This window comes from Streptomyces flaveolus, from assembly GCF_044765825.1.
In the GTDB taxonomy this organism is placed as follows: Bacteria; Actinomycetota; Actinomycetes; order Streptomycetales; family Streptomycetaceae; genus Streptomyces; species Streptomyces flaveolus.
Window position 1 is genome coordinate 686,302 of sequence record NZ_JBIWKU010000001.1, and the last position, 114,038, is coordinate 800,339.

The following is a 114,038-nucleotide window of genomic DNA, read 5'->3' on the forward strand; positions in this document are numbered from 1 at the left end:
CGCCACCGTCGAAATCACCGGAGACCACCTGGGACCGGCCCCAGTCCCAACTGGGGCCGCCGTCGGTGACGTTGTCCCAGACCTTGACCGGCTTGCCGAGGCCGGAGCCCGTACTCGTGAACGTCCACAACGTCGTGCGGTTGACGCCATTGCTCTGCCGGCCGTTGTCGTACAGCACGCCGACGTCGGCGCGGCCGTCGCCGTCGAAGTCGCCGGAGACCACCTTGGACCGGCTCCAGTCCCAGCTGATGGTCCCGGTGCTGTCCCACGTGCGCACCGGCCCGCCGAAGCCGGAACCCGTACTGGCGAACGTCCACAGCGCCGTGCGGTTCGCACCGTCGCTCTGCTGACCGTTGTCGTACAGGACACCGACATCGCCGCGGCCGTCGCCGTCGAAGTCGGAGGCGGGGGTCTGCACGGCGTGAGCGGTGATCCAGTCGCGCACGTCGTCGACCCGGGCACCGATCGCGCTGCTGGAGGTTTCCTCCGGGGTGTCGACGCCGAAGCAGCCCACCTGGTTCGACCGGCTGCTGACGGCGACGAGCTCCGGCCGGCCGTCGACGGTACGGACGACGGGGCCGCCGGCGTCGCCCTGGCAGACCGCGGCGCCGCCGCTCCCCTGCATGACGAGGTCGTCGCCGTCGACGGACGCGACGGAGAAGGTCCCGGTGTGCGCGGCGAGGGGCGCCCACTCCTGTGCCGTACGGCCGTGACCGGCCACGGTGAGGTCCTGGCCGACGGCGGGTGCGGCGCCGGCGACGCCGACCGGTGTCACACCCGTCACGGGCTGCGCGAGACGGGCCAGTACGAGATCGCGGTCGCCGTGCGGAACGAGTTCCACCACGTCCCGGGTCTGCCCGCCGCCCACGGTCGCGACGGTCTTGAGACGGGGCGGTCCGGCCGGGACCGAGAGGCCGGCGGCCGGATCGTCGGCGAAGCAGCTGGCGGCCGTGACCATCCACTCGGGAGAGATCAGCGAGCCCGAACAGCCTCGCTGGTAGTCACCCACCAGCAGCCGGGCGGTGAAGCCGTAGCCGGCACCCTCCGCGGGTGCGCCGACCACCGCGGGGGCCGGGGATGCGGCCAGGAGAAGCAGCGGTGCCGCACCCAGCAGCGCCGTGACCCTGACCGCGGCGGCGCGCAGAGCGCCGCCGCGTCTTGGACGATTCGGAAGGGGGGCATTCTCGCCAGGTGACGTCATCGCAGTCGCAGTCCTAGGGATCGGTCCGGCCGATATGACTCGCGGCTGCGGTCCGCCGACCGCACACCGATGGTCGACGGACCGCACCCCTGGTCATCCAAGACCGCGCCCGGTGATCTCGCCACAGGCCCAAACAGCGCAAACTGACTGTACGTCACACATCTCCCGTGACGTACGTCACCTCACCTGCCCCAGGACGGCGGGCCCTACTTGACCGTCAGCGGCAGCAGCTTCTTGCCGGTCGGGCCGATCTGGATCTCCGTGTCCATCGCGGGGCACACGCCGCAGTCGAAGCACGGGGTCCAGCGGCAGTCCTCGACCTCGGTCTCGTCGAGGGCGTCCTGCCAGTCCTCCCACAGCCAGTCCTTGTCGAGGCCCGAGTCGAGGTGGTCCCAGGGCAGGACCTCCTCGTAGGAGCGCTCGCGGGTGGTGTACCAGTCGACGTCCACGCCGAAGGGCTCCAGGGCCTTGTCGGCGCACGCCATCCAGCGGTCGTAGGAGAAGTGCTCGCGCCAGCCGTCGAAACGGCCGCCGTCGTCGTAGACGGCACGGATGATCGCGCCGGTGCGCCGGTCACCGCGGGACAGCAGGCCCTCGACGATGCCGGGCTTGCCGTCGTGGTAGCGGAAGCCGATGGAGCGGCCGTACTTCTTGTCGCCGCGGATCTTGTCGCGCAGCTTGGCCAGGCGCTCGTCCGTCTCCTCGGCCGAGAGCTGCGGCGCCCACTGGAAGGGGGTGTGGGGCTTGGGGACGAAGCCGCCGATCGAGACCGTGCAGCGGATGTCGTTGGAGCCGGAGACCTCGCGGCCCTTGGCGATCACGCGGGTGGCCATGTCGGCGATCTGCAGGACGTCGTCGTCGGTCTCGGTCGGCAGGCCGCACATGAAGTACAGCTTCACCTGGCGCCAGCCGTTGCCGTAGGCCGTGGCGACGGTGCGGATCAGGTCCTCCTCCGAGACCATCTTGTTGATGACCTTGCGCATGCGCTCGGAGCCGCCCTCGGGGGCGAAGGTCAGGCCGGAGCGGCGGCCGTTCCTCGTCAGTTCGTTGGCCAGGTCGACGTTGAAGGCGTCCACCCGGGTCGACGGGAGGGACAGGCCGATCTTGTCCTCCTCGTACCGGTCCGCGAGGCCCTTGGCGACGTCGCCGATCTCCGAGTGGTCCGCGGAGGACAGCGACAGCAGGCCGACCTCCTCGAAGCCGGTCGCCTTCAGGCCCTTCTCGACCATCTCGCCGATGCCGGTGATGGAGCGCTCGCGCACCGGGCGGGTGATCATGCCGGCCTGGCAGAAGCGGCAGCCTCGGGTGCAGCCGCGGAAGATCTCCACGGACATGCGCTCGTGGACGGTCTCGGCGAGCGGGACGAGCGGCTGCTTGGGGTAGGGCCACTCGTCGAGGTCCATCACCGTGTGCTTGCTGACGCGCCACGGCACGCCCGACCGGTTCGGTACGACGCGGGCGATACGGCCGTCGGGGAGGTACTCCACGTCGTAGAAGCCGGGGACGTACACCCCGCCCGTCCTGGCCAGGCGCAGCAGGAGTTCCTCGCGGCCGCCGGGGCGGCCCTCGGCCTTCCAGGCGCGGACGATCGCGGTGATCTCCAGGACGGCCTGCTCGCCGTCGCCGATCACGGCGCAGTCGATGAAGTCGGCGATCGGCTCGGGGTTGAACGCGGCGTGTCCGCCGGCCAGCACGACCGGGTCGTCGATGCCGCGGTCCTTGGCCTCCAGCGGGATGCCGGCCAGGTCGAGGGCGGCGAGCATGTTCGTGTAGCCGAGCTCCGTGGAGAAGGAGAGGCCGAACACGTCGAAGGCCTTGACCGGGCGGTGGCTGTCGACGGTGAACTGCGGGACGCCGTGCTCCCGCATCAGCGCCTCCAGGTCCGGCCACACGCTGTAGGTGCGCTCGGCGAGGACGCCCTGCTGCTCGTTCAGTACCTCGTAGAGGATCATGACGCCCTGGTTGGGCAGGCCGACCTCGTACGCGTCGGGGTACATCAGGGCCCAGCGGACGTCGCAGCTGTCCCAGGGCTTGACCGTGGAGTTCAGCTCTCCGCCGACGTACTGGATCGGTTTCTGCACGTGCGGGAGCAGAGCTTCGAGCTGCGGAAACACAGACGACACAGACTCGGCGGCTTCGGCAGGCATCTCACGGAACCTTCGTGTGCTGGCAGGGGTGACCATTCAGCGTAACCCGGCCGGCCAGGTCCTCCGTACGCTCAGAGGGACGCCTTGGCGTGGATCTTCCTCCAGCGTCCGGCCAGCCGCTCCTCCGCGGCCGTCGCCCGCTGCTCCTCCCTGCCGTACAGCAGTCCGTACAGGAACGTGTCCTCCCCGGCCGCGTGGGCCACGGCGGACAGCTCCGGCAGGGCGCGGCGGGCCATGACGCTGTCCTGGTGGTCGCCGAGCAGCCGGGTGAGCGACTTCATGGACTTGGTCACGGAGCGGGCGGGCCCGCCGAGCGCCGGGGCGGCGGCCTCGGCCGCGTACCGGGCGCGCTTGGCCTTCTTGCGGGCCTCGTGCAGGGCCACGTCGCGTTCCGGGCCGGGCGGCAGTTCCAGGGCGCCGGTGACGCGGCGGGACACCTTCGCCACGTCCTTGCGCACGGCCCCGGCGAGCACCTTGCGTGGTTTCCGGGCGGCGTCCGGGCGCAGCGGCGGTTCGGCGAGGAGGGCGTCGATCGCGTCGAGCAGCGCGAGGTGGCGGGCGGAGTCCAGGACGGCGACGAGCCGGCCGTGGTCCCGGCGGTGCCGGGCGTCGGCCCAGGTGACGAGCCGCCGGTGCGCCGGGCCGGTGGGGACGCTGTCCGGCAGTCCGTCCAGGGCGCCGGTCAGCCGTTCGGCCAGGACCTCCTGGTCGCGTTCGGCGCCCAGCCGGCCGGCCAGCCACTTCAGCTCTGCCGCGATGGGGTCGGTGACGGCGCGGTCCAGGACGTCGGGGAAGCTGCGGAAGGTGCCGCGCATCCGGCGGGTGGCCACGCGCATCTGGTGGACCGAGTCGGCGACGTCCCGGCGGACGGCGGGGTCGTGGGCGACGATCGCGTCGCGCTGGGTGCGCAGGTAGGCGACGACGTGGTCGCCGGCGGTCGCGGGCTCGGCGCGCCCCGCGGACCGGGGGCGGGTACCGCCGGTCGCCTCCAGGGCCCTGGCGAGCTTCGACGGTGACGCCGAGGGCCGGGCGCCCGCCGTGTGCAGCCGTTCCTCGACCCGGTCCAGGAGCGCGGGGTCGCCGTCCTCGGCCAGTTCCACCTCGATCTCGGTCCAGTGGGCGGTCGCACCCGTTCGGCCGAGCCGCTCGGCGGTCACGGTGTCGGTACTGGCCTCGGCCAGCACCGCGCCGCCTGCGCCGATCAGACGCCGTGCGTCCCGGGTGGAGCGCAGCCGGACGACGGGCAGCAGGGCGCTGCCGCGGACACGCGAGCGGACCAGTGCGGCGAGGGCCTCGGGGACGTCGTCGCCGAGGGCGGCCTGGATCTCGTCGCGGACACCGGGGGCGACGGGCAGTTTGAGATGCCAGCCGGCGTCGTCGCCGCCGGTGCGGCGGCGCAGGGTGATGCCGTCGGCGGCGAGGCGTTCGTCGGCGGTGTCGTAGTAGGTGGCGTCGAGGTGGGTGACGCCCGCGTCCACCACCTCAGTGACGCCGGGGACGCCGGTGAGGTCGGGAAGGCCGTCGTGGTCCGCCTCGTACTTCCGCTCGATCTCCCGCCGTGTCTTCGTCATGTAAGGGAACCTTGCCGCCACCGAGGGGCCGGAAACGACGCGTCCGGGCCCGGCCCCGGAGGGCTACGCCGACATGGGCCGTTGCACGGTGATCGACTGCAGGAGTCCGACCGCTATCCACACGGCGAACATCGACGAGCCGCCGTACGAGACGAAGGGCAGAGGCAGGCCGGTGACCGGCATGATGCCCAGGGTCATGCCGATGTTCTCGAAGGCCTGGAAGGCGAACCAGGCGACGATGCCGGCGGCGACGACCGTGCCGTACAGGTCGGTCGTGTCCCGGGCGATCCGGCAGGCGCGCCAGAGCACCACGCCGAGCAGGAGGACGATGAGGCCCGCGCCGAGGAAGCCCAGTTCCTCGCCGGCGACGGTGAAGACGAAGTCGGTCTGCTGTTCCGGCACGAAGCGGCCCGTGGTCTGCGAGCCGTGGAAGAGGCCGGAGCCGGTGAGGCCGCCCGAGCCGATGGCGATGCGCGCCTGGTTCGTGTTGTAGCCGACGCCGGCGGGGTCGAGCTCGGGGTTGGCGAAGGCCGCGAACCGGGCGATCTGGTAGTCGTCCAGGACGCCCAGCTGCCACACGGCGAGCGCGCCGAGCGTGCCGGTGCCGAGCAGTCCGAAGACCCACCGGTTGGAGGCGCCGGAGGCGAGCAGGACGCCCAGCACGATGATGACCATGACCATGACCGATCCGAGGTCGGGCATGAGCATCACGATCAGCATCGGCACGGTGGCCAGGCCGAGGGCCTGGAGGACGGTCCGGTGGTCGGGATAGGGCCGGTCGCCCGCGTCCACCCGTGCGGCCAGCAGCATCGCCATGCCCAGGATGATCGTGAGCTTCACGAACTCGGAGGGCTGGAGGGAGAAGCCGCCGGGGAGCTTGATCCAGGAGTGGGCGCCGTTGATGGTCGAGCCGAGCGGCGTGAGCACCAGCAGGATCAGGAAGACGGAGGCGCCGTACAGGAGCGGCACGGCCGTGCGCAGGGCACGGTGGCCGAGCCAGACGGTGGCGACCATCAGGGCGAGCCCGATGCCGGTGTTCAGCAGGTGCCGGGTCAGGAAGAAGTACTGGTCGCCCTGGTTGAGCTCGGTGCGGTTGCGGGTGGCCGAGTAGACGAGCAGGGAGCCCAGCAGGGACAGCGCTAGGCCCGCAAGCAGTATCGGCCAGTCGAGCCGCCGGGCGAGGGAGTCACGGGCGAAGAGGCGGGTCCAGCCGGCCCGCTCGGGTCCGTATCCGGAGACCTGGAAGCTGTTGGCTCCGGTCATGCGCGCGTCCTCCGCTTCCGCCTGCGGGTCTGCCGGTTCCCGGTGTCGGGCGGGTTCACGGTCGCCTGCTGGTCCTGGTCCTGCTGTCCGGCGGGGGCGTCGCCGCCCTCGTCGGTGGCCTTCTCGGTGGGCTGGAGGTCCTTCACCGGGTCCTTGGAGACCTTCGGGGAGGTGATGGTGCCGTCCGCCTTGATCTTCGGCAGACTCTTGACCGGCTGGGGCAGCAGCGCCTTCTTCGTGTCGATCTTCCCGTCGTCCGAGACGCCGTACAGGGCGTCGTAGATGTTGCGGACGGCGGGACCCGAGGCACCGGAACCGGTGCCGCCCTGGGAGATCGTCATGACGATCGAGTAGTCCTTGGTGTACGTGGCGAACCACGAGGTGGTCTGCTTGCCGTAGACCTCGGCGGTACCCGTCTTGGCGTGCATCGGGATCTCGTCCTGCGGCCAGCCGCCGAACCGCCACGCGGCGGTACCTCGGGTGGCGACGCCGGCGAGGGCGTCGTCCATCTTGGCCAGCGTGGTCTTGCTTATCGGCAGCTTGCCGTGCGACGCGGGCTCGATCTCGTCGACCCGCTTGCCGTCGGGGCTGACGACCGCCTTGCCGATGGTCGGGTTGTACAGCGTGCCGCCGTTGGAGATGGCCGCGTAGATGGTGGCCATCTGGATGGGGGTGACGAGGGTGTCGCCCTGGCCGATGGAGTAGTTGATGGAGTCACCGGCGCGCATCTTGTTGCCCTCGAGGCAGTTCTCGTACGCGATCTTCTCGACGTAGGAGCCGTCCTTCTTCCCCGTCTTGCACCAGGCGTCCTTGTTGGCGTTCCAGTAGTCCTGCTTCCACTGGCGGTCGGGGACGCGGCCGGAGACCTCGTTCGGCAGGTCGATGCCGGTCTCCTTGCCGAGGCCGAACTGGTGGGCCGCCTTGTAGAAGTAGTCGTTGGGCTTCTTCGGGTTCATCCCGCCGTCCTTCTTCCACTGCTCGTGCGCGAGCCGGTAGTAGACGGTGTCGCAGGAGAGCTCGAGGGCGCGGCCGATGCTGATCGAGCCGTTGTCGGCCGACTCGAAGTTCTTGAAGACCTGTCCCCCTACGGAGTAGGAGCTGGAGCAGGGGTAGCTGCCGTCGAAGTCGTAGCCGGCCTCCACCGCGGCGGCCGAGGAGACGACCTTGAAGATCGAGCCGGGGGCCGCCTGGCCCTGGGTGGCCCGGTTCAGCAGCGGGTAGTTGGAGTCCTTGCCGGTGAGCTTCTTGTAGTCCTTTGCGGAGATGCCGCCGACCCAGGCGTTCGGGTCGTACGTCGGGTTGGAGGCCATGGCGACGACGCGGCCGGTCTTGGCCTCCAGTACCACGACGGCACCGGCGTCGGCCTCGTAGGTGCGGCCGGTGTTGCGGTCCATCTCCTTGCGGGCGGTCTTCATGGCCTCGTTCAGCTCGTACTCGGCGACGCGCTGGACGCGGGAGTCGATGCTGGTGACGAGGTTGGAGCCGGGCACGCCCGGGTCGGACTCGGCCTCGCCGATGACGCGGCCGAGGTTGTCGACCTCGTAGCGGGTGACGCCGGCCTTGCCGCGCAGCGCCTTGTCGTACTGGCGCTCCAGTCCGGAGCGGCCGACCTGGTCCGAGCGCAGGAAGGGCGAGTCGGTGTCCTGGGCCTTCTGGATCTCCTCGTCGGTGACCGGGGAGAGGTACCCGAGGACCTGGGCGGTGTTGGACTTGCCGGGGGCCGCGTAGCGGCGGACGGCCATGGGTTCGGCGGTGATGCCGGGGAAGTCCTCGGCGCGCTCGCGGATCTGCAGGGCCTGCTTGGGGGTGGCCTCGTCGGTGACGGGGATCGGCTGGTACGGCGAGCCGTTCCAGCAGGGCTGCGGCGTCTTGGCGTCGCACAGCCGGACCTTGTCCATGACCTCCTGGGGCTGCATGCCCAGGACGCCGGCGAGCTTGGTGAGGACGGCCTTGCCGTCGTCCCTCATCTTCAGCAGGTCGGTGCGGGAGGCGGAGACGACCAGCCGGGTCTCGTTGTCGGCGAGGGCCACGCCGCGCGCGTCCAGGATGGAGCCGCGGGTGGCGGGCTGGACGACCTGCTGGACGTGGTTGCCGGAGGCTTCCTTGGCGTACTCGTCGCCCTGGCGGATCTGCAGGTACCAGAGCCGGCCGCCGAGCGTGCCGAGGAGGGAGAGGACCAGGATCTGGATGACGACGAGACGGGTCTGAACGCGTGTGTTCCGGCCGGTCTCGGGGATATTGGTCACTGCCTCCCCCTCGTGAAGTGCGTGCTGTCCGTGGTGTGCTGCCGCGTCGTCACAGCCGCTTGACCCCCTTGATGCGTCCGGCCCGGGCCACCCGGGCCCGCGCCGCCTTCACCCGCAGTCCGCCGCGCTGCTGCCCGATGCGCAGTCCGGTGCCCGAGGAGAGCCAGCCGGAGGAGATGTCGGTGGCCTGGGCGGTGGAGCCGGCCTCGGCCAGCGGGTCGTTCTCGGCGCGGCGGGCGAGCGCCATGATGCCGGGCACCACGAAGGGTGCGAGCAGCAGGTCGTACAGCGCGGCCGTGAACAGCAGTCCGGGCAGGCCCACATGGCGGGCGGCGGTGTCGCCGACGAGGGCGCCGACGCCGGCGTAGAGCAGGGTGGTGCCGACGGCGGCGGCGACGACCACGACCATCGGGCCCGTGGCCGACCGCAGCCGGCCGTTGTCCGGTTTGGCGAGCCCGGCGAGGTAGCCGATGACGCAGAGCACCAGGGCGTAGCGGCCGGCCGCGTGGTCGGCGGGCGGGGCGAGGTCGGCGAGGAGTCCGGCGCCGAAGCCGACGAGGGCGCCGCCGACGTGACCGTAGACCAGGGCGAGGCCGAGGACGGTGAGCAGCACGAGGTCGGGGACGGCGCCGGGCAGGTGGAGGCGGGCGAGGACGCAGACCTGGATCACCAGGGCGACGACGACCAGGGAGACGGACAGCAGGATCCGGTTGACGCGCATGGGACGAAAGCTCCTACTGCTCGGTCTGTTCGGACTGCTCGGACTGCGCCTGGCCGTCGGGGGCCTCCGCGGACGGGGTCACGGTCACCGTCACGGTGGGCGTGGGTTTCGGCTGGGGCTTGGCCGGGAGCACCGTGTCGCGCGGGTCCTTCGCCGGGGCCTGGACGACGACGCCGACGATGTCGAGCTTGGTGAAGGAGGCGAACGGCGTGACGTAGAGGGTGCGGGTCAGGTCGCCGCCGGAGGGGTCGACGCGGCTGACGGTGCCGACCGGGACGCCGGGCACGAAGGGCTTGTCCGCCTGGGAGCCGAAGGTGACGAGGCGGTCGCCCTTCTTCACGTCGGCCTTGCCGTTGAGGAGCTCGACGCGCAGCGGGCGGTCGCCCTGCCCGGAGGCGAAGCCGAGTTCGTCGCCGGCCTCCATGCGGGTGCCGACGGTGAAGTCGGGGTCGTTGGCGAGCAGCACGGTGGCCGTGTTGGGCCCGACGGTGGTGACGCGCCCGACCAGCCCGTCGCTGTTGAGGACGGTCATGTCCCGTTCGATGCCGTCGTTGGCGCCGGCGTCGATCGTGATGGTCCAGGAGAAGCCCTGGGCCGCTCCTATGGCGATGACCTGGGCGCCCTTGATGCCGTACTGGCCGGCGCCGGCCAGGCCCAGCATCTTGTCGAGCTGCTTGAGACGGCTGCGGCCGCGTTCGTCGCTGCCGAGCTTCGCCTTGAGGGCCGCGTTCTGCGTCTCCAGTTCGGCGAGCCGGTCGTGCCGGTCGCCCGAGTCGCGGATCGCGGAGACCGCGTTGCCGACCGGGTCGACCGCGGACGACACCCCGTTCTCGATCGGACCGAAGACGGTGGCCGCGGCCTGCCGGGCGCCGTCGACCGGTGAGTCCTCCCCACCGCGGATGTCCACCGTGATCAGCGCGAACGCGACGGCGATCAGCAGCACCAGGAGCAGCCGGCTCTCTTTCGTGTCCCTCACGTGCGGCGGCCGTGCCTTCCTCGTCGGAATTCGGGAATTACGTTGCGGTGTTCAGGAATTCTGGGGATTCAAGGCGGGCGCCCGTCTCGCCCGGTCCGGGCACTGTGGGCGTCTCATGTCCCTTTGTCTTACGTCTCTATATCAACGATCCGCCGCACGAGAGGAGATCGTCTCGTACGGCGGAACCGAAGTGTCACGTCATCTGCGGGGCTGGGCGTCCAGCACCTGCTGGAGCGCCTCGAACTCCTCGACGCACTTTCCGGAGCCGAGCGCCACGCTGTCCAGCGGATCCTCCGCGATGTGGATCGGCATGCCGGTCTCCCGGCGCAGCCGCTCGTCGAGGCCGCGCAGCAGCGCGCCGCCGCCGGTCAGCACGATGCCCCGGTCCATGATGTCGCCGGAGAGCTCCGGCGGACACTTGTCGAGGGTCGTCTTGACGGCGTCGACGATCGCGTTGACGGGTTCCTCGATCGCCTTGCGTACTTCGGCGGCCGAGATGACGACGGTCTTGGGCAGTCCGGACACGAGGTCCCGGCCGCGGATTTCGGTGTGCTCGTCGGAGTCCAGGTCGTACGCCGATCCGATCGTGATCTTGATCTGTTCGGCCGTGCGCTCACCCAGCAGAAGGCTGTACTCCTTCTTCACGTGCTGGATGATCGCGTTGTCCAGCTCGTCACCCGCGACGCGAATGGACTGGGCGGTGACGATGCCGCCGAGCGAGATGACCGCGACCTCCGTGGTGCCGCCGCCGATGTCGACCACCATGTTGCCCGTGGCCTCGTGGACCGGCAGGCCGGAGCCGATGGCCGCGGCCATGGGCTCCTCGATGATGTGCACCTGACGGGCGCCGGCCTGGGACGACGCCTCGATGACGGCGCGGCGCTCGACGCCGGTGATGCCCGAGGGCACACAGACGACGACCCGCGGACGAGCCAGATAACGCCGCTTGTGGATCTTCAGGATGAAGTAGCGGAGCATCCGCTCGGTGATCTCGAAGTCGGCGATCACGCCGTCCTTCAGCGGACGCACGGCAACGATGTTGCCGGGCGTGCGCCCGATCATCTTCTTCGCTTCGGCGCCGACCGCGAGGATGCCACCGGTGTTGGTGTTGATCGCGACGACGGACGGCTCGTTGAGTACGATCCCGCGACCCCTGACGTACACCAGCGTGTTGGCGGTCCCGAGGTCGACAGCCATGTCACGGCCGATGAACGACATTGAGTTCCCCATCAGGATTCGACTGGCCTTCCCGGCAGCTTTTGAGGGCTTTTCAGGACGGCGAGGTGGGTGCAGTGACGCGTGGAGGCTTCCATCGTAGACGCGCTTTCGCGAACACTGCGCGAGGGTCTTCGCCATTGTCAGCAGATGGCGCATCGCCTCGCTTGTGGAGACGGGCCAACGGTGGGATCCGTTCCCCCGAACAGGCGCGCATATGCCACAGGGCGGTCGCTTCTACGCGACCGCCCCGGTCGGCCCGCGACCATTCGGCTGACGTACTGTCAGAAAAAAGACTGTCCGGCGTGTCCCGGAGAAGGCTCAGACGCGGCCCGGGAAGAAGATCTTCAGCTCGCGCTCGGCCGACTCCTCGGAGTCGGAGGCGTGGATCAGGTTCTCCCGGACGATGACACCGAAGTCCCCGCGGATGGAGCCGGGGGCCGCGGCGATCGGGTCGGTCGGGCCGGCCAGGGCGCGCACGCCCTCGATGACCCGCTCGCCCTCGACGACCAGGGCCACGACCGGGCCGGAGGACATGAACGCGACCAGCGGCTCGTAGAAGGGCTTGCCCTTGTGCTCGCCGTAGTGCTGCTCCAGCGTCTCGGTGTCCAGCGTGCGCAGCTCCAGCGCGGTGATCTGCCAGCCGGCCTTGCGTTCGATACGGCTGATGATCTCGCCGGTCAGGCCACGACGGACGGCGTCGGGCTTGAGGAGGACGAGGGTGCGCTGGGTCACGAGGGCTCCTTGGAAGGTACGAGTGTGCGGTTGTGCGAGGTGATGACTGAGGTTACCGGGCGTGTCGCGGCGGCCGTCACGCAGCGTCAGGAGCGGAGGCCTCGGCCTGGGCCGCGAACCTCGCCTTCGCCTCGTCGATCTTCCGCCCGTAGTGCACCGACGCCCACCACAGGGCGGCGAAGACCGCGCCCATGAAGAACATCGTCGGCACGACGAACCCGGAGGCGATCAGGGCGATCTGCAGGGCCCAGCCGAAGGCGACACCGCCCGGCCGGGTCACCAGGCCGCACAGCACCACGCACAGGAACATCGCGACACCGCTGACCGTCCACACGGTGCCCATGGACAGGTCGGGGTCCTTCATGGCGACCAGTCCGGCGAAGCCGATCAGGAAGAACTCGCCGATCAAGGTCGAAGCACAGAGCGTACGCACGGTTTCTCAGCCCTTCCCCAGCAGCAGCCGGGCCTCGCCGACGGTGATGACGGAACCGGTGACGAGCACGCCGCCGCCCGCGAACTCGCCCTCCTCCTCGGCCAGCGTGATCGCGGCCTCCAGGGCGTCCGGCAGCCGCGGCTCGACCTGGACGCGCTCCTCACCGAACACCTCGACGGCGATCGCGGCCAGCTCGTCGGCGTCCATCGCGCGGTGGCTGGAGTTCTGGGTGACGACGACCTCGGCGAAGACGGGCTCGAACGCCTCCAGCAGCCCGCGCACGTTCTTGTCGCCGCTGGCGCCGACCACACCGATGAGCCGGCTGAACTGGAACGCCTCCCCGACCGCGTCCGCGGTGACCCGGGCGCCCGCCGGATTGTGCGCGGCATCCAGCACCACGGTGGGCGAGCGCCGCACGACCTCCATGCGTCCCGGTGAGGCGACGGCGGCGAAGGCCTTGCGCACGGTGTCGATGTCCAGCGGCTCGGGACGCTGCGCGCCGACGCCGAAGAACGCCTCGACGGCGGCCAGCGCCACCGCCGCGTTGTGCGCTTGGTGGGCGCCGTGCAGCGGCAGGTAGACCTCGGTGTACTCACCGCCCAGCCCGCGCAGGGTCACCATCTGCCCGCCGACGGCGACCTGCCGGGCCACGACCCCGAACTCCAGCCCCTCGCGGGCCACCGTGGCGTTCACGTCCACGGCCTTCTTCAACAGCACCTGCGCCGCGTCCACCGGCTGCTGGGCCAGGATCACGGTGGCGTCCTGCTTGACGATGCCGGCCTTCTCGGTCGCGATCTCTCCGGGCGTCTCACCGAGCCGGTCGGTGTGGTCCAGATCGATGGGGGTGACGACGGCGACGTCCCCGTCGATGACGTTGGTGGCGTCCCAGGAACCGCCCATCCCGACCTCGACGACGGCCACGTCGACGGGCGCGTCGGCGAAGGCGGCGTACGCCATGCCGGTCAGCACCTCGAAGAAGGACAACCGGTACTCCTGCTGCGCGTCGACCATCTCGACGTACGGCTTGATGTCCTCGTACGTCTCGATGAACCGCTCGGCGGAGATCGGCGCCCCGTCCAGGCTGATCCGCTCGGTGATCGACTGCACGTGCGGCGAGGTGTACCGCCCGGTGCGCAGCTCGAAGGCGCCGAGCAGGGCCTCGATCATGCGGGCGGTGGAGGTCTTGCCGTTGGTCCCGGTGATGTGGATGGACGGGTACGAGCGCTGCGGCTCCCCCAGGACGTCCATCAGTGCGGCGATCCGGGCGACGGACGGCTCCAGCTTGGTCTCGCCCCAGCGGGTGGCGAGCTCCGTCTCCACCCCGCGCAGGGCCTTGTCCACCTCGGGATCCTCGGGCCGCCCGGGGATGTCGGCCTGCGGGGGGCCGCCCTGGGTGCGCAGGGTACGGCTGCCGGCCTCGATGACCGCGAGGTCGGGGTCGCGGGTCGTCTCCGCGTCGATGATCTCGTCGAAGGAGTCCGCGGGGTCGGGCTGGTCGTTCTCGCCGGGGATGTCGCTCACGGGAACCAGTCTACGGAGGCCGACCGACAGGACGACCACGGAGTGGGGTGGCTCGGGTTTCGCGGCGAGTGCGGGTGGTTCGTGGCTGGTCGCGCAGTTCCCCGCACCCCTGAGGCACGTGAAGGCTCCCGGTGCCTGCAACGGCACCGGGAGCCTTCATTCCGTCTTGGCGGCTACGCCTGCGGCAACCGCTCCAGCTGCGCAGCGATCCGCGCGATGTCCTCGTCCGCCTTGGCCAGCCGCCCCCGGATCTTGTCGACGACGTGATCCGGCGCCTTCGCGAGGAACGCCTCGTTGCCGAGCTTGCCGTTGGCCTGCGCCTTCTCCTTCTCCGCCGCGGCAAGGTCCTTCGCCAGCCGCTTCCGCTCCGCCGCGAAGTCGATCACCCCGGACAGGTCCAGCGCGACCTCGGCCCCCGCCACCGGCAGCGTCGCCGTCGCCGTGAAGGACTCCCCCTCCGGCTGGAGCCGCAGGAGCTGCCGGATCGCCGCCTCGTGCGGGGCGAGCGCCGTGCCGTCGACCGTCAGCCGGGCCGGGACCCGCTGCCCGGGCTGCAGGCCCTGGTCGGCCCGGAAGCGCCGCACCTCGGTGATGACGGACTGAACCGTCCCGATCTCCCGCTCCGCGTCCGCGTCCCGGAAGCCGCTGTCGGCCGGCCAGTCCGCGATGACGACGGACTCGCCACCGGTCAGCGTGGTCCACAGCGTCTCGGTGACGAAGGGCACGACCGGGTGCAGCAGCCTCAGCGTGACGTCCAGGACCTCGCCGAGGACCCGCTTGGAGACCTCGGCGGCCTCGCCGCCCGCCTGGAAGGTGGTCTTGGACAGCTCGACGTACCAGTCGAAGACCTCGTCCCACGCGAAGTGGAACAGCGCGTCCGACAGCTTCGCGAACTGGAAGTCGTCGTAGTACGCGTCCACCTCGGCGACGACCGAGTTCAGCCGCGACAGGATCCACCGGTCGGTGGCGGACATCGCCGACGGCTCCGGCAGCGGGCCGTCCACCGTCGCGCCGTTCATCAGCGCGAACCGCGTCGCGTTCCAGATCTTGTTGGCGAAGTTCCGCGAGCCCTGGACCCAGTCCTCGCCGATCGGGACGTCCACGCCCGGGTTGGCACCGCGCGCCAGGGTGAAGCGCAGGGCGTCGGAGCCGTACTTGTCCATCCAGTCCAGCGGGTTGACCGCGTTGCCGAAGGACTTCGACATCTTCTTGCCGAACTGGTCGCGGACCATGCCGTGCAGGGCGATGGTGTGGAACGGCGGGGTGCCGTCCATCGCGTAGAGGCCGAACATCATCATCCGGGCGACCCAGAAGAAGAGGATGTCGTAGCCGGTGACCAGGACCGAGTTCGGGTAGAACTTCGCGAGCGACTCGGTCTGTTCGGGCCAGCCCAGCGTGGAGAAGGGCCACAGGCCGGAGGAGAACCAGGTGTCGAGGACGTCGGTGTCCTGGTGCCAGCCCTCGCCGGTCGGCGCCTCGTCGTCCGGTCCGACGCAGACCACCTCGCCGTTCGGCCCGTACCAGACGGGGATGCGGTGGCCCCACCACAACTGCCGCGAGATGCACCAGTCGTGGAGGTTGTCGACCCAGTCGAAGTACCGCTTCTCCATCTCCTGCGGATGGATCTTGACGCGGCCGTCGCGGACGGCGTCACCGGCCGCCTTCGCGAGCGGGCCGACCTTGACCCACCACTGCATGGACAGGCGCGGCTCGATGGTGGTCTTGCAGCGCGAGCAGTGGCCGACGCTGTGGACGTAGGGCCGCTTCTCGGCGACGATCCGGCCCTCGGCGCGCAGTGCGGCGACGATGGCGGAGCGGGCCTCGAGCCGGTCCAGGCCCTGGAAGGGGCCGTGGGCGGTGATGACGGCGTGCTCGTCCATCACGGTGAGGGACGGCAGGTCGTGCCGCTGGCCGATCTCGAAGTCGTTCGGGTCGTGGGCCGGCGTCACCTTGACGGCGCCCGTGCCGAACTCGGGGTCGACGTGCTCGTCCGCGACGACCGGGATGGAACGGTCGGTCAGCGGCAGCTTGATGAGCTTGCCGACGAGGTGCTTGTAGCGCTCGTCCTCGGGGTGGACGGCGACGGCGGTGTCACCGAGCATCGTCTCGGCACGGGTGGTGGCGACGACGATGGTGTCGTCCCCGTCGCCGTACTTCATGGAGACGAGCTCGCCGTCGTCGTCCTGGTACTCGACCTCGATGTCGGAGATCGCGGTCAGGCAGCGCGGGCACCAGTTGATGATGCGCTCGGCGCGGTAGATCAGCTCGTCGTCGTAGAGCCGCTTGAAGATGGTCTGGACGGCCTGGGAGAGGCCCTCGTCCATGGTGAAGCGCTCGCGCGACCAGGCGACGCCGTCGCCGAGGCGGCGCATCTGGCCGGAGATCTGCCCGCCGGACTCGCCCTTCCACTTCCAGACCCGCTCGACGAAGGCCTCCCGGCCCAGGTCGTGGCGGGACTTGCCCTCCTTGGCGAGCTCCCGCTCGACGACGTTCTGCGTGGCGATGCCGGCGTGGTCCATGCCGGGCTGCCAGAGCGTCTCGAACCCCTGCATGCGCTTGCGGCGCGTCAGGGCGTCGATGAGCGTGTGCTCGAAGGCGTGCCCGAGGTGCAGGCTGCCCGTGACGTTCGGCGGCGGGATGACGACGGTGAACGGCGGCTTGTCGCTCTTGGCGTCCGCCTCGAAGTAGCCCCGCTCTACCCAGCGCTCGTACAGCGGCCCCTCTACGTCGGCCGGCGCATAGGTGGTCGGCAGTTCGGTGTCGGGCGCTGGTGGCTGCTGCTGAGCGTTCTCGGTCACGCGCTCAGTTTAAGGGCGTCACGACCGTGTCCCGAAACGCATTCCTTTGTAACGGTGCCGCCCCCCGGTGACCTGCGCACGCCAGGTCTGCGTCAGGATGTCAGCACCACGTAAGCATCTGGAGGGGAACCCAGCAATGAGTCACAACCAGCCGGGCCCGTACGGCGGGCAGCCTCAGCAGCCCGGGCCGTACGGCCAGCCGGGACCGTACGGCCAGCAGCCGCCGCAGGCCCCCCAGCCCGGCTACGGCTACCCCCAGCAGACGCCTCCCGCCCAGCCGGGTTACGGCTACCCGCAGCAGGCGCCTCCCCCGCAGCAGGGCTACGGCTACCCGCAGCAGCCCGCGCAGGGCGGTGTCCCGCCGCAGGCCCCCTACGGCCAGCAGCCCTACGGCATGCCCCAGCCCCCGGCGCCGGCCGGCGGCAAGAAGAAGACGGGCCTGATCATCGGCGTGGTCGCGGTCGTGGCGGCGATCGGCGTGGGCGCGTACTTCGTGATCGGCGGGGGCGGCGGCTCAGGCGCCGGCGACATCGCCGACGACGGCCCCCACAAGCTGACGACTCCTGCCACGGTGCTCGGTGAGTACAAAAAGGGCGAGAGCGACAGCAACACCATGGACGAGAGCGACATGAAGGACGCCGCTCAGTGGGGGGTGAAGGACCCCAAGGACGTCAGCGCCTCGTACGAAGCGGGCAACGAGGACAACCCGCTGGCCGCGAAGATGCTCTCCTTCGGCGGCGTCTACGGCACGATCGACGACCCCGAGAAGACCGTCGACGCGATGTTCGCCCACATGAAGAAGGAGAGCCAGACGGGCGGCGAGGACGAGGACGTCACCCTGGTCGGCGACCCGAAGGAGTACAAGCCCTCCTCCCTCGAAGGCGCTGTCATCAAGTGCCAGGAGGCCAAGGTCGACAACTCCGACGGCGGCGCGAACGAGCCGAAGTCGATGACCATGACGTACTGCATCTGGGGTGACCACAGCACCCTCGGCTTCGTCATGCCGATGAACCTGCTGGACATCGCGGGCGGCAAGAAGACCGACCCCGCCGAGGCGGCCGAGATCACCGCCAAGCTCCGCAAGGAGGTCCGCGTCAAGGCCTGACGCCGGCGCGCAGGACGAACGCCGAAGGGGCCCGGTCGGTCGACCGGGCCCCTTCCGTATGCGTACGGCGACGGCTACGCCGTCTTCTGCTCGCCCGGGCCGCGGCCGCGCGAGTCGCGGGGGATGAGCGTCGGGTTGACGTTGGAGAGGACCACGTCGGCCGTGATGACGACGCGGGCGACGTCCTTGCGGGACGGGACCTCGTACATGACGCCCTGGAGGACTTCCTCCATGATGGCGCGCAGGCCGCGGGCGCCGGTCTGGCGGAGGATGGCCTGGTCGGCGATGGCCTCGAGGGCCTCGCGCTCGAAGTCCAGCTCCACGCCGTCGAGTTCGAACAGGCGCTGGTACTGCTTCACCAGCGCGTTGCGCGGCTCGACCAGGATCTGCAGCAGGGCCTCGCGGTCGAGGTTGTGGACCGAGGTGATGACCGGGAGACGGCCGATGAACTCGGGGATCATCCCGAACTTCACCAGGTCCTCCGGCATGACCTGCTCGAACTGGTCCTTGGACTCGATCTCCCGCTTGGAGCGGATCGTCGCGCCGAAGCCGATGCCCTTGGCGCCGGCCCGGCCCTCGATGATCTTCTCCAGGCCCGCGAAGGCACCGCCCACGATGAACAGCACGTTCGTCGTGTCGATCTGGATGAACTCCTGGTGCGGGTGCTTGCGCCCGCCCTGCGGCGGCACCGACGCCGTGGTGCCCTCGAGGATCTTGAGCAGGGCCTGCTGGACGCCCTCGCCGCTCACGTCGCGCGTGATCGACGGGTTTTCACTCTTCCGCGCGACCTTGTCGATCTCGTCGATGTAGATGATCCCGGTCTCGGCCTTCTTGACGTCGTAGTCCGCGGCCTGGATCAGCTTCAGCAGGATGTTCTCGACGTCCTCGCCGACGTACCCGGCCTCGGTGAGCGCCGTGGCGTCGGCGATCGCGAACGGGACGTTCAGCATGCGGGCGAGGGTCTGGGCCAGCAGGGTCTTGCCGGAGCCCGTGGGGCCCAGCAGCAGGATGTTGGACTTCGCCAGCTCGATGGCGTCCTCGCGGCCCTGGGCGCCGCCGTTCTCGCCGGCCTGGACGCGCTTGTAGTGGTTGTACACCGCCACGGAGAGGGCCTTCTTGGCCGCCTCCTGGCCCACCACGTACCCCTCGAGGAACTCGTAGATCTCGCGGGGCTTGGGGAGCTCCTCCCAGCGCACCTCGCTGGTCTCGGCGAGCTCTTCCTCGATGATCTCGTTGCAGAGATCGATGCACTCGTCGCAGATGTAGACACCGGGCCCTGCGATGAGCTTCTTGACCTGCTTCTGGCTCTTGCCGCAGAACGAGCACTTGAGCAGATCGCCGCCGTCACCGATGCGTGCCACGGTGTGCTTCCCCTTCGCCTGGGAGACCCCCAGCCGTCGACATGAGGTCGACGGCCGGCTGACTCCTGGTGCTGCCTTATGTCCGACGGTACCTTGCCGGGCCCCCCGTCCGGGCCCCCCTTGGCACGGTTCGCTTTGACGTGAACCGCGCCAAACCGTGCCAAGGGGCGGCAGACGTTACAGCCTCCCGCCTAGCGCAGGGAGGAGTTGTCCATCTTCCGGGTGGTGATGATCTGGTCGATCAGGCCGTAGCTCAGCGCGTCCTCGGCCGTGAGGATCTTGTCGCGCTCGATGTCCTCGCGGATCTTCTCGACCGGCGTGGTGGAGTGCTTGGCCAGCATCTCCTCCAGCTGCGCGCGCATGCGCAGGATCTCGTTGGCGGCGATCTCCAGGTCGGAGACCTGACCGCGGCCCGTCTCGCTGTACGGCTGGTGGATCAGGACGCGGGCGTTCGGCAGCGCCATGCGCTTGCCCGGCGTGCCGGCGGCCAGCAGGACGGCGGCGGCGGAGGCCGCCTGGCCCATGCAGACCGTCTGGATGTCCGGCTTCACGTACTGCATCGTGTCGTAGATCGCCGTGAGCGCCGTGAAGGAGCCGCCGGGGCTGTTGATGTAGACCGAGATGTCGCGGTCCGGGTCCATCGACTCCAGGCACAGCAGCTGGGCCATGACGTCGTTGGCGGAGGCGTCGTCGATCTGCACGCCGAGGAAGATCACGCGCTCCTCGAAGAGCTTCGCGTACGGGTCGTACTCGCGCACGCCCTGCGAGGTGCGCTCGACGAAGCGCGGGATGACGTAGCGGGACTCGGCGGACGGGCCGGTGTACTCGGCGCGCGTGCGGTCGTACAGGCCGCTGCCGGGGATGTCGTTCACAGTGTCTCCTGGAAAGAGGCTGAGGCGGTCGGCTCGGGGCGGTACGAGGCTCAGGCGCCCGTGCCGCCGCCGCCCGGCATGCCGGCGGCCGTCGCGATGACGTCGTCGATGAGGCCGTACTCCTTGGCCTCGAAGGCGTCGAACCAGCGGTCGCGGTCCGAGTCGCGGGTGATCTGCTCGACCGTCTGACCGGTGTGCTGGGACGTGAGCTCGGCCATGCGCTTCTTGGTGTGCAGCAGCCGCTCGGCGTGGATCTTGATGTCCGAGGCGGAGCCGGCCAGGCCGGCCGAGGGCTGGTGGATCAGGATCTCGGCGTTCGGCAGGGCGAAGCGCTTGCCGGGCGTGCCCGCGCTGAGCAGGAACTGTCCCATCGAGGCCGCGAGGCCCATGGCGATCGTCACCACGTCGTTCTTGATGTACTGCATGGTGTCGTAGATCGCCATGCCGGCCGTGATCGAACCGCCCGGGCTGTTGATGTAAAGGAAGATGTCCTTGTCCGGATCGGAGGCAAGGAGCAGCAGCTGTGCGGTGATCTTGTTGGCAATGTCGTCGTCCACGGGCTGGCCGAGGAAGATGATCCGCTCGCCGAGCAGTCGGTTGTAGACCTGGTCGCCGAGGCCACCACCGATGGAGGGCTCGCCGGCGGCTGAGGGCATCAGATTCGTCACGTATCCACCTGCTCGTCTTACGACGGCGCCGGGCCGTCTCACGTTTCCCTGCGGGGCTGGAAGCCGATTCGGAGACTCCCCTGCCCTCGTATTCATGGACCCTAACGCGGGGGGCCTGCGGTGCCATCCCGGTTCTGCGGGTGTTCGCCGGGGGCGTAGCCGTACGCGGATGCGGGATCTCGCCGTCGGGGCGCGAGCTCGTCGCCGGGTGCGGGTCCATTGTGGTCGCTCGCGCAGTTCCCCGCGCCCCTGGGTGGGCTGTCCGGCCGTACGACGAACGGGCCCCGGCGTCAGACGTCCGGGGCCCGTTTCACATCCGTCGGGGACGGCGCGAGGGATCAGCCCTCGGTCTTCTCGTCGGCCTTGTCGTCGGCGGACTCGGTGGTCTCGGCGGTGGCCTCGGCGGCCTCCGTCTCCTCCTCCTCGTCGTCCAGGTCGACGATCTCGCCGTTGGTGTCCTTGACCGTGGCCTTCTCGACCACGGCGGCCAGGGCCTTGCCGCGGGCGACCTCGCCGACGAGGAGCGGGACCTGGCCCTGCTCGACGACGGCCTGGGCGAACTGGTCGGGGGACATGCCGGAGGAGGCCGCGCGCCGCATGAGGTGCTCGGTGAGCTCCTCCTGGCTGACGTTGAGCTTCTCCTGCTTGACCAGCTCGTCGAGGACGAACTGGGTCTTGATGCCCTTGACCGCGGCCTCGCGGGTCTCGGCGTCGAACTCCTCGGCGGTCTTGCCCTGGAGCTCCAGGTACTTGTCGAGGGTGAGGCCCATCTGGCCGAGCTGGTGGTGCTCGAGGTTGTGCTTACGGGTGTTGATCTCGTCCTCGAGGAGCTTCTCGGGGACCGGGACCTCGACCAGCTCGAGCAGCTTGTCCAGCACGCGCTCCTGGGCCTGGGTGGCCTGGTCGTACTGCTTCATGTTGGCCAGGCGCTTGCGGCTGTCGGCCTTGAGCTCGTCCAGCGTGTCGAACTCCGACGCGAGCTGCGCGAAGTCGTCGTCCAGCTCGGGCAGCTCCCGCTTGGCGACCTGGGTGACCTTGACGGTGACCTCGGCCTCCTTGCCGGCCGCCGAGCCGCCCTTGAGCTCGGAGGTGAAGGTGGCCTCGCCACCGGCCTCCAGGCCCTTCACGGCGTCGTCGATGCCGTCCAGCAGCTCACCGGAGCCGATGGTGTAGGACACGCCGTCGGCGATGCCGTCCTCGAGGACCTCGCCGTCGACCTTGGCCTTCAGGTCGAGGGTGACCACGTCGCCGTCCTCGGCGGCGCGCTCCACCGGGGAGGTGGAGGCGAAGCGCTCGCGCAGCTGCTCGACCGACTTCTCGACGTCCTCGTCGCTGACCTCGACGGCGTCGACCTCGACCTCGATGCCGGAGTAGTCCGGGATCTCGACGGTCGGGCGGACGTCGACCTCGGCGGTGAAGTTCAGCGTCTCGCCGTCCTTCAGCTCCGTGATGTCGACCTCGGGCTGGCCGAGCGGGTTCAGCTCGGCCTCGTTGACCGCGTCGGTGTAGAACTTCGGAAGCGCGTCGTTGACCGCCTCCTCCAGGACCGCACCGCGGCCGAACCGCTGGTCGATGACCCGGGCCGGGATCTTGCCCTTGCGGAAGCCCTTCACCGTGACCTGCTGGTTGATCTTCTTGTACGCCGCGTCGAGGCTGTCCTTGAGCTCCTCGAAGGGCACCTCGACAGTGAGCCGAACCCGAGTCGGGTTCAGGGTCTCCACGGCGCTCTTCACGGTTCGGTCTCCTTGTGGCTGACTGCTTGGGTTCTGCCGGCGCGGAGGGCGTCCGGCGGATTTCGCCGCCCGGAGACTGCAGACTCTGAGACACACGGGCGTGCAGCTTGCATAGTAACGGCAGCGACTACACGGCCCAAAAGGCGATCACTCCCGATCGCCACCGGTGATCCGCGGGTGGTCCGCCCACGGGCCGCCGTCGATCTCGGTGGCCGGCCGGTGGATGGTCGGGGTGGCGGGATTTGAACCCACGGCCTTCCGCTCCCAAAGCGGACGCGCTACCAAGCTGCGCCACACCCCGTCTGGTGCGACACGTAGGGTACATGCCGCCGAGTGCCCGGGCCGCCGTCTTTTCCCGCGCGCGTTCCCCGCAAGGTTCTCCCGCGGGGGCGCGGACGCGGGGTGCGCACGGGAAGGGGTGTGCGGGGAGGGGGCACGACCCGCTACGATGCCTGCAGTGCCGCGGTCGCCGACCTGCGGTGCGCACTGTGCGGGCGTAGCTCAATGGTAGAGCCCCAGTCTTCCAAACTGGCTACGCGGGTTCGATTCCCGTCGCCCGCTCCGAGAGGCCTCCGGCCCGGTCCCCCGAGGGGACCGGGCCGGAGGCCTTTGTGCGCCGGGAGCGCGCCGGGGTGCGCCCTAGAACTGGATGGAGTTGATCGTCTCCGCTATCGAGTTCAGGAACCGCTGGATGTCGTCGGCCATGCCGGTCGAGGCCAGGAAGAAGCCGAAGAGGACCGCGACGATCGCGGGGCCCGCCTTGATGGAGCCTCCTCGCAGCAGCACCACCAGGATGATCGCCAACAGCAGCACCACTGACAATGAAATGGCCACAACTGATCACACCCTAGGTCGGTCCGCTCTCCCGGCCCGGGGATGCGACCCCGCGCACCCCCGCCAGAACCATCGTGCCACCAACCGGGCCCCGTCATGCGGCAGGTGACACATCGTCCGGCCGTTATCCGGCCAGACGCGCTCCCCGGCGCACGCGGGCAGGCCCGACAGGCACGCCCCGTACAGGAATTCGACACGACACCCGCACGGGGAATTCGAACTGTTCCGTTTCAATGAGCGCACAACGCGTTCGCAGGTATCTCGAATTGTCTTCACGGACCCGCGAGGGCCCCGAGCGCGCCCGCCGAAGACGACCGGACGCGGACATTCCAGCGGAGTCCCCCGGCGGGCTTATGCCTGCTTTAGTGCCGAAGAGTCATGACAATACGGGCCTGTTGGGCACCCGTTGACGCCCGGCGACAGCGGGGACTGTGGGACCTGTCACGTAATTCGGAGGGTCAACTCTCGCGGAATTCGGGGTAGTCGCGGAGAGCCCCATGAGACCGAATACGGGTGGGGCGGGGAGGGTTTTACGGGATCACTTGGACAACGCTAGGGTGCCTCAGATGTTCAACGCTGCCTCGTCCCCACCCAACGCAGCGAGGTCGACGACGGGTGCGGCCCCGTCCGGCGCGCGACGCGACGCGTTCTTCGACAACGCCAAGTACCTGGCGATCGTGCTGGTGGCCATGGGCCACTCCTGGGACCCGCTCAACGACGACAGCCGGGTCCTGGAGACGCTGTACACGGTGGTCTACGTCTTCCACATGCCGGCGTTCGTCATCATCTCCGGGTACTTCTCCCGGAGTTTCGACATGCGCCCCGACCGGGTCAGACGGCTGATCACCGGCGTCGCCGTGCCGTACGTCGTCTTCGAGACCGCCTACGCGCTCTTCCAGCGCTTCGCCGGGGACGATCCGCAGCACGTGATCAGCCTGCTGGACCCCTGGTACCTGACGTGGTTCCTGTGCGCGCTGTTCGTCTGGCGTCTGACCACCCCGCTGTGGAAGGCGATCCGCCACCCGCTGCCCGTCGCGCTGGGCGTCGCCATGCTGGCCTCGATGGCGCCGGAGATCGGTGACGACCTGGACATGCAGCGGCTGTTGCAGTTCCTGCCCTGCTTCGTGCTGGGCCTGTGCCTGCGGCCCGAGCACTTCCGTCTGGTGCGGCGCCGTTCGGTGCGGATCGCGTCGGTGCCGGTGTTCGCGGCCGCGCTGCTCGTCGGCTGGTGGGCGTCGCCGCACATGGACCTGGGCTGGGTGTACCGCAACTCCGCCGCGCAGGAGATGGGCGCCCCGTGGTGGACCGGACCGGTCATGGTGCTCGCGCTCTTCGGCTGCTCGGTGCTGCTGACGGCCTGCTTCTTCTCCTGGGTGCCGGGCCGGCGCACCTGGTTCACGGCGCTGGGCACGGGCACGCTGTACGGCTATCTCCTGCACGGTTTCCTGATCAAGGCCGGCTACTACACCGGCCTCTTCGACCAGCCCGCGCTGCACCGGCCGCTGGGTGAGTTCGCCGCGACGGTCCTGGCCGCGGCGGCCGTCACGCTGCTGTGCACCAGGCCCGTGCGGCGCGTCTTCCGGTGCGTGATGGAACCGGGGATGGAGTGGGCGTTCAGGCGGGAAGCCGTCGCGCCGGCGCCCGGACGCGGGGAACGCCTGCGGGCGGACGAGAAGCGCGAGAAGGTTCCGGCCTAGCCGCGCAGGCCGAGAAGGGCGCGCATCCGGGCGTACTTCTCGGTCAGCCGTGCGCGGGTCGCCCCGTCGAGGACCGCCAGCCGCGCCGGGTCCGCGTTGTGCGCCAGGTCCGCCTCCTTGACCAGCAGCGCGCCGGGCGTGGCGAGGATGCGCGCGGCGTACGCCTCGGGCGGCTCCCCGGCGCGTTTGGTGAGCGCGAGCACGATGTCCTTGGTGCGGGTGCTCAGCGCGGCCTCGCGCAGCCATCGTTGCGACAGCGCGTCGTCCTCGACCGAGTCGTGCAGCCAGGCCGCGGCGATCTGCTCGTCGTCCCCGCCGCGCCGCCGGACGCCCTCGGCGACGGCCAGCAGGTGTTCGGCGTACGGCCGTCCGGCCTTGTCGGTCTGTCCGGCGTGGGCGGCGCGGGCGGTGGCCTCGACGTCGGCCAGGGAGAGCCGGCCGGTGGGCCCGGGGGTGGGTGACGGGGTGCGGGACACGCGGTCCAGTGTGTCAGTCCGCCGCCGTCGTCCACTGGGCCGTCGGGCCCTCGCGGCAGATCAGCAGGAGCGCCCGGTCGTCGTTGACGTCCTTGGCCACCGCCTCGATCAGGTGCCAGGCGGCGCCGTGGAAGCCGCCGGCGACATAGCGGTCGGCCTCACCGGTGAGGCGGTCGATGCCCTCGGCGATGTCGCGGTCGGAGGTCTCCACCAGACCGTCCGTGAACAGCATCAACACGTCTCCGGGGCGCAGCGAGCCCTTCACCGGGTCGAACTGGGCACCGTCGTACACGCCCAGCAGCGGTCCCTCGGCGGACTTCTCCTCCCAGCGGCCGGTGCCCGCGCTGAGCTGGAGGCCCGGCGGATGTCCGGCGGAGTACAGCTCGTAGTCGCCGGAGTCGAGGTCCAGGACGAGGTGGATGGAGGTGGCGAAGCCCTCGTCCCAGTCCTGCCGGAGCAGATAGCCGTTGGCGGCCGGCAGGAAGGAGTGCGGGGGCAGGCTGCCCAGCAGTCCGCCGAAGGCGCCCGACAGCAGCAGCGCGCGGGAGCCCGCGTCCATGCCCTTGCCGGACACGTCGGTGAGGACGACCTCCAGGGTCCGGCCGCCGTTGGTGCGGGCCGCGACCACGAAGTCGCCGGAGAAGGACTGGCCGCCGGCCGGGCGCAGCGCCATCTCCCGGTGCCAGCCCTGCGGCAGCTGGGGCAGCTTGCTCTGGACGCGGATGCGTTCGCGAAGGTCGAAGAGCATGGTGCCGCCGCGCCGCCAGGGCACGCCGACCCGGCTGCGGAACTGGGCGATCAGCAGCCCGAAGAAACCGCAGGCCGCGACGACCAGGACCACGCCGGGGGTGACCCGGGAGGGGCCCTCGGTGTAGGGGCCCAGCTGCACCGACTCCACGATCAGGGCGGTGGCCGCCGCCGCGTACAGACCGAGCAGGCTCGCCGGGCGCAGCAGCAGACCGCCCGCGACGATCGGCAGCACCAGCGCGGCCGGTGAGCACCACACGGAGTTCACCATCGTGGTGGCCGCGATGACGGGGATCATCAGCAGCAGCCCGGCGAGCGCGATCCAGTCCGAGCCGTCGCCGCGGAAGTAGTCGACGGCGGATCTGCGCATGCCGACGCGGGCCCGGTGCCACTGCTTGTTCCACCGTGCCGTGAACGTCTCGGCTTCCGCGCGCCGCTGTCGTCCTGCTGCCATTAGTTCGGGACCCTATCCATCGGACCGGTCGCTCGGCACGGGAGGTCCTACTTGTCCCCCGTCCGAGGCCGGACTTCACAGTGAACTTCACGAACGGCCGTCGCGCCGCAACCTGGCGGAAATTCCCTCGCCCGTCCTTGCGGGCCCCTGGTAGGCATGGGGCCATGGGCAATGACGGCATCGGCCGGATCGGCGGCAGCGGCAACACCGGCGGGTTCGACCCCACGAGCGGGCTGCGCGTGCTGCGGCCGGACGAATGGGACACGTGGTACGGAATGCTGATCCGTGCCTTCGGCGGCGTCCCGGAACCCGCCGAGGAGCTGGCACTGTACCGGGAGCTGACGCGGTGCGACCGCTCCCTCGGCGTGTGGGACGGGGACGAGTGCGTCGGGACGTCGGGCGCGTTCGCGTTCCGGATGACCGTGCCCGGCGGTGCGCTGGTGTCCGCCGCGGGGGTCACCATGGTCGGCGTCGCCGCCACCCACCGGCGCCGGGGCGTGCTGACGTCGATGATGCGACGGCAACTGGACGACGTACGGTCCTGGGGCGAGCCGCTGGCCGTGCTGACGGCCTCGGAACCGGCGATCTACGGCCGGTTCGGCTACGGCGCCGCGACCTTCCAGGTGAACGCCGAGATCGAGACGGACCGGGTCCGCCTGTCGGTGCCGGACGGGACGGACGACGTACGGCTGCGGTACGCCGAGCCCGCGGACGTCCTCGACGAGTGCGAGGCCGTGTACGCGCGGCTGGTGCCCGGGCGGCCGGGGATGCTGGCCCGGCTGCCCGGCTGGGAGCGGCTGGGACTGCTGGACCCGGAGAGCAGCCGGGACGGCGCGTCGCCGCTGCAGTGCGTGGTCGCCCGGCGGGACGGGGAGGTCACGGGGTACGCGCGGTTCCGGGTGCGGCCGGACTGGGGGCCCTCGGGGCCCGACGGCACGGTCGTCCTGCAGGACCTGGCGGGGCTGGACCCGGCGACCCGGTCGGCGCTGTGGCGCTTCCTGTTCGGCATCGACCTGACGACGAAGCTGACCATGCGCGGGCGGCCGGTCGACGAGGCGTGGCAGTACCAGGTGTCCGACATCCGGCGGTGCCGGCCGCAGCTGCGGGACGCGCTGTACGTGCGTCTGGTGGATGTGGGGGCCGCGCTGGCGGCGCGTACCTACCAGGCGCCGGTGGACGTCGTGTTCGAGGTCGAGGACGCCTTCTGCCCCTGGAACGAGGGGCGTTGGCGGCTGTCGGGGGACGCGAAGGGAGCGTCCTGCGAGCGTACGTCCGACGCGGCGGATCTCGCCCTGTCCGTACGGGAGTTGGGGGCGGCCTACCTCGGGGGCGTCACCCTGGGCTCGCTGGGCGCGGCCGGGCGGGTGCGGGAGCTGCGGTCCGGTGCGCTGGCGGAGGCGTCGGTGGGGTTCGCGTCGGACGTGGCGCCGTGGCTGCCGCACGGGTTCTGACGGCCGGGGCTGCCCCGGTCGGCGGTCAGTTCTTCTGACAGGTCGGGCACCAGAAGAGGTTGCGGGCGGCGAGGCCGGCGGTGCGGACGGCGTCGCCGCACAGGTGGCAGGGGCCGCCGGTGCGGCGGTAGACGTAGACCTCGCCGCCGTGGTCGTCGACGCGGGGCGGGCGGCCCATGGCCTCGGGGGTGTGCTCCGGGCGGACGGTGTCGATGCGGTTGTTGCGGACGCCCTCGCGCATGAGCTCGACGAGGTCGCGCCAGATCGTGTCCCACTCGGCGGGGGTGATGTCCCGGCCGGGGCGGTACGGGTCGATGCCGTGCCGGAAGAGGACCTCGGCGCGGTAGACGTTGCCGACGCCGGCGACGACCTTCTGGTCCATGAGCAGCGCGGCGATGGTGGTGCGGCTGCGGGAGATCCGGGCGTAGGCGGTGCGGGGGTCGTTGCCGTCGCCCGGGGGACGCAGCGGGTCGGGGCCGAGGCGGTCGTGTACGGCCTGCTTCTCGGGGTCCGTGATCAGGGCGCAGGTGGTGGGGCCGCGGAGGTCGACGTAGGCGGTGTCGTTGACGAGGCGGAGGCGGACGGTGTCCGTGGGCGGGGGCGCGGGGGTCTCACCGAAGGCGACCTTGCCGAAGAGGCCGAGGTGGATGTGGACCCAGTCGGTTCCGGCGGCGCCGAAGCCGAGGAAGAGGTGCTTGCCGTGGGCCTCGGTGCGGGTGAGTTCCGTGCCGGTGAGGAGGGCGGCGGCGTCGGAGAACTTGCCCTGGGGGCTGCTGACGTGCACTGCCGTGCCGGCGAAGGCGGTGGCGTAGTCCTGGGCCAGCCTGTGGATCGTGTGCCCCTCTGGCACGGGGGTCCTTTCGTGGTCTTTCCCCATCCGTCCGCCCGACTCGGTCGGCCGGGAGGCGGGACTCGTCTCCGGGGCTCCGCCCCGGACCCCGGCGGGGACTCCGTCCCCTGCGCCCCTCCCCCGTGCTCACGCAGCGGGGGAAGGCCGCCCGGGCGACGTCGTTACTGCTGCGGGTGGTGCGGGGGGATGGGCGGGAGGTCGCCCGTCGTTTCGTAGGACGACAGCATGTCGATGCGGCGGATGTGGCGCTCGTCACCGGAGAACGGGGTCGCGAGGAAGGTCTCGACGAACTTCGTCGCCTCCTCCTGCGAGTGCATGCGCGCGCCGACGGCCACGACGTTGGCGTTGTTGTGCTGGCGGCCGAGGGACGCCGTCTCCTCGCTCCAGGCCAGCGCCGCACGGACGCCCTTGACCTTGTTCGCCGCGATCTGCTCGCCGTTGCCGGAGCCGCCGATCACGATGCCGAGGGCGTCGGGGTCCGCGGCCGTCCGCTCGGCCGCGCGGAGGCAGAAGGGCGGGTAGTCGTCCTGGGCGTCGTAGAGGTGCGGGCCGCAGTCGACGGGCTCGTGGCCCGCCGCCTTGAGCCACTCGACGAGGTGGTTCTTGAGTTCGTAGCCCGCATGGTCGGAGCCGAGATACACGCGCATGCGTCGAGTGTGACACGCGGGCCGCGGGGAAGCAGCGTCGGGTGTCGGCTGTGAAAAGAGGGAGAGAAGCTGTGGAACCTCAGGGGGAGCTCAAGTAACGATCCGGAATCAAAGGTTCCCGAATTCGTTCACCTCCGTTTCACTGGTCCGGCTCGTACACCGCTCGTACGGGTAAATGATCGACCGGCGCAAAGGAAAAACACCCCATGACTTCGCAGCCGACCCTGACAAAGGCCGGGAACGGCCCCGGAGACCCCGGAGAACCCGGGTCCGGGCTCCAGGCCGGACTCAAGAACCGCCACCTTTCGATGATCGCCATTGGCGGTGTCATCGGGGCCGGGCTGTTCGTGGGATCCAGTTCCGGTATCGCCACGGCCGGACCCGGCATTCTCCTGTCGTACGCCCTCGTCGGCACCCTCGTGGTGTTCGTGATGCGGATGCTCGGCGAGATGTCCGCCGCCAATCCGACGTCCGGTTCCTTCTCCGCGCACGCCGACCGCGCGCTCGGGCCCTGGGCCGGGTTCTCCATCGGCTGGCTCTACTGGTTCTTCTGGGTCGTCGTGCTGGCCGTGGAGGCGACCGCCGGCGCCAAGATCCTCGAAGGCTGGATACCGGCCGTGCCCCAGTGGGGCTGGGCTCTCATCGTGATGGTGGTGCTGACCGCCACCAACCTCGCCTCGGTCGGTTCCTACGGCGAGTTCGAGTTCTGGTTCGCCGGGATCAAGGTCGTCGCGATCGCCGCGTTCATCGTCGTCGGCGGACTGGCCGTCTTCGGCGTGCTGCCGGGCGTCGACAGCGACCAGGCGGGGCTGTCCAATCTGACCGCGCACGGCGGGTTCCTGCCACACGGCCCGGGAGCCGTCCTCACCGGCGTGCTGCTGGTCGTCTTCTCCTTCATGGGCAGCGAGATCCCCACCCTGGCCGCCGGTGAGTCCGAGGACCCGCAGCGGGCCGTGACCAAGGCGACGAACAGCATCATCTGGCGTATCGCCGTCTTCTACCTCGGTTCCATCTTCGTCGTCGTGACCCTGCTGCCGTGGGACTCCCAGTCGATCGTCGACCTGGGCTCCTACGTCGCCGCCCTCGACTCGCTCGGGATCCCGAACGCCGGTGAGGTCATGAACTTCATCGTGCTGACGTCCGTGCTGTCCTGCCTCAACTCCGGGCTGTACACGGCGTCCCGCATGGCCTTCTCGCTCGGCCAGCGCGGGGACGCGCCGAAGGCGTTCGCCCGGACCACCCGGCGCGGGGTGCCGCAGACGGCGATCCTCTCGTCCGTCGTCTTCGGCTTCGTCGCGGTCTTCTTCAACTACAAGTTCCCCGACACGGTCTTCCTCTTCCTGCTCAACTCGTCGGGCGCCGTGGCGCTCTTCGTCTGGCTGGTCATCTGCTTCTCGCAGCTGCGGCTGCGGAAGATCATCCAGGCCGAGGCGCCGGAGAAGCTGGTCGTGCGGATGTGGCTGTACCCGTACCTGACCTGGGTGACCGCCGCGGTCATCGTCTTCGTGCTGGGCTACATGCTGACCGACACCGAGCACGACGGGCGCACCACGGTGCTGCTGACGCTGCTCGTCGCGGCGATCGTGGTCGTCATCGCCGTCATGAAGCAGCGGGTCGTCGCCCGCAGGAGCTGACGGACCCGTCGCCGTACGGCGGGAAGACGAAGAGGCTCGCCGGGTCGTACTGCGACCGGGCGAGCCTCTTGCGTGTCGGCGGCTACGGCGTCACCGCTTGCCGGCCAGCTTCCAGGCGGCCGGCAGCACGCCCATGGCCAGGGCGGCCTTGAGGGCGTCGCCGATCAGGAACGGCGTGAGGCCGGCCGCGACCGCGGCGCTGAGGGACATGTCGGCGGCGAGGGCCAGGTACGGGACGCCGACGGCGTAGATGATCGCCTCGCCCAGCAGCATCGTGCCGGCCGTGCGCAGCATCGAGCGGTCGGCGCCGCGGCGGGCGAGGGCGCCCACGACCGTGGCGGCGAGCAGCATGCCGAAGACATAGCCGAGGGACGGGGCGCCGGTGCCGGAACCGCCCTCCGCGAACCACGGCACGCCCGCCATGCCCACCAGCGCGTACAGCGCGAGGGACAGCAGGCCGCGGCCGGCGCCGAGGGAGGTGCCGACGAGCAGCGCCGCGAAGGTCTGGCCGGTCACCGGCACCGGGGAGCCGGGGACGGGCACCGCGATCTGGGCGGCGAGGCCGGTGAGCACGGCGCCGCCCGCCACGAGCGCGATGTCACGGACTCGGGAGGAGGGGATGAGGTCGGCGAGGACCTGCCCGGTGCGGGCGGGGACGGCAGCGGTGCTCATGGGGACTCCGCGGTGGTGTGGACATGTCGGGACACCGCGACGCTATCCCAGCGGCCCGGAGCCGATCACGAGCAGCGCTCGACAAAGGCCGGATCGAGGGCTTGGTGGGCTTCCGACAAAGAACGCCGGGCACACGCGGTCCGGGGTGATACCGGTCACTGAGGTGGGGAGGTGAGCGTCACCCCCGGGGCGGCGGGCACCGGCTGTGGAGTCCCGCCAAAGACCGCGGAGCCGCGGAGGGCCGGGGACCCGTGGAGGACGACGGCACCGACGGGCTACCGGACCGTCACGTTCCGTATTGCGGTCGTCCGCATGGTGGGCAGCCGCTGTCGCAGGGTGGCGGCACCGCCGAGACTGTGGGCGTTTTACCCCCGTCCCCCACGCATTGGACGAGCCGCACGATGTCCAACAGCACCACCACCGAGGCGCCGCCGCAGCCGGACGGCGCCTCCCTCTCGCACGGCCTCAAGCAGCGCCACCTGTCGATGATCGCCCTCGGCGGTGTCATCGGCGCCGGGCTGTTCGTCGGGTCCGGGGCCGGCATCGCCGCCGCCGGGCCGTCGATCGTCGTCGCCTACACCCTCTCCGGTCTCCTCGTGATGCTGGTGATGCGGATGCTGGGCGAGATGTCCGCCGCGTATCCCTCGTCGGGCTCCTTCTCCGCCCACGCCGAGCGGGCGATCGGCCCCTGGGCCGGTTTCACCGCGGGCTGGTCGTTCTGGGTGCTGCTGTGCACGGCCGTCGGCCTGGAGGGCATCGGCGCGGCCCAGATCGTGCACGGCTGGCTGCCGGGCACGCCCGAGTGGGCGTGGGTGGCGCTGTTCATGGTGGTGTTCTGCGGGACGAACCTGGCCGCCGTGAAGAACTTCGGCGAGTTCGAGTTCTGGTTCGCCACCCTCAAGGTCGGCGCGATCTCGCTGTTCCTGGTGCTCGGCGTGCTGGCGATCGCCGGCGTCCTGCCCGGCACCGACTCCCCCGGCGCCTCCCATCTGAACGACTTCCTGCCGAACGGCGGCAACGGCCTGATCATCGGCCTGCTCGCCTCGGTGTTCGCCTACGGCGGCCTGGAGACGGTCACCATCGCCGCGGCCGAGTCGGAGAACCCGGTCAAGGGCGTGGCGAGCGCCGTGCGCACGGCGATGTGGCGGATCGCGCTGTTCTACATCGGCTCGATGGCGGTGATCGTCACCCTGGTGCCCTGGGACTCCGAGGAGGTCGTGGCGAAGGGCCCGTACGTCGCCGCCCTCGACGAGCTCGGCATCCCGGGCGCCGGTCAGCTGATGAACGTCGTCGTGCTGGTCGCGCTGCTGAGCGCGATGAACGCCAACATCTACGGAGCCTCGCGCATCGGCTACTCGCTGGTCGAGCGCGGCCAGGGCCCGAAGGCGCTGGGCCGGGTGTCGGGCGGGGTGCCGCGGATCGCGGTCCTCGTCTCCTCGGTCTTCGGCTTCGGCTGCGTGCTGCTCAGCTACTGGCGGCCGGACGACGTCTTCTCCTGGCTGTTGAACATGATCGGCGCGGTCATCCTGGTCGTCTGGATCTTCATCGCCGTCTCGCAGCTGCGGCTGCGGCGCCGTCTGGAGCGCGAGGCGCCCGAGAAGCTGGTGGTGCGCATGTGGGCGTTCCCGTGGCTGACCTGGGTGGCACTGGCGGGCATGGCCACGGTGTTCGTGCTGATGGCCCGGGAACCGGACACGCGGGTGCAGCTGTACTCGACGGGCGGAATGACGCTGGTCCTGGCCGCCATCGGCTACGCCTGGCAGCGGCGGCGGGCGCGCGCCTAGCCCTCACGGCTCCTTCCGTCGGGGTCGCCCCCGCGGCCCCGCCGAGCCGAAGCCCGGCGGGGCCGAGAAGCGCCCGCCCCCGAACCGACCGGCAGCGTCACCGGACGGTCCCCCGGGGGCTCATGGCGTACGACGGCAGCCGTTACCCCACGGAGTACCCGAAGTAGTCGCCGTTGGCAGGCAGTCCGCCCTTGCCCGGCTGGTACGTGGTCGCCGGCAGGCTCGTACCGCCCGGCACGGCGTTCGGGAAGGGCAGGACGTGCAGGGCCCCGGTGGCGGTGGGCCCGTAGGGCATACCGGCGTAGAGGTTCCGCGGCGTGAAGAGGATGCTCGTGCCCAGCTTCTCGCCCTCACCCGGGGTACCAGGGATGCCGTCGCCGTCGCCGGCCTCGATCCACAGGTCGTTGGCGCCAGCCGCGTCCATCAGCGAGAAGGTGTGGATGGCACCGGCGTCGCTGAAGCCCGCGAGGTCCTCACCGGGTGCGCCCACGGCGATCTTCAGCGTGTCGGCCGAACCGACCTTCCGGGGAGCGGTGTTGACCGCGCTGAGGGACGCGCCCACGGAGTCACCGGCCTCGATCGTGCCGGAACGGTCGTCGGTCGCGGAGCCCTGGTTGAGCGCGTGCAGGTAGTCCCAGGTGCCGTTGGCGTAGAAGTGCAGGAGTACGACGTTGCCCGCGCCGGCCGCCTGCGCGGCGCCGGTCTCAGGGGCCAGGGCCTCGCCGGGCGCGCCGATGGCGAGGATCGAGTCGGTCGCCGTGGCCGCACCGGACGGGCGGTAGGCGACCAGCGCGAGGGCCTGGCCGAACTTGTCACCGGCCTCGGCGGCGCCGCTGATCTTCTCGTTGTCCTGGTCCAGGCCCGCGACCACGGTGGGCCGTCCGGTGGCGTCCAGCTTGTGGCTGAGCACGGCCAGGTTGCCGGCGTTCGCGTTACCGCCGATGGCGTCACCGGGAGCGCCGATGGCGATGAAGTTGGAGTCGCCCGCGACGGACGTGCCGAAGGCGTCGTTGGCCTCGGCCGCGCCGGGGACGCCCGCGGTGTCCTGGTTGATGGCGATGTTGGTGTCGCCGTGCACGTAGAAGGCAGCGCCCGCCTTGGCGAGCGAGCCGAGCGCCTCGCCCGGCGTGCCGATCAGGACCCACGGCTCGCCCGCGGCGGTGGTGCCCGCGGCGAGGGAGGCACCCATGCGGTCGCCGGTCTCCGGCGCGGAGCCCTTGATGGAGCCGTTGCCGGAGCCCTGTTCGAAGTGGCGGGTGGCCGGTCCGCTGCCGAGGCCGTTCTTGCCGCCGAACAGGATGTCGACGAAGCCGGCGTCGACCGCGCTGCCGACGTTCTCCTCGGACGCGGAGACGACGAGGTCGGTGTAGCCGTCCTCGTTGTAGTCGACGGTCGCGAGGTGGTTGCCGAAGTGGTCCCCGGCCTCGGTGCCGCCGGGCACCCAGTCGAGGTCCTGGGTGATCTCGGCGGTGCCCTTGCCGCCGCCGTGGACGACCCGGACGAGACCCGCGGTGGTGTCGCCGCCGACCGTGGCCATCGGGTCGCCGATGGCGATGTCCTCGACGGCGTCGCCGTTGAAGTCGACGATGCGGGTGGCGCCGACCGCCGCGTCGATCCAGGAGGCGAGGTCGTCGACGCGCGCGATGACGCCCGCGGTGGAGGTCTGGGTCTCGTCGATGCCGAGGCAGCCGCCCTGGAAGGACTGGCTGTTGAGGCCGACCAGCTTGCCGCCGGAGATGACCGGGCCGCCGGTGTCGCCCATGCAGGCGGCCGCGCCGCCCTTGCCGGTGACGCCCGCGGAGGTGGCCGCGGTGGAGTCGACGGTGTAGGTGCCGGTGTGCAGCTGGAGCGGCGCCCATTCGGTCTTCGTACGGCCGTATCCGGCGAAGGTCAGCTCCGCGCCGGCCGCGGGCGCGGTGGTGGCGAGCTGGGCCGGGGTCACGTTGGTGACGGGCCGGTTGAGGCGGGCCAGGACCACATCGCGGTCCGTGCGCGGCACGATCTCGACGACGCGGCGCTCGGCGCCCTGCGTGCCGGAGAGGTCGGAGCGGCCGATGACTGCGGTGGTCGCCTTGGCGGGGACGCCGGCCGGGACGGCGAGCGAGGCGGCCGGGTTCTCGGCGAAGCAGCTGGCCGCGGTGAGCAGCCATTCGGCGTCGACGAGGACGGCGGAGCAGCCGCGGTCGTGGTCGCCGATGACGATCTGCGCGGTGTAGGCGTGCGTGGTGTCCGAGCCGGCGACCGGTGTGCCGCCGGTGATGGCGACGGCGGGCGCCGTGCTCAGCGCCAGCGACCCGGCGGCCAGGACCGCGCCGAGCGCGGCCAGACGGGGACGTCCGATGGAAGACATACGAGTGGTTTCCTCATTCACGGGGCGACCCCGGCTAGTTGTTGACGCGGATCTCGACCAGGACGTGCTCGCGGCCGTCGACGGACTCGCCGACGCCCTTCCACGTGTCCGCGGGGATGTCGTACTCGACCTGGTCGCCCTCGGCGGTCATCTCCAGGTGCGTGTTGGTGGAGTCGTCCGTCTTCACCCCGTGCACCGAGGGAAGTTCGAGGGTCAGGAAGCCCTCGTCGGCGGTGACCTCGAAGCAGACGTCCTCGTGGTCGCGCGCGAGGAACTGCAGGAGGTTGCCCCCGCCGGCGCAGTCGGCGAGCACGATGTGGCCGTCGCCGCGCTTGAGGACGACGTTCTGCTCGGCCAGGATCTTGTCGGCGTTCGGGTAGTTGTAGTCCTCGACGGCGTAGCCGGGCGTGCCATCGGCGACGGCGTCGGTGGCGGACCCGGCGGCGGCACCCGCGCCGCCCTGGGCGAGTACGGCCCATGCCAGGGCGCCGGCGGTGGCCGCGGCGCCCAGAATGCGCACGAATGCGCTACGTGACTTCATCACAGTCCTAAAACTCGACAGTTCTTCGGTTCAAGTGCCTTATCGAAGCGGGCACTTGGCGAGCGCGTCCAATACCTGAAACGGACGGAAACCGGATAACCGGTGGGTATGGATCGTGATCCGCATCACACCCGGGAAGGGTTGTAGCGATCTCCATAACGACTTCGCAATAGCTCGCCATGTGGCCCACAGAGAGGCGTCCGGGAAGAAGAGGGAAAGGGCGCGAAGGAGAACTTCACACCCTTTCCGCCCGGCTCCGTCAGACCACTCAGTTCGTCTTGTCGAGCTCCTGCGTGACCGGCCCGTCCGGATCGGACTGGAAATACAGCGTGTCCTGATCGTCTACATAGAGCTGGATTCCGGCGGTCTTGCCGAGCCCGCCGTCCTCGACCCCCAGGTACACGAAATCACTCGACGTTCCCGGGTCCTCGTATTCCCAGCTGCCGCGGAAATCGACCGGCTCCGCGCCCTCGCGCGTCGTCACACCGGTGGCCGAGAAGGTGCCCTTCGCGGAGAGTTCGATCCGCCCGCCGTCGTCGGAGCGGTACACACCGGGCAGCTTCTCCGGGTCGATCGCCCCCGAGCACCCCGAGACGAGCACCGCCGAAGCGGCAAGTACGGCGAAGAGCCATCGTTCACCGGCCCTCTTGCGTGTCACGGGCCCAGCGTAACGTCGAACTCGATCACCTGGGTCTTGGGCGACAGCGGCCCCTCGTCACCGACGACCTTGTCCACGAACGCGCCCACGGTGTCGCTCCACCAGTCCGTGTACCCGATGACCGGAGGGTGCGTCGCCGACTCGATGTCCGATTCGTTGTACGCGGTGTAGCGCCAGGTGACCGATCCGTCCGCGTTCTCCCGGATGGGAGTCATACGGACCTGGTGCGAGCCCAGGAACGTGTACGCGAGGTTGCCGGTGAGTCCGGCCGTGGTGAGCGTGCCGTAGTCCGTGAGGTATTTGCCGACGCCGTCGAAGCCGCTGAGCTGATAGTCGTACATATAGGTGTGGCCCAGCTCGTACTTACCGGTGCGCTGCCATTCACTGAGGAAGTACGCGATCACGCCCTTGGTGTTCGCGTGCTCGCGGTAGATCTTGGTGAATTCGTCGTTCGGACCGAAACACTGCGACTGGGGACCGGTGCCGGTCAGCCAGCTCCACCCCAGCTCCCACGGGTTGGTGCTGTTGGAGTGCTCGATCGGGTCGCCGAACGGCGTCAGACAGCTCTCGGCGCCGTCGGGAAGCCCGGTCTCGCCGTCGATCGGCACCTTCGAGTTGTCGATCGCGTCCTGGATCGCCTGCTGGATCGCGGCCTGGATGACCAGGATCCGCGCCTCGGTGGCGGCGACGGCCGCCTCGGCGAAGGACTTGCCCGCCGCGAGTTCCGCCTGCCGGGCCTTCGTCGCGGAGGCCTGCGCGTCAGCGGCGTAGGCCGCGGCGGTCGAGGCGGAGCGCACGGCCCGGTTGGCCGCGTCCCGCGCCACACTGCTCGCCTTGCGGGCCGCGGCGGCCGCGTTCGCCGCGGTCTGCGCGGACTTGGCGGCGGCGGCCGCGGAGGCTTCGGCGGCCTCCGCGTTCTGCCGGGCCTCCTCGGCGGAAGCCTTGGCGTCCTTCGCCCAGCCCTCGGCCTTGGTGGCCCAGTCGGTGGCCTCCTGGGCGGCCTGCCGGGCGATGGCCGCGGCCTCGGAGGCGCGTGCCGCGTCCTCGAGCGCGTCCTGCGCGACCTTGGCAGCCCGCGCGATCGCCGCCCGGATCGCGCTGATGTGCGTGGCGTGATCGTGGTCGATCCGCGCGAACTCGTGCTGCGTCGTGCCGATGAACTGGCGCAGCATGTGCGTGTCGCCTTCGAGGGCGACCTTCGCCGCGGCCTGGACGTACGGGCCGCCGCTCACCAGGAGCGTGGTGGCCGCCACTTTGTCGTCCTCGTGGACGGCCGCGGCGCGCTTCACGTGCAGGAAGGTGTGCAGCGCCTCGGCGGAGCCGTCCGTCAGGGCGGCCTCGGCGGCACGCCGTACGGCGGTACCGGTGGACGTGTCCGCGAGGAGCGTGGTGATCTCGACCTCGTTGTCGTCCCTGGCCGCCTCGACCGCGCCCCTCTCCAGGAACGTCCTGATGGTGGCGGCGTCCTCGGTCCGCAGCGCCGCCGCGGCGGCCTCGGCCACGTTCTGCGTGGAGATCGCGGCGATGGCCGCGGCGTTCTCCGCGTTGTCCTGCTGCAGCGCGATGGCCCGGTCGGCCTCGATCCAGCGCAGGACGTCCTCGTCCGAGCCGGCGAGCGCGAACTCGGCGGCCTCGCGGGTCCACGTACCGGACCGGTCGAGCAGCTGGACGGCGGCCTGCCGCCCCTTGCTCACGGCCTCGCCGGTCCGGCCGTCCTTGAGCGCCGCCTCCATCGCGGTGATCAGCGCGGCGAGTTCCTCGGACAGGCGCGCTTCCTGCGTACGCTCCTGGTTGGCGCGTTCGAGGCGGTCGGTCTCGGCGGCCCGCTGCTGCTTGGCGGCCTCGATCGCTTCTTCCGTCTCCTCCTCGAGCCGCGCGATCTCGGCCTCCCTGGCCTCCTGCTCGACCGTGCGCGCCTCGGTGACCGCGTCGTACGCCTTGTTCGCGGCTTCCACGGCGGCGTTCGCGGCGGCGGTGGAGCGGTTGGCGTAGTCCACGGCCTTGCCGGCGTTCCGGGCCGCTTCCTCGGCGGCGTCGGCGGCCTTCTCCGCGTGGTCGGCCGCGCTGTCGGCGGCAGCGGACGCGGTACGCGCGGCGGCGGCCGACCTGTGGGACAGCGTCGAGGCCCGGCTCGCGGCCGCCGTGGCCCGGCCGGCGGCGGCCTCCGCGATGGCGGCCTGGCGCTGTGCCTCGGCAGCCTCGGACCGCGCGGCACCGGCGGACACGGCCGCGTCGGCCGACGCACGCGCGGCGGCGGCCGAGTTGACCGCGGCACCCGCGGCCGCGTTGCCCGCGGCCTCGGCCGCGTCGGAGGCGAGGGCCGCGAGCCTGGCCTTCGCGGCCACGGTGCGGACCCAGCTGACCATGGCCCGCGCGGCCTGCGCCGCCTGGTTGGCGGCCTCCGCCATGTTCGCGTTCTTGGAGGCGCTGATCGCGGCGCGGTAGGCACGCGATGCGGCGCGCCCCGCGGCGGCGGCGGCTGCCGAGGCAGCGTTCGCGGCGGCCACGGAGCGCCGGGCCGCGGCCTGGGCGGTACGCGAGGCGGACACCGCGGTCGACGCGGCGGCCGCGGCGCCCTGGGCGGCCCGCGCCGCCTTGTTCGCGGCCTTGGCCGAGCGCTGCACGTCCTGCTCGGCGGCCTGCGCCTCGGCCTTCGCCTCCAGCGCGGCCGCCTTGGCCTTCTCGGCGGCCTTCACCGCCTGCTCGGACAGCTCGACCGCCTCGTCGGTCTTGCGCTCGGCGCGCCGCCCCTCCGACTCCACGATCTTGACCAGCTGCTGGATCTCCGCCGTCTCCTCGTCCCGCGCCCGGGCGATGTACTGCCCCGTCGTCAGGAACCACTGGACAGCCCGCGGCGATCCGTCGTCGAGCGCCCGCTCCGCGTACTCCCGCACCTGCGGCGAGGCGGTCACGAGGATGGAGGTCACCTCGACGCGCTGGTCCTCGTGTTGCGCGTCGTACTGCCCGGTGCTGAGGAAGTCCCGCAGCGCGAAGTCCGTACGGGCTTCCAGCGCCTCGGCGGACTCACGCTTGACGGCCCTGCCGCCGTGCGCATTGACCGTGGTCACGGCCACTTCGAGGTCCTCGGTGACCGCCGTCGCGAAGCCGCCCTGCAGGTAGGCCGCGACCGCCGCGTCCCCGCCGGACAGTGCCTGCCCGATCCCGGCACGCGTGGCCTTGCCCGCGCTGACCAGGGCCTCGGTGAGCGTGAAGCGGTTGTCCTCGGCCGTGGCCTCCGGCAGCCTCTCACTGAGGAACGTGGCCACGTCGTCCGCGTTGCCGACGAGCGCCGCCGCCGCGGCCGTGCGCACCGCGCGGCCGCCGGTCCGGTACGCCTGCACGACCTTGCCGCGGTCGGTACCGGGCAGTCCGGTGCCGCCGTCGGCCGCCGCCGTGCCCGCCGCGTACGCGGGCCGCGACCCGAATGCCCCCATAGGCAGTGCGGTACCTGCCGCAATCCCGCCGAAAATGGCCAGAGACTGGCGTCTGCTGAATATCCGTCGTGATGGTGACATCACGACTCCCTTCTCGATTACGAGGGGAAATGTCGCCGCCCCCCTGAATGCCAAGTCCCTTATCGAAGCCGGGGGTTGGCAGACTCGTCCATTGCAGAAACCGGGCAGAAATCGGATAACCGTCAGGTATTCCTTGTGATGTGCACCACACCTCGAAAGGGTTGTAGTGATCTCTGTAAAGAATTTGTGGGCCGATTCGGACAGAGGTCCCTCTGGTACCGGTGTCCCGCTCGGCCTGGGCGGCACCCCCCTGGACACCGCGCGACCCCCGAAGGGGCCGCTGTGGCACGCCCGGCCACCCCTCGGACGCCCCCGGGGCCCACTCTTGCTGCTAGCGTGCACCTGCAAGCCTTTTGCAATAAGAGGTCGGAGGGGATCCGCCATGTCCGTCTACACGCTTCCTGAACTGCCGTACGACTACTCCGCACTGGCGCCCGTGATCAGCCCCGAGATCATCGAGCTGCACCACGACAAGCACCACGCGGCCTATGTGAAGGGCGCCAACGACACGCTGGAGCAGCTCGCCGAGGCGCGGGACAAGGAGTCGTGGGGGTCGGTCAACGGCCTGGAGAAGAACCTGGCCTTCCACCTCTCCGGCCACATCCTGCACTCCATCTACTGGCACAACATGACCGGCGACGGCGGGGGCGAGCCGCTGGAGAAGGATGGCGTGGGCGAGCTCGCGGACGCGATCGCCGAGTCGTTCGGCTCCTTCGCGGGCTTCAAGGCGCAGCTCACCAAGGCCGCCGCGACCACCCAGGGCTCCGGCTGGGGCGTGCTGGCGTACGAGCCGCTGAGCGGGCGCCTGATCGTCGAGCAGGTCTACGACCACCAGGGCAACGTGGGCCAGGGCTCCACCCCGATCCTGGTGTTCGACGCGTGGGAGCACGCCTTCTACCTGCAGTACAAGAACCAGAAGGTCGACTTCATCGACGCCATGTGGGCCGTCGTGAACTGGCAGGACGTGGCCAGGCGCTACGAGGCCGCCAGGTCCCGCACGAACACGCTGCTGCTCACCCCCTGAGCCGCCTGAGCCCCCGAGACGTCCTGCCTCGTGATCGTCTTCTCACCCTTCACGGCGGCGGGCGGAATGAGGGAAGCCCCCGCGAGGACGTGACTCGCGGGGGCTTCCTGTTGCCCGGCGGGCGTCGGTCAGGGCTTGCGGGCGACACCGCCGTGCTGGCCGATGGGCCGCGGCGGCGCGCCGTCCGGGGACGGGTCCGGCCGCCACAGCGGGACGGACACCACGCCGGGGTCGACCAGGTCGAGCCCCTCGAAGTATGCCTCGATCTGCTCGACGGGCCGCAGGAAGTACGGGACGGCGCCGGTCTCGTTGTAGCCGTCCTGGGCCGCCTCGTAGTCCGGGTCGGTGCCCCGCGAGCCGTCGTTGACGCACAGGTGGCTGCCGGAGGGCAGGCCGGCCATCAGGCGGCGGACCAGCTCGCGGGCCCGGTCGTGGTCGGCGACGTGGCCGAGGATGCCGCTGAGGATCAGGGCGGTGGGACGGGTCAGGTCCAGGGTCCGGCCGGCCGCCTCGAGGACGCGGTCCGGCTCGAAGAGGCTGAGGTCCTCGTAGGCGGTGACGCCCTCGGGGGTGGAGGTGAGCAGGGCGCGGGCGTGGGCGAGGACCAGCGGGTCGTTGTCGACGTAGACGATCCGCGCCTCGGGGGCGTACCGCTGGGCGACCTCGTGGGTGTTGTCGACGGTCGGCAGCCCGGTCCCGACGTCCAGGAACTGCCGGACGCCCGCCTCCCGCACCAGGTACCGGATGCTGCGGCCGAGGAAGGCGCGGCTGCTGCGGGCGATGGTGACGATGCCGGGGAAGACGGCCGTGTAGGCGTCACCGGCCTGCTCGTCCACGGGGTAGTTGTCCTTGCCGCCCAGCCAGTAGTTCCAGATCCGGGCCGAGTGCGGCACAGAGGTGTCGATCTCCGTCATGGGGTGGGACTCGCCTCCAGTGGTGGGGGCTTCCATGGTCCCCTCGCGGGGGAGTCCGCGGGCCGGATTGCCGCCTTTGCGCGCGCCGGGCTTCCCGGTGGGAGGCGTTCCGGGCGACAGTGGCCCGCATGGGTCTTCCGAACAGGCGGTGTCCCAACTGCGGGGACACGGACCAGGACTTCCGGCCGCTCGTCGACGCCGAGAAGGCGTACGCACTGGCGGCGGGGCAGGTGCCCAGGGCCGACCTGGGCACCTACCGGCGCTGCGCCCGCGACGGATGCGTGCGGGTGCAGTCCTACTTCAACTGGAGGTCGGGCTTCGATCTGCCGGAGTCCTTCCGCACTACAGGTTGCTGAAGTCCGGGCCCTTGGTGCGGGTGCGCTTGATCTCGTAGAAGCCGGGGACCGAGGCGACCGCGAGGGTGCCGTCCCAGAGCTTGGCGGCGTCCTCGCCCTTGGGGGCCGGGGTGACGACCGGGCCGAAGAAGGCGAGCTGCTCGCCGTCGGCGCCGGGGACGGCGATGACCGGGGTGCCGACCTCCTGGCCGACCTTGTCGATGCCCTCCTTGTGGGAGGCGCGCAGCTGGGGCTCGTAGGGGGTGGAGTCCCAGTGGTCCATGAGGGACTCGGGCAGGCCGACGTCCTTCAGGGCGGCGGCGATCGTCTCCCTGCCGAGGCCCTCGTCCTGGTTGTGGATGCGGGTGCCGAGCGCGGTGTAGAGGTCGCCTAGCACCTCGGGGCCGTGCTCCTCCTGGGCCGCGATGACGATCCGGACCGGGCCCCAGGCCTTGTTCTCCAGCATGTCGCGATATTCCTCGGGCAGCTCGTCGAGCTTGTCCTCGTTGAGGACGGCGAGACTCATCACGTGCCAGCGGACCTTGATGTCCCGCACCTTCTCGACCTCGAGGACCCAGCGGGAGGTCATCCAGGCCCAGGGGCACAGCGGGTCGAACCAGAAATCGACGGGCGTCTTGTCCGACATGTCTCTCCTCAGGGGGCGTGCGCGACCGAGCGTTCCTCCCGGGCAACGCAAGAGCTGACCCCGGCCATTCCCGGCTGCCGCGCGTCAGGGGCACATGGCAGGATCAGTGCTGTCCGCATACTGAACACCACCCGAGGGAGTGCCGCCCGTGCCCGGTGAGAATCTGTCCCGCGACGAGGCCCGGGAGCGGGCCGCCCTGCTGTCCGTCGACGGGTACGAGGTGTCCCTCGACGTGCGCTCGGCCGTCGGTGACGCGGAGGGCGAGGGGCCGCGCACGTTCCGGTCCGTCACCACGATCCGCTTCCGCTGCAACGAGCCCGGCGCGAGCAGCTTCGCCGACCTGATCGCACCGAGCGTGACCGCCGTGTCCCTCAACGGCCGGGACCTCGACCCGAGCGAGGTCTTCGACGGCTCCCGGATCGCCCTGGAGGACCTGGCCGCCGACAACGAGCTGGTCGTCGACGCCCAGTGCGCCTACTCCCGCACCGGCGAGGGCCTGCACCGCTTCGTCGACCCCGAGGACGGCGAGGTGTACCTGTACACCCAGTACGAGCCGGCCGACTCGCGCCGGGTCTTCGCGGGCTTCGAGCAGCCGGACCTCAAGGCGCCCTTCCGCTTCGAGGTGCGGGCGCCCGAGGCGTGGACGGTGTGGAGCAACGGCGCCGGGGACCGCACGGACGGGGTGTGGCGGTTCGCGGAGACCAAGCCGATCTCGACGTACATCACCTGCGTGGTCGCGGGGCCGTACCACTACGTCACGGACTCGTACGAGCGTCTGCTCGAGGACGGTACGCGGCTGGAGATCCCGCTCGGCGCGATGTGCCGCAAGGGCCTCGCGCCGCACTTCGACGCCGACGACGTCTTCCTCATCACCAAGCAGGGCCTGGACTTCTTCCACGACCACTTCGACTACCCGTACCCCTTCGGGAAGTACGACCAGGCGTTCGTGCCCGAGTACAACCTCGGCGCGATGGAGAACCCGGGGATGGTGACCTTCCGGGAGGAGTACATCTTCCGCGGGAAGGTGACGCGGGCGTCGTACGAGGGCCGCGCCAACACGATCCTGCACGAGATGGCGCACATGTGGTTCGGCGACCTGGTCACCATGGAGTGGTGGGACGACCTGTGGCTGAAGGAGTCCTTCGCCGACTTCATGGGCGCCTTCGCCAACGTCGGCGCGACCCGCTTCAAGGACGCCTGGATCACGTTCGCCAACCGCCGCAAGGCGTGGGCCTACCGCGCGGACCAGCTCCCCTCCACCCACCCGATCACGGCCGACATCCGTGACCTGGAGGACGCCAAGCTCAACTTCGACGGCATCACGTACGCCAAGGGCGCGAGCGTGCTGAAACAGCTGGTGGCGTACGTCGGGCAGGACGCCTTCATGGAGGGCGCGCGGCGCTACTTCAAGCGGCACGCGTACGGCAACACGCGGCTCGGCGACCTGCTGTCGGTACTGGAGGAGACCAGCGGGCGGGACATGGCCGCCTGGGCGCGGTCCTGGCTGCAGACGGCCGGCGTCAACTCGCTGACCCCGCAGGTGCTGCTGAGCGCCGAGGGCCGCGTCGACGAGCTGGCCGTCGTGCAGGAGGCGGCCGAGTCGCACCCCGAACTGCGGCCGCACCGGGTGGCGGTGGGCCTGTACCGGCGTACCGGCGAGGGCGCCCTCGAGCGGTACGCGCGCGCCGAGGTGGACATCGACGGGCCGCGCACGGTGGTGGCGGAGCTGGCCGGGGCCGAGGCGCCCGAGCTGGTCCTCGTCAACGACGACGACCTGACGTACTGCAAGACCCGCTTCGACACGACCTCGCTGGCCACGCTGCGCGAGCACCTGGGGTCCCTGACCGACCCGCTGGCCCGCGCCCTGTGCTGGTCGGCGCTGTGGAACATGACGCGGGACGCGCTGCTGCCGGCGCGGGACTTCGCCGGGCTGGTGCTGCGGTTCGCGGGGCGCGAGTCCGACATCGGCGTCCTCCAGATGCTGCACGCCTGGGCCGGGTCGGCGCTGGTGCACTACGTGGCCCCCGAGGGGCGCGAGGCCGCCGGCCGGCTGCTGGGCGAGGGCGCGCTGCGGGAGCTGCGCGACGCGGCGCCGGGCAGCGAGCAGCAGTTGGCGTGGGCGCGGTTCTTCGCGGCGGTCGCCTCCGACCAGGCGGAACTGGCGCTGCTGCGCGGTCTGCTGGAGGGCACGGAGAAGATCGACGGACTGGACGTGGACCAGGAGCTGCGCTGGGCGTTCCTGGAGCCGCTCGCCGCGCACGGCGAGGCCGGCGAGGACGTGCTGGCGGCCGAGCTGGCCCGGGACGACACGGCCTCCGGCAAGCGGCACCAGGTGCGCTGCCTGGCCGCCCGCCCGTCGGCGGCGGTGAAGGCGCAGGCCTGGGCGCAGGTCGTGGAGTCGGACGCACTCTCGAACGCCCTGGTGGAGGCGACCATCGCGGGCTTCGCGCAGGCCTCGCAGCGGGAGCTGGTCGCGCCGTACGCGGAGAAGTACTTCGCGGCGATCGAGCGGGTGTGGAACGAGCGGTCGATCCAGATCGGGATGGACGTCGTCCGGGGCCTGTTCCCGTCCCTGCGTGACTCGCAGGACACGCTGGACGCCACGGACGCCTGGCTGTCCGCCCACGAGAAGGCCGCGCCCGCGCTGCGCCGGCTGGTCCTGGAAGCCCGGGACGACCTGGCCCGGGCCCTGCGGGGGCAGGCCTGTGACGCGGCGGCGGCCGGTCGCTAGGCCCGCCCCCGGCACCCCGACCTCTGGCCAATGATTGGGCGTTCCGTCATCGTTACGGAATTCAGTCAACAGCAGCCGTAACCCCTGGCCCGCACCTTCGCGGACCAGGGGTTTTCGGCATCCGAACACGCGTCCTTTAGGGCGGTTGTGTCCGGATTCGGCGATGGGCTTGTAACAGCGGTTAAGGGGTGGACCGGGCGCGGGAAGTCCCCGGTCATGACGCACAACACCCCGCTCTCCCCCCGCCCCCTCCACCACCTGGCCGACGGCCGCCGCCGCCTGATGACGGCCGCTCAGCTCCGGGCGCACGGCGTCTCGGCCGCCGAGGCCGCCGAGCAGTGCCGCCCCGGCGGGCCCTGGCAGCAGCTTCTGCCGAACGTCGTCCTGCTCCATCCGGGGCCGCCCACCAGCGACGAGCGGCTGCACGCCGTGCTGCTGTACGCGGCCAGGGAACGGCCCACCGCCGGGGTGCCGGTCCAGCCCGGCGCGGAGGGGGCACCGGACCCCGCCTACGCGGAGGCGGTGATCACGGGCCTGGCCGCCCTGACCCTGCACGGCTTCTGCGGCGCTCCCCCGCTGCCGTCCCTGGACGCCGTCGACGTCCTGGTGCCGCGGATGCGCCGGCTGCGCTCGACGGGCTGCGCGCGGATCGTGCGCACGGCCGCGCTGCCCGCCCCCGTGCAGGTCACCGGGGTGCCGGTGGCGCCGGTGGCGCGGGCCCTGGCCGACGCGGTGGCGGGACTGACGGACGCGGGCGTCGTCCGCCGGCTGCTCACGGAGGCGGTGCGCGGGGGGCACTGCGAACCCGCGGCGGTGGTACGGGAGCTGAACCGGGCACGGCTGCTGGGCCGGCCGCACGTGGTGGCCGCCGTGGACTCGCTGGTGGCCGAGGGACGGGCGATCGCGGAGCAGCGCCTGTACCGGATGGTGCGCGAGCACGGCCTGCCGGACCCGGTGTGGAACGTCGACCTGCGGCTGCCCGGCGGCCCCCACCTCGGCGGTCTGGACGCCTACTGGCCGGAGCAGGCGGTGGCCGTGGAGCTGGACACCCGCGCCCACCGCCAGGAGGACGACGCACTGTGGTCGGAATACGCCCGCAAGCGCGAGCACTTGGAACGACTGGGCATCACGGTCGTGCACATCACGCCGCGCAAGCTGCGGGAGTCGCCGGAGCACCAGGCGGCCGTGGTCCGAACGGCGTTGATGGCGGCCGGAGACAGGGAACCCGCCGCATACGTCGTGGTGCTGCCCCGGTAGTGACGGACCGGGGCGGCATCAGGAGGGGAGAGGAGGGACCGGCGGGCGCGACTGCCCGCCGGTCCCTCCTCGTGTTTCCGGGATTGTCAGCGGCCGTCCCTTACGTCCCCGATGGCGTATGGCGGAAGTACGCCATGCCTCCCAGACGTCACGGACAACTCTCCCCAAACAGCGAACCCTTGCGTAAAGCTGAGCGGTCGTCCGGGATCGCATTCCGGACTGCTTCGGCCAGGACCGAACGTCCCCGGTCGTACCCGCTCGTTCCTTCACTCCAAGGGATGCCGATGACCCACACCCCCCAGCGCGAACCCGTACCGGGCGCGAGACGCGCGGCCCGCATAGCCGTGGCCGCGGGTCTCGTCGCCGCGCTCTCCGCGGCCGGGCCGATACCCCTGGCCTTCGCGGCCGACGGTCCGGGCACCGGGGCAGTCCCGCCGGCCGACGTCTCCGTCAAGTCCGCGCACGACAAGCTCGGTTCGGACGACGCGGACCGGCTCGCCGAGGCGAAGGCCGACGGCACGAAGAACGTCACGATGATGGTCGTCACCGCGCCCGGCCAGACCGAGCAGGTCGCCGAGGAGCTGGACGCCGTCGGCGGCGGCGCCGTGGGCCGGACCGACGACAAGCTCGGCTACGTCCGCGCCACCGTCCCCACCGCCAAGGCGGACTCGGCCATCGCCGCCGCCGCGAAGCTCTCCTCCGTGCACGGCATCGACCTGCGCGACGAGATCCCGCTGGACGACCCGACGCCGAGCGCGGACTCGGCCGGGGGCGCCTCGCAGCAGGGCCGCGCCTACCCGGCGCCCGGCCCGAACACGCCCGCCGAGAACCCGTACAACCCGTCCTTCGAGACGGGCGCCGTCGACTTCGTGAAGAAGAACCCGAAGGCGGACGGCCGCGGCGTCACCATCGGCATCCTCGACTCCGGCGTGGACCTCGCCCACCCGGCGCTGCAGAAGACCACCACCGGCGAGCGCAAGATCGTCGACTGGGTCACCGCGACCGACCCGGTCGTCGACGGGGACGCCACCTGGCGGCGCATGGACACCCCGGTCTCCGGCCCCGCCTTCACCTACGGCGGCCAGAGCTGGACGGCACCCGCCGGCTCGTACCGGGTCAACGTCTTCCGTGAGTCCGTCACCGCCGGCGGCGACGCCAAGGGCGACGCGAACCGGGACGGCGACACCACCGACTCCTGGGGCGTCCTGTACGACGCGCAGGCCGGCACGGTCCGCGTCGACCTGAACAACAACCACGACTTCACCGACGACACCCCGATGAAGCCGTACAAGGACGGTTTCCAGGTCGGGTACTTCGGCACCGACGACCCGAAGACGGACGTGGCCGAGCGCCAGCCGTTCGTGGTCGAGATCCGCAAGGACGTCGTCGTGGGCGGGTCCGGCGCCAAGGCCGACTTCGTCAACATCGGCGTGATCGAGTCCGAGCACGGCACGCACGTGGCCGGACTCACCGCCGCCCACGGCCTGTTCGGCGGCAAGATGAACGGCGCGGCCCCGGGCGCGAAGATCGTCTCCTCGCGCGCCTGCTCCTGGTCCGGCGGCTGCACCAACATCGCGCTCACCGAGGGCATGATGGACCTCGTCGTGAACCGCGGCGTCGACATCGTCAACATGTCCATCGGCGGCCTGCCGGCGCTCAACGACGGCAACAACGCGCGCGCCGAGCTCTACACACGGCTCATCGACACCTACGGCGTCCAGCTCGTGATCTCCGCGGGCAACTCCGGGCCCGGCGCCAACACCATCGGCGACCCGGGCCTGGCCGACAAGGTCATCTCGGTGGGCGCGTCCATCTCCCGCGAGACCTGGGCCGCCAACTACGGCTCCGCGGTGGAGACGAAGTACGCCATGATGCCGTTCTCCTCGCGCGGCCCGCGTGAGGACGGCGGGTTCACGCCGACGCTCACCGCGCCCGGCGCCGCGGTCAACACCATCCAGACCTGGATGCCCGGTGCCCCCGTCCCGGAGGCGGGCTACCAGCTCCCGGCCGGCTACGGCATGCTCCAGGGCACCTCGATGGCCTCCCCGCAGGCCGCCGGCGCCTCCGCGCTGCTGCTGTCCGCCGCCGAGCGCGAGGGCATCGACCTCACCCCGGCGAAGCTGCGCACCGCGCTGACCTCCACCGCCGACCACATCCAGGGCGTGCAGGCGTACGAGGAGGGCGCGGGTCTGGTCAACGTGCCCGACGCCTGGCGTGCGATCGAGCGCGGCGCCACCGCGCACGACTACACGGTCAAGGCGCCGGTCGACACCGCGATCGACCAGTTCCTGAAGACCCCGGGTTACGGCACCGGCCTGTACGACCGCGAGGGCGGCCTGAAGGCGGGCCAGAAGAAGACGTACGAGATCACGCTGACCCGTACGTCGGGCGCCGACCAGGCGATCCGGCACGAGCTGCACTTCGAGAACAACGCCGGGCGCACCTTCCGCATCGTCGGCTCCGACGAGGTGAAGCTGCCGCTGAACAAGCCGGTGACCGTGAAGGTCGAGGCGCGGCCGGGCTCCGAGGGCCTCAAGAGCGCGATCCTCGAGGTCGACGACCCGCGCACCGAGGGCATCGACAAGCAGGTGCTGACGACGGTCGTGGTCTCCGCGCCGCTGAACTACACCTTCTCCGCGAAGAGCTCCGTCCAGCGCAACAGCACCCAGTCGTACTTCGTGACCGTCCCCGAGGGCGCGAAGACGCTCGAGGTGGCGATCGGCGGGCTGAAGGACAAGAGCCAGACCCGGTTCATCGCCATCCACCCGTACGGCGTCCCGGTCGACAACACGTCCACGCCGTACTGCTACAACAACTACCTCGACGGCAACGGCTGCCGGCCCGACGTGCGCGCGTACGCCGACCCGCAGCCCGGCGTGTGGGAGGTCGAGGTCGAGTCGCGGCGCACCTCGCCGCTGCTGGACAACCCGTACACGCTGGACGTCAACCTCCTCGGCGCCGTCTTCGACCCGGAGGTCGTGACCGTGCCCGAGGCCAAGGCCGGCACCCCGGCGACCGCCTCGTGGACGGTGACGAACCAGTACGCCGCCCTGGAGGGCAAGCTGGTCGGCGGCCCGCTCGGCTCGGCCGAGACGTCCCGCCCGTCGATCAAGCAGGGTGAGACGAGGACGACCACGGTCGAGGTGCCCGCGGGCGCCACGTCGCTCGACGTCGCCATCGGGGGCGTCTCCGACGCGGCCTCCGACCTGGACCTGACGGTCTACGACAAGGACGGCAAGGTCGTCGGCCAGTCCGCCGACGGCGACTCGGAGGAGTCGGTGTCGATCCCGGCCCCGGCCGCCGGTACGTACACCGTGAAGGTCGCGGGCTACTCGGTGCCGTCCGGCACCACCGAGTACGACTACCGGGACGTGTACTTCGCCGCGTCCCTCGGCTCGGTCACCGTGGACGGCTCGGCGCCGGTGAAGCTCGGCACGGGCGACTCGGCGACGGTCTCCGGCAGCGCGACCGCGCTGGCCGCCGCGCCGGAGGGCCGTGAGTTCTTCGGCCGGGTCCAGCTGGTGAACGCGCACGGCACGGTCGCGGGCCTCGGCAGCGTACGGATCGGCAAGGTCGTGCCGTAGTCCGGTACGGCAGGCCCTGGGGGGCGGGCGCTCTGTGGGGCGCCCGCCCCTTCGTCGTGCGCCGTTCAGTCGCAGGTGAGGGTGCGGGACTCGGGCAGGGAGGCCGTGATCAGGGCGCGGGCGGCGGCGATGTCCTGCTCGCCGGTGATCACGGCGTCCGGGGTGGGCAGGTCCCGAGGGACGCCGACCAGCACCTGGTCGCCGGGGGTGAGCCGGGCGGTGGTGTCGTCCAGCACGAAGGTGCTCCGTCCGGTGCCCTCCCGCGGCGTGTACGTGCGGGTCACCCGAAGCGTGATCCGGTGCCGCGCGGCCCCCGGCACGGGTTCGGCGCCGGTCACCGTGCCCTCGGCGACCAGCCGGGCGCAGGCGAGGTAGCGGGGGGTGCCGAAGCCGGCGCCGGTCTTGCCCCCGGCGGCCGGGCCGCCCTGCTCGGCACCCGACGCGGCGCTGTCGGCCGCCGCGTCGTCGGCGCTGCTGCCCGGGCCCTGCACCACCAGCCATCCCAGACCCGCGACCACCACACCCGCGCAGGCCACGGCGAGCGTGCCCAGCGCGAGGCGCAGCGGACGGCGCCGGGGGCGCGGGCGGGCCACGGGTGCGGACCGGGCGGCTTCCGGTTCCGGGGGCGGTTCGCCCAGGACGCGCCCGAGGATCCCCAACTGCTCCCGCAGCAGCGCCACGTCGGCCGCCGCCGAGCGGTACGCGTCGCGGGAGTCCGCGTCCGCGTCCGGCGGCAGCGGCTCGCCCGTGAGCGCCGCCATCACCGCGTCGTGCCCACCGGGGTGCTGTTCGGCGGCCATCTCACACCACCTCGTCCTCGTGCAGGCGGGCCCGCAGCGCCCGTACCGCCGTGTGCAGCCGGCTCTTGACCGTGCCCTCGGGGACGCCGAGCTCCTCGGCGATGGCGCGCACGGGCAGATCGGCGTAGAAGCGCAGGACCACGACCTGCCGCTGGGTGTCGGGGAGCCCGTCCAGACCCTGGGCGACGGCGAGGGACAGGACGCTGGTGTCCTCCCCCGACGGCTGGTCGGCCTGCCGCAGCGCCGCCAGACGCTCGCCGAGCCGGTCCTGCCGGCTCCGGGCCCGGTGCCAGTCCATGGCCAGGTTGGAGGCGACGACCGCCGCCCACGCGGACACGTCCCGCGGCGCCTCGTGTCCCCGCGCCGCCCGCTCCAGCAGCCGCAGGCGGACCTGCTGCACCCCGTCCAGCAGGTCCGTCTGCGGCACGCCGCCCAGTGCGAGCACCGCCCGCACCCGGCGTTCCTGGGCCGCGTCCAGGGGGTCGTCGCGTACGGCGTCCCCCTGACCGCGGCGGCCCCTTCCGCGCAGCACAGCCACCCCTCCCCTCACGGCGTTTCTCCTAGGACGCCGGTCCGCGGCGGAACGTTCGGCTCCGTACGGAGATCTTTTCTTCACACCGCCTTCACTGTCACGATGTGCCCCATGACGCACATCACCAAGGGCGCCAACGCCGCCGTCCCCACCGTCCCGTTGCGGGTCGCCGTGGGCCGCAGCCGGGTGCCGGGGGTGCCCGCCGTGGAGGCCGCCGCCCTGCTGCTCGACGGGACCGGATCGGTGCGCGGCGACGCGGACATCGTCTTCCACGGCCAGCCCGCGCATCCGTCCGGCACCGTGCGGCACCTGGGCACCGGTGAGGGCGGCGGGCAGCTCGCCGAGTGGCTGGAGCTGGACCTGCCGCGGATCGAACCGGCCGTCCAGCGGGTACTGATCGCCGGGTCCTGCGACGACGGGGTGTTCGGGCAGGTGCCCGGCCTGTACGCACAGGTGGTGGCGCCCGACGGCGCGGTGGTGGCGCACTACGACGTGACCGACGCGTCCAGCGAGACGGCCTTCGTGCTCGGGGAGTTCTACCGGCGCGCCGGGGTGTGGAAGTTCCGCGCGGTGGGCCAGGGCTACGACTCGGGGCTGGCGGGGCTGGCGACGGACTTCGGGGTGGTGGTCGCGGGGTCCGCGGCGCCCCCGGTCGCGCAGGCGGCTCCGCCGGTGGCGCCGGCCGCTGCCGCGCCGGTCTCCGGGCCCGTGCCGCTGACGGGTGTGGGCAAGACGGGGGTGGCGCCCGCGGGGGGCGCCGCGTCCGCGGTGCCCGCGCCCACGGTGGTGCGGCCCACGGGGCCCGCGTTCCCGGCGTTCGCCCCGCCCGCCGCCGCACCGCCCGCCTCCGCCCCGCCGGCCGTGCCCGCGGCGTCCGTCCCGGCGCCCGCCGCCGCCCCGTACGGCGTCACCGTCCTGACCGACGACGACACCCCCTCCTGGGGCGGTGAGCCCTTCGAGTTCGAGCCGCGCACCTTCACCGGGGACAAGGGGAAGACGGTCGTCGTGGACCTGCCGTTCCCGCCGGACTCGGGGCCGGTGATCCTGGAGGCGAAGGTCCAGGAGTACCACTTCCTCCACGTCCAGATCCCCGGCCGCGAGGACGACGTCTTCTGCACCGACCTGCCCGACCACTACGGCCGCGCCCTGCTGGTGCCGCCGCGCAAGGGCGGCCCGCTGAAGCTGAAGGTGAGACACTCCGGGAAGTGGGAGCTCACCGTCCTGCCCCTGTCGGCGGCCCGCCGGCTCGGCGCCGGGACCATCGAGGGCAGCGGCCGCGAGGTCTTCCTCCACACGGGTCCCGCGGCCGAGGTGAAGGTGCGGGCGACGGACCGCCACAGCGGCTGGTTCCAGCTCAACTGCCACGCGGGCGACACCCTCGGCGAGCTGAGGCGTCCCGCCGAGGAGCTGGTCCACGCCTGGAACGGCCGCCGGGTCAAGGAGACCGTCCGGATACCCGAGGGCCCCCTCCTGCTCGTGATCGACAAGAGCCGGCACCAGTGGGAGCTCACCGTCGAACCGGAGAAGACCCAGAGCCGGTCCGCGCGGCGGGCGGCCGGCGTGTACGAGGGCAAGGGCGACAAGAAGATCACCCTGGTCAGTCCCCGCCCCGGCCGGCCGGCGCTGGTGCGGTACGACTTCAAGGACGCCGAGCACAGCTACGGCGTCGAGGCCCGCTCCGTGGACGAGTACGGCGACGAGACCGAGTGGGTGAACACCCACGCCCACGGCCTGCGCGGCACCGCGCTGACCTTCGGCGCGGGCGCGTCCGAGAGGGCCGTACAGGTCAAGCACTCCGGCCCCTGGAGCTTCGAGCTGCTGCCCGAGGAGCAGGCGCCGCTGATCACCGGCCCGGTGGAGGGCAGGGGCACCACCGTGCTGCGCTACCAGGGCCCGCCGACGCTGATGACCGTCCGGCGCACCTCCCGCAAGAAGGAAGGGAGGCTGACGGCGCACGCCTGGAACCATCCGTACGGCAAGTCGACGATCATCGCCGACGTCAGCGACCGGCACCGGCCCGCCCTCGGTCCGGTCTGGGTCGACCCGGGCGGCACCTGCTTCATCCTGGTCGGCTGCCCGGAGTCCACGAAGTGGCGGCTGGAGCCCGCCGCCTTCACCGACGCGCCCCTGCTGGGCGCGCGGACCCAGGGCACCGCGTATGGAGTCGTACGTCACACCGGGCCCGACACCGAGGTGTCCATCGTCTCCACGGGCGGCATCCAGCACCTCTACCAGCTCGACGAAAATCTGTTCCCGCGGCGGAAAGTCACCGCAACTTCCGGTCCGTACCACATCTCGGAAGGAATTCTCCACGTGCGGGCGATCGGCGACTGGGTGATCGAAAAGCGGAGCTGAGAGGGTTGCCCGTCCGCCCCTCGGGCAAACGATTGGACACACCGACCGGGAATCCCCGCATGATGGAAGGGCCCCGCCCGCCCGGCCGGGTGCACGCACGTCACCAGAAGGAGTCACCGTGAGGGTCGGAATCGTCGGAGCCACCGGTCAGGTCGGCACGGTCATGCGCAGGATCCTCGCGGAGCGCGACTTCCCGGTCACCGAGCTGCGCCTGTTCGCCTCGGCCCGCAGCGCCGGCAAGGAGCTCGACGGTGTGACGGTGGAGGACGCGGCCACCGCCGACTACTCCGGGCTGGACATCGTGCTGTTCTCCGCGGGCGGCGCCACCTCCAAGGCGCTGGCCGAGAAGGTCGCCTCCCAGGGCCCGGTCGTGATCGACAACTCCTCCGCCTGGCGCCGTGACCCCGAGGTCCCCCTCGTGGTCTCCGAGGTGAACCCGCACGCGATCGCCGACCGCCCCAAGGGCATCATCGCCAACCCGAACTGCACCACGATGGCCGCGATGCCCGTGCTGCGTCCGCTGCACGCGGAGGCGGGCCTCGAGGCGCTGGTCGTCGCCACCTACCAGGCGGTGTCCGGTTCCGGGCTGGCCGGCGTGGACGAGCTGTTCGAGCAGATCAAGAAGGTCGGCGACGACGCCCCGAAGCTCACCCACGACGGGTCGGCGGCCGAGTTCCCGAAGCCGGACAAGTACGTGGCGCCGATCGCGTACAACGTGCTGCCGCTGGCCGGCTCGATCGTCGACGACGGTCTGCACGAGACGGACGAGGAGCAGAAGCTCCGCAACGAGTCCCGCAAGATCCTGGAGATCCCGGAGCTGAAGGTCTCCGGCACCTGCGTGCGCGTGCCCGTCTTCAGCGGCCACTCCCTCCAGATCAACGCCCGCTTCGCCCGCCCGATCAGCGTCGCGCGCGCCAAGGAGCTGCTGGCCGGCGCCCCCGGCGTGGCGCTGACCGAGGTGCCGACCCCGCTCCAGGCCGCCGGCCAGGACCCCTCGTACGTGGGCCGCATCCGTCAGGACGAGACCGTCGAGAACGGCCTCGCCCTGTTCGTCTCCAACGACAACCTGCGCAAGGGCGCCGCCCTGAACGCGGTGCAGATCGCGGAGCTGGTGGCGGCGGAGCTGAAGGGCTAGCCCCGCCCGACCTCGTAGAGGAAGCACCCGTACTCGACGGCCCGGACGTGGACGAACGCCACGGCCGGGTCGTCGAACGCTTCCCGGAGGGCGGGTGCGAAGTCGCCGGGCTCCTCGACCAGCCGCCCGCCCAGGATGTTCCCGTCGGCGGAGTAGCGGCGGAGGGTGCGGTGCGAGTTGGTGAAGGGGAGGCGGTCCGTCTCCGGTCCCGCGCACTCCTCGGCGTGGACGAAGACCGGCCCCTGCTCGTCGTACGGGCCCGGGTCGGCGCCCGTCGCCGCCGCCCAGCGGCGCAGCGGGGCGTAGGAGACCAGGGCGATGCGTTCGCCGGGGCGGCTGTGGCGCAGGCAGCAGCGCAGGGGTGATCCGCCCTCGTGGTCGGTCACGGGGGCGGGGACGCGGCCCGCGTCGTCGGCGGCGCGCAGTTCCTTCAGGACGTCCGGTGCGACGGGTCGTACGGTGTGGCTGCTCATGGGACCAGGCTCGCGCGCGGACGGCCCGGCGACCGGCGGGAAACGGACATCGCGTTCCGTGCGGGTCCCGTGGAAGGATGGCGCAACCCACACATAACGAGGAGATGACCGCGTGCCTGGCACAAACCTGACTCGCGAAGAGGCGCAGCAGCGGGCGAAGCTGCTGACCGTTGACTCGTACGAGATCGATCTCGATCTCACCGGCGCGCAGGAGGGCGGCACCTACCGGTCCGTGACCACGGTGCGCTTCGACGTCGCGGAGACCGGCGCCGAGTCCTTCATCGACCTGGTCGCGCCGGCCGTCCACGAGGTGACCCTCAACGGCGACACGCTCGATGCGGCCGAGGTGTTCCAGGACTCCCGCATCGCCCTGCCGGGCCTGCTGGAGGGCCGCAACGTCCTCCGCGTGGTCGCCGACTGCGCGTACACCAACACCGGTGAGGGCCTGCACCGGTTCGTCGACCCGGTCGACGACCAGGCGTACCTCTACACCCAGTTCGAGGTCCCGGACGCGCGCCGGGTCTTCGCGAGCTTCGAGCAGCCGGATCTGAAGGCCACCTTCCAGTTCACCGTGAAGGCGCCCGAGGGCTGGACGGTCATCTCCAACTCGCCGACGCCCGAGCCGAAGGACAACGTCTGGTCCTTCGAGCCGACCCCGCGCATCTCGTCGTACATCACGGCGCTGATCGTCGGCCCGTACCACTCGGTGCACAGCGCCTACGAGAAGGACGGCCAGTCGGTGCCGCTCGGCATCTACTGCCGGCCCTCGCTGGCCGAGCACCTCGACGCGGACGCCATCTTCGAGGTGACCCGGCAGGGCTTCGACTGGTTCCAGGAGAAGTTCGACTACCCGTACCCCTTCAAGAAGTACGACCAGCTCTTCGTGCCCGAGTTCAACGCGGGCGCGATGGAGAACGCGGGCGCGGTGACCATCCGCGACCAGTACGTGTTCCGTTCCAAGGTGACGGACGCCGCGTACGAGGTGCGGGCGGCGACGATCCTGCACGAGCTGGCGCACATGTGGTTCGGCGACCTGGTCACCATGGAGTGGTGGAACGACCTGTGGCTGAACGAGTCGTTCGCCACCTTCGCCGAGGCCGCCTGCCAGGCCGACGCGCCCGGCTCGAAGTGGCCGCACTCGTGGACGACGTTCGCGAACTCCATGAAGACCTGGGCGTACCGGCAGGACCAGCTGCCGTCCACGCACCCGATCATGGCGGACATCAGCGACCTGGACGACGTGCTCGTCAACTTCGACGGCATCACGTACGCCAAGGGCGCGAGCGTCCTGAAGCAGCTCGTCGCGTACGTCGGTGAGGACGCGTTCTTCCGCGGCGTGCAGGCGTACTTCAAGCGGCACGCGTTCGGCAACACGCGCCTGTCCGACCTGCTGGGCGCGCTGGAGGAGACCTCCGGCCGCGATCTGAAGACCTGGTCGAAGGCGTGGCTGGAGACGGCCGGCATCAACGTGCTGCGCCCGGAGATCGAGACCGACGCCGACGGCGTGATCACCTCCTTCGCGATCCGCCAGGAGGCCCCCGCGCTGCCCGCCGGCGCCAAGGGCGAGCCGACTCTGCGCCCCCACCGCATCGCGATCGGCGCCTACGACCTCGACGCGAGCGGCAAGCTGGTGCGCGGCGACCGGGTCGAGCTGGACGTCGACGGCGAACTGACGGCCGTACCGCAGCTCGTGGGCAAGCCCCGCCCGGCGGTGGTGCTCCTGAACGACGACGACCTGTCGTACGCCAAGGTGCGCCTGGACGAGCAGTCCCTGGCCGTGGTCACCGAGCACCTCGGCGACTTCACCGAGTCGCTGCCGCGCGCCCTGTGCTGGGCGTCGGCGTGGGACATGACCCGGGACGCGGAGCTGGCGACCCGCGACTACCTGTCGCTGGTGCTGTCGGGCATCGGCAAGGAGTCCGACATCGGCGTCGTGCAGTCGCTGCACCGCCAGGTGAAGCTGGCCATCGACCAGTACGCCGCCCCCACCGCCCGCGAGACGCTGCTCACCCGCTGGACCGAGGCGACGCTGGCCCACCTGCGCGCCGCCGAGGCGGGCAGCGACCACCAGCTGGCGTGGGCGCGGGCGTTCGCGGCGACGGCGAGGACGCCGGAGCAGCTGGACCTGCTGGACGCGCTGCTGGACGGCACGCAGACGATCGAGGGCCTGGCCGTCGACACCGAGCTGCGCTGGGCGTTCGTGCAGCGGCTGGCGGCCGTGGGCCGGTTCGGCGGTTCGGAGATCCAGAGCGAGTACGAGCGGGACAGGACCGCCGCCGGTGAGCGCCACGCCGCCACCGCGCGGGCCGCCCGCCCGACCGAGCAGGCCAAGGCGGAGGCCTGGGAGTCGGTCGTGGAGTCCGACAAGCTGCCGAACGCCGTGCAGGAGGCGGTCATCGCCGGCTTCGTCCAGACCGACCAGCGCGAGCTGCTGGCGCCGTACACGGAGCGGTACTTCGAGGCCCTGAAGGGCGTCTGGGAGTCCCGTTCGCACGAGATGGCCCAGCAGATCGCGATCGGCCTGTACCCGGCGGTGCAGGTGTCCCAGGAGACCCTGGACCGCACGGACGCCTGGCTGGCCTCCGCCGAGCCGAACGCGGCGCTGCGCCGGCTGGTCTCGGAGTCCCGCTCGGGCGTGGAACGCGCCCTGAAGGCCCAGGCGGCGGACGCCGCGGCGGCCGAGTAGGCGGAACACGCACGGGGGCGTCCGGTGCCGCACCGGGCGCCCCTTCGCGCGTTCAGAGCCGTGCGTCCGCCGCCGTGCGCAGTGCCGCGAGGACGGTGGCGACGGCCGCGCCCTCCCCCGCTCCCCTGCGCACCGCCGCGACGACGTGCCGGACCGGGCGGTCCGCGCGCAGTTCGCGCATCACCACGCCGTCCCGCGGTACCGCCGCCATCCGCGGCACCAGGGCCACGCCCATCCCCGCCTCGACCATCGCGAGGATCGCCGTCCAGCCGGCCGCCGTGTGCGCCTGGTACGGGCGGAAGCCGGCCGTCTCGCAGGCCGCCCGGGTGATGTCCGACCAGGGTCCGCTGCCGCCGAAGATCCACGGCTCGGCGGCGAGGTCGGCCATCCGCGGCCCGTCCGCGCCGGCCAGCGGATGGCCGCGGGGCAGGGCGACGTCCAGCGGGTCGGCGAGCAGCGGCACGCGGGTGAAGCGGGGGTCGCCGGCGGTGGGTGCCTGGGCCGCCAGGGACAGGGCGAGGTCCACGTCCCGGGCGGCCAGCAGCTCGTACGCCTCCTGCGCCTCGGCCTCCCGCACCCGCACCGTGATGCCGGGGTGCGTCGCCCGCAGCGCGGTCACGGCCGGTACGACGAGGGCGGGCACGGCGGTGGAGAAGGCGCCGACCCGCACCTCACCGGCCTCCCCGTGCAGATAGGCCGCCAGGTCGGCGTCCGCGCGCTCCAGTTGCTCGAAGACCGCCTCGGCGTGCCGCAGGACCAGCCGGGCCGCGTCCGTGAGCCGGACCCGCCTGCCGTGGGCCTGGAGCAGTTCCACCCCGAGCTGCCGGGAGAGGTTCGTCAGCTGCTGGGACACGGCCGACGGCGTCATGTGCAGCGCCTCGGCCGTCGCGGTCACCGTGCCCCGTTCCCGCAGCGCCCGCAGGATCTGCAGCTTGCGGATGTCCCAGTCGGCCATGGCGGCAACCTATCCGCGGGCGGCCCCGGTCACCGACGCGCCCCCGCGCCGAGCACGACCCCCCCGAGGATCAGCGTCATGCATCCGGCCTGCGCCCAGCCGGTCGGTTCGGCCAGCAGCACCCAGGACAGCAGGGCGACGCACACCGGCTGGAGGTAGTAGACGACACCCGCGCGGGTCGGGCCGATCAGGGAGATCGCCTTGTTCCAGGCGAAGAAGGCCACGGCCGAGGAGGCGACGCCGACGTAGAGGAGGGGCAGGACCGTGCCGGACGTCGGGGTGAAGCCGCCCTGGACGGCGAGGCTGACGCCCTGCGCGGGCAGCAGCAGGACGGTGCCGGCCAGGAAGGTGGTGAACAGGAACGCGGCGCCGTCGAGACCGGCGGGCCGGCGGCGCAGCAGCGCGCTGTAGGAGCCGAAGGAACAGGCGGCGGCGATCATCCACAGGTCACCGGCCGAGAACGACGCCCCGCCGCCCACGAGCAGCAGCACCCCCGTGCAGGCGGTGAGGAGGCCGGCGATCCGGCGGGCGCCGAGCCGGACGCCGCCCGCGCGCTCGAAGACCGCCATCAGCACCGGCGAGGCGGCCATGATCATGCCCATGGTGGCGGCGGGGGTGGTGACTCCGGCCTGGTTGACGAGCGTGTTGTAGACGGTCACGCCGAGCAGGGAGGCGAGGAGCACGAAACCGAGGTGCCGGCGGATCAGCTCGCGCTGCCGCCAGGCCCGCCGGGCACCGAAGGGGGCGACGACGGCGAGGGCCACCACCCAGCGCCAGAAGGCGTGCTGGACGGGCGGGACGCTGTCGCCGAGGGCCCGGGAGGTGACGAAGCTGCCGGACCAGACGAGGGTCGCGAGGACGGCGAGCGCGAGGCCGAGGGCGACGGGAGTCGTCGTCCTCGGCCGGGTGGTGGGGGTGTCGGCGGGGTGGGTGGTGGTGCGGCGGTCGGCAACGGCCACGAAGGTCCTTTCCAGTCGGAGGCCCGGTGCCGCTACCGTCGCAGGGCCGCACCCGTCAGGTCCATCGAATCCTTTCGACCGTTCTTTGAAGGAGAACTGAAAGGTTCGGGAGAACTGACAGGTTCGGGCTGCCTGACCCGCTTGCCCGTCGTGAGCTGCCCCGCGACGGTCGCGCCGAACGCCAGCGCCATGCCCGCCGTCTGAACGGGGGTCAGCGTCTGTCCCAGCGCCGCCCAGCCGACCACGGCGGCGGTCAGCGGGGAGAGCGGGCCGAGGAAGGTGACCTGGGTGGCGGAGAGCCGGCCGATGCCGCGGAACCAGAGCCAGTACGCCACCGCGGTGTTCGCCAGCGCGAGGTAGAGGTAGCCGCCGATCGCCGGGCCGTCCAGCGCGGGCGGGGCACCCTCGACCAGGAAGGCGAGCGGTGCGATGAGCAGGCCGCCCGCGGTCAGCTGCCAGCCGGTGAGGGCGAGCGGGCCGACGCCGTCGGGACGTCCCCACCGCTTGGTGAGGACGGTGCCGGTGGACATCGACGCGGTGGAGGCGAGCGCCGCCAGCGCGCCGAGCGGGTCCAGCGCCCCGGCCGCCTTCAGCACGACCAGGCTGACGCCGAACGCGGCGACGAGGCCGGTGAGCACGGAGCGGGCGGTGGGCCGCTGGCCCAGCATCAGCGCCGAGAGCCCGACGACGAAGAGCGGGCCGACCGAGCCGACGACGGCGGCCATGCCGCCCGGCAGCCGGTAGGCGGACAGGAACAGCAGCGGGAAGAAGGCCCCGATGTTCAGCGCGCCCAGCACCGCCGCCTTGCCCCACCAGGCGCCGCGCGGCAGCACCCGGGCGAGGGCGAGCAGCAGCAGACCGGCGGGCAGGGCCCGCATCAGCCCCGTGAACAGGGGGCGGTCGGGCGGCAGGAACTCGGTGGTGACGGCGTAGGTGGTGCCCCAGGAGACGGGGGCGAGGGCGGTGAGCGCGATGAGGGCGGGGCGGCCGGTTGCCATGAGGGCACCCTTCGTGGCGACGAAGTAGCTCGACGGAAGTAGCTCGACGGAAAGTAGCTCGGTTGAATGTAGCTTAGCGCTAAGCAAGTTTTCGTCAAGCCACTTTCTTGCGGGTGACCGGACGGCCGTCGATACTCGTCCCATGACTGAAAGCCCCCGGCCTCGGCCCCCGGAGCACGAGGACCCCGTCGACGCGATCATCGACCAGTGGGCGGCGGTGCGGCCGGACCTGGACACGACTGCCATGGAGGTGTTCGGCCGCATCTTCCGGCTCTCGCGCGCGATGGGCGACCGGATGGAGAAGGCGTACACGCCCTACGGCATCTCCCGGGGCGAGTTCGACGTGCTGGCCACGCTGCGCCGCTCGGGCGAGCCCTACGCCCTCTCCCCCCGGCAGCTCTCGGCCACGCTGATGCTCACCACCGGCGGCATGACCGGCCGCCTCGACAAACTCGAACGGGCCGGGCTGCTGCGCCGCTCCCCCGACCCGCACGACCGCCGGGGACTGCGGGTCACGCTCACCGAGAAGGGGCTGGAGCTGATCGACGAGGCGGTCGGGGCCGGTCTCGCCGTCCAGGCCGAGGCGCTGTCCGCCCTCGGCGCCGACCGGGCCGGCCACCTGGCCGACCTGCTGCGCGAACTCCTCGCCGGCACCGAGAAGTAGGGGGCGGCGCCCCCGCGGAAAACCGCGAGTGCGCCGGCCCCGCGGTACGTACGGCTGATGCGCGTACGTACCGCGGGGCCGGCGCCCTCGGTGGAACGGTGGTGGGCCGTCAGGCCTTGGCGTTGGCCCTGGTCTTCACGTTGCGGCTGGTCACGCGGTGCTTCTCCTGGGACCTGTCCAGGACCATGACCAGACCCGCGATGACCACGAACAGCGCGATCGGGAGCAGGACGTAGAGGCCCAGCGTCTCGATGACGCTCAGGCCCGTGCCGGGGTCGTCGCCGTCGTCGCGGGTCAGCGCGAGCGCGGGGGACGACATGAGCAGCATCATCAGCGTCGTACCGGCTGCCAGGGCGCCGGCGCGCAGGGCGTTCTTCTTGTCCACGGTGCAAAGTTAGCGAACGGCCGAACGGGGCGCGCGCCCGGGGTGCCGTACGGGGACCCGGGCGGCCCGTTCAGCGCGCGGAGCGATCCCGCATCACCTCGATCAGGGCGTGCAGGCGCGGTGCGGCGGCCAGTTCCTCCAGGGTCACCGGGCGGCCCTGGGCGTCGGCGACGGGCAGCCGCCAGTTGGGGTACTGGTCCCAGGTGCCGGGGAGGTTCTGCGGGCGGCGGTCGCCGACGGTGTCGGGGAGCCAGAGGCCGACCATGCGGGCGGGCGTGCGCAGCAGGAAGCGGTGGACGGCCTGGATCTCGGCCTCCTCGGAGGAGGAGTCGGTGCCGCCGCCGGTGCCGTGCAGCAGGCCGAGGCGGGCGAGCAGGTCCAGCCACTCCGCGGCGTCCGTCGCCGCCTCGGCCCGCTCCTGCTCCAGCGGGCGGGTGAGCAGGCCGAGCCGGTCGCGGAGTTCGACGTGTTCGCCGGTGAGCCGGGCGGCGGTGGACGGCAGGTCGTGGGTGGTGGCGGTGGCCAGGCAGTCGGCGCGCCACTGTTCGGGGGCCAGCGGCCGGCCGTCGCCCGCCCAGTCCCGTTCGAACCAGAGCACCGAGGTGCCGAGCACCCCGCGTTCGCGCAGGGCTTCCCGCACGCCCGGTTCCACGGTGCCGAGGTCCTCGCCGATGACGACGGCGCCGGCCCGGGTGGCCTCCAGGACGAGGACGGCGAGCATGGCCTCGGCGTCGTAGCGGACGTAGGTGCCCTCGGTGGGCGGGTGGCCCTCGGGGACCCACCAGAGCCGGAACAGCCCCATGACGTGGTCGATGCGCAGGGCACCCGCGTACCGGAACAGGCCGCGCAGCAGGCGCCGGAAGGGTGCGTACCCGGAACCGGCGAGGCGGTCGGGGCGCCACGGCGGCAGGCCCCAGTCCTGGCCGCGGGCGTTGAAGGCGTCGGGCGGTGCGCCGACCGACATGCCGGCGGCGAAGTACTCCTGCTGGGCCCAGGCGTCGGCGCCCTGGGGGTGCACGCCCACCGCGAGGTCGTGGACGATGCCGACCGGCATGCCGGCCTCGCGGGCGGTGTGCTGGGCGGCGGTGAGCTGGGTGTCGGTGAGCCAGGCGAGGCGCGAGTGGAAGTCGACGCGGTCCATCAGCTCGCCGCGGGCGCGGGCGGTCTCGGCCGAGCGCGGGTCCCGCAGCCCTTCGGGCCACCGGTGCCAGTCGGAGCCGTGCACCTCGGCGAGCGCGCACCAGGTGGCGTGGTCCTCCAGGGCCGTGCCCTGTTCGGCGAGGTAGTCGCAGTAGGCGGCGCGGCGGCCGGGTCCGAGGGGGACCTCGCGGAGCAGTTCCAGCGCGTCGCGCTTGAGCTCCCACACGGCGTCCCGGTCGATGAGGGCGCCCTTCTCCAGTACGGCCTCCCGCAGCCGCCCGGCCCGCTCCTGGAGGGCGCGCACGCGGTCGGGGCCGGGGACGTACGCGAACTCGGGCACGGCCTCGATCCGCAGGTGGACGGGGTCGGGGAAGCGCCGGGAGGAGGGCCGGTAGGGCGAGGGGTCGGTGGGGGCGCCGGGCACGGCCGCGTGCAGCGGGTTGACCTGCACGAATCCGGCGCCGAGGGCGCGTCCGGCCCAGGCGGCCAGTTCGCCGAGGTCGCCGAGGTCGCCCATGCCCCAGGAGCGGCGGGACAGGAGGGAGTAGAGCTGGACCAGGAGCCCGTAGGAGCGTCCGGCCGGGGTGGGCAGCCGGTCGGGGGCGACGATCAGGTGGGCCCGGGCGGTCCGGCCGTCGGGCGCGGTGGCGGTCAGGCGGTGGTACCCGGCGGGGAGCCGCCCGGCGTCGGCGCGGATCTCGCCCTGCTCGGTCTCGACGCGCAGGGCGGTGCCCTCGGGCAGCGCGGTGAGGGCGGCCGGCGTGCCGCCGCCGGTGCGGGCGACCACGGTGGGCGGCAGCAGGCGCTCGCGCAGTTCGTCCTCGCGGGCGGCGAGGGCGGCGCGCACCGCTCCGGGTCCGCCGGTGTCGACGCCGAGGGCGGCCAGGGCGAGGGTGACGGCGGTGGCCGAGGCCGCGACGGTGCGGTCCGGGGACGGGCTGTAGGAGGTGGCGACGCCGTGCAGTGCGGCGAGCCGGGACAGGTCCTCTGGCAGGTCCTCGGTGGAGGGCTCGGCCGGCCGGGCAGCTGTCATCTATGACCTCTGAGACCTCGTCGGTTCCGGTACGGCGAAGGACGGGCCGCCCTGCTCCGGCACGTCGGCCGTGAGCTCGGGGGAGGATTCGCTGGTCAGCGGTACGGCGTCGGCGAACGGCGACTCGCTGGTGAGGGGCTCGGCGTCGGGCAGCGGCGGTTCGCTGGTGAGGGGCGTCTCGGCGCAGCTGCCGGTGGCGCCGAAGACGCAGTAGTGCGGGGTGCCGGATGCGGCGGAGGACTCCGCCCAGGGGGTGGATGGCTCCGCCACGGGTTTGGAAGGGGCCGGGAGCAGCAGGGGTGCCGGTGCAGCCACAGAGATCTCCTTTGTGTCGAGCACGCTTTTGGCGGGTTACGGCAGCCCTACCCAGTAGGCGCGCAGACAGACGCCCCAGGGCGGCCAACGTGTCCCTGGTCACATTCTCCCCCGGGGAAACGCCCCTGATGCGGACGAAAGGCCCACTCCGGCCGTCACTCGTTCGAGCAGGAACCTCCCCGCACTATTCACTCAGTACATGTACGTGGTGAATACTGATCGCCATGAGCACCCGTCACATCCTGCTGGGGCTGCTCGCCTCAAGCCCGAGCCATGGCTACGACCTGAAGCGGCGGCACGACGAACGCTTCCCGCAAGCCCGTCCGCTGGCCTACGGACAGGTCTACACGACCCTGCAGCGCCTGGTCCGGGACGGCCTCGCAGAAGTCGACGGCACCGCGTCGGACGGCGGACCGGAACGGACGGCGTACCGCGTGACGGACGAGGGCGCGCGGGAACTGACGCGCTGGGCGGCGGAGATCGCGCCGCCCGCCCCCTTCGTGACGAACGAGATCTTCGCCAAGCTCGTCGTCTCGATCCTCACCGGCGCCGACGCGGACGCCTATCTGCTGGCCCAGCGCGCCGCCCACATGCGGCGGATGCGTGAACTCACGGCGGTCAAGACCGCTCCGGGCACCGACCTGACGACTGTGCTCTCGGCCGACTACGCCCTCACCCACCTCGACGCCGACCTCCGTTGGATGACCACCACGGCGGCCCGGCTCACCACTTTGACCGCGGAGGTCTGCGCGACATGACGAACGGGGAGACAAGGGGGCCACTGCTCGCGGCCACCGGACTGGTCAAGGCGCACGGCAGGACGCAGGCCCTGCGCGGTGCGGATGTCGAGCTGCGCGCCGGTGAGATCCTCGCCGTCACCGGAACCAGCGGCAGCGGGAAGTCGACACTGCTGCACTGCCTGGCCGGGATCGTCCGACCGGACGCCGGCTCGGTCACGTACGGCCAGCAGCGGCTGGACCGGCTGCCGGAGAAGCGGCTGAGCGAGCTGCGGCGCACCGACTTCGGCGTGGTCTTCCAGTTCGGCCAGCTGATCCCGGAGCTGACGGCCCTCGACAACGTCGCGCTGCCGCTGATGCTGTCGGGCACCGACCGGGCCGAGGCGCGGGCGCGGGCCGGTGAGTGGCTGGAGCGGTTCGAGGCGAGCGGGCAGGCGGAGCGGCGGCCCGGCGAGATGAGCGGCGGCCAGGCCCAGCGTGCGGCGCTGGCGCGCGCGCTGGTCACCGGGCCCAAGGTGGTGTTCGCGGACGAGCCGACCGGGGCGCTGGACTCCCTGGCGAGCGAGCAGCTGATGGCGGCGCTGGCGCAAACGGCCCGGGAATCGGGCACGGCGGTGCTGCTCGTCACGCACGACGCACGGGTGGCGGCGTACGCGGACCGCGAGGTCCAGGTGCGGGACGGTGCCGTGGCGGCGCTGGAGGTGACGGCGTGAGCGCGGTCGGTTCCCCGCTGTTCTCCGATGTCCGGCTGGCCCGGCAGTTGCTACGCGGCTCCGACCGCCGGGAGTGGTGGCGGATCGCGCTCACGGGGGCGGGGGCGGCACTAGCCACGGGCTTCGCGCTCGCCGCCGTCGCCCTGGCGTCCGTCGAGGGCGTCTACACCGTGTCCGTCCTCCACGGCCTGCTGAGCGATCCCGGCACGCGTTCCGGGGTGATCGCCGGCCTGCTGCTGTTGCTGGTGCCCGTGCTGGCCTTCCTCGGACAGTGCACCCGGATCGGCGCGGTGCACCGGGACCGGCGCCTCGCCGGTCTGCGGCTGGCCGGGGCGACGCCGTGGCAGGTGCGGCGGGTCGCGGCACTGGAGACCGGGCTGGCCTGTCTGGCGGGCTCGGTCGTCGCGACCACCGGCTCGGTGGTCGTACTGCTGCGCCTGTGGAGCGGGCCGAACGCGACGACCTGGGCAGGCATCGCGCTGGTAGCCGTCGGCGTTCCGGTGCTGGGCGCGGCGGCGGGCGCGCTGGCGCTGCGCCGGGTGGTGACGTCGCCGCTGGGCCGGGTACGCCGGGTTCGGCCGGCCGCGGGGCGGGGGCCGGGGCTGCTCTTCCTGGCCGCACTGACGCTGTTGGCCGGGGTGGCACCGTTCGCCGTAACCGGCGGCCACCGCTCCGGCAACCGGTCGTACTGGGAGACGCCTCTGACGGTCTTCTGCCTCGTCCTCGCGCTCGGCACGGGTGCGGTGTGGCTGGCGGGGGCCACGTCCCGGGGCGTGGGGAGGCTGATCGCCGGCCGGGCCCGGAGCGCGGCGCCCCTGATCGCCGCGGAACGGCTGCGCGACGATCCGTGGGCCCCGGCCCGCACGCACGCGGCCCTCCTGGTGGTCACGGTCGCCGCGACGGCCTTCCTGTGCATCCGGCACACGTTCCTCGCCGAGCTGCGGTCCGACGAGCAGACCGGGGCCGACGTGGCGTACTACACCACCGGCCTGGACCTGACCGGTGCCGCGCTCCTGGTCGCCCTCGCGATCGCCCTCTCCGGCCTCGCCGTGGGTACCGCGGAGTCCCTGACCACCCGGCGCCGGACACTGGCCGCCCAGGTCGCCGCCGGCGTCCCGCGCACCGTTCTGAGCCGTGCCCTCCTCCTGGAGACCGCCCTCCCCCTCGCACCCGCCCTGCTGCTGGCCGGAGCCGGGGGCATGGTGGTCGGCGCCTGGTACGCCACGCTCACCGGCACGGCCGCGCTGCCGTGGACGGCCCTCCTGGTCGCACCGGCGGTGTACGCGTCCTGCCTGCTGGCGGCGACCACGGCCCTGCCCCTGCTGGGGCGCTCGGTGAGTCCGGGGGAGCTGCGGTACGCGTGACGACGCCTTGACGGCCGGGGGCGCACGGAAGACTTCCGCCGAGTGGTCGGCCAGTCGCCCGGCGCCCCCGGCCGTCAGGCCGAGATGCCGTCGATCCGGGCCAGCGCGTCGTCCGCTCCGTACGGCTGCAGGTAGGGCAGCCAGCGCGGGTCGCGGTGGCCCGTGCCGATGATGCGCCAGGCCAGACCGGTGGGCGGGGCGGGTTTGTGGCGCAGGCGCCAGCCGATCTCGCCGAGGTGCCGGTCCGCCTTGACGTGGTTGCAGCGGCGGCAGGACGCCACCACGTTGTCCCACGCGTGCTGACCCCCGCGGCTGCGCGGGACGACGTGGTCGACGCTGGTGGCCACCCCACCGCAGTACATGCACCGGCCTCCGTCGCGCGCGAAGAGCGCCCGCCTGGTGAGAGGAACGGGCCCCCGGTAGGGGACCCGCACGAATCGCTTGAGCCGGACCACGCTGGGTGCGGGGACGGTGACGGTCGCGCTGTGCAGGAAGGCGCCGGACTCCTCGAGGCACACGGCCTTGTTCTCGAGGACGAGGACGAGCGCGCGGCGGAGCGGTACGACGCCGAGTGGCTCGTACGACGCGTTGAGAACCAGGACATGCGGCACGGATGCCTCCTTGTACGCCGGCGGCGCGTGGCTCGCGCCGGGACGATCCGTAGTCAGTCTCCCCTCATGCCTGGTGGACGCGCCACCATGTCCCGGTAACGGGCTGGGAGTGTTTTCGACCACACCTGATGCATCCCCCGGGGCCTGACCAGTTCAAGCACGGGTGAACACCGTCTCTCCTGCGGACTTCACGCCGATCCGCACATGGTGCCCCGTTAGTGTGGTTGTCCTGCCCGTCCGGTGACCTTCCCGTGACCTTGGACCAGACCCTTGGACCGCGGTCGCCCGGCCGCCCGCGCCGCGGGACGGGCCGCCGCACCTGGAGGTATCCGTCGTGTCCCTGTCCGCCGCCGTCCTGTCGGCCGCCGGTTCGTCCCCGTCACCGTCGCCGTCGCCCTCCACGACGGCACCGGGGGTGCCCACGCTCCAGGACGCCCAGGAGCACGCGACGAACGCCGCCAGCTGGGTCGAGCAGAACTGGTCGACATGGCTCGCCATCGGGCTGCGCGTGCTGCTGATCCTGGTGATCGCGACGGTGCTGCGCACGGTGGTGCGGCGGGCCATCACCAAGCTGATAGACCGGATGAACCGCACCGCCGGGGCCGTGGACGGCACCGCGCTGGGCGGGCTGCTGGTGAACGCCGAGCGCCGCCGGCAGCGGTCGCAGGCCATCGGCTCGGTGCTGCGTTCGGTGGCCAGCTTCCTCATCCTGGGCACCGCGGCCCTGATGATCCTCGGCACTTTCCAGATCAACCTGGCCCCGCTGCTGGCCTCCGCCGGTGTCGCGGGCGTCGCGATCGGCTTCGGCGCCCGCAACCTGGTCACCGACTTCCTCTCCGGCGTCTTCATGATCCTGGAGGACCAGTACGGCGTCGGCGACACCATCGACGCGGGTGTGGCCTCCGGCGAGGTCATCGAGGTCGGGCTGCGCGTGACCAAGCTGCGCGGCGCCGACGGTGAGATCTGGTACGTCCGCAACGGCGAGGTCAAGCGCATCGGCAACCTGTCCCAGGGCTGGTCGACGGCCGGCGTGGACGTGACGGTCCGCTCCGGCGAGGACCTGGACAAGGTGAAGGAGACCCTCGACGGTGTCGCCGAGCGGATGAGCAAGGAGGAGCCCTGGAACGAGATGCTCTGGGGCCCGATCGAGGTGCTCGGACTGGACAGCGTGCTGCTGGACTCCATGGTGGTGCGCGTCTCGGCGAAGACCATGCCCGGCAAGTCCCTCACCGTGGAGCGCGAGCTGCGCTGGCGCATCAAGCGGGCCTTCGACGCGGCCGACATCCCGATCGTCGGCGGCGCCACGGTGCCGGTGGACGGCACCGTGACCTCCGACCCGTCGGCGGGCGTCGCGGCGCCGTCGGCGTACGCGAGCACCGTGTCGCCGCAGTCGATGGCCGCCTCTCCGATCACTCCGCCGAGCACCACCAAGTAGCCGGCCCCGCTCCTGCTCCCGCCCCCGAGGTGACGACCGCGTCGCCCCGGGGGCGGACTCGTGTGCGGTCCAGGCGGGCGATCCCTTGACGGCTCCTCCGGGCGGCTCTACGTTTCTCAGTCAACAGGAAAGTTTCCTAACAGTCCCTGGACGCAGCCCGCCACGGGCTCGGTGGACGTCTCCCCCGTCCCCCTGAAAAGCTGAGCGGCCGAGAGGCAGGTGTGGACACGCATGGCAGGTACCGCCGGCACGCCGGGCACCCCCCGCGTCCTGCGCGCCATGAACGACCGGGCCGCCCTGGACCTCCTCCTGGAGCACGGGCCGCTGTCCCGCACCCGGATCGGCAAGCTCACCGGCCTGTCCAAGCCGACCGCCTCCCAGCTGCTGGCCCGCCTGGAGGCCGCGGGGCTGGTGCTGGCCGGCGGCACCACGGAGGGCCGGCCGGGGCCCGGCGCCCAGCTGTACGAGGTCAACCCGGCCGCCGGGTACGCCGCCGGGCTCGACGTCACCCCGTCCCGCGTCCTGGCCGCGGTAGCCGACGTCACCGGCCGCACGGTCGGCCGGTACGAACTGCCCACCCCGCACCGGCGCCCCGGCGTCCCCGTCGTCCAGCAGGTCACCGACGCGCTCGACGGCGCGGTGAAGGCCGCCGGGCTCGCCCGGGACGACGTCCGCCGCCTGGTCATCGGCACGCCGGGCGCCTTCGACCCGAACACCGGCCGGCTGCGCTACGCCGCCCATCTGCCCGGCTGGCACTCCCCCGGCCTGCTCGCGGAACTCGCCGCCGCCCTGCCGATGCCGGTCGAGTACGAGAACGACGTGAACCTCGCCGCCCTGGCCGAGCAGCGCCTGGGCGCGGCCCGGGGGCACGAGGACTTCGTGCTGCTGTGGAACCAGGAGGGGCTCGGCGCCGCCCTGGTCCTCGGCGGCCGGCTGCACCGCGGCTGGACCGGCGGCGCCGGCGAGGTCGGCTTCCTGCCGGTGCCGGGCGCGCCGCTGGTGCGCCAGGTCACCCGGGCCAACAGCGGCGGCTTCCAGGAACTGGCCGGTTCGCAGGCGGTGCCGCGGCTGGCCCGCGAGCTCGGCGTCACCCCGGTGCCCGCCGGCCCGCATCCGGAGGCCGCCGCCGCCCTCCTCGCCCGGGCGGCCGGGGCCGGCGACGGGCCGCACCGCCTGCTGCTGCGGGCGTACGCGACCCGCCTGGCGACCGGTCTGGCCTCCCTGGTCTCCGTCCTCGACCCCGAGCTCGTCGTCCTCAGCGGCACCTCGCTCACCGCCGGCGGCGAGGCACTGTGCGACCTCGTGCGGGACGAGCTGGCGGAACTGGCCGCCTCCCGGCCACGGCTCGTCCTCGGCTCCGTCACCGCACACCCCGTACTGCGCGGCGCGCTGGAGAGCGCCCTCGCGACCACCCGCGACGAGGTCTTCGACACCTCGCGCTGACGCCCGCACCGCCCCGGCACCACCTCCGCAGCACCGCCCCGTCCCACCCTGCCCCTGGGAGACCTCGCCATGCCCGGAATATCAAGGAACGCGGCTTTCGCGGTCGCCGCCTCCGCCTCCCTCGCCCTGCTCGCCACCGCCTGCACGGGCCAGTCCGACACCGGCGCCACGGACGACCCGAACGCCGAGACGACCATCACCTTCTGGCACGGCTGGAGCGCGCCCGCCGAGGTCGCGGCCGTGCAGGAGAACGTGGACCGCTTCGAGAAGGCCCACCCCAACATCAAGGTCAAGGTCGTCGGCAACATCAACGACGACAAGCTCAACCAGGCCCTGCGGGCGGGCGGTTCGAACGGCCCGGACGTGGTGTCCTCCTTCACCACCTCCAACATCGGCAAGTTCTGCTCCTCGGGAGCCTTCCTGGATCTGAAGCCGTTCGTCGAGAAGGCGAAGCTCGACCTCGACGCGCTCATCCCGAAACCGATGCTGGAGTACACCCAGTTCGAGGGCACCCGCTGCGCCCTGCCCCTGCTCGGCGACGCCTACGGCCTCTACTACAACAAGGACGCCTTCGCGGCGGCCGGCATCAAGACACCGCCGAAGACCTGGTCCCAGTTCGCCGAGGTCGCCGAGAAGCTCACCAAGCCCAAGGGCGACGGCTACGAACAGCTCGGGTTCATGCCGAACTACCACGGCTACGAGACGGTCGTCGACCACTACATGTCCCAGTGGGACCACACCTACTTCGGCGAGGACGGCAAGTCGACCGTCGCCACGGACCCGGCGTTCGCCGAGATGTTCAGGTACCAGAAGAAGCTCGTGGACGACCTCGGCGGCTTCGCCAGGCTGGAGAAGTACCGCAACACCTTCGGCGACGAGTGGGGCGCCGAGCACCCCTTCCACACCGGCCAGGTGGCCATGCAGCTCGACGGCGAGTGGCGGCTCGGCATGGCGAAGGACGCCGGGGTGGACTTCGAGATCGGCACGGCGCCGATGCCCGTCGCCGACGACGAGGCCGACGAGTACGGCAAGGGATTCCTGTCCGGCACGGTCATGGGCATCGCGCCGCACAGCGAGAAGCAGAACGCGGCCTGGGAGCTGGTGAAGTACATGACGACCGACACCGAGGCCGTCGTCTCCTTCGCCAACGCCATCCACAACGTGCCCTCCACGTTCGCCGCCCTGAAGTCGCCCGGCCTGAAGACGGACCCGGCGTTCCAGACCTTCCTCGACATCGCCCAGCACCCCGAGTCGAACTCCCCGCCCGCTTCCGTCAACGGCGCCACGTACCAGCTGACGCTCCAGGACCTCGGCTACCGGTACGAGTCGGGCAAGGTGACGGACCTGAAGGCCGGTCTGGAGAAGACGGCCGCACAGATCGACCGCGACATCGAGCAGGCGAAGTAGCGGTCCATGGCCACCCACACTCTCCGCGCGAAGCGCCGTTCCTCGGCGCTTCGGACGGTGGCCTTCATGTCACCGTGGCTCGTCGGGTTCGGCGTCTTCTTCGCCTATCCCCTGGTCTCCACCGTGTACTTCTCGCTGATGAAGTACGACGGCTTCGGCGTCCCCGAGTTCCGGGGCCTCGCCAACTGGACGTACGTCTTCCAGGACTACCCGCTGTTCTGGCCGGCCCTGCGCAACACCCTCTGGCTGGTCGTCGTCATGGTGACCTGCCGGGTCGTGTTCGGGCTCGGCGTCGGGCTGATCGTCACCAGGATCAGGACGGGGGCCGGGGTCTTCCGCACCCTCTTCTACCTGCCCTACCTCGCCCCGCCCGTCGCCGCGACGTTGGCCTTCGTCTTCCTCCTCAACCCCGGCACCGGACCGGTCAACTCCGTGCTGGAGGGCCTCGGCGTACCCGCGCCCGGCTGGTTCACGGACGCCGCCTGGTCCAAGCCGGCGCTGACCGCGCTCGCGGTGTGGGGCGTGGGCGACCTCATGGTCATCTTCATGGCCGCCCTGCTCGACGTGCCGAAGGAGCAGTACGAGGCGGCCGAGCTGGACGGGGCGTCGGCCTGGCAGCGGTTCCGGTTCGTCACCCTGCCGAACATCTCGCCGATCGTGCTGTTCGCCGTCGTCACGGGCGTGATCCAGACGATGCAGTACTACACGCAGCCGCTGGTCGCGGGGAAGGTCGCCTCCGGGATCATCGGCGGCTCCGGCCAGTCCTTCGAACCGGGCTACCCGGACAAGTCGACGCTGACCCTCCCCCAACTCGTCTACAACCTCGGCTTCCAGCGCTTCGACTACGGCTCCGCCTGCGTGGTCGCGCTCGTGCTGTTCGTGCTGGCCATGGCCTTCACGGCGCTGCTGATGCGCCGCCGGGGCGGACTCATCCAGGCAGGTGACCGATGACCCAGGTACTGGACCGGCCGGTGGCGGCCGGCACGCCGCCCACCGCGGAGCGCACCGCCCGCCGGCGCGTCCTGCTGCAGTGGATCGCCGTCCACAGTCTGGGCGTGGCCGCCGCCCTCTTCTTCACCCTGCCGTTCGTCTTCGTGGTCCTCACCTCGCTGATGAGCGACCAGCAGACCCTCACCCGCGACCTGGTCCCGCACACCTGGGAGTGGGGCAACTACCGCGAGGTCCTGGACACGCCCGGCTTCCTGACCTGGTGGCGCAACACCCTGCTCTACGCGGGCCTCGGCACGCTGCTCACCGTGGTCTCCTCGCTGCCGGTGGCGTACGCGCTGGCGAAGTTCCGCTTCCGCGGACGGCATCTGTCCCTGCTGCTGGTGATCTCGATGATGATGCTGCCCCCGCAGGTGATCATCATCCCGATGTACCTGTTCTGGGCGAAGCAGCTGGACCTGTCCGGCACGCTGTGGCCGCTGATCGTCCCGATGGCCTTCGGCGACGCGTTCTCGATCTTCCTGCTGCGCCAGTTCCTGCTGACCATCCCGGACGAGTACCTGGACGCGGCCAGGGTGGACGGCTGCGGGGAGCTGCGCACCCTGCTGCGGGTGGTCGTGCCGATGGCGAAGCCGGGCCTCGCGGCCGTCGCCCTGTTCCAGTTCTTCTACGCCTGGAACGACTACTTCGGCCCGCAGATCTACGCCTCGGAGAACCCGGGCGCCTGGACCCTGTCCTACGGACTGGAGTCCTTCAAGGGCGCCCATCACACCGACTGGAACCTGACCATGGCGGCGACCGTGCTGGTCATGGCACCCGTGATCCTCGTGTTCTTCCTCGCCCAGAAGGCGTTCGTCGAGGGCATCACGCTGACTGGAGTAAAGGGTTGATGACCGAATGAAACTCACCGTGGTCGGCGGCGGTTCGACCTACACGCCCGAACTCGTGGACGGCTTCGCCCGGTTGCGGGACACCCTGCCGGTCGAGGAGCTGGTCCTCGTCGATCCGGCCGCGGACCGACTGGAACTGGTCGGCGGACTGGCCCGCCGCATCTTCGCCCGGCAGGGCCACGGCGGGCGCGTCGTGACCACCTCGGACCTGGACGCGGCCGTGGACGGCGCCGACGCGGTCCTGCTCCAGCTGCGCGTCGGCGGCCAGGCGGCCCGCGAGCGGGACGAGACGTGGCCGCTGGAGTGCGGCTGCGTCGGGCAGGAGACGACCGGCGCGGGCGGCCTGGCCAAGGCGCTGCGCACGGTGCCGGTGGTGCTGGACATCGCCGAGCGGGTGCGCCGGACCAACCCGGACGCCTGGATCATCGACTTCACCAACCCCGTCGGCATCGTCACCCGCGCCCTGCTCCGGGCCGGCCACCGGGCGGTCGGCCTGTGCAACGTGGCGATCGGACTCCAGCGCAAGTTCGCCGCGCTGCTCGGCACGGCGCCCGCCGACGTCCACCTGGACCACGTGGGCCTCAACCACCTCACCTGGGAGACCGGCGTCCGCCTCGGCGGCCCCGAGGGCGAGGACGTCCTGCCCCGGCTGCTGGCCGAGCACGGCGACACCGTCGCCGCCGACCTCCGCCTGCCCCGGCCGCTCCTGGACCGCCTCGGCGTCGTCCCGTCCTACTACCTGCGCTACTACTACGCGCACGACGAGGTCGTCGAGGAACTGCGCCACAAGCCGTCCCGGGCCGCCGAGGTCGCGGAGATGGAGCGGCGGCTGCTGGAGATGTACGCCGATCCCGCGCTGGACGAGAAACCGGCGCTGCTGGCCAAGCGCGGCGGCGCCTACTACTCGGAGGCGGCCGTGGACCTGGCGGCGGCCCTGCTCGGCGGCACCGGCTCCCCTTACCAGGTGGTGAACACCCTCAACCGGGGCACGCTGCCCTTCCTGCCCGACGACGCGGTGATCGAGGTGCAGGCCGCGGTGGGCCGCAAGGGCGCGACACCGCTGGCCGTCCCGGCCGTGGACCCGCTGTACGCGGGCCTGATGGCGAACGTGACGGCGTACGAGGACCTGGCCCTCGACGCGGCCCTGCGCGGCGGCCGGGAGCGGGTGTTCCGGGCGCTGCTCGCCCACCCCCTCGTCGGCCAGTATGCCTACGCCGAGCAGCTCACCGACCGGCTGGTCGCGCACAACCGGGAGCACCTGGCGTGGGCCTGAGCGCGAGCGTGCTCGCCGTCGACGCGGGCAACAGCAAGACGGACGTGGCGGTCGTGTCGGCGGACGGGGAGGTGCTCGCCACGGCACGCGGCGGCGGCTTCCGTCCGCCCGCCGTGGGCGTCGGACCGGCGGTGGACGCCCTCGCCGAGGCGGTGACGCGGGCGTTCGCCGTGGCCGGCGTCACCGGCGTCGACCACGTCTCGGCGTGCCTGGCCAACGCCGATCTGCCCGTGGAGGAGGAGGAACTGTCCGCCGCGCTGCACGCGCGCGCGTGGGGCACGACCGTCGAGGTGCGCAACGACACCTTCGCGATTCTGCGGGCCGGCGTCACCGAGCCGCGCGGGGTGGCCGTCGTGTGCGGCGCCGGCGTCAACTGCGTCGGCATGCGCCCCGACGGCCGCACCGCCCGCTTCCCGGCCCTGGGCCGGATCTCCGGCGACTGGGGCGGCGGCTGGGCCCTGGCCGAGGAGGCGCTGTGGCACGCGGCGCGCGCGGAGGACGGGCGGGGCGAGCCCACGGCACTGGCCCGGGCCCTGCCGGCGCACTTCGGGCTCGACTCCATGTACGCCCTCATCGAGGCCCTGCACCTGCGGCACATCGAGCCGGTACGGCGCCACGAGCTGGCCCCCGTCCTGTTCGCCACGGCGGCCGACGGCGACCCCGTGGCCCGGGCGGTCGTCGACCGGCAGGCGGACGAGGTGGTGGCGATGGCCACCGTCGCGCTGACCCGCCTCGACCTGCTGGGCGAACGGACACCGGTGCTGCTCGGCGGCAGCGTCCTGGCCGCCCGCCACCCCCGTCTCGACGACCGGATACGGGAGTTGCTGGCGGCCCGCGCGCCCAAGGCCGTGCCGCGGGTGGTGACCGCGCCCCCGGTGCTGGGCGCGGTGCTGCTGGGCCTGGACCGGACGGGAGCGGCCCCCGGGGCGCAGGAGCGGGTGCGGGCGCACTTCGGCACGTGAGGGGATCTGAGCGGGTCTCAGGGGGCGCCCGAGGGGGCGCCCGAGGTTCCCACCGGGAACCGAACCGGCTCCGAACGCGTATTCATGGGCAAGGCTGAGGGCGGTTCCACCGGTCGGCCGACGCCGTGAGCGGGGTGCGGAACCCCGCGATCGGATCAAGATCGGGTGAAGGCCGGTGCGAATGTCGGTGCGGGGCGCGATACTTGCGGCGACGGATGACCATGGGGGAGGTCAGAGTGACTCGACCGCCGAAGAGCAGCGCGGCGCCACCGCCGGGCGCGGGCGCGCCCCCGCTGCCCGCCGTGCCGCCGCAGCCCCTGCCGCAGCAGCGGTCGGGTGACGGCGTCCCGCCCGGGTCCCCGCCGCCGGCGCCCCGCCGCACCGCGTTCGCCGAGGGCGTGGACCGCCTGCGCGCCGCGGCCACCACCGAGCCCGGCAGGCTGCGCATCATCGGCGCCCTGCTCGCCGTGCTCGTCCTCGCCTTCGGCGCCGTCACCGCCTGGCAGATGAACGAGCGGTCCGCCGCCGCGGACGACGTGCTGAACCGCAGCCAGCCGCTCAGCTCCGCCGCCGCCGACATCTACCGTTCCCTCGCCGACGCCAACACCGCGGCGTCCAGCGGGTTCCTGGCCGGCGGGCAGGAGACGAAGGCCTCCCGCGACCGGTACGAGAAGGGCGTCCGCACGGCCGCCGAGGGGCTCGTGGAGGCCGCCGCCAACTCCGACGCCGGCTCCCCCGCCGCCACGACCATCACCCGGCTGAACCGCCTGCTGCCCGAGTACAAGGGCCTGATCGAGCGGGCCCGCACCTACAACCGGCAGGGCTTCCCGGTCGGCGGCGCCTATCTGCGCTACGCCAACGAGAAGATGCAGAAGGAGATGCTCCCGGCGGCGGAGGACCTCTACACGCGGGAGAAGCAGCGGCTGAGCGGCGACTACGCCGACGCCAAGCCCTACCCCTGGGCGGCGATCGCCCTCGGCGTCCTCGCGCTCGCGGCCCTGGGCTGGGCGCAGTACCGCAACTACCGGCGCACCAACCGGGTCCTCAACCACGGCCTGGTCGCCGCCACGACCACCGCGACGGTCGTCCTGCTCTGGCTGGTCGTCGGCCACAGCGTCGCGCGGTCGGACCTGAACGACTCCTACGACCACGGCGTCCGCTCCCTGAACGCGCTGCACGAGGCCCGCATCGCCTCCCTCAAGGCCCGTGGCAACGAGAACCTCACGCTGGTGGCGCGCGGCGCGGAGACGAAGAAGGTCGGCGACGAGACGTACGACGCCTACGACTTCGACTTCGAGAAGAACATGGCCACGCTCGGCAAGGGCCTGGCCGAGGCGCGGCGGCTCGCCGACGACGAGGCGGGCACGCAGCCGGTCGCGGCGGCGAACGCCGACATGACGGAGTGGAAGAAGCGCCACGCGTCGGCCCGTGAGCAGGACGAGAACGGCAACTACCGGCAGGCGCTGGACCTGGTGATCGGCGGCAAGGGCGCCACCGTCGAGTGCTTCGACGGCGTCGACGCCTCGCTGGCCGACGCCCTCGGCCACGAGAAGGACGAGTTCGAGCGGGCGGCGGGCGACGGCCTGGACGCGATGGGCCTCCTGCCCCAGGGGGCCGCCGCCCTCGCCGTCCTGGGCGCGGCCGGCGCGCTGCTGGGCATCGGCCGCAGGCTGTCGGAGTACCGGTGAGGCGGGGCCAGGGCCCGGCGAGCGGGTGGGAAGGGGTGGCGGTGAAAGGGGGCGTGAGGATGCGTGCGCGACGACTGCGGACCGGCCTGAAGGGCTGGGGCGGGGTGGGGGCGATGGCGTTCGCCTGCGCCCTGGCGGTGCTCTTCGCCCTGCTCCTGCCGGTGGTCCGCTCGCACGGCGAGGGCACCGCGGGCACCGGCAGCCAGGGCGCCGCCCAGGGCCGCCAGGCACGCGCCGCCGAGGAGTGCACGGACCCGGAGAAGCAGACCCTGTCCCCGGACGGCGCGGACGGCCCCACCATCGAGGCGATCCGCAACCGCGAGGGCGCCAAGCGCAAGCTGATCGTCGGCGTCGACCAGAACAGCTACCGCTGGGGCTACCGCGACCCGAACAGCGGCGGCGACGCCGAGCTGGAGGGCTTCGACATCGACCTGGTGCACCGCATCGCCCGGGACATCCTCGGCGACCCGAACGCGGTGCAGTTCAAGGCGATACCCACCGACCAGCGGATCCCCGCGATCCAGGACGGCCGGGTCGACATGGTGGTCCGCACGATGACCATCAACTGCGACCGGCTGGCCGACGTCGCCTTCTCCGCGCCCTACTTCAGGACCGGCCAGCAGCTGCTCGCCCCCAAGTCCTCGGACATCACCGGGTACGACGGCACGCTCGCCGGCAAGAAGCTCTGCACGGCGGCGGGTTCGACGGCGCTGAGCACGCTGAAGCAGGACCAGGCGGACGGCCGGGCGGCGGCCGGCGCCGACCTGGGCACCACCGTCCCCAATCAGCTTGACTGCCTGGTGCGGCTCCAGCTCGGCGAGGTCGACGCGGTGGTCACCGACGGCGCGCTCGCCGCGAGCCAGGCCGCACAGGACCCCACGGTCGAACTGAAGGGCGACCCCTTCACCACCGAGTACTACGGCGTGGCGATGAAGAAGGACGCCGACGATCTGGTACGCCGGGTCAACCAGATCCTCGTGGAGTGGCGCTCCGACAAGGCCCGGGGCTGGCAGCACTCGTACGAGCAGTGGCTGTCGGAGACCATGGGCGACGACTCCCGGAAGTCGGAACCGCCGGCCCCCCAGTACCGGGGCAGGAGCTGACCGACCGCCGCACCACCGGGAAAGAGCACACACGAGTCCGCAACAGCGAAAGGTGACCGATGGGCGACACGGGACCCTCCGGGCCGGTGATGGACCGGGACGAGGTGGACCGTGCGCTGGCGCGGCTCGGCGCGGAGCACGAGGCGATCGAGACCTCGCTCCTCGCCCTCCAGGACCACGCGGGCCGCAGACTCCTGGAAGGCGCCGAGCTGACGGGCGTGACCCAGGAGCGCTGGGCCGCCGCGGAGGCGTCGATCACCCTGCTCTGGTCCTACTTCGACGCGTACGCGGGCGCCCTGCGCACCGCCCGGGAGATCCGCTCCCGGCGCCGCTGGTCCAGCCGCGAGGACCTGGTGGAACTGACGGAGCTGCTGCGCGGCGAGGCGGTCACCGTGTCCGGCAATGCCGCCGCCACCGCCGGCGCGCCCACCCTGCACGGCGGTCCGGGCCGGCTCAGCGAGCGGTACTCGCTGGTCACGCTGGTGGACCGGATGAACCAGCTGTACGCGGCCTCCCTCGACCTGGTGGTCGCCGCCGACGCGGTGTGGTCGGCGCTGCCGGCGCGCATCGATTTACTCGCCGCCGAGCTCCAGCGCACCCGCCGGCTCGCGCACTCGGTGGGGGTGCGCCCCGGCGAGCACCCGGCCGGGGACGACCTGGAGCGGATCACCCGCACCCTGACGAAGCTGCGCGAGCGGGTGGTGTCCGACCCGCTGGCGTTCTGGGTGCCCACCGAGGGCAGTTCGGCGCCGGGCGGCGGCCGGCCGGACACCACGGTCTACGACCGGGAGGCGCGCGCCCTGGAGGACGTCCGCCGGGAGATCGACGCGGTGCTGGCCGTCCGCCAGGACGCCGAGCAGCGGATCGTGCGGCTGCGGGACGTGCTCTCCCGCGCGGACCGCACGCTCGCCGAGGCCCGCACCGCGCGCGGCGAGGTGCTGGCGAAGATCGCCGCGACGGAGGTGCCGGTGGTCAGTGGACCGCCGACCGTGCTCCAGGAGCAGCTCGCGACGGCCGCCGAGTACCGCAGACACGCCCAGTGGCACCGCCTGTCCCCGCTGCTGGAGTCCCTGGAGGAGAAGGCGGAGGACGAACTGCTGCGGGCCCGCGAGTCCTTGACGGCGGTCACCGCGCCGCTCGCGGTCCGCGCCGAGCTGCGCGGCCGGCTGGACGCGTACAAGGCGAAGGTCGCCCGGCTGGGCTTCGCGGAGGATCCGGAGCTGGTCGAGAAGTACGAGAAGGCGCGCCGCATGCTGTGGAGCGCGCCCTGCGACCTGCGCGTCGCCGAACAGGCCGTCCTGCGCTACCAGCACGCGGCGGCCGAACTGCTGGGCTCCGCGCCGCGCGTGCCCGGGCAGGGCGGGCCGGTGGACCGGACGGAGCCCGGCGCATGAGCGACAACGGGGAGGCGACGGCATGAGCCAGGAGCAGCGGACCTGTCAGCGTCCCGGCTGCGGCGGATCGTACGAGGACATGGGCGGCGGCGAGCTGTACTGCGACACCTGCGGTCTCGCGCCGGTCGTCGCGTCCAACGGCATGGTGGGCTCGACGCCGACCGGGATCACCGGCGGCGGGCGGGGCTCGCGCGGCTCGGCGGGCAGCGGCAGCGCGCGCACAAGCGGCCGCAGTGCGCGGACGTCGTCGCAGTCGTCGAAGTCCCGGCGCTCGGTCTCGGGGCGGCTCTCGCGGTCCGTGTCGGGCCGGTCCACGGGCCGTTCGGTGTCGGTGCGCAGCTCGGGGTCGCCCGCCGGTTCGTCCGCGCGGGGGCGGCTCGGGGCCGGCCTGGTCGAGGTACCGGCGATCCCGCGGCCCGACCCGCGCGCGATGGTCCTGGACAACCCCGAGGTGCCCGAGCGCAAGCGGTTCTGCTCGCGCTCGGACTGCGGGGCGCCGGTCGGGCGGGCGCGCGGGGACCGGCCCGGCCGCACGGAGGGCTTCTGCACCAAGTGCGGCCACCCGTACTCGTTCGTGCCCAAGCTGAAGTCCGGGGACGTCGTGCACGGCCAGTACGAGGTGGTGGGCTGCCTCGCGCACGGCGGGCTCGGCTGGATCTACCTCGCCGTCGACAGGGCGGTCTCCGACCGCTGGGTGGTCCTCAAGGGCCTGCTGGACACGGGCGACCAGGACGCGATGGCGGCGGCGATCTCCGAGCGGCGCTTCCTCGCGGAGATCGAGCACGCCAACATCGTGCGGATCTACAACTTCGTCGAGCACCTCGACCAGCGCACCGGTTCCCTCGACGGCTACATCGTCATGGAGTACGTGGGCGGCAAGTCCCTCAAGGAGATCGCCAACGCCCGCAGGTCGCCCGAGGGCCGGCGCGACCCGCTGCCGGTGGAGCAGGCGTGCGCGTACGGCATCGAGGCGCTGGAGGCCCTCGGTCACCTGCACAGCCGCAACCTGCTGTACTGCGACTTCAAGGTCGACAACGCCATCCAGACCGAGGACCAGCTCAAGCTGATCGACATGGGCGCGGTACGCCGCATGGACGACGACGAGTCGGCGATCTACGGCACGGTGGGCTACCAGGCGCCGGAGGTCGCCGACGTCGGCCCCTCGGTGGCCTCCGACCTGTACACGGTCGGCCGTACCCTCGCGGTGCTGACGTTCGACTTCCAGGGCTACACCACCGTCTACGCCGACTCCCTGCCGGACCCCGACACCATCGAGGTGTTCCGGCAGTACGAGTCGTTCTACCGGCTCCTGGTGCGCGCCACCGACCCCGACCCGGCCCGCCGGTTCGCCTCCGCGCAGGAGATGGCGGAGCAGCTGACGGGCGTGCTGCGCGAGGTGGTCTCGCTGCAGACGGGCCGCGCCCGGCCGGCGCTGTCCACGCTGTTCGGGCCCGAGGTGCGGGTCACGGACACGGAGTTGTTCCCCCGGCTGGACGGCGAGGTGTCGACGCTGGGGGCCCGGGTGACCGCCACTCGCAGGCGTGGTGACGGAGCGTCAGTGGTGCCGCCGGCGGGTGGCGGGGGCGTCGGTCCCGCGCTGCCCGGTGGTACGGGCCCGGCCGTCGGGGCGCCCGGCGGGACGGTCGCGGGCACCCCGGTCCACGGCGGGGCGGGTGTGGCGGCCGCACTGCCCGCCGGAGCGGGCGCGAGCGCCTCGCTGCCGGGTGCCGTGAGCGCGGTCGGCAGCGTCCGGGCCGGTGCCTCCGGCCTGGTCAAGCCCGTCGACGCCCCCGCCGCCGCCCTCGCCCTGCCGGTCCCGCGGGTCGATCCCGGGGACCCCAACGCCGGTTTCCTGGCAGGTCTCATGGCGTCCGCGCCGGGGGAGCTGCTGACCGCGCTGGGCGCCGCGCCGGCGCCCTCGACCGAGACCCGGCTGCGGCAGATACGGGCCCGCCTGGAGCAGGGCGACGCGCCGGGCGCGCTGGCGGCCCTGGCCGCCCTGGAGGGCGAGCGGCCCGACGACTGGCGGGTGGTCTGGTACCGGGGCCTGGCCTCGCTGGTGACCGGCGACCACGAGGGCGCCGCGCTCGCCTTCGACGCCATCTACGACGCCTTCCCGGGCGAGATCGCGCCCAAGCTGGCGCTCGGCCTGTGCGCGGAGGTGCTGGGCCAGCTCGACAACGCCGCGGAGTACTACCGCCTGGTGTGGTCGGCCGATCCGAGCCATGTGAGCGCCGCGTTCGGCCTGGCCCGCGTCCAGTTGGCGGGCGGCGACCGGTCCGGTGCCGTACGGACGCTGGAGTCGGTGCCGGAGTCGTCCGTCCACTGCACGGCCGCCCGCGTGGCGGCCGTGCGGGCCCGGCTGCGCCGGCGCACGGCGGACCCGGGCGACGTGGCGTTCCTGGACGATCTGACCGCGGCCGCCCGGCAGGTCGAGGCGCTGGACGTGTACGGTCTGGACCCGGCGCGCCGCGAGCAGTTGTCGGTCGAGGTCCTCGGCTGTGCCCTGGACTGGGTACTCTCCGGGGGCCGGGGTTCCGTTCCCCCCGCCGCCGGGGAACGGGCACTGCTCGGCAGCGGTCTGGACGAACGCGGCCTGCGTTTCGGCCTGGAGCGTTCGTACCGCACGCTGGCCCGGCTGGCGCGGGGCGGCGAGGAGAGGATCGACCTGGTGGAACGTGCCAATCGTTACCGCCCCCGGACGTGGGTGTAGTTGATGTCGCAGATGCCCCAGCAGGCCGCTGTGTCCAAGTGCCCGAGCTGCGAGGAGCCCCTCGAGTCGGGCGACCGTTTCTGTGGCGCGTGCGGATACGACCTGTCCGCCGTGCCCGCGCGGCCCGAGGACAGCCCGACGATCGCCATGAACGCCGCGGTGCCCGCCCCGTCGTCGCCGCCGGACGGCACCGGCCGGCCCGTGCCGGGCACGGACTCGGCCGGCTCGCCGCTGCCGCCGCCACGGCCGGCCGCACCGCCGCCACCGGCCGCCGCCGCGCCCCCGCCACCGGCCGCACCGCCCGTCGCACCGCCGGTGGCGTCGGGACCGGCCGGGGCCGAACCGGCCGCGTCCGGTGTGCGGTTCGACCGTCCGGGCGAGCCGGACGAGTACCCGCTGCAGGCACCCGACCCGCGGTCGGCCGCCGCCCCGGCGCCGTCCCCGGAGGCCGCCTGCGCACCGGTCGCCCCCGCCACGGCCGCGTCCGGCACGGTGTGCGTGGCCTGCCGCGCGGGCCGCGTCGACGACGACGGCTACTGCGAGAACTGCGGGCACGCCCAGCCCCGCGAACGCGACCACATGGAGCAGGAGTCGGGCCCCGTCGCCGCCGTCAGCGACCGCGGTCTGCGCCACCACCGCAACGAGGACGCCTTCTGCGTCGGCCACACCGCGCTGCCCGACGGGACGCCCGCGACCGTGGCGATCGTGTGCGACGGCGTCTCCTCGGCGACCCGCCCGGACGACGCCTCCCTCGCCGCCTCCCGCGCCGCCGGTGAGTCGCTGCTCGCGGTGCTGCCGCGCGGCACGCACCCGCAGCAGGCCATGCACGACGCGATCGTCGCCGCCTCGCACGCCGTCAACGCGCTGGCCGACGAGCCCGCCACGGCCCGCGAGCAGGCACCGCACCAGAACGCCCCGGCCTGCACCCTCGTCGGCGCCGTGGTGACCTCGGACCTGCTGGTCGTCGGCTGGGTCGGCGACAGCCGCGTCTACTGGGTGCCCGTCGACCGCGGCACACCGCCGGCCCGGCTCACCGAGGACGACTCGTGGGCCGCGCAGATGGTCGCCGCCGGTCTGATGAACGAGGCCGAGGCGTACGCCGACGAGCGCGCCCACGCGATCACCGGCTGGCTCGGCGCCGACGCCTACGAGCTGGAGCCGCACACCGCGTCGTTCAAGCCGGACCGCCCCGGCGTGGTCGTGGTCTGCACGGACGGCCTGTGGAACTACGCCGAGTCGGCCGAGGAGATGGCCCGCGCCGTGCCCCTCGACGCCGCCGCGCGCCCGCTGCACAGCGCCCGGGTCCTGGTCGGCCACGCCCTGGACGGCGGGGGCCACGACAACGTAACAGTGGCCGTCGTGCCGTTCCCGGCCCCGCCCGCGGGGGCAGGATCCGGCTGAGGCCGCGCAGCCGGGCCACGCACGCACGGCCGGGTACGCGGCGGGGCGGCCTCGCGGACCGCAGGGGGCGGTCCGCGCCACGAGCCATCACCCCACCACCGTGGGGGACGTAGAGGGGGATGCGATCCGGCATGGCCAATTTCTCGAAGTCGAACGTGCCGCAGTTCTCGGTGGACGTCTACCAGAACGAGTACCTGCCCGAGGGCGGCCGTGAGGTCAACGCGATCGTCACGGTCACCGCGACCGGCGGCGGCACGGTCGGAAGCGCGGTGGCCGCGCCCCATCTGTACGCGCCGGGCCGGGGGCCGTCCGCCGCCGTGGCGCTGATGGTCGACTGCTCGGGCTCGATGGACTACCCGCCGACCAAGATGCGCAACGCCCGGGACGCGACGGCCGCCGCGATCGACACCCTGCGCGACGGCGTGCACTTCGCGGTGGTCGGCGGTACGCACGTGGCCACGGAGGTCTACCCCGGCAACGGCCGGCTCGCGGTCGCCGACGCCACCACCCGGGAGCAGGCCAAGCAGGCCCTGCGCAGGCTGAGCGCGGGCGGCGGCACGGCCATCGGCACCTGGCTGCGGCTGGCCGACCGGCTGCTGTCCACGGCGGACGTCGCCATCCGGCACGGCATCCTGCTCACCGACGGCCGCAACGAGCACGAGTCGCCCGAGGACCTGAAGGCGGCGCTCGACGCCTGTGCCGGACGGTTCACCTGTGACGCCCGTGGCGTGGGCACCGACTGGGAAGTGAAAGAAGTCACAGGGATCGCCTCCGCCCTGCTCGGCACCGCCGACATCGTCGCCGACCCGGCGGGTCTCGCCGCCGACTTCACGCGGATGATGGAGACGGCCATGGGCAAGGAGGTCGCGGACGTCGCCCTGCGCCTGTGGACGCCGGTCGGCACCACGGTGAGGTTCGTCAAGCAGGTCGCCCCCACGGTCGAGGAGCTGACCGACCGCCGCACCGAGGCGGGTCCGCGCGCCGGGGACTACCCCACCGGGTCCTGGGGCGACGAGTCCCGCGACTACCACGTCTGCGTGGAGGTACCGGCCGCGAACATCGGCCAGGAGATGCTGGCCGCCCGTGTCTCCCTGGTCGTCCCGGAGCCCGGGGGCGCGGTGCAGAACCTCGGCGCGCAGGGTCTCGTACGCGCCGTGTGGACGGACGACATGGCCGCGTCCACGTCGATCAACCCTCAGGTCGCCCACTACACCGGGCAGGCCGAACTGGCACAAGTCATCCAGCAGGGGCTGGATCTGCGCAAAGCGGGAGACATCGACGGAGCGACGGCCAAACTGGGCCGTGCGGTCCAGCTGGCCGGAGCCTCCGGAAACGCGGATACGGCGAAACTGCTTGCGAAGGTGGTGGACGTGGTCGACGCGGCGGCAGGTACTGTGCGACTGAAAGCGAAGGTCGAGGAGGCCGACGAGATGACTCTCGAGACCCGGTCGACGAAGACTGTTCGCGTGAAGAAGTGACGCAGTAACGCAGTACCGCAGGACAACACAGCGACAAGCTCCGCAAGAGGGGGAAGCTCCGACATGCCGACCTGCCCGAACGGACACCAGTCGGGTTCCGACGACTGGTGCGAGGTCTGCGGTCACCGCATGGCCGGTGCCGTGCCGCCCCCTCCGCCGCCACCGCCCCCGGGCGGGGGCTACGGCTTCCCGCCGCCCGCCGGTCCCGGCGGCCAGGGCGGGCCCGGCGGCCAGGGCGGGCCCGGCGGCCAGGCCGGCCCGGGCGGCCCCGCCGCGGAACCGCAGCTGTGCCCGCAGTGCCGCACGCCCCGCGAGGGCGGTGCGCCGTTCTGCGAGGAGTGCCGGTGGAACTTCCTCACCAACACCGCCACCTCGTACACCCCGGCGGCCCCGCGCCCGCCGGCGCCCGGCCCGGGGCCCCGGTTCCCGCAGCCGCCCAGGGGACCGTCGTACGGCGGCGGTGACGCGTACGACTACCAGGGCTCCCGCCCGTCCCAGATGAACCGTCCCGCCGAGCCGATCCCGCCGGGCCCGCCCTTCGGCGGCGACCCGTCGGGCCCCGGCGGCCCCGGCGGTCCCGGCCAGCACGGCGGTCCCGGCCAGCACGGCCAGGGTGGCCCCGGCGGTCCCGGCCAGCACGGCCAGGGTGGTCCCGGCCCGCACGGTCCGGGTGGTCCCAACGGTCCCGGCCCGCACGGTCCCGGCGGTCCGAACGGCCCCTCCGGCTACCCCGGCCCCGGTGGCCAGGGCGGTCCTTCCGGCTACCCGGGTCCCGGCGGCCAGGGCGGTCCCTCCGGCCCGCCCGCCCCGCCCGGATTCGGTGCCGACCCGTCGCGGCCGGTTCCGCCGCCGCCCGGCCCCGTTCCGCCCCCGCCCGGCCCCGGTGGCCCGGGAGGCCCCGGCCGTCCTGGCGGCCCCGGCGGTCCCGGCGGCCCTCCGCAGGCGTTCCAGCAGTCCGCGCCGCCGGCCCCGCCCGGCTTCCCGCAGGAGACCGGCCGCCCGCAGGAGACCGGCCGCCCGCAGCAGGGCGGTGGCCCGTCCTTCGGCGGCGGTGACGACGACTGGGTGCTCTCCCCGCCGTCCGGCCCGGGAGGCCCCGGCGGTCCTGGTGGCCCCGGCGGTCCCGGCGGCGGCTACGGCTACCCGCAGCCCGGCGCCACCCAGGCCCCGCCCGGCCACGGTTTCCCGCCCCAGCACCAGCAGTCGGCGACCTGGACGGCGACCATCGGTCCGGACCGCGAGTACTTCATGGCGATGATGCAGCGCTCCGGCCCCGAGGCCGCGGGCCTGAACCTGCCCGCGTACTCGCCCGAGCAGCAGCGCACGCTCACCGGCAACCAGATCACGATCGGCCGGCGCCGGCACTCCACCGGCGACACCCCGGACATCGATCTCGCGGTGCCGCCGGAGGACCCGGGCGTCTCGCACCAGCACGCCGTGCTGGTGCAGCAGCCGGACGGCAGCTGGGCGGTCGTCGATCAGAACTCGACGAACGGCACGACGGTCAACGGCGGCGATGAGCCGATCCAGCCCTTCGTGCCGGTGCCGCTCCAGGACGGCGACCGGGTGCACGTCGGCGCCTGGACGACGATCACGATCCGCCGCGGCTGAGGCGGGTGCGGGCCGTCAGGCGAAGGGCCAGGCGTACGGGCCCTCCGGGTCGTCCAGCCAGGCCCAGGCCCGCTCGCCGCGGACGGTGATGCCGTAGCGCTCGCGCCGGGGGGCGTCCTCGCGCTCCCAGAGCGCGTACGCCTCCTGCGGGTCGAGGCTGCCCCGGGTCAGGGCCAGCAGGAACCGGAACAGGTCGTCGTCGCGGGCCCGGCGCGGCACCCCGCCGAGGCCCGGCGGCCCCGGCTCGGTCCGCCCGGCGCCGCGCAGCGGCACGAAGTAGGCCGGCGTGTGCAGGAAGTGGCCCTCGGCGTGCCCGGCGTCGTGGACGGTGAGCGCGATCAGGCCGGTGGCAAGCGGCGCCAGGATGCGCCCTCCGGACCGGCACTGGACGAGCCAGGCGCGGGGGATCGTCGACAGCGCGCAGGTGGCGATGATCCGGTCGAAGGGAGCGCGTTCGGGCACCCCGCGCGCCCCGTCACCGGTGACGACGGCCGGGCGGTACCCGGCGGCGGTCAGGTGCCGGCGGGCCGACTCGGTGATGTCCGGGTCCAGGTCGATCGTGGTGACCAGGTCGTCGTCGCCGAGCCGGTGGGCGAGCAGGGCGGCGTTGTAGCCGGTGCCGGCGCCGATCTCCAGGACCCGGTTGCCGTCCGCCACGTCCAGCTCCACCAGCATCATCGCCATCAGCGACGGCTGGCTGCTGGAGGAGAGCAGCTCGCCGTCGCGCAGCCGGGTGGCGAGCGGGACGTCGGCGTACGCGCCCCGCACCCAGCGTTCGCGGGCCGCGGGGTCGGGGTGCTCGCCCCACCGGCGCTCGTAGCCGCCCCGGACGCCGACGTAGTAGTAGGGCACGAAGAGGTGGCGCGGGACCGTCTCGAACGCCTCCCGCCAGACCGGGTCGGCCGCCCAGGCGCCGCTCAGCTCGATCTCACGCACCAGCTCCGCCCGCGCGGAGGCGGCGAGGCCTGTCAGGTCCTGGTGCCCGCCCATGCCTCCACAGTAGGGCCCGGCGGCCGCCGTGGGTGGTCCGCGGACGGGAGGTCCTAGGTCTCCAGGCCTATGCCGCCCCGTCTGAGACCATGGACGGCGTGAATGAGATTCGGCGCGACACGCTTCAGGAGCAGACCTTCTACGAGCAGGTCGGCGGGGAGGAGACCTTCCGCCGGCTCGTCCACCGTTTCTACGAGGGGGTCGCCCAGGATCCGGTCCTGCGGCCGATGTATCCCGAGGAGGACCTGGGCCCGGCGGAGGAGCGCTTCGCGCTCTTCCTGATGCAGTACTGGGGCGGCCCGACGACGTACAGCGAGCGGCGCGGCCACCCCCGCCTGCGGATGCGGCACGCCCCCTTCGCCGTGGACCGTGCCGCGCACGACGCGTGGCTGAAGCACATGCGGGTGGCCCTCGACGAGCTCGGCCTGTCCGAGGAGCACGAGCAGACGCTGTGGAAGTACCTGACGTACGCGGCGGCCTCGATGGTCAACACCGAGGGCTGACCGCGCCGGGGGGGCGCCGGCTCGCGGAAGCCGATGAACGGATTCCGGTCCCGCATCGCCGGAATCCGGTCACGATCCGGTCAAGTCCGCCCCTCGAACGGTTACTCGCGCCAGGGGCCCTCTGACAACATCACCGAGAGGTCTGGACAACGGCGCCGGGGGGCCGGGTGGTGGGGAGCGGGGGACTCACGGGGTTCGTGCTGCTGCGCGCGCGGGCGCATCGCCTCCTGCTCGCCGCCGCGCTGCTCACCGTCCTGCTGACCACGGCGGTCCTGGCGACCCTGGCCGCCTACTCGGGCGCGATCGGCGACGCGTCCCTGCGGCACGCCCTCGACGATCCGCGCAACGCCGCCGACACCGCGCTGATCGTCAAGGCGGACGTGCCCGAGGAGGGGCGTGAGGACGCCGACGCCGCCGTGCGCAAGGGCGCCCGGGACACCTTCGGCGGACTGCCGGTCACCGTCCGCACCCTGATGCGGTCGGGCCCGTACGCCCTGCCGGGCACCCTGCGGCCGGCCGGCGAGCGGTCCGGCGACAACCCGGATCTGACGTACTTCGCGGCGCTCGACCCGGCGCAGGTGCGGATCACCGAGGGACGGATGCCGCGGGACGGCGGGCCGGTGGCCGAGGCCGCGCTGCCGACGGCCGCCGCCGAGCGCCTCGGCCTCCGGACCGGCGCCCGCCTCACGCTCACCGACCGGTTCGACGGCCCGGCGGTGCGCATCGAGGTCACCGGCCTGTACCGGCCGGCCGAGGCCGCGTCCCCGTACTGGGACCTGGACGACCTCGGCGGGCGCGGGATCAAGCAGGGCGGCTTCACGACGTACGGGCCGCTGCTCGCCGCCCCCGGTGCGCTGACCGGCGGCCGGGTGAGCGCCGGGCCGTCCGGATGGCTGGCGACGGCGGACTTCTCCACGGTGACGGCCGGCCGCACGGACGCCCTGCGCGAGGCGGCCCGGGACGGGACGGCGTGGCTGCGCGGCCGGCCCGTCCTCAGCGGTACGACGGCCGCGACGACGTCCCTGCCCGAGGTGCTGGACCGGCTCGACCGCTCCCTGCTGGTGTCCCGCTCCACGCTCCTCGTCGTGGCGCTCCAGCTGGCGCTGCTTTCGAGCTGCGCGCTGCTGCTGGTGGCCCGGCTGCTGAGCGCCGAACGCGCGGGCGAGCTGCGGCTGCTGCGGGCGCGGGGCGCCTCCCGGGCCCGGCTCGGGTGGCTCGCCGCACTGGAGGCACTGCTGCTGGCCGTCCCGGCGGTGCTCTGCGCGCCGCTGCTCGCCGGTCCGCTGACCCGGCTGCTGGCCGGGCAGGGGGCGCTGGCCCGGATCGGGCTGCGGCTGGAGGTGCCGTCCCTAGGCGGGGGCGGGGTGTGGCTGGTCGCCGGGGTGGCCGCCCTGGGGTGCGCGCTGGCGGTGACGCTGCCCGCGCTCACCGCGTCCCTGGCCGCCGGCGGCCGGACCCGGCCGCTGCCCGCGCCGCTGCGGGCGGGTGCGGACGTCGGCCTGCTGGTGGTGGCCGGTGTCGCCTACTGGCAGCTGTCCCGGCAGACCTCTGGCGCGGTGACCGGCGACGGCAGCGGCGCCCCGGGCATCGACCCGTTGCTGGTCGCGGCGCCCGCGCTGGCGCTGCTGGCCGGCACCGTGCTGACGCTGCGGCTCCTGCCGCCGGTCGCGCGGCTCGCCGAGCGCCGGGCGGCCGGCGGGCGCGGGCTGGCCTCGGCGCTGGCGGGCTGGCAGCTCAGCCGCCGCCCGATGCGCGGGGCCGGCCCGGTGCTGCTGCTGGTCCTGGCCACGGCGCTGGGCATGCTGGCGATCGGCCAGGGTGCCTCCTGGGACCGCTCGCAGGACGACCAGGCCGACTTCCGCGCCGGCGCTCCGGTGCGGGTGCTCGCCGCCGGGACGGCGGACCCGGGCCGCACGGAGACGTACGCGGCCGTCCCGGGCGTCCGGGAGGCGGCCCCCGCCGTGCGTACGACGCTGCCGCTGTCCGGCGGCCGGACGGCCACGGTGCTGGCGCTGGACACGGCGGACGCCGCGGACGCGATGCTGCTCCGTCCGGACCTGTCCCCCGTACCCGCCCGGTCACTGCTGGCCCCTCTCGGGCCCGAGGGCGAGCCGGCGGGCGCGAAGACGCCGGAGGGGACCGCGCGTCTGGGCCTGACGGTGGCCCTGGGCCGCGCGGGCGCGGGCGGGGACACGGGCACGACGGCGGACGTGACGGTCACGGTGCGGGACCGGCACGGCGTGCCGTACCGCCTGCCGGCCGGCGCGCTGGACGCCGACGGCCGCCGGCACACCCTGGAACTCGCCGTCTCCTCCGGTCCGCTGACCGTGACCGGCCTGGAGCTGGTCATGGCCCAGCCGAGCGGCCGCGCCCAGCAGCACCGCTTCACCCTGGAGGCGCTGACCGCCACGGCGGCCGACGGCACCGTGCGGCGGCTGGCGCTGCCCCGCTCGTGGACGGCCTCCGCACGCGGCGCCGGCCAGTTCTCGCCCCCGGACGCGCCCACCAGCCCGACCCGGCCCCGGCTGCGGGCGTCCGCGCCGCCGGTGATCGAGTACGGCACGGGGTACGTCCCGGCCGACATGCCCTGGGAGTCGGCGTCGCTGACCGTGCGGCTGGACGCCGAGCAGCCCGCTCCGCCGCAGCTCACGGCCGTGGCGACCGACCGCTTCCTCGACTCCGCGGGTGCCCGCGCCGGGCAGCCGGTGGACATCGCGCTGGACGGCCGGACCGTCACCGTGCGGATCGTGCACGCGGTCCACGCCCTGCCGTCCACCACCGCGACGGACGTCCCGGAGCGGGACGGCGGGGCGCTCCTGGTCGATCTGCGGTCGGTGAACCGGGTGCTGCAGGCCCGGTACGGGGAGAGCGTGACGCCCACCGAGTGGTGGCTGCGGACGGCGCCGGGGAAGGCGGCCGGGGTGGCCGCCGCCCTGCGCGCCTTCCCGGACGTCGATCCGGCGCAGGTCGTGGTGCGGGACGAGCTGGCCGGGCAGTTGCGCGACGACCCGTTCGGGGCGGGCCCCGGGACGGCGTTCACCGCGGCGGCCGGGGTGGCGGCGGCGCTGGCGGCCGTCGGGTTCGCGGTGAGCGCGACGGGGTCGCTGCGGGAGCGGGGCGCCGAGTTCGCGGTGCTGCGGGCCCTGGGCGCCCCGCGCCGCAGGCTGGCCCGCGCCGTCGCCGTCGAGCAGGGCGTCCTGGTGGTGCTGGCGCTGCTCGTGGGCACGGCGCTGGGTGCCGTGCTGGCCCGGGCGGTGATTCCGCTGATCGTGCTGACCCCGGAGGCCACCCACCCGGTGCCGGCCGTGCTCGTCGACCTGCCCGTGGGCCGCGTCGCCGTCCTCCTGGCCGCCGTGGCGGTCACCCCCCTGCTGGTCACGGCGGTCCTCGCCCTGCGCCGGGCGGACCCGGCGTCGGCCCTCAGGGAGCAGGGAGGCGAGACCCGGTGACCACAGCCCGCACCGCGAGGGCGTCCGCTGTGCCGTCGCCCCACGGCCTCCGCACAGCCGTACGGCGCCCGTCACGCAACCAGGCCCCGACCGCACCCGCGGCCGGCCCGCTCGTCGTGGGACAAGGAGGTGAGCGGACGTGAACCCCGTCGCCGCCCCGTGGGTGCGGACCCGGCTGCGCACCGCCCCCGGTGCCGCGTGCGCGCTGGCGCTGCTCGTGGCGCTCACCGCGTGTCTGGCCGCCGCCTTCCCGAGGGCCCTGGACCGGTACGCGGACACGAGCCTGCACCACGATCTCCGGCAGGCCCGCCCCGACCGGACCAGCGTGCTGCTGACGACCGGGCAGCCCGATTTCGGTTCCGACCTGGAGCAGTGGCAGCTGGACATGCGTCCCGGCGCGCTGCGCGAACGCTACGACAGCGCGCTCGGCATCGTCGCCGGCCGGCTCCCCGTCGACCGGTCGCAGTCGGCGTACGGGGTGCGCACCACCGAGACCATCGAGGTCCCGGATCCCTGGCTGCCCCGGCCCAGCGGGTGGGACCCGCAGGTGTACCTCGCCGCCCAGCACGGCCTCGGCGACCACGCCCGGCTGCACGCCGGCCGGCTGCCGCGCACGTCCGGCGCCCCGGTCACCCCGACCAGCGACCGGGTGGAGGCGGTCGTCACCACCGAGACGGCCGAGGCCCTGCACATCGAGGTGGGCGCGGTCCTCCACGTGCCCCGCGTGGCACGCGCCCCGCTCGCCGTCCACATCACCGGCGTCCTCGCCCCGCGCGACCCGGACGGCGCCTACTGGGCCACCCAGCCCGTGCTGCGCACCCCGTCGCTGCAGAAGGTGCCGGGGCCGCCCGGCGCGGACACCGACAAGTACTGGCTCGGCGCCCTGCTGCTCGCCCCCGAGGCGGGGCCCGCCCTGCTGGGCACGGCCGGTTCCCCCGTGCGCTACTGGCAGTTCGCGCCGGACGTCGGCGCGCTGCACGCCCACGACCTGGACCGGCTGAACTCGTCCGTCGCCGCCCTGGAGTCGGGGCCGGGGCTGCGGGAGGTGCGGTCGGCCGTCGCCCCGGACGCGGACGTGAGCACCGACCTCGACGAGGTGTTCGCCGCCTTCGACCGGCTGCGGTCGGGCATCGCTCCGCTGGTCACGGTCGCCGCGGCCGGCACCGGCACGGTCGCCGGGGTGGTCCTGCTGATGGCGGCCGGCCTCGCCGCCGACCGGCGCCGCGCGGAACTCGCCCTGCTGCGTGCCCGGGGCGCGTCGCTGCGGGGCCTGGTGGGGCGGCTGCTGGCCGAGACGTCGGTGGCGGCGGTGCCCGCGGGCGCCGTCGGTCTCGCCGCCGCGCTGCTCGCCCTCCCCGGGGCCCGTCTCGTCCCGGCCGTCGCGGCCGCCGTCCCGGTCACCGTCGTCGGCTGTGCCGCGCTGCCCCTGCGGGCCGCCGTCGCCCATCGCACCGTCCGGGTCCACGGCGGCCGGCAGGACGTGGCGTCGGTACGCCCGTCCCGGCGCCGTACGGTCGCCGAGCTCACCGCCGTCGTCCTGGCCGTGGCCGCGGTCGAGACGCTGCGCCGGCGCGGTGCGGCGACCTCGGCCGACGACCTGGTGTCGCTCGCGCCGGTGCTGGTCGGGGTGATCGCCGCGCTGGTCCTGGTGCGCCTCTATCCGCTGCCGCTGCGCCGGCTGGCCCGCCCGGCGGGGCGGCTGCGCGGCGCGGTGGGGCACCTTGCGCTGGCCCGCGCGGGCCGTACGTCCGTCCCGGCGGCGCTGCCCCTCCTCGCGCTGCTGACCGCGCTCACCACGGCGGCCTTCGGCGGCTCGGTCCTGACCGGTGTGACGGACACCCGGGACCGGGCGGCGCTGCTCACCACCGGTGCCGACGCCCGCGTGGAGGGGACCGGCCCGCTGCCGTCCGCCCTGGCCGACCGGGTCCGCCGCACCCCGGGCGTGGACGGGCTGACCGAGGTGAGCGTCGCCTACGAGGCCAGGACCAGCAACGGCCGCCAGACGCTGCCCGTTGCGGGTGTCGACCCCGCCGCCTACGCGAAGCTGGCGGCGCGTACGGATCTGGGGTCCTTCGCCGCGGACGACCTGAAGCAGCCGGGCGGCCAGGACGAGCCCCTGTGCGCACTGGCCTCGCCCACGGTCGCCGAGCGGTTCGGTACGGAGCCGTTCCGCGTCCGCATGGAGGACGGCACCGCCGTCGTCCTGCGGATCTCGGTCGTGCGCGACCTCACCCCGGCCGTCTTCGGCGACGAGTTCCTGGTCGTGGACCGGGCCGGGCTGTCCAGGGAGGCGGCCCGTCCGAACGTGCTGCTGCTGACCGGCGACCGGCTCGACGGGGGCGCGCTGCGCCGGGCGACCGGTGACGCCGGCTCCGTACGCCTGCGGGCGCAGGAACGGGCCCGGTACGTCGACTCACCGCTGCAGTCCGGTGCCGAACGCGTCTACACCGCGGCCGTGGCGGCCGGCGCCGGTTATGCCGTACTCGCCCTGCTGCTGTCCCTGCTGCGCGCCGCGCCCGAACGGGCCGCGCTGCTCGCCCGCCTGCGCACGATGGGCCTCACCCGGTCCCAGGGCCGGCGCCTGCTGGTCCTGGAGTCCCTCCCCCAGGCCGCCCTGGCGGCGGCCGGCGGGGCGCTGACCGGCTGGGCGACCGTCCGGCTGCTCTCCCCCGGCATCGACGTGACGACGATCGCGCTGGCGACGGCGTCGTCCCCGGGCGGCCGGGCCGGGCTGCGCACGGACCCGTGGTCGCTGGCGGTGCCGACGGTCGCGGTGCTGGTGGTCGCGGTGGGGGCGGCGGCGGTGCAGGCGTGGTGGTCGGGGCGGCGCGGGTCGGTCACGGAGCTGCGGGCGGGTGACTCCGGATGAACGGACCCGGCCGACCGGACCGTCTGCGGCACGTGCACCACCTGAGCCGCATCAGCCACCTGCGGCGCATGGGATGCGGCAGCCAACTCGAACCACTCCAGCCACCTGAGCCACATGGTTCGCCCCAGCCACCCGTACCGCAGGCCCCCTCCGCGTCGCCCGGCCCGGAGACACCCGGGGCAGCTGCCGAGGAGACCACGATGCCGACGAACCCGACCCTCGCCGACCTGGCCGACCGCGCCACCGCGTCCCGTGACCGCCCCGCCTACGGCCACGACGCCCTCATCACCTGCGACCGCCTGGTCCGCATCTTCAGCGCGGACGGCATCGAGGTGCAGGCCCTCCAGGGCCTCGACCTGCTGGTCCGGGAGGGCGAGCTGATGGCCCTGGTCGGGGCGTCCGGCAGCGGCAAGTCGACGCTGATGAACATCCTCGCCGGACTGGACACCCCGACCGCCGGCGCGGCCCGCGTCGCCGGCCGGGACCTGCTCGCGATGACCGCGAAGGACCGTCTCTCCTACCGCCGCGAGGTGGTCGGCTTCGTCTGGCAGCAGACGTCCCGCAACCTGCTGCCCTACCTGACGGCGGCCCAGAACGTCGCCCTGCCCGTACAGCTCGCGGGCACCCGCGGCCGGGGCCGTGCGGCCCGGCGGGCCCGCTCCGAACGCGCCCTGGAACTGCTGGAGCTGCTGGAGGTCGCCGACTGCCGCGACCGCCGTCCGCACCAGATGTCGGGCGGCCAGCAGCAACGCGTCGCCATCGCCGTGGCCCTGGCCAACGACCCCGCGGTCCTGCTCGCCGACGAACCCACCGGTGAGCTCGACTCCCACACGGCGGAGCAGATCTTCGCCGCCTTCCGCACCGCGAACGAACGGCTCGGCACCACCATCGTCATCGTCACCCATGACCAGGCGGTGGCCGGCGAGGTCCGCCGCACGGTCGCCATCCGCGACGGCCGTACCTCCACGGAGGTCCTGCGGCGCAGCGAGGTGGACGCGACGACCGGCCACGAGACGGTGGTGGCCCGTGAGTACGCCATGCTCGACCGCGCCGGCCGCCTCCAGCTGCCCGCCGAGTACACGCGGGCCCTCGGCATGCGCGACCGCGTCGCCCTGGAACTGGAGCCCGACCACATCGCCGTATGGCCGGACGACAGCGAGCGTCCCTGACCCGGCGGGCGGCTCAGCGCACGCTGAGGCCCAGCGCGCCGGTGCCCGCCCGCCGCAGGGCGACGGATCCGTACGGGGTGCGCAGCCGCAGCCACGCGCCCGAGGAGACCAGCGCGGGCCCGTCCCCGGCCGCGTTCGCGGGGCGCAGGAAGCCCAGCGACTGGGCCGCGTGCACGGCCCGTACCGGCAGTCCGGTGTCGCCGACCGTCCGGGACCAGATCTCCCGGCCGATCCGGTCGAGTTCGGCCCGGGTGCGCTTCTCGGGGGCCAGCTCCCCGGTCCGTGACCGGAACTCGGCGACGGCCGCGGAGACGAGCGCCCGCAGCGCGTCCGGGGACGGCAGGCCCGGCTCGGGCCGCCAGCCGCCGCGCGGGGGCAGCACCCCGGCCCACGGCGGTCCGGTGACCGCGCCGGGCACGGTCGCGGTGGCCGCCGGTTCGTCCACCGACTCCAGGAGCTCACCGGCGGACACGGTCACGTCCAGCGTGACGTCGAGCCCGTTCTCGTACGGCTTCGCCAGCCGCACCGCCCGCACGGCCAGCACCTCGAAGGAGGGCGGCCGTCCGAAGACGGCGAGCGCCGTGCCGTGCGCCTGAAGGCGCACGGCGGCGCCGCGGTCGTAGTGGAGCAGGCGGGAGAGGAAGGCCGCGAGGTCGGCGGCCTCCCCATCGTCGGCGAGGTGGAGGACCGTCATGCGGCGACGGCCTCCTCCTCGTCGTCCGCCTTCTCGCTCTTGTCGTCCGTGTACTCCTGGAGGAACTCCCGTTCCTCCGCGGTGATCCGGCGGGGCCGCTGCGCCTCGAAGTCGAACGGCACGATCACCGTGGACGCGCGGACGTAGATCTGGTCGCCGTCCTTGACCTCGTAGGTGAGCGTGAAGGACGCCGCCCTGATCTCGGTGACCCACAGCTCGATGTCCACGGGCGCGTGCCGGTGGACGAGCTGCCGCTTGTAGTCGATCTCGTGGCGCGCCACCACCGACCCCTGCTGGAAGTCCTTGTCCGGGCGGAACAGGAAGTCGATACGGGCCTCCTCCAGGTAGCGGAGGAAGACCACGTTGTTGACGTGGCCGTACGCGTCCATGTCCGCCCAGCGCAGCGGGCAGCGGTAGAGGTGCCGCAAGATCGATCAGCCCCGGGTCAGCTTCTTGTAGGTGGCACGGTGCGGACGCGCGGCGTCCGGGCCGAGCCGCTCGATCTTGTTCTTCTCGTACGACTCGAAGTTGCCCTCGAACCAGAACCACTTGGACTCACCCTCGTACGCGAGGATGTGCGTGGCCACGCGGTCGAGGAACCACCGGTCGTGGGAGACGACCACGGCGCAGCCCGGGAACTCCAGCAGCGCGTTCTCCAGGCTGCTGAGGGTCTCGACGTCGAGGTCGTTGGTCGGCTCGTCCAGGAGCAGCAGGTTGCCGCCCTGCTTGAGGGTGAGCGCGAGGTTGAGGCGGTTGCGCTCACCGCCGGAGAGGACACCGGCCGGCTTCTGCTGGTCCGGGCCCTTGAAGCCGAAGGCGGAGACGTAGGCACGGCTCGGCATCTCGACCTGGCCGACGTTGATGTAGTCCAGCTCGTCGGAGACGACGGCCCACAGCGTCTTCTTCGGGTCGATGTTCTCGCGGCTCTGGTCGACGTACGAGATCTTGACGGTCTCGCCGACCTTGATGGAACCGGAGTCCGGCTCCTCGAAGCCCTGGATCATCTTGAAGAGGGTGGTCTTGCCGGCGCCGTTCGGGCCGATGACACCCACGATGCCGTTGCGCGGCAGGGTGAAGCTGAGGTCGTCGATGAGGACCTTCTCGCCGAAGGCCTTGGAGAGGTTGTTGACCTCTACGACGATGCTGCCCAGACGCGGGCCCGGCGGGATCTGGATCTCCTCGAAGTCCAGCTTCCGCATCTTGTCGGCCTCGGCGGCCATCTCCTCGTAGCGGGCGAGGCGCGCCTTGGACTTGGCCTGCCGGCCCTTGGCGTTGGAGCGCACCCACTCCAGCTCGTCCTTGAGGCGCTTCTGCCGCTTGGCGTCCTTCTGGCCCTCGACCTTGAGGCGGGAGGCCTTGGTCTCCAAGTACTTGGAGTAGTTGCCCTCGTAGCCGTGCAGGCGGCCGCGGTCGACCTCGCAGATCCAGCCGGCGACGTTGTCCAGGAAGTACCGGTCGTGGGTCACGGCCACGACGGTGCCCTCGTACTTGGCGAGGTGCTGCTCCAGCCAGTTCACCGACTCGGCGTCGAGGTGGTTGGTCGGCTCGTCGAGGAGCAGCAGGTCGGGCGCCTCGAGCAGCAGCTTGCAGAGCGCGACGCGGCGCTTCTCACCACCGGAGAGGTTGGCCACGGGCCAGTCTCCGGGCGGGCAGCCGAGCGCGTCCATGGCCTGCTCGAGCTGGGCGTCGAGGTCCCACGCGTTGGCGTGGTCCAGCTCCTCCTGGAGCTTGCCCATCTCCTCGAGCAGCGCGTCCGAGTAGTCGGTCGCCATCTGCTCGGCGATCTCGTTGAACCGGTCGAGCTTGCCCTTGACCTCGGCGACACCTTCCTGAACGTTCTCCAGGACGGTCTTCTCCTCGTTGAGCGGGGGCTCCTGCAGCAGGATGCCCACCGTGTAGCCCGGCGACAGGAACGCGTCGCCGTTCGACGGCTGCTCCAGCCCCGCCATGATCTTCAGAACGGTCGACTTACCGGCACCGTTCGGGCCGACGACACCGATCTTCGCGCCGGGCAGGAAGTTCAGGGTGACGTCGTCGAGGATCACCTTGTCGCCGTGCGCTTTGCGCGCCTTGCGCATGGTGTAAATGAACTCAGCCAAGAGAAACCGTCCGGCAGCTTAATCAGGCAGTGGGCAGATACACCCCATCTTGCCGTACCGCCACCCCTGGGCGGAAACGCGTTCCCTGCCGGTGCGCTGACCTGGGCTTTCGTGGACGGCGAAAAGACACGACGGTCACTTCCGGTCTCCGCCGGCCGGCCTGGACGCCCGCTCCCGGCCCGGCCCGGGGGTGCCGCTTCCCGCCGGGCCCGGTTACGGTGCGGCCGTGACCAGCGCATCGGAGCGCCCGCTCCTCTTCCTCGACGTCGATGGCCCACTGATCCCGTTCGGGTCGCCGTCCGGTCACCCGCGAGCCGCTGGTGCCTTCGCCGCGACACCTGCCGATCGGGGGAACCCCCTGCTGGCCCGGCTCGACCCGGGGACCGGGGCCCGCCTCATGGCCCTGGGCTGCGACCTCGTGTGGGCGACGACCTGGACGGACGAAGCGAACGAGGTCGTCGCCCCGCGCATCGGCCTGCCGGCGCTGCCCATGGTGCAGTGGCCGGAGACCGGTGCCGAGGAAGGCCCGCGGGGCCTGCACTGGAAGACACGCCCCCTTGTCGAGTGGGCCGGCGGCCGGCCCTTCGTCTGGGTCGACGACGAGATCAGCGCCATGGACCGCCAGTGGGTCGCCGCCCGCCACCCCGGACCCGCCCTCCTGCACCGCGTCGACCCGGCCGAGGGCCTCACCGACGCCGACTTCGCCGCCCTCGCGAGGTGGACGGCGGCACGCTCCTTCCTGTCGTCCGCCGCCGAGGTGGCCCGGCTGCTGGGCCTGGGCGACGCGGCCGGCGTGCCGGAGGACCGACGCGCGCGGCACCTGGCCCATGCCGTGCGCAAGCCGCTTCTCGAACGGGCCGGTCTGCCCGAGGAGTTTTTCGCCCCGCTGTTGGCCGCGGCCGTCCACGATCCGGACCCCAGCTTCTGCCGCTGGTTCGTCGAGCCGGCGGTCTACGCGTTCGGACGCCGACGGGTCCTGGTGGCCTTGCTGGCGTATCTGCGGACGGGCACGGACGCGGAACGGGCGGGCGCCCGGCGTGCCTGGTACTGCGCCCACGTGCCCCTGCGCCCGGACAGATCTCCCGCCTACGCCCCCGGCGGGAGTCGCGATCCCGCCCTGGACGAGTCCCAGGACGTGGTGGCCGAGTGGTCGGCGGCAACCCGGTACCCGGACGCCTGACGCCCCGGTAAGGTGACGATCTTCGGCCGGCGGAAGCCGTACGGAGTCCTCGAAGGCCGGGCACACCATGCACCTTGCCGACCACCGTCCCGGGGGCCGCCGCCTCGCCGAGGCCCTGGACGACCTCGCCGTCACCTTCCGCGGCATGACCGCGCGTCCGGACGAGCACAACTGCGACTGCCACTGGGGCAGCCCGGAGGAACTCGCCCTCCTGAAGACCCCGGACGTGGAGCTGGAGCCGGATCTCCTGCGCCGGACCTGGCAGGCGACCGACTGGAGCGATCACGCGGCCGTGCTGCGCCGCATCCTGCCCCAGTTCGCCGGGGTCCTGGTCGCCGGTCTCGCCGAGCCCCTGTTCGGACTCGAAGAGGCCGGATACTCCCTGGCCCGCGGGCGCTGGCAGCAGTGGCCCGACGATCACGCCGGTCCGGTGCGCGAGTTTCTGCACGCCTGGTGGGTGCAGAGCCTCACCGATCCGGACGCGGCCGTACCGGCGCACCAGGTCTTCGCCCTGTGTGCCGAGGCGTCCGGGACGGCCGGCCCCTGGCTCGCCGAGTGGGAGCGGCGGACCGGGCCCCTCAGCGACCGGCGTCTCGCCGAGGCGGTGGCGGAATGGGAGTACGACCTCCTGGGGGACAGCCTGCCGTGGTACGTCCGCCGGTACGAGAACGACGAGGAGGAGATACGTGCCGACCTGGTCGCCTGGCTCCTCGGCCACGGCGCGGCGCGGCTTCGCGAGTCGGGCGCTCCGGCGGACCTGCGGCACCGGATACGGCTGCTCGGAGTCACCGGCGAGGCCCGCTGGACGGACCCGCACTGGCCCGGCCACCGCTACTGACGGGGCCGCGCGGGTGAGTCGGCCGGGGGCCGACGCCCGGTGGCGGGGCGGTGGTGCTCACCCCGTGCCGCCCCGGCGCGGTCAGCTCTCCCCGCCCTCGTTCCTCCTGCGGACGAACAGGAGGACCGCGCCGCCGATCACGACCAGGCCGATGGCCGTGCCGCCGATCAGGGGCGTCGTGTCGGAGCTGCCGGTCTCGGCGAGGTCGGTGTCGGGGGTGGGGTCGACCACCGCGGCGGCCGGCTCACCGAGGGTGTGCGTGGCCTGCTCGACCGGGCTGCTCTGGGTGCGGCAGTCGAGGACGCCGGTGAAGCGCTGCTCGAAGCCGGTGGGGCCGCGGACGGCGAAGTCGTAGGCCCGGTCCTCCGGCAGCGGGATGGTGACCGTCCGGGTCTCGCCCGCCGCGATGGTGTACTCGCTGTCCAGCAGCTCGAAGGTGAACGCCTCGTCGCCCTTGTTGACCGCGGTGATGTCCAGGCCGCCCTTGGCGCAGTTCTTCGCCCCGGACAGCGCGGGTATCGCGCCCTGGTCCGCCCAGGTCGCGCTCGCCGTCGCCGCCACCGTCGACTCGCTGGAGCCGGCCAGGATCTGCGTCTGGCTGCGGCTCTCGGAGGCGAAGGCGCGGCCGACCGGCACGGTGGTCGAGGCCTGGACGGTCAGCCCGACGGTGTCCGCCGCGGTGTCCTTCGGCACGTCGAAGAAGATCTGGCTGCCGTCGGTCACCGACGTGACGGGCTTGCCGGCCTTGTCCACGAACCGCACCCCGCCGGTGGTGTCCGCCGGCGGTGTGACCGTCGCGCTGTCGGCGTTGGTGTGGACCGTCACCGGGCCGAGCCGCTCGCCCGGGTGTCCGGAGACCGCGGGCGGGTCCAGCGTGAGCGACGCCGCCGGCTCGGCCAGGTCGCGGGCGTGCTTCTCCAGGTAGTCCGCGAGCCGCTCGGCCTGCGGGTCGACGGCCTCGACATCCGTGTCGTCCGAGTAGCGCCAGATGGCCACCTGTGTGCCGGCCGCCGCGTCCTGCTCGGTGAGCCCGCCGCGTACCCCGGCCTTCTTCGCGAGCGCCGCGAGGTCGTTGACCTGGGGGTAGGAGTTCTGCAGGATCCAGCGGATGCGGCCGGCGTCCTTGTTGGTGCCCAGCGAGGTCCCGCTCCAGGGCGTCTCGTGGTACTTGGCGTCCTTCTGCGTCGGGTTCTGGATGTCGACGCAATAGGTCTGCAGCATGCCGCCGCCGTCGACGGACATCTCGAACAGCCCGGCCGACACCTCCTGGTCACCGGCGGCCCCGTGTATGACCGCGGTGCCGTAGGTCTTCAGGCCGCCTATGGTGGCCGCCGCTCCGCCCTCGCCCTGCGTCTTCCCCTGGGCGGCGGCCGGGGCGGCACCCGCCGCCACGCCGGCTGCGGCGAGCGCGGAGACCAGCACCGTGGCGGCGAGTCTCGCCGCCGTTCCCCGGCCGGGCCGGGACAGGACAGAGAGCGAAGAAAACACCAAATTCCCCTTCGAGCAGGACCCGTTGGCGTGGGGGCACGGTCCCACCAGCAGAATCAGCAGCCCCGTAGGACATGTTCGGCATCCTAAGGACCTGGCGCACCGGGCCTCCCGGTGATGTTGGTCCGAGCGGTGATCCGACTCGGAATCGTTATGGCCGACACCCCTGTGAGCAGGGCTTATCGACAAATCCACCCGGGTTGAACCGTGTGCTTTCGCCGATAAGCCGCACTTCGGTCAGCCCTGCCGGGGCGCCGGCGTCACGCCACCACGACCGGCTCCGGCTGCTGTTCGGTCTCGGCGGGGGCCGATTCCACCGGCGGCGTCTCCCAGTTGGGCTCCGGCCGCGGTGGGGAGGCGGCCGCCTCGGCCCTGCTGGTGCGCCGGAACGCCGCCGTCCCCCGGGAGAGGTCGTGCCCGATCGCCACCGCGTCGATGTCCGCGGAGGTCCAGTTCTGCCCCTCGCGCACGTCCGTGCGCACCTTCAACCGGCCGTGCACGACGACGGGTTCACCCACAGCCAGGGACGCCGACGCGTTGACGGCCAGCTGCCGGTTGGCCCACACCGTGAAGAAATTGGTGTGGCCGTCCGTCCACGCGTTCTTCTCTCGGTCCCAGTAGCGCGCGGTGACCGCCAGCCGGAACCGCGCCGACGGTCCGCTCGCCAGGTCCCGGAACACCGGCTGCGTCGCCACGTTGCCCACGGCACAGATCATGGTCTCGTTCATCGCGAGTCCCTCCCTCCACGCGTACGGGCCCGGCCCGTACGGCTGCTGCGTCTGCCTGCCGGCGACCGCTTCCGCCGCGGTCGCCGTGAGGCCAGACTGCCTCCGCCGGCCCGGGCCCGCTGAGCCCTGTGGACCGTCCCCCGCATGTGGAAAACCCCGCCACCCGAACGGGTGGCGGGGCTCCCCCGAGGGTCTCCCTCCCCTACCTCGCCCGGGTCCCCACCCCGATGCCTGTCCCAAGGCCGGTCCCCACGGCCGCCCCCGCGACGCGCCCGTACTGCTCCCGGACCTCCCGGTACCGCAGCAGCTCCCCCGCCAGCGGATCCAGCACCCGGGCCCGGCCGCACCCGGCGGCCGCCTCACGCAATCGGCGTTCCGCCTCGTACCCGTAGCGCCGTGCCGGTCCGCGTGCCGCCATGCGGCAGCTCCACTCGATGACCGGGCCGCCGACGATGCCGGACACCATCAGCAGCACCGGCACGACCAGGTTCGGCGACATGAAGCCGATGATCTGACCGAGCAGCCACAGGCCGCCCGCCACCTGAAGGAGCGTCATGGACGCCTGGGCCAGCACGGCCACCGGCCACCACCCGGGCCGCGGCGGGCGTCCCGTCGGCAGACCCTGCCTCACCGCCAGCTCGTCGAGCGCCTCGGGCAGTCCCTGGGCGCCGCGTACGGCCGCCTCGCGCATCGCCTGCGCCCACGGCGCCGGCAGCCCGGCCGACGCCCGGTCGGACACCGTACGCACCGCCTGCTCGACACGCTGACGGGCCGTGACCTCCTCGTCGGCCTGGGCGCGCAGCGGCAGCCGTCCCGTGGAGGGTCCGCGCCGGTCGTGGCACCAGCGCCACAGCCGCAGCCACGGCGTGCCGCAGGCGCGGTTGGCGTTGCGCAGCCAGGCGCGTTCGGCCGCGTCGCCCGCCGCGGTGGCGCCCACGGCGTCGGCGAGCCGGTCCGCGAACTCCTCCCGGGCCTCCTCGCTGAGCCCGGTGCGCCGCCCGGCGACGTACACGGGCCGCAGCCGCCCGGCGGCGGCGTCCACGTCCGCCGCGATGCGGCGCGCCGGCGCCTGCCGCTCGGCGACGAACTGGCCGAGCGTCTCGCGCAGTTCGCCCATTCCCTCCCCGGTGAGCGCGGACAGCGCGAGCACGGTCGCGCCGGGTTCGCCGTGCTCCCCCAGCGCGATGCCGTCCTCGTCGAGCAGGCGCCGCAGGTCGTCGAGGACCTGCTCGGCGGCCTCCCCGGGCAGCCGGTCGACCTGGTTGAGGACGATGAAGGTGACCTCCGCGTGGCCCGCCATCGGCCGCAGATAGCGCTCGTGGAGCATGGCATCGGCGTACTTCTCCGGGTCGACGACCCAGATGACGGCGTCGACGAGGCCCAGGATGCGGTCCACCTGCTCGCGGTGCTGCACGGCCGCGGAGTCGTGGTCGGGCAGGTCGATCAGGACCAGCCCGCGCAGCGGCGAATCGGCGTCCGGGTGCTGAAGCGGGCGGCGGCGCAGCCGGCCGGGGATGCCGAGCCGGTCCAGCAGGCTGGCCGCACCGTCGCTCCAACTGCATGCGATGGGCGCGGCGGTGGTGGGCCGGCGGACGCCCGTCTCGGAGATCGTCACCCCGGCGAGCGTGTTGAACAGCTGCGACTTGCCGCTGCCGGTCGCGCCCGCGATGGCGACGACGGTGTGCTGCCCGGAGAGCCTGCGCCGCGCGGCGGCCTCGTCGAGGACCCGTCCCGCCTCGGCCAGCGTCCCGCCGTCGAGCCGGGTGCGGGAGAGCCCCACCAGTTCGCGCAGCGCGTCCAGGCGCGACCTGAGGTGCCCGTCGTAGGCCAAAGGCATCAGGGGGGAGGAACTCGCCGGTCTGCTCGACACGGCGGAGAACCGTTCCCCGCCGGCGGTCTCGTCCACCCGCCGCGCGATGAGCCCGTCGCCCCAGGCCTCCTCCTCGTCCCGGGCCCCGGCTCCGGCCGCCGAGCCGCCCTGGGCACCGTCGGCCCGCTCCTTGCCGTTGACCCGCTCCTTGTGGTCCGTACGCTCCTTCTGCTCCGTACGCTCGTTGCGCTCCGTGCGCTCCGTGCGCTCCGTGCGCTCCGTGCGCTCCTTGTGGTCCGTGCGCTCGTTGTGGTCCTTGTGGTCCGTGCGCTCGTTGTGGTCCGTACGCCGAGGGGCGCCGTCGTCCGCCACGCGCGCGTGGGAGCGGGACTCACGGGCGCGCTCGCCGTCACCACGTCCCGCAGGCTCACTCGCCCCGCTCGGCGCGTCCTCACTCCCGCCGCTCCCCGCACGCTCGCGCTCATCCCTCCCCGCACGCTCGCGCTCGGCACTCCGGGCGCGCTCGCGCTCGTCGTCACGGACGTGCTCACCCCTGCCCGTGCCCCCGCCGGCAGGGTCCTCGCCGGCGCGCCGCTCACCGGCGCTCTTCTCGTGGACGCGCTCCTCGGCATCCTGTCTCCGGCTACGGCCGCTCCGGGTGTCCGCCTCCTCCGTGTGGTCGGTGTGCTCGGTGGGGTTCTGGTCAGTGACGGCGGTCACCGGTCACCTCTCCTTCTGCAGTACGGACAGCGCGGCGATGAGTTCGGCCTGTGGCTCGGGGTGGACCTCCAGTGCGTCGAGCGGAGCGAGCCGGCGCTCGCGCTCCGTGTGCATGACCCGGTCCATGTGGGCGTTGAGCAGCCGTCCGCCCCGGTCACGCAACCGCAGCGCGCCATGGGCGCCGATGCGTTCGGCGAGCCTCTCCCCGGCGCTGCGCGCCCGCCTGCCGCCGAGCAGCACGGTGGCGCCGAGCGCGGCGATCATCTCCGGGTCCGGCGCCAGGCTCCGGTCGAGCCAGCGGACCTCCTCCTCGGCGTACTCCTCCAGCTCCCGCCGCCACCGCCGTACGGCCATCCCGATACGGTGCTCGGCGCTCTCGGGCGACCACGCGCGGGACGTGAGTTCCGGGGCGCCCGCCGCGGGCTCGCGCCGCCAGGCCTCGTCGACGTGTTCGTCGGCGGCGGTGACGGCGCACAGCAGCAGCGCGCCGAGGCTTTCCACCAGCGAGTCGAGGAGTTCGCCGGGAGAGCAGTCGAGCGGGAAGGCCCGCCATCGCTTCAGGGCGTCCCCGGCAAGCACGGCCCCCGCACGCAACCGCCCTCGCACGCGCGCGTGCTCGGCGTCGTACGCCCCGTCGACGGCGGCGGTGAGCCGCAGCGCGGCGGCGTACTGCGCGGCGGTGGCGCTGGCCAGCTCGGGCATCCGGGCCTTGAGGGAGTCCAGGATTCCGTAGGCCGTACGGGCCATGGCCTCGTGCCGGGCCGTGAGGTCCTGGGCGCGCTGGACGAGCCAGGACCGCAGCGGCGCCACGGCGGTGGCCGGCAGCAGCCCGCCTCCCCAGGCCGACTCGGGCAGTTCGGGGACGGTGAAGCGGGGGACGTCGCCGAGGCCGGCCTTGGTGAGCAGCGCCGCGTACTGCCGCGACACCTCGGCGACCACCTGGTGGGGCACCCGGTCCAGCACGGTGACCAGCGTGGCGTTGTACTCCTTGGCACTGCGCAGCAGTTGCCAGGGCACGGCGTCGGCATACCGGGCGGCGGTGGTGACCATCACCCAGATGTCGGCGGCGCAGATCAGTTCGGCGGCCAGGACACGGTTGTCGGCGACGAGGGAGTCGATGTCAGGAGCGTCGAGGAGGGCGAGGCCGGGCGGCAGGGTGTCGGCGGTCTCGACGCGCAGCACACGCGCGGGCTTCTCGCCGGGCAGGACCAGATCGTCGTCCGGGGCATGGTGGGGCATCCACACGCGCGTGAGATCGGGCAGCACGCGCACGCCGCTGAACCAGTGGTGGTCCTCCGGGTGGCACACCAGCACCGGTGTCCGGGTCGTGGGCCGCAGGACACCCGCCTCGCTGACGCGCCGGCCCACGAGAGAGTTCACCAGCGTGGACTTCCCGGCGCCGGTGGAGCCGCCCACGACGGCCAGCAACGGCGCTTCGGGATCTCTCAGCCGGGGCACCAGGTAGTCGTCGAGCTGGGCGAGCAGTTCGTCTCGGTTGGCACGCGCGCGTGGAGCCCCCGCGAGGGGCAGCGGGAAGCGTGCGGCCGCGACACGGTCGCGCAGGGCGGAAAGTGCGTCGAGCAGCTGAGGCCGTACGTCCAAGGTCACCACATGGGAAGAATGCCCAATTTTAGGGGAATTCTGAAGCATATGAGCATGTCTGCGCGCCGACCGGACACTACGGACGGAAAGGACTACTGGGACGCGAGCACAGTCCAGGCATAACGAGTGCACAACACCCGATGCGCGAGACGCCAAAAGCGATGCACGATTCGTACCTGCCTGCGATTATCGGTTCCGCTTCACCGAACCTCCACATCGAGCCACGGAGGCGAGGCGTCAGGGACACGGAACCGGGAGCCCTATCCTTGTCCCCGGCAACGTCGTGGATCGGCCCACCCGGCCGCCACGACCGAGGCCACCACACCAGGCCCCCGTAGCTCAGTGGATAGAGCAGGCGCCTTCTAAGCGCTTGGCCGCAGGTTCGAGTCCTGCCGGGGGCGCCCACTGCCTCTCACCTGCAGAAACGCGTGAGGGGCTCTTTTATGTCCGGGTGCACATCGCTCTACGAGCAAGCGCCCTCGCCTGCACACCGTCGCGCGCCCAGACAGGCCATGCGTCGTGGCGACAACGACTCTCGTCGGCGAATCCACGCCGGAAACACGCTGTAGCACCAGGTAGCACCCTTCGCTATCGTGGGCAGCATGACAGCGCAGCCGGAGATCACTCAGCGCGATCTGCGCACCCGCTCGAAAGAGATCATGGACGCCGTCCAGGGAGGACAGGCGTTCACCGTCACGCGCGACGGACACCGCGTCGGCGAGTTGATCCCGCTCCGGCGCCGTCGCCGCTTCGTTCCCCGCGCCGAGTTCGCGGCCATGTCGCGCACCGCCCCCGATATCTCACTGGACGCCTTCCGCGACGACCAGGACGCCGTCGTCGATCAGGAGTTGGACGATCCGTATGCCCGTTGAGCACGAGCAAGGCCTGCTCGACACCAACATCATGATCTTGCGCAAGTGGATCGACGTCGACGAGCTGCCCGCCGAGATGGCCATCAGCACCATCACCCTCGCGGAGCTCTCCGCGGGCCCCCACCAGGTACGCGGCAGGGACGAGCAGAGCGATTACGACGAACACGCCGAACGGGCCCGCCGCATGGACGTCCTGCAGCGGGCCGAAAACGAATTCGATCCCATCCCCTTCGACGTGGAGGCGGCCCGTTTCTACGGGAGAATCTGCGCCGCCGTCGTCTCCGCGGGCCGCAAGCCCCGTCGCCGTGTGGCCGACCTGATGATCGCCGCCATCGCGGCCGCCGAGGAACTTCCTCTCTTCACCACCAACCCCGACGATTTCAAGGGCCTCGACGACTTGATCACCATCGTGCCGGTAACGCGGCCCGACGTCCTGCACGACCGGTAGCACCGCACCTGACCGACCGCCACCGGGAGCGTGTCGATCGCCCCACGTCGGCGACCGATGACGGTACCGTCCTGGCACACCTTCTGCCGGCTGACGGGGTGGTCGGTGCAGCCGTGGCCGCCGGCGAGTGCACGGCAGATTCAGCGGCCCCGGCGTTCCGCCTGACACTGGGCTCTTGAGCGCCGTCCCCGGCTCGGCCTATCGGGCACAGTCACGGCCCTCGGGACGTTTTCCCCACCGGAGACGGCGGCGGGACCGTTCACCTCTCGTGATCCCTGGGCTTCGGGGAGATCGTCCGGCCCGGCTCGAAGAGCGCGCCGTACCTCACGCCAAGCGCGGATGATCTCAGGAAGCCTGGACAGCACCTCGGCGACCTGCGTCAGCAGCAGCATGACGCAGCCAAAAGCAGCGAGGATCACCAGCGTCACGTTGTCCCAGCTCATGAGGACTGTCCTGGCGTCCGCTCGAGCGATGCTCGAAGCCCCTGCAGGCTGAGCGACGCGCCCCGCAACCGCACCTCCACGCGGTCGACGGCAACGTGCATTGTGGCGCCGGGGATACCGATCTGGGGAGCCGTCAGCGATGTCGCGACGTCTTCTGCGTAGGGAAAGCCATTCCATCGAATCGTCCATCGGTCTGCCGAGCCCCACAGCTGCTTCCCATATCGTTCTTCCCTCCCGTTGTTGAGCCAGCCAGGACGTTGCAGGGGATCAGAGAACCAGTTGCCAATCGCCCACCTTCCCCGAGGGTCATGCGTCGCGATTCTGGTCGCGAGACCGGCCAGCAGGCATTCAGCGTCTGCACCCATGCCGGGTACTTCATCTAGCTGTGTCCGCTCCGAGGTGGTCAGCGGCTTATCAACGGTGTAGAAGTCCCAACGCGGGGAAGGACGCCGCGAAGTACCCCAGGTGCCAGATGGGTTGCCTGTGACTATCAGTTGGGCACCCGTGGGCAGATGACGTGCCACGTAGGTGCGCCGGCCGTAGAACTCTTCGAGTCGGAGCCCCGGTAGCGAGCTTCCTCCATCGCGGCTGGGCAGGAGGTACGGTGCCACGTTGTGCGGAACGTCCGTGATGAGGACGAGCCGGTTGTAGCGAGGCGACGCCGTAATGTCGTAAGCCACGAGCGTGTGCAACCCCCACCGAGCAGGCGGACGCGCTTCCCCAAGTCCCCATCGGTTGAAAAGACCCAGTGCCAACAGGGCACGCAGACTGCGTTGTTCGCTCAGGCAGGTGTCAAGACCGAGTGATCCATCCCGTGGAACCCCTGCGAATGCTCCCTCTTCGGGCTCACCAGTGAACCCCACTCGGGTTCGGGCAATGGCCTTCTTCACGCTTTCAGGCATGCTGATACCTCGATGCCACCCGGCTGGCGCTCTCGGTCACATACCACGTAAACCCACCAGAAACTCGCGCGGAGTTGGGTGCACCACACCCATCTGCAGCGTCCGCAGTTGCCGGGCCTGTGGAGACATTGCCGCCCTTCGACTCTCCGCGAGCCGAATGTGGGCAGCTTAGCGGACGGTCGAGCGGGGAGAGGCGGAATTACATGGAGCCAGCCAGGCAGGTGCCTCACTGATCCATGACGACTGTCAGCTCCTGCGACGACCCGCACGCACTACAGCCACCAGGGGCGCCCCGTGGCGACGGCGGACATCGTGATGCCCGCCGCTCACTGCGAGATCGTCCACGAGATCCCCGTCAACCGTCACTAGCCCTGCCACTCCCCCGGACGAATGCGTGTCGAAGTCCGGCCCGGCGTGACTCCGGGCCTGGGAGGGTGACCAGGTCGGCGAGGGTTCGGCACTCGACACAGCAGGCGTCTTCTCCGCGCTTGGCCGCAGGTTCGAGTCCAGCCGGACGGTCGCCGCTTTTCCGGACCGCGCGCCGCCCTGCCCCGCGGCGCCCCCTCGCGTGCACGCCGGGTCATATTGCGACAGGCGCCCGATTCGCACATGTCTTCACAGGATCGCCCACAAATGAGTGGTTACGGCCTATCAATGACGGTGTTGGCCATCATGGACTGGTTCGCCGTCGTTCCATTCGTCGCGGAGCCGTCCATGCGCCCCACTCTCACCACCGTCCAGGACCCGCCGAGCACGCAGGGTCACGGGTCCGTCTCTGCCGCACCGGAGCAAGCGGAGGAACGAAGCCTCGTTTTCGAGGGCTTCGGGTACACGTGCCGGATCGTCCACCAGGGAGCCCCCCGGACGGAGCCGCTGGTGCTGCTCGGCGGCTCGTCCCAGAACAGGTACTCATGGCAGGGCCACGAGAAGTGGCTGTCCCCGCTGTGCACGCTGATCACCGTGGATCTTCCTGGTTACGGCACCTCGGACTTCGTACCCGCCCGGTACGGCATCGACTTCCTCGCCGGCGCGGTCGAGCACATGCTGGCGGACCTCGGCATGCCGCGGGTGAACCTGTTCGGCGGCTGTTTCGGTGAGGTGGTCGGCCTCCGCTTCGCGCAGCTCCATCCCGAGTACGTCCGCCGCATCGTCTTCTGCGGCGCGGCGAAGCGCCTTCCCCAGATCTACACCGATGCCGTACCGCGCCTGTCGCAGGCGCTCGAACGCGGAGAGATCGACGAGGCAGCCGGCGGACTGGTGCGGTTGTTCATGTCGAATCCGGAAGCCGGGCGGGTCCGCAAGCACGCGGCCGTGGCACGCCTGCTCCAGCAGCAGTTCGTGGACCAGACGCCGGACGAGATCAGGAAGGCGGTCGAGCACAACACCAGGCTGGTGTCGCACGGCTGTTACCGGCCCCTGCCGGTCCCCGACGTGCCGTCCCTGGTGTTCACGGGGGAGTACGACACCCTGTGCACCCCCCAGATGGGGCGTGAACTCGCCGCGACCATGCCTTCGGCGCTTTTCACGACCGTCAAAGAGGCGGACCACCTGGTCACCGTCGAGCGCCGGCAGGAGTCCGCGGAGCTGATCGGCCGGTTCGTCACCGACCGCCCCGTCGACGACCTGCCCTACTGCAACCCGGTGGAGTCACCGCGCACCGAGCCCGCTCCCGCACCGGGGCCCCGTTGAGAAGGGCCGGAAACGCACCGATGGCCGGGACCCGTCGTGGGGTCCCGGCCATTCTCCGCTGCGCGAATAGACCTGAGCGACAGATGTCTGAGCGGCGGATGCCGACGTGAACAAGGGCGCCTCGATCAGCCCTTCGAACGCGACTCCAGCTTCCTGCCCTCGATGACGACGACGCTGGTGCAGTCGACCTGCCCCCCGCCGGCGCAGGTCTGCGACTGCACACAGTGAATGCCGTCGCCGTCCTTGACGCACTTGTCGACACCGACACCATCGTCGGCGGACGCCTGTACGGCACCGAAACCGACCAGGGCGAAGCCGCCCAGGATTCCGGCCGCCATGGTCGCTGCGATCTTCTGCGAATTGCGCATCTACCTGTTTTCCTTGTGCGGTCGACTCTCCACCCCTGTTCCCTGGGCGGCAGAGTCGCTCGGAACGACTGAATCGGCCTTTGAGCCGAGACGCCTCGGGGCTCGAACAACTGGGTTCGAGCCCCGAGACCTACTCAGATCACCTGGTCAGTGATCCTCAGCCAAAGGCCTGGGTGCAGGTCACGGCGGTGTTGCCAGCCGCCGGGTTG

General features: G+C 72.3%; 86 protein-coding genes, 3 tRNA genes and 2 pseudogenes. 43 read left to right on the forward strand and 48 right to left on the reverse strand.

The features are described from left to right. The 12 genes from ACIRG6_RS03095 to ACIRG6_RS03150 all read right to left on the reverse strand — a co-directional run. Positions 1 to 1,201: trypsin-like serine protease (locus tag ACIRG6_RS03095; protein WP_403320422.1), on the reverse strand; the 1,201-nt coding region annotated here is incomplete at its 3' end. A 206-nt stretch (positions 1,202 to 1,407) separates the two neighbouring features. Next, positions 1,408 to 3,348 (reverse strand): TIGR03960 family B12-binding radical SAM protein, encoded by a 1,941-nt coding sequence (locus ACIRG6_RS03100; RefSeq protein ID WP_318218545.1) that lies wholly within the window; start codon positions 3,346 to 3,348, stop codon positions 1,408 to 1,410. A 71-nt stretch (positions 3,349 to 3,419) separates the two neighbouring features. Then, the gene (locus ACIRG6_RS03105) at positions 3,420 to 4,919 is read right to left on the reverse strand and encodes a CYTH and CHAD domain-containing protein (protein WP_364679629.1); all 1,500 of its coding nucleotides are present in this window, start codon (positions 4,917 to 4,919) and stop codon (positions 3,420 to 3,422) included. Between the two features lie 63 nt (positions 4,920 to 4,982). Next, positions 4,983 to 6,182 (reverse strand): rod shape-determining protein RodA, encoded by a 1,200-nt coding sequence (gene rodA / locus ACIRG6_RS03110; protein ID WP_350721301.1) that lies wholly within the window; start codon positions 6,180 to 6,182, stop codon positions 4,983 to 4,985. Then, entirely contained in the window at positions 6,179 to 8,428 is a 2,250-nt protein-coding gene (mrdA, locus tag ACIRG6_RS03115) for a penicillin-binding protein 2 (protein ID WP_364679632.1), read from the reverse strand. The genes rodA and mrdA overlap by 4 nt, the downstream gene beginning before the upstream one ends. A gap of 49 nt (positions 8,429 to 8,477) precedes the next feature. After that, a complete protein-coding gene (mreD, locus tag ACIRG6_RS03120; RefSeq protein WP_350721303.1) occupies positions 8,478 to 9,149 on the reverse strand; it encodes a rod shape-determining protein MreD in 672 nt (223 codons plus the stop codon). Between the two features lie 13 nt (positions 9,150 to 9,162). After that, entirely contained in the window at positions 9,163 to 10,125 is a 963-nt protein-coding gene (mreC, locus tag ACIRG6_RS03125; RefSeq protein ID WP_364679635.1) for a rod shape-determining protein MreC, read from the reverse strand. A gap of 198 nt (positions 10,126 to 10,323) precedes the next feature. Further along, the gene (locus ACIRG6_RS03130; RefSeq protein WP_030381728.1) at positions 10,324 to 11,343 is read right to left on the reverse strand and encodes a rod shape-determining protein; all 1,020 of its coding nucleotides are present in this window, start codon (positions 11,341 to 11,343) and stop codon (positions 10,324 to 10,326) included. Between the two features lie 318 nt (positions 11,344 to 11,661). Continuing rightward, positions 11,662 to 12,075 carry a nucleoside-diphosphate kinase gene (gene ndk / locus ACIRG6_RS03135; protein WP_189234500.1) on the reverse strand — a complete coding sequence of 138 codons (414 nt, stop codon included), beginning with the start codon at positions 12,073 to 12,075 and terminating at the stop codon, positions 11,662 to 11,664. A gap of 76 nt (positions 12,076 to 12,151) precedes the next feature. Next, positions 12,152 to 12,508, reverse strand: coding sequence for a DUF4233 domain-containing protein (locus ACIRG6_RS03140; protein WP_189234499.1), 357 nt, complete (start codon positions 12,506 to 12,508; stop codon positions 12,152 to 12,154). A gap of 6 nt (positions 12,509 to 12,514) precedes the next feature. After that, positions 12,515 to 14,029 (reverse strand): bifunctional tetrahydrofolate synthase/dihydrofolate synthase, encoded by a 1,515-nt coding sequence (gene folC / locus ACIRG6_RS03145; RefSeq protein WP_403320426.1) that lies wholly within the window; start codon positions 14,027 to 14,029, stop codon positions 12,515 to 12,517. A gap of 173 nt (positions 14,030 to 14,202) precedes the next feature. Further along, a complete protein-coding gene (locus ACIRG6_RS03150) occupies positions 14,203 to 16,827 on the reverse strand; it encodes a valine--tRNA ligase (RefSeq protein ID WP_225636783.1) in 2,625 nt (874 codons plus the stop codon). A 136-nt stretch (positions 16,828 to 16,963) separates the two neighbouring features. On the opposite strand from ACIRG6_RS03150, the gene ACIRG6_RS03155 reads away from it, so the two are divergent. Next, complete coding sequence (locus ACIRG6_RS03155) at positions 16,964 to 17,932, forward strand: hypothetical protein (RefSeq protein ID WP_392124034.1); 969 nt, start codon at positions 16,964 to 16,966, stop codon at positions 17,930 to 17,932. Positions 17,933 to 18,006: 74 nt separating this feature from the next. On the opposite strand, the gene clpX is transcribed toward ACIRG6_RS03155, so the two are convergent. The 5 genes from clpX to ACIRG6_RS03180 form a co-directional block, all read right to left on the reverse strand. Then, positions 18,007 to 19,293 carry an ATP-dependent Clp protease ATP-binding subunit ClpX gene (gene clpX / locus ACIRG6_RS03160; RefSeq protein ID WP_189234495.1) on the reverse strand — a complete coding sequence of 429 codons (1,287 nt, stop codon included), beginning with the start codon at positions 19,291 to 19,293 and terminating at the stop codon, positions 18,007 to 18,009. A gap of 191 nt (positions 19,294 to 19,484) precedes the next feature. Then, positions 19,485 to 20,165, reverse strand: a complete 681-nt coding sequence (locus ACIRG6_RS03165; RefSeq protein ID WP_308299267.1) for an ATP-dependent Clp protease proteolytic subunit — start codon at positions 20,163 to 20,165, stop codon at positions 19,485 to 19,487. Positions 20,166 to 20,215: 50 nt separating this feature from the next. After that, positions 20,216 to 20,821, reverse strand: a complete 606-nt coding sequence (locus tag ACIRG6_RS03170) for an ATP-dependent Clp protease proteolytic subunit (RefSeq protein ID WP_030399935.1) — start codon at positions 20,819 to 20,821, stop codon at positions 20,216 to 20,218. A 350-nt stretch (positions 20,822 to 21,171) separates the two neighbouring features. Further along, complete coding sequence (tig, locus tag ACIRG6_RS03175) at positions 21,172 to 22,566, reverse strand: trigger factor (protein ID WP_403320429.1); 1,395 nt, start codon at positions 22,564 to 22,566, stop codon at positions 21,172 to 21,174. Positions 22,567 to 22,790: 224 nt separating this feature from the next. Continuing rightward, positions 22,791 to 22,867 (reverse strand) — tRNA-Pro (locus ACIRG6_RS03180). 189 nt (positions 22,868 to 23,056) lie between these two features. Here ACIRG6_RS03180 and ACIRG6_RS03185 point away from each other — a divergent pair. Further along, positions 23,057 to 23,127 (forward strand) — tRNA-Gly (locus tag ACIRG6_RS03185). A gap of 78 nt (positions 23,128 to 23,205) precedes the next feature. On the opposite strand, the gene ACIRG6_RS03190 is transcribed toward ACIRG6_RS03185, so the two are convergent. Then, complete coding sequence (locus ACIRG6_RS03190; RefSeq protein ID WP_123999966.1) at positions 23,206 to 23,400, reverse strand: hypothetical protein; 195 nt, start codon at positions 23,398 to 23,400, stop codon at positions 23,206 to 23,208. A 566-nt stretch (positions 23,401 to 23,966) separates the two neighbouring features. Here ACIRG6_RS03190 and ACIRG6_RS03195 point away from each other — a divergent pair. After that, positions 23,967 to 25,097: an acyltransferase family protein gene (locus ACIRG6_RS03195; RefSeq protein ID WP_350726595.1), complete on the forward strand. Its 1,131-nt coding sequence runs from the start codon at positions 23,967 to 23,969 to the stop codon at positions 25,095 to 25,097. Here the strand turns inward: ACIRG6_RS03195 and ACIRG6_RS03200 are convergent. Further along, complete coding sequence (locus tag ACIRG6_RS03200) at positions 25,094 to 25,573, reverse strand: HD domain-containing protein (protein ID WP_350726597.1); 480 nt, start codon at positions 25,571 to 25,573, stop codon at positions 25,094 to 25,096. The genes ACIRG6_RS03195 and ACIRG6_RS03200 overlap by 4 nt on opposite strands. A gap of 13 nt (positions 25,574 to 25,586) precedes the next feature. Then, positions 25,587 to 26,774, reverse strand: coding sequence for a PP2C family protein-serine/threonine phosphatase (locus tag ACIRG6_RS03205; RefSeq protein ID WP_350726599.1), 1,188 nt, complete (start codon positions 26,772 to 26,774; stop codon positions 25,587 to 25,589). A gap of 275 nt (positions 26,775 to 27,049) precedes the next feature. On the opposite strand from ACIRG6_RS03205, the gene ACIRG6_RS03210 reads away from it, so the two are divergent. Then, a complete protein-coding gene (locus ACIRG6_RS03210; RefSeq protein ID WP_364679718.1) occupies positions 27,050 to 28,225 on the forward strand; it encodes a GNAT family N-acetyltransferase in 1,176 nt (391 codons plus the stop codon). Between the two features lie 25 nt (positions 28,226 to 28,250). On the opposite strand, the gene ACIRG6_RS03215 is transcribed toward ACIRG6_RS03210, so the two are convergent. Continuing rightward, the gene (locus tag ACIRG6_RS03215; protein WP_364679650.1) at positions 28,251 to 29,075 is read right to left on the reverse strand and encodes an Fpg/Nei family DNA glycosylase; all 825 of its coding nucleotides are present in this window, start codon (positions 29,073 to 29,075) and stop codon (positions 28,251 to 28,253) included. 161 nt (positions 29,076 to 29,236) lie between these two features. Next, the gene (locus ACIRG6_RS03220; RefSeq protein ID WP_318218559.1) at positions 29,237 to 29,722 is read right to left on the reverse strand and encodes a ribose-5-phosphate isomerase; all 486 of its coding nucleotides are present in this window, start codon (positions 29,720 to 29,722) and stop codon (positions 29,237 to 29,239) included. 206 nt (positions 29,723 to 29,928) lie between these two features. Between ACIRG6_RS03220 and ACIRG6_RS03225 the strand changes: the two genes are divergently transcribed. Beyond that, entirely contained in the window at positions 29,929 to 31,356 is a 1,428-nt protein-coding gene (locus ACIRG6_RS03225) for an amino acid permease (protein WP_364679653.1), read from the forward strand. A gap of 90 nt (positions 31,357 to 31,446) precedes the next feature. Here ACIRG6_RS03225 and ACIRG6_RS03230 read toward each other — a convergent pair whose 3' ends face one another. Then, entirely contained in the window at positions 31,447 to 32,028 is a 582-nt protein-coding gene (locus ACIRG6_RS03230; protein ID WP_364679656.1) for a biotin transporter BioY, read from the reverse strand. A gap of 401 nt (positions 32,029 to 32,429) precedes the next feature. Between ACIRG6_RS03230 and ACIRG6_RS03235 the strand changes: the two genes are divergently transcribed. Continuing rightward, positions 32,430 to 33,812, forward strand: coding sequence for an amino acid permease (locus tag ACIRG6_RS03235; RefSeq protein ID WP_364679658.1), 1,383 nt, complete (start codon positions 32,430 to 32,432; stop codon positions 33,810 to 33,812). Between the two features lie 142 nt (positions 33,813 to 33,954). On the opposite strand, the gene ACIRG6_RS03240 is transcribed toward ACIRG6_RS03235, so the two are convergent. The 4 genes from ACIRG6_RS03240 to ACIRG6_RS03255 all read right to left on the reverse strand — a co-directional run bounded on the left by ACIRG6_RS03240 (position 33,955) and on the right by ACIRG6_RS03255 (position 40,795). After that, positions 33,955 to 36,162, reverse strand: coding sequence for a S1 family peptidase (locus ACIRG6_RS03240; protein WP_364679660.1), 2,208 nt, complete (start codon positions 36,160 to 36,162; stop codon positions 33,955 to 33,957). 34 nt (positions 36,163 to 36,196) lie between these two features. Beyond that, positions 36,197 to 36,703, reverse strand: coding sequence for a hypothetical protein (locus ACIRG6_RS03245; protein WP_350726779.1), 507 nt, complete (start codon positions 36,701 to 36,703; stop codon positions 36,197 to 36,199). 268 nt (positions 36,704 to 36,971) lie between these two features. Continuing rightward, a complete protein-coding gene (locus ACIRG6_RS03250) occupies positions 36,972 to 37,361 on the reverse strand; it encodes a hypothetical protein (RefSeq protein WP_364679663.1) in 390 nt (129 codons plus the stop codon). Further along, positions 37,358 to 40,795, reverse strand: coding sequence for an ALF repeat-containing protein (locus ACIRG6_RS03255; RefSeq protein WP_364819315.1), 3,438 nt, complete (start codon positions 40,793 to 40,795; stop codon positions 37,358 to 37,360). Before ACIRG6_RS03255 ends, ACIRG6_RS03250 begins: the two co-directional genes overlap by 4 nt. A 463-nt stretch (positions 40,796 to 41,258) precedes the next feature. Between ACIRG6_RS03255 and ACIRG6_RS03260 the strand changes: the two genes are divergently transcribed. Further along, positions 41,259 to 41,900, forward strand: a complete 642-nt coding sequence (locus tag ACIRG6_RS03260) for a superoxide dismutase (protein WP_239768001.1) — start codon at positions 41,259 to 41,261, stop codon at positions 41,898 to 41,900. A gap of 128 nt (positions 41,901 to 42,028) precedes the next feature. Here the strand turns inward: ACIRG6_RS03260 and ACIRG6_RS03265 are convergent, their stop codons facing one another. After that, positions 42,029 to 42,814 (reverse strand): SAM-dependent methyltransferase, encoded by a 786-nt coding sequence (locus ACIRG6_RS03265; RefSeq protein WP_364679668.1) that lies wholly within the window; start codon positions 42,812 to 42,814, stop codon positions 42,029 to 42,031. 128 nt (positions 42,815 to 42,942) lie between these two features. Between ACIRG6_RS03265 and ACIRG6_RS03270 the strand changes: the two genes are divergently transcribed. Then, complete coding sequence (locus ACIRG6_RS03270; RefSeq protein ID WP_239767999.1) at positions 42,943 to 43,170, forward strand: hypothetical protein; 228 nt, start codon at positions 42,943 to 42,945, stop codon at positions 43,168 to 43,170. On the opposite strand, the gene ACIRG6_RS03275 is transcribed toward ACIRG6_RS03270, so the two are convergent. Then, the gene (locus ACIRG6_RS03275) at positions 43,157 to 43,795 is read right to left on the reverse strand and encodes a mycothiol-dependent nitroreductase Rv2466c family protein (protein ID WP_403320434.1); all 639 of its coding nucleotides are present in this window, start codon (positions 43,793 to 43,795) and stop codon (positions 43,157 to 43,159) included. The genes ACIRG6_RS03270 and ACIRG6_RS03275 overlap by 14 nt on opposite strands. Positions 43,796 to 43,943: 148 nt before the next feature. Between ACIRG6_RS03275 and pepN (ACIRG6_RS03280) the strand changes: the two genes are divergently transcribed. The 3 genes from pepN (ACIRG6_RS03280) to ACIRG6_RS03290 all read left to right on the forward strand — a co-directional run bounded on the left by pepN (ACIRG6_RS03280) (position 43,944) and on the right by ACIRG6_RS03290 (position 51,367). Further along, positions 43,944 to 46,526: an aminopeptidase N gene (gene pepN, locus ACIRG6_RS03280; RefSeq protein ID WP_403320436.1), complete on the forward strand. Its 2,583-nt coding sequence runs from the start codon at positions 43,944 to 43,946 to the stop codon at positions 46,524 to 46,526. Between the two features lie 216 nt (positions 46,527 to 46,742). Further along, positions 46,743 to 47,783, forward strand: coding sequence for a hypothetical protein (locus ACIRG6_RS03285; protein WP_403320438.1), 1,041 nt, complete (start codon positions 46,743 to 46,745; stop codon positions 47,781 to 47,783). A gap of 284 nt (positions 47,784 to 48,067) precedes the next feature. Beyond that, complete coding sequence (locus ACIRG6_RS03290; RefSeq protein ID WP_364679681.1) at positions 48,068 to 51,367, forward strand: S8 family serine peptidase; 3,300 nt, start codon at positions 48,068 to 48,070, stop codon at positions 51,365 to 51,367. Positions 51,368 to 51,432: 65 nt separating this feature from the next. Here the strand turns inward: ACIRG6_RS03290 and ACIRG6_RS03295 are convergent, their stop codons facing one another. Together ACIRG6_RS03295 and ACIRG6_RS03300 are read right to left on the reverse strand one after the other, a co-directional pair. After that, positions 51,433 to 52,167, reverse strand: coding sequence for a hypothetical protein (locus ACIRG6_RS03295; protein WP_403320439.1), 735 nt, complete (start codon positions 52,165 to 52,167; stop codon positions 51,433 to 51,435). Position 52,168: 1 nt separating this feature from the next. Further along, positions 52,169 to 52,699, reverse strand: a complete 531-nt coding sequence (locus ACIRG6_RS03300) for an RNA polymerase sigma factor (protein WP_364679686.1) — start codon at positions 52,697 to 52,699, stop codon at positions 52,169 to 52,171. A 111-nt stretch (positions 52,700 to 52,810) separates the two neighbouring features. On the opposite strand from ACIRG6_RS03300, the gene ACIRG6_RS03305 reads away from it, so the two are divergent. Together ACIRG6_RS03305 and ACIRG6_RS03310 are read left to right on the forward strand one after the other, a co-directional pair. Further along, positions 52,811 to 55,054, forward strand: a complete 2,244-nt coding sequence (locus tag ACIRG6_RS03305; protein ID WP_403320442.1) for a TerD family protein — start codon at positions 52,811 to 52,813, stop codon at positions 55,052 to 55,054. A 118-nt stretch (positions 55,055 to 55,172) separates the two neighbouring features. Next, the gene (locus ACIRG6_RS03310) at positions 55,173 to 56,189 is read left to right on the forward strand and encodes an aspartate-semialdehyde dehydrogenase (protein ID WP_364679692.1); all 1,017 of its coding nucleotides are present in this window, start codon (positions 55,173 to 55,175) and stop codon (positions 56,187 to 56,189) included. On the opposite strand, the gene ACIRG6_RS03315 is transcribed toward ACIRG6_RS03310, so the two are convergent. After that, entirely contained in the window at positions 56,186 to 56,662 is a 477-nt protein-coding gene (locus ACIRG6_RS03315; RefSeq protein ID WP_403320445.1) for a DUF1203 domain-containing protein, read from the reverse strand. The two genes, ACIRG6_RS03310 and ACIRG6_RS03315, sit on opposite strands and share 4 nt — an antisense overlap. Before the next feature lie 112 nt (positions 56,663 to 56,774). On the opposite strand from ACIRG6_RS03315, the gene pepN (ACIRG6_RS03320) reads away from it, so the two are divergent. Further along, positions 56,775 to 59,348 (forward strand): aminopeptidase N, encoded by a 2,574-nt coding sequence (pepN, locus tag ACIRG6_RS03320; RefSeq protein WP_350718117.1) that lies wholly within the window; start codon positions 56,775 to 56,777, stop codon positions 59,346 to 59,348. A gap of 52 nt (positions 59,349 to 59,400) precedes the next feature. Here pepN (ACIRG6_RS03320) and ACIRG6_RS03325 read toward each other — a convergent pair whose 3' ends face one another. Genes ACIRG6_RS03325 through ACIRG6_RS03335 form a run of 3 tightly spaced genes read right to left on the reverse strand, consistent with a single transcriptional unit; the run spans position 59,401 to position 62,260 of the window. After that, on the reverse strand, positions 59,401 to 60,303 hold the full coding sequence (locus ACIRG6_RS03325) for a LysR family transcriptional regulator (RefSeq protein WP_364679698.1): 903 nt from the start codon (positions 60,301 to 60,303) through the stop codon (positions 59,401 to 59,403). 29 nt (positions 60,304 to 60,332) lie between these two features. Further along, positions 60,333 to 61,262: a DMT family transporter gene (locus tag ACIRG6_RS03330; RefSeq protein ID WP_365023364.1), complete on the reverse strand. Its 930-nt coding sequence runs from the start codon at positions 61,260 to 61,262 to the stop codon at positions 60,333 to 60,335. A 32-nt stretch (positions 61,263 to 61,294) separates the two neighbouring features. Then, the gene (locus ACIRG6_RS03335) at positions 61,295 to 62,260 is read right to left on the reverse strand and encodes an EamA family transporter (protein WP_364819328.1); all 966 of its coding nucleotides are present in this window, start codon (positions 62,258 to 62,260) and stop codon (positions 61,295 to 61,297) included. Between the two features lie 142 nt (positions 62,261 to 62,402). Here ACIRG6_RS03335 and ACIRG6_RS03340 point away from each other — a divergent pair, with 142 nt between their 5' ends. After that, positions 62,403 to 62,924, forward strand: a complete 522-nt coding sequence (locus ACIRG6_RS03340) for a MarR family winged helix-turn-helix transcriptional regulator (RefSeq protein ID WP_364679706.1) — start codon at positions 62,403 to 62,405, stop codon at positions 62,922 to 62,924. Between the two features lie 109 nt (positions 62,925 to 63,033). Here ACIRG6_RS03340 and ACIRG6_RS03345 read toward each other — a convergent pair whose 3' ends face one another. From ACIRG6_RS03345 to ACIRG6_RS03355, 3 genes are all read right to left on the reverse strand, one after another. Next, a complete protein-coding gene (locus tag ACIRG6_RS03345) occupies positions 63,034 to 63,309 on the reverse strand; it encodes a hypothetical protein (protein ID WP_189230777.1) in 276 nt (91 codons plus the stop codon). A 70-nt stretch (positions 63,310 to 63,379) separates the two neighbouring features. Continuing rightward, positions 63,380 to 65,482 (reverse strand): 4-alpha-glucanotransferase, encoded by a 2,103-nt coding sequence (gene malQ / locus ACIRG6_RS03350; RefSeq protein ID WP_403320449.1) that lies wholly within the window; start codon positions 65,480 to 65,482, stop codon positions 63,380 to 63,382. Then, complete coding sequence (locus ACIRG6_RS03355; protein WP_318218576.1) at positions 65,483 to 65,797, reverse strand: hypothetical protein; 315 nt, start codon at positions 65,795 to 65,797, stop codon at positions 65,483 to 65,485. Positions 65,798 to 66,021: 224 nt separating this feature from the next. Between ACIRG6_RS03355 and ACIRG6_RS03360 the strand changes: the two genes are divergently transcribed. Genes ACIRG6_RS03360 through ACIRG6_RS03370 form a run of 3 tightly spaced genes read left to right on the forward strand, consistent with a single transcriptional unit; the run spans position 66,022 to position 68,611 of the window. Next, positions 66,022 to 66,555 carry a PadR family transcriptional regulator gene (locus ACIRG6_RS03360; RefSeq protein ID WP_318218577.1) on the forward strand — a complete coding sequence of 178 codons (534 nt, stop codon included), beginning with the start codon at positions 66,022 to 66,024 and terminating at the stop codon, positions 66,553 to 66,555. Further along, on the forward strand, positions 66,552 to 67,247 hold the full coding sequence (locus ACIRG6_RS03365) for an ABC transporter ATP-binding protein (RefSeq protein WP_364819333.1): 696 nt from the start codon (positions 66,552 to 66,554) through the stop codon (positions 67,245 to 67,247). The genes ACIRG6_RS03360 and ACIRG6_RS03365 overlap by 4 nt, the downstream gene beginning before the upstream one ends. After that, positions 67,244 to 68,611 carry an FtsX-like permease family protein gene (locus ACIRG6_RS03370; protein ID WP_403320454.1) on the forward strand — a complete coding sequence of 456 codons (1,368 nt, stop codon included), beginning with the start codon at positions 67,244 to 67,246 and terminating at the stop codon, positions 68,609 to 68,611. The genes ACIRG6_RS03365 and ACIRG6_RS03370 overlap by 4 nt, the downstream gene beginning before the upstream one ends. Positions 68,612 to 68,685: 74 nt before the next feature. On the opposite strand, the gene ACIRG6_RS03375 is transcribed toward ACIRG6_RS03370, so the two are convergent. Continuing rightward, positions 68,686 to 69,222, reverse strand: a complete 537-nt coding sequence (locus ACIRG6_RS03375) for an HNH endonuclease (protein WP_189230782.1) — start codon at positions 69,220 to 69,222, stop codon at positions 68,686 to 68,688. Between the two features lie 334 nt (positions 69,223 to 69,556). On the opposite strand from ACIRG6_RS03375, the gene ACIRG6_RS03380 reads away from it, so the two are divergent. From ACIRG6_RS03380 to ACIRG6_RS03445, 14 genes are all read left to right on the forward strand, one after another. Then, positions 69,557 to 70,657: a mechanosensitive ion channel family protein gene (locus tag ACIRG6_RS03380; RefSeq protein WP_365023358.1), complete on the forward strand. Its 1,101-nt coding sequence runs from the start codon at positions 69,557 to 69,559 to the stop codon at positions 70,655 to 70,657. 231 nt (positions 70,658 to 70,888) lie between these two features. Continuing rightward, the gene (locus ACIRG6_RS03385; RefSeq protein ID WP_364819334.1) at positions 70,889 to 72,100 is read left to right on the forward strand and encodes an ROK family transcriptional regulator; all 1,212 of its coding nucleotides are present in this window, start codon (positions 70,889 to 70,891) and stop codon (positions 72,098 to 72,100) included. A 69-nt stretch (positions 72,101 to 72,169) separates the two neighbouring features. Then, complete coding sequence (locus ACIRG6_RS03390; protein WP_364674428.1) at positions 72,170 to 73,507, forward strand: ABC transporter substrate-binding protein; 1,338 nt, start codon at positions 72,170 to 72,172, stop codon at positions 73,505 to 73,507. A gap of 6 nt (positions 73,508 to 73,513) precedes the next feature. Then, positions 73,514 to 74,458, forward strand: a complete 945-nt coding sequence (locus ACIRG6_RS03395; protein WP_364674431.1) for a carbohydrate ABC transporter permease — start codon at positions 73,514 to 73,516, stop codon at positions 74,456 to 74,458. Continuing rightward, positions 74,455 to 75,345 (forward strand): carbohydrate ABC transporter permease, encoded by an 891-nt coding sequence (locus ACIRG6_RS03400; RefSeq protein ID WP_403320458.1) that lies wholly within the window; start codon positions 74,455 to 74,457, stop codon positions 75,343 to 75,345. The genes ACIRG6_RS03395 and ACIRG6_RS03400 overlap by 4 nt, the downstream gene beginning before the upstream one ends. Before the next feature lie 7 nt (positions 75,346 to 75,352). Then, complete coding sequence (locus ACIRG6_RS03405; protein ID WP_364674436.1) at positions 75,353 to 76,618, forward strand: 6-phospho-beta-glucosidase; 1,266 nt, start codon at positions 75,353 to 75,355, stop codon at positions 76,616 to 76,618. Continuing rightward, complete coding sequence (locus ACIRG6_RS03410) at positions 76,609 to 77,580, forward strand: N-acetylglucosamine kinase (protein WP_403320460.1); 972 nt, start codon at positions 76,609 to 76,611, stop codon at positions 77,578 to 77,580. Before ACIRG6_RS03405 ends, ACIRG6_RS03410 begins: the two co-directional genes overlap by 10 nt. Before the next feature lie 236 nt (positions 77,581 to 77,816). Next, a complete protein-coding gene (locus ACIRG6_RS03415) occupies positions 77,817 to 79,268 on the forward strand; it encodes a hypothetical protein (protein ID WP_364819339.1) in 1,452 nt (483 codons plus the stop codon). Between the two features lie 59 nt (positions 79,269 to 79,327). After that, on the forward strand, positions 79,328 to 80,371 hold the full coding sequence (locus tag ACIRG6_RS03420) for a glutamate ABC transporter substrate-binding protein (RefSeq protein WP_364674444.1): 1,044 nt from the start codon (positions 79,328 to 79,330) through the stop codon (positions 80,369 to 80,371). A 59-nt stretch (positions 80,372 to 80,430) separates the two neighbouring features. After that, positions 80,431 to 81,765, forward strand: a complete 1,335-nt coding sequence (locus ACIRG6_RS03425) for a coiled-coil domain-containing protein (RefSeq protein WP_350718084.1) — start codon at positions 80,431 to 80,433, stop codon at positions 81,763 to 81,765. Positions 81,766 to 81,787: 22 nt separating this feature from the next. Continuing rightward, positions 81,788 to 84,478, forward strand: a complete 2,691-nt coding sequence (locus tag ACIRG6_RS03430) for a serine/threonine-protein kinase (protein ID WP_403320462.1) — start codon at positions 81,788 to 81,790, stop codon at positions 84,476 to 84,478. A gap of 3 nt (positions 84,479 to 84,481) precedes the next feature. Then, positions 84,482 to 85,879, forward strand: coding sequence for a PP2C family serine/threonine-protein phosphatase (locus ACIRG6_RS03435; protein ID WP_403320464.1), 1,398 nt, complete (start codon positions 84,482 to 84,484; stop codon positions 85,877 to 85,879). A gap of 131 nt (positions 85,880 to 86,010) precedes the next feature. Continuing rightward, positions 86,011 to 87,357 (forward strand): vWA domain-containing protein, encoded by a 1,347-nt coding sequence (locus tag ACIRG6_RS03440; protein WP_239767935.1) that lies wholly within the window; start codon positions 86,011 to 86,013, stop codon positions 87,355 to 87,357. Positions 87,358 to 87,420: 63 nt separating this feature from the next. Beyond that, the gene (locus tag ACIRG6_RS03445; protein WP_403320465.1) at positions 87,421 to 88,968 is read left to right on the forward strand and encodes an FHA domain-containing protein; all 1,548 of its coding nucleotides are present in this window, start codon (positions 87,421 to 87,423) and stop codon (positions 88,966 to 88,968) included. Positions 88,969 to 88,983: 15 nt separating this feature from the next. Here the strand turns inward: ACIRG6_RS03445 and ACIRG6_RS03450 are convergent, their stop codons facing one another. Then, a complete protein-coding gene (locus ACIRG6_RS03450) occupies positions 88,984 to 89,958 on the reverse strand; it encodes a methyltransferase domain-containing protein (protein WP_364674453.1) in 975 nt (324 codons plus the stop codon). 89 nt (positions 89,959 to 90,047) lie between these two features. On the opposite strand from ACIRG6_RS03450, the gene ACIRG6_RS03455 reads away from it, so the two are divergent. The 4 genes from ACIRG6_RS03455 (at position 90,048) to ACIRG6_RS03470 (ending at position 97,948) form a co-directional block, all read left to right on the forward strand. After that, positions 90,048 to 90,461: a globin gene (locus tag ACIRG6_RS03455; protein WP_318218591.1), complete on the forward strand. Its 414-nt coding sequence runs from the start codon at positions 90,048 to 90,050 to the stop codon at positions 90,459 to 90,461. 197 nt (positions 90,462 to 90,658) lie between these two features. After that, on the forward strand, positions 90,659 to 93,910 hold the full coding sequence (locus tag ACIRG6_RS03460; RefSeq protein WP_403320469.1) for an FtsX-like permease family protein: 3,252 nt from the start codon (positions 90,659 to 90,661) through the stop codon (positions 93,908 to 93,910). A 139-nt stretch (positions 93,911 to 94,049) separates the two neighbouring features. Next, positions 94,050 to 96,779: an FtsX-like permease family protein gene (locus ACIRG6_RS03465; protein ID WP_403320471.1), complete on the forward strand. Its 2,730-nt coding sequence runs from the start codon at positions 94,050 to 94,052 to the stop codon at positions 96,777 to 96,779. A gap of 200 nt (positions 96,780 to 96,979) precedes the next feature. Beyond that, the gene (locus ACIRG6_RS03470) at positions 96,980 to 97,948 is read left to right on the forward strand and encodes an ABC transporter ATP-binding protein (RefSeq protein WP_364674460.1); all 969 of its coding nucleotides are present in this window, start codon (positions 96,980 to 96,982) and stop codon (positions 97,946 to 97,948) included. Between the two features lie 13 nt (positions 97,949 to 97,961). Here the strand turns inward: ACIRG6_RS03470 and ACIRG6_RS03475 are convergent, their stop codons facing one another. From ACIRG6_RS03475 to ettA, 3 genes are read right to left on the reverse strand one after another with little or no spacing between them, the layout of a single operon-like run. Further along, complete coding sequence (locus tag ACIRG6_RS03475) at positions 97,962 to 98,642, reverse strand: hypothetical protein (RefSeq protein ID WP_364674463.1); 681 nt, start codon at positions 98,640 to 98,642, stop codon at positions 97,962 to 97,964. Beyond that, complete coding sequence (locus ACIRG6_RS03480; protein ID WP_318218596.1) at positions 98,639 to 99,070, reverse strand: acyl-CoA thioesterase; 432 nt, start codon at positions 99,068 to 99,070, stop codon at positions 98,639 to 98,641. The genes ACIRG6_RS03475 and ACIRG6_RS03480 overlap by 4 nt, the downstream gene beginning before the upstream one ends. Positions 99,071 to 99,076: 6 nt before the next feature. Beyond that, positions 99,077 to 100,741 carry an energy-dependent translational throttle protein EttA gene (ettA, locus tag ACIRG6_RS03485; protein ID WP_239767917.1) on the reverse strand — a complete coding sequence of 555 codons (1,665 nt, stop codon included), beginning with the start codon at positions 100,739 to 100,741 and terminating at the stop codon, positions 99,077 to 99,079. A 226-nt stretch (positions 100,742 to 100,967) separates the two neighbouring features. Here ettA and ACIRG6_RS03490 point away from each other — a divergent pair. After that, a pseudogene (locus ACIRG6_RS03490) lies at positions 100,968 to 101,471 on the forward strand (HAD domain-containing protein); the annotation flags it as partial. Positions 101,472 to 101,988: 517 nt separating this feature from the next. Further along, entirely contained in the window at positions 101,989 to 102,759 is a 771-nt protein-coding gene (locus ACIRG6_RS03495) for a hypothetical protein (protein WP_403320475.1), read from the forward strand. A gap of 81 nt (positions 102,760 to 102,840) precedes the next feature. Here ACIRG6_RS03495 and ACIRG6_RS03500 read toward each other — a convergent pair whose 3' ends face one another. The 4 genes from ACIRG6_RS03500 to ACIRG6_RS03515 form a co-directional block, all read right to left on the reverse strand. Then, a complete protein-coding gene (locus ACIRG6_RS03500) occupies positions 102,841 to 104,247 on the reverse strand; it encodes a Cys-Gln thioester bond-forming surface protein (RefSeq protein ID WP_403320477.1) in 1,407 nt (468 codons plus the stop codon). A 260-nt stretch (positions 104,248 to 104,507) separates the two neighbouring features. Continuing rightward, complete coding sequence (locus tag ACIRG6_RS03505; RefSeq protein ID WP_364819354.1) at positions 104,508 to 104,975, reverse strand: single-stranded DNA-binding protein; 468 nt, start codon at positions 104,973 to 104,975, stop codon at positions 104,508 to 104,510. Between the two features lie 202 nt (positions 104,976 to 105,177). After that, on the reverse strand, positions 105,178 to 107,505 hold the full coding sequence (locus tag ACIRG6_RS03510; protein ID WP_403320478.1) for a GTPase: 2,328 nt from the start codon (positions 107,503 to 107,505) through the stop codon (positions 105,178 to 105,180). 3 nt (positions 107,506 to 107,508) lie between these two features. Beyond that, a complete protein-coding gene (locus ACIRG6_RS03515; protein ID WP_403320481.1) occupies positions 107,509 to 109,116 on the reverse strand; it encodes a dynamin family protein in 1,608 nt (535 codons plus the stop codon). A gap of 319 nt (positions 109,117 to 109,435) precedes the next feature. Between ACIRG6_RS03515 and ACIRG6_RS03520 the strand changes: the two genes are divergently transcribed. The 5 genes and pseudogenes from ACIRG6_RS03520 (at position 109,436) to ACIRG6_RS03540 (ending at position 113,461) form a co-directional block, all read left to right on the forward strand. Further along, positions 109,436 to 109,508 (forward strand) — tRNA-Arg (locus tag ACIRG6_RS03520). 201 nt (positions 109,509 to 109,709) lie between these two features. Continuing rightward, on the forward strand, positions 109,710 to 109,979 hold the full coding sequence (locus ACIRG6_RS03525; protein ID WP_318218603.1) for a type II toxin-antitoxin system Phd/YefM family antitoxin: 270 nt from the start codon (positions 109,710 to 109,712) through the stop codon (positions 109,977 to 109,979). After that, complete coding sequence (locus ACIRG6_RS03530; protein WP_392143944.1) at positions 109,969 to 110,427, forward strand: type II toxin-antitoxin system VapC family toxin; 459 nt, start codon at positions 109,969 to 109,971, stop codon at positions 110,425 to 110,427. The genes ACIRG6_RS03525 and ACIRG6_RS03530 overlap by 11 nt, the downstream gene beginning before the upstream one ends. 1,609 nt (positions 110,428 to 112,036) lie before the next feature. Further along, positions 112,037 to 112,141: pseudogene (locus tag ACIRG6_RS03535) on the forward strand (GntR family transcriptional regulator); the annotation flags it as partial. 285 nt (positions 112,142 to 112,426) lie between these two features. Then, complete coding sequence (locus ACIRG6_RS03540) at positions 112,427 to 113,461, forward strand: alpha/beta fold hydrolase (RefSeq protein WP_403320484.1); 1,035 nt, start codon at positions 112,427 to 112,429, stop codon at positions 113,459 to 113,461. Between the two features lie 125 nt (positions 113,462 to 113,586). On the opposite strand, the gene ACIRG6_RS03545 is transcribed toward ACIRG6_RS03540, so the two are convergent. Next, entirely contained in the window at positions 113,587 to 113,829 is a 243-nt protein-coding gene (locus ACIRG6_RS03545) for a hypothetical protein (RefSeq protein ID WP_318219545.1), read from the reverse strand. Positions 113,830 to 114,038: the final 209 nt, after the last annotated feature.

Excerpts from the sequence above, each read along its gene's own strand:
- ACIRG6_RS03360 (WP_318218577.1), top strand. The coding sequence starts at position 66,022 with ATGAGCACCCGTCACATCCTGCTGGGGCTGCTCGCCTCAAGCCCGAGC.
- ACIRG6_RS03210 (WP_364679718.1), top strand. The coding sequence starts at position 27,050 with ATGCTGATCCGTGCCTTCGGCGGCGTCCCGGAACCCGCCGAGGAGCTG.
- ACIRG6_RS03540 (WP_403320484.1), top strand. The coding sequence starts at position 112,427 with ATGACGGTGTTGGCCATCATGGACTGGTTCGCCGTCGTTCCATTCGTC.
- ACIRG6_RS03305 (WP_403320442.1), top strand. The coding sequence starts at position 52,811 with ATGACGCACATCACCAAGGGCGCCAACGCCGCCGTCCCCACCGTCCCG.
- ACIRG6_RS03290 (WP_364679681.1), top strand. The coding sequence starts at position 48,068 with ATGACCCACACCCCCCAGCGCGAACCCGTACCGGGCGCGAGACGCGCG.
- ACIRG6_RS03365 (WP_364819333.1), top strand. The coding sequence starts at position 66,552 with ATGACGAACGGGGAGACAAGGGGGCCACTGCTCGCGGCCACCGGACTG.
- ACIRG6_RS03255 (WP_364819315.1), bottom strand. The coding sequence starts at position 40,795 with ATGGGGGCATTCGGGTCGCGGCCCGCGTACGCGGCGGGCACGGCGGCG.
- ACIRG6_RS03475 (WP_364674463.1), bottom strand. The coding sequence starts at position 98,642 with ATGACGGTCCTCCACCTCGCCGACGATGGGGAGGCCGCCGACCTCGCG.
- ACIRG6_RS03285 (WP_403320438.1), top strand. The coding sequence starts at position 46,743 with ATGACGCACAACACCCCGCTCTCCCCCCGCCCCCTCCACCACCTGGCC.
- ACIRG6_RS03195 (WP_350726595.1), top strand. The coding sequence starts at position 23,967 with ATGTTCAACGCTGCCTCGTCCCCACCCAACGCAGCGAGGTCGACGACG.
- ACIRG6_RS03440 (WP_239767935.1), top strand. The coding sequence starts at position 86,011 with ATGGCCAATTTCTCGAAGTCGAACGTGCCGCAGTTCTCGGTGGACGTC.
- ACIRG6_RS03530 (WP_392143944.1), top strand. The coding sequence starts at position 109,969 with ATGCCCGTTGAGCACGAGCAAGGCCTGCTCGACACCAACATCATGATC.
- ACIRG6_RS03270 (WP_239767999.1), top strand. The coding sequence starts at position 42,943 with ATGGGTCTTCCGAACAGGCGGTGTCCCAACTGCGGGGACACGGACCAG.
- ACIRG6_RS03505 (WP_364819354.1), bottom strand. The coding sequence starts at position 104,975 with ATGAACGAGACCATGATCTGTGCCGTGGGCAACGTGGCGACGCAGCCG.
- malQ (WP_403320449.1), bottom strand. The coding sequence starts at position 65,482 with ATGACAGCTGCCCGGCCGGCCGAGCCCTCCACCGAGGACCTGCCAGAG.
- ACIRG6_RS03220 (WP_318218559.1), bottom strand. The coding sequence starts at position 29,722 with ATGCGCGTGTATCTCGGCTCCGACCATGCGGGCTACGAACTCAAGAAC.
- ACIRG6_RS03430 (WP_403320462.1), top strand. The coding sequence starts at position 81,788 with ATGAGCCAGGAGCAGCGGACCTGTCAGCGTCCCGGCTGCGGCGGATCG.
- ACIRG6_RS03295 (WP_403320439.1), bottom strand. The coding sequence starts at position 52,167 with ATGGCCGCCGAACAGCACCCCGGTGGGCACGACGCGGTGATGGCGGCG.
- ACIRG6_RS03260 (WP_239768001.1), top strand. The coding sequence starts at position 41,259 with ATGTCCGTCTACACGCTTCCTGAACTGCCGTACGACTACTCCGCACTG.
- ACIRG6_RS03525 (WP_318218603.1), top strand. The coding sequence starts at position 109,710 with ATGACAGCGCAGCCGGAGATCACTCAGCGCGATCTGCGCACCCGCTCG.
- ACIRG6_RS03495 (WP_403320475.1), top strand. The coding sequence starts at position 101,989 with ATGCACCTTGCCGACCACCGTCCCGGGGGCCGCCGCCTCGCCGAGGCC.
- ACIRG6_RS03275 (WP_403320434.1), bottom strand. The coding sequence starts at position 43,795 with ATGTCGGACAAGACGCCCGTCGATTTCTGGTTCGACCCGCTGTGCCCC.
- ACIRG6_RS03420 (WP_364674444.1), top strand. The coding sequence starts at position 79,328 with ATGCGTGCGCGACGACTGCGGACCGGCCTGAAGGGCTGGGGCGGGGTG.
- ACIRG6_RS03455 (WP_318218591.1), top strand. The coding sequence starts at position 90,048 with ATGGACGGCGTGAATGAGATTCGGCGCGACACGCTTCAGGAGCAGACC.
- ACIRG6_RS03445 (WP_403320465.1), top strand. The coding sequence starts at position 87,421 with ATGCCGACCTGCCCGAACGGACACCAGTCGGGTTCCGACGACTGGTGC.
- ACIRG6_RS03385 (WP_364819334.1), top strand. The coding sequence starts at position 70,889 with ATGGCAGGTACCGCCGGCACGCCGGGCACCCCCCGCGTCCTGCGCGCC.
- ACIRG6_RS03230 (WP_364679656.1), bottom strand. The coding sequence starts at position 32,028 with ATGAGCACCGCTGCCGTCCCCGCCCGCACCGGGCAGGTCCTCGCCGAC.
- ACIRG6_RS03450 (WP_364674453.1), bottom strand. The coding sequence starts at position 89,958 with ATGGGCGGGCACCAGGACCTGACAGGCCTCGCCGCCTCCGCGCGGGCG.
- ACIRG6_RS03405 (WP_364674436.1), top strand. The coding sequence starts at position 75,353 with ATGAAACTCACCGTGGTCGGCGGCGGTTCGACCTACACGCCCGAACTC.
- ACIRG6_RS03265 (WP_364679668.1), bottom strand. The coding sequence starts at position 42,814 with ATGACGGAGATCGACACCTCTGTGCCGCACTCGGCCCGGATCTGGAAC.
- ACIRG6_RS03105 (WP_364679629.1), bottom strand. The coding sequence starts at position 4,919 with ATGACGAAGACACGGCGGGAGATCGAGCGGAAGTACGAGGCGGACCAC.
- ACIRG6_RS03240 (WP_364679660.1), bottom strand. The coding sequence starts at position 36,162 with ATGTCTTCCATCGGACGTCCCCGTCTGGCCGCGCTCGGCGCGGTCCTG.
- ACIRG6_RS03155 (WP_392124034.1), top strand. The coding sequence starts at position 16,964 with ATGAGTCACAACCAGCCGGGCCCGTACGGCGGGCAGCCTCAGCAGCCC.
- ACIRG6_RS03435 (WP_403320464.1), top strand. The coding sequence starts at position 84,482 with ATGTCGCAGATGCCCCAGCAGGCCGCTGTGTCCAAGTGCCCGAGCTGC.
- ACIRG6_RS03170 (WP_030399935.1), bottom strand. The coding sequence starts at position 20,821 with ATGCCCTCAGCCGCCGGCGAGCCCTCCATCGGTGGTGGCCTCGGCGAC.
- rodA (WP_350721301.1), bottom strand. The coding sequence starts at position 6,182 with ATGACCGGAGCCAACAGCTTCCAGGTCTCCGGATACGGACCCGAGCGG.
- ACIRG6_RS03315 (WP_403320445.1), bottom strand. The coding sequence starts at position 56,662 with ATGAGCAGCCACACCGTACGACCCGTCGCACCGGACGTCCTGAAGGAA.
- ACIRG6_RS03545 (WP_318219545.1), bottom strand. The coding sequence starts at position 113,829 with ATGCGCAATTCGCAGAAGATCGCAGCGACCATGGCGGCCGGAATCCTG.
- ACIRG6_RS03395 (WP_364674431.1), top strand. The coding sequence starts at position 73,514 with ATGGCCACCCACACTCTCCGCGCGAAGCGCCGTTCCTCGGCGCTTCGG.
- ACIRG6_RS03130 (WP_030381728.1), bottom strand. The coding sequence starts at position 11,343 with ATGTCGTTCATCGGCCGTGACATGGCTGTCGACCTCGGGACCGCCAAC.
- ACIRG6_RS03335 (WP_364819328.1), bottom strand. The coding sequence starts at position 62,260 with ATGGCAACCGGCCGCCCCGCCCTCATCGCGCTCACCGCCCTCGCCCCC.
- ACIRG6_RS03235 (WP_364679658.1), top strand. The coding sequence starts at position 32,430 with ATGTCCAACAGCACCACCACCGAGGCGCCGCCGCAGCCGGACGGCGCC.
- ACIRG6_RS03400 (WP_403320458.1), top strand. The coding sequence starts at position 74,455 with ATGACCCAGGTACTGGACCGGCCGGTGGCGGCCGGCACGCCGCCCACC.
- ACIRG6_RS03470 (WP_364674460.1), top strand. The coding sequence starts at position 96,980 with ATGCCGACGAACCCGACCCTCGCCGACCTGGCCGACCGCGCCACCGCG.
- ACIRG6_RS03390 (WP_364674428.1), top strand. The coding sequence starts at position 72,170 with ATGCCCGGAATATCAAGGAACGCGGCTTTCGCGGTCGCCGCCTCCGCC.
- ACIRG6_RS03100 (WP_318218545.1), bottom strand. The coding sequence starts at position 3,348 with ATGCCTGCCGAAGCCGCCGAGTCTGTGTCGTCTGTGTTTCCGCAGCTC.
- ACIRG6_RS03225 (WP_364679653.1), top strand. The coding sequence starts at position 29,929 with ATGACTTCGCAGCCGACCCTGACAAAGGCCGGGAACGGCCCCGGAGAC.
- ACIRG6_RS03425 (WP_350718084.1), top strand. The coding sequence starts at position 80,431 with ATGGGCGACACGGGACCCTCCGGGCCGGTGATGGACCGGGACGAGGTG.
- ACIRG6_RS03325 (WP_364679698.1), bottom strand. The coding sequence starts at position 60,303 with ATGGCCGACTGGGACATCCGCAAGCTGCAGATCCTGCGGGCGCTGCGG.
- mreD (WP_350721303.1), bottom strand. The coding sequence starts at position 9,149 with ATGCGCGTCAACCGGATCCTGCTGTCCGTCTCCCTGGTCGTCGTCGCC.
- ACIRG6_RS03245 (WP_350726779.1), bottom strand. The coding sequence starts at position 36,703 with ATGAAGTCACGTAGCGCATTCGTGCGCATTCTGGGCGCCGCGGCCACC.
- ACIRG6_RS03340 (WP_364679706.1), top strand. The coding sequence starts at position 62,403 with ATGACTGAAAGCCCCCGGCCTCGGCCCCCGGAGCACGAGGACCCCGTC.
- ACIRG6_RS03205 (WP_350726599.1), bottom strand. The coding sequence starts at position 26,774 with ATGGCAGCAGGACGACAGCGGCGCGCGGAAGCCGAGACGTTCACGGCA.